The sequence below is a fragment of the Pseudomonas marginalis genome (assembly GCF_001645105.1).
Lineage (GTDB): Bacteria > Pseudomonadota > Gammaproteobacteria > Pseudomonadales > Pseudomonadaceae > Aquipseudomonas > Aquipseudomonas petroselini.
In genome coordinates, this window is the sequence record NZ_LKEG01000060.1 from 44,281 (window position 1) to 140,354 (window position 96,074).

The 96,074-nt window shown below is 61.3% G+C and carries 80 protein-coding genes and 4 tRNA genes; 37 read left to right on the forward strand and 47 right to left on the reverse strand.

The genetic code is table 11. The features are described 5' to 3' along the window. Positions 1 to 208 precede the first annotated feature (208 nt). The 12 genes from AO064_RS27965 to AO064_RS28020 form a co-directional block, all read right to left on the reverse strand. A complete protein-coding gene (locus tag AO064_RS27965; RefSeq protein WP_064055281.1) occupies positions 209 to 1,615 on the reverse strand; it encodes an amidase in 1,407 nt (468 codons plus the stop codon). After that, positions 1,612 to 2,880 (reverse strand): Zn-dependent hydrolase, encoded by a 1,269-nt coding sequence (locus tag AO064_RS27970; protein WP_064055282.1) that lies wholly within the window; start codon positions 2,878 to 2,880, stop codon positions 1,612 to 1,614. Before AO064_RS27970 ends, AO064_RS27965 begins: the two co-directional genes overlap by 4 nt. 13 nt (positions 2,881 to 2,893) lie before the next feature. Then, a complete protein-coding gene (locus tag AO064_RS27975; protein ID WP_015884779.1) occupies positions 2,894 to 3,589 on the reverse strand; it encodes an ABC transporter ATP-binding protein in 696 nt (231 codons plus the stop codon). Next, positions 3,589 to 4,338, reverse strand: a complete 750-nt coding sequence (locus AO064_RS27980) for an ABC transporter ATP-binding protein (RefSeq protein WP_015884778.1) — start codon at positions 4,336 to 4,338, stop codon at positions 3,589 to 3,591. The genes AO064_RS27975 and AO064_RS27980 overlap by 1 nt, the downstream gene beginning before the upstream one ends. After that, complete coding sequence (locus AO064_RS27985) at positions 4,335 to 5,345, reverse strand: branched-chain amino acid ABC transporter permease (RefSeq protein ID WP_046036496.1); 1,011 nt, start codon at positions 5,343 to 5,345, stop codon at positions 4,335 to 4,337. The genes AO064_RS27980 and AO064_RS27985 overlap by 4 nt, the downstream gene beginning before the upstream one ends. 1 nt (position 5,346) lies before the next feature. Beyond that, positions 5,347 to 6,207 carry a branched-chain amino acid ABC transporter permease gene (locus AO064_RS27990; protein ID WP_015884776.1) on the reverse strand — a complete coding sequence of 287 codons (861 nt, stop codon included), beginning with the start codon at positions 6,205 to 6,207 and terminating at the stop codon, positions 5,347 to 5,349. Positions 6,208 to 6,264: 57 nt separating this feature from the next. Then, positions 6,265 to 7,467, reverse strand: a complete 1,203-nt coding sequence (locus tag AO064_RS27995; RefSeq protein WP_064055283.1) for an ABC transporter substrate-binding protein — start codon at positions 7,465 to 7,467, stop codon at positions 6,265 to 6,267. 226 nt (positions 7,468 to 7,693) lie between these two features. Beyond that, positions 7,694 to 8,461 carry a FadR/GntR family transcriptional regulator gene (locus AO064_RS28000; RefSeq protein WP_015884774.1) on the reverse strand — a complete coding sequence of 256 codons (768 nt, stop codon included), beginning with the start codon at positions 8,459 to 8,461 and terminating at the stop codon, positions 7,694 to 7,696. A gap of 107 nt (positions 8,462 to 8,568) precedes the next feature. Beyond that, on the reverse strand, positions 8,569 to 9,318 hold the full coding sequence (locus tag AO064_RS28005; protein WP_064055284.1) for an alpha/beta fold hydrolase: 750 nt from the start codon (positions 9,316 to 9,318) through the stop codon (positions 8,569 to 8,571). Between the two features lie 104 nt (positions 9,319 to 9,422). Continuing rightward, positions 9,423 to 10,826, reverse strand: a complete 1,404-nt coding sequence (locus AO064_RS28010) for an efflux transporter outer membrane subunit (protein WP_082893996.1) — start codon at positions 10,824 to 10,826, stop codon at positions 9,423 to 9,425. After that, complete coding sequence (locus tag AO064_RS28015; RefSeq protein ID WP_015884771.1) at positions 10,819 to 12,789, reverse strand: MacB family efflux pump subunit; 1,971 nt, start codon at positions 12,787 to 12,789, stop codon at positions 10,819 to 10,821. Before AO064_RS28015 ends, AO064_RS28010 begins: the two co-directional genes overlap by 8 nt. A 1-nt stretch (position 12,790) precedes the next feature. After that, the gene (locus tag AO064_RS28020) at positions 12,791 to 13,960 is read right to left on the reverse strand and encodes an efflux RND transporter periplasmic adaptor subunit (RefSeq protein WP_064055286.1); all 1,170 of its coding nucleotides are present in this window, start codon (positions 13,958 to 13,960) and stop codon (positions 12,791 to 12,793) included. Positions 13,961 to 14,217: 257 nt separating this feature from the next. On the opposite strand from AO064_RS28020, the gene AO064_RS28025 reads away from it, so the two are divergent. From AO064_RS28025 to AO064_RS28040, 4 genes are all read left to right on the forward strand, one after another. Then, positions 14,218 to 14,700: a sigma-70 family RNA polymerase sigma factor gene (locus tag AO064_RS28025; RefSeq protein ID WP_064055287.1), complete on the forward strand. Its 483-nt coding sequence runs from the start codon at positions 14,218 to 14,220 to the stop codon at positions 14,698 to 14,700. 119 nt (positions 14,701 to 14,819) lie between these two features. Continuing rightward, positions 14,820 to 16,157 (forward strand): lysine N(6)-hydroxylase/L-ornithine N(5)-oxygenase family protein, encoded by a 1,338-nt coding sequence (locus AO064_RS28030; RefSeq protein ID WP_064055288.1) that lies wholly within the window; start codon positions 14,820 to 14,822, stop codon positions 16,155 to 16,157. A gap of 197 nt (positions 16,158 to 16,354) precedes the next feature. Then, positions 16,355 to 17,575: a putative DNA modification/repair radical SAM protein gene (locus tag AO064_RS28035; protein WP_015884767.1), complete on the forward strand. Its 1,221-nt coding sequence runs from the start codon at positions 16,355 to 16,357 to the stop codon at positions 17,573 to 17,575. Beyond that, a complete protein-coding gene (locus AO064_RS28040; protein WP_064055289.1) occupies positions 17,572 to 18,405 on the forward strand; it encodes a TIGR03915 family putative DNA repair protein in 834 nt (277 codons plus the stop codon). Before AO064_RS28035 ends, AO064_RS28040 begins: the two co-directional genes overlap by 4 nt. Positions 18,406 to 18,477: 72 nt before the next feature. Here the strand turns inward: AO064_RS28040 and AO064_RS28045 are convergent, their stop codons facing one another. Together AO064_RS28045 and AO064_RS28050 are read right to left on the reverse strand one after the other, a co-directional pair. Continuing rightward, on the reverse strand, positions 18,478 to 18,975 hold the full coding sequence (locus AO064_RS28045) for an Lrp/AsnC family transcriptional regulator (protein ID WP_064055290.1): 498 nt from the start codon (positions 18,973 to 18,975) through the stop codon (positions 18,478 to 18,480). A 121-nt stretch (positions 18,976 to 19,096) separates the two neighbouring features. Next, entirely contained in the window at positions 19,097 to 20,143 is a 1,047-nt protein-coding gene (locus AO064_RS28050; RefSeq protein ID WP_064055291.1) for an ornithine cyclodeaminase, read from the reverse strand. 270 nt (positions 20,144 to 20,413) lie between these two features. Here AO064_RS28050 and AO064_RS30525 point away from each other — a divergent pair, with 270 nt between their 5' ends. Beyond that, positions 20,414 to 21,307 (forward strand): GNAT family acetyltransferase, encoded by an 894-nt coding sequence (locus AO064_RS30525; RefSeq protein ID WP_082893997.1) that lies wholly within the window; start codon positions 20,414 to 20,416, stop codon positions 21,305 to 21,307. Positions 21,308 to 21,379: 72 nt separating this feature from the next. Here AO064_RS30525 and AO064_RS28060 read toward each other — a convergent pair whose 3' ends face one another. The 5 genes from AO064_RS28060 to AO064_RS28080 all read right to left on the reverse strand — a co-directional run bounded on the left by AO064_RS28060 (position 21,380) and on the right by AO064_RS28080 (position 27,541). Next, on the reverse strand, positions 21,380 to 22,399 hold the full coding sequence (locus AO064_RS28060; RefSeq protein WP_064055292.1) for a branched-chain amino acid aminotransferase: 1,020 nt from the start codon (positions 22,397 to 22,399) through the stop codon (positions 21,380 to 21,382). Positions 22,400 to 22,602: 203 nt separating this feature from the next. Further along, positions 22,603 to 23,982 carry a dihydrolipoyl dehydrogenase gene (lpdA, locus tag AO064_RS28065; protein ID WP_064055293.1) on the reverse strand — a complete coding sequence of 460 codons (1,380 nt, stop codon included), beginning with the start codon at positions 23,980 to 23,982 and terminating at the stop codon, positions 22,603 to 22,605. Positions 23,983 to 23,985: 3 nt separating this feature from the next. Continuing rightward, the gene (locus AO064_RS28070; RefSeq protein WP_064055294.1) at positions 23,986 to 25,245 is read right to left on the reverse strand and encodes a dihydrolipoamide acetyltransferase family protein; all 1,260 of its coding nucleotides are present in this window, start codon (positions 25,243 to 25,245) and stop codon (positions 23,986 to 23,988) included. Continuing rightward, positions 25,246 to 26,304: an alpha-ketoacid dehydrogenase subunit beta gene (locus tag AO064_RS28075; protein WP_043205577.1), complete on the reverse strand. Its 1,059-nt coding sequence runs from the start codon at positions 26,302 to 26,304 to the stop codon at positions 25,246 to 25,248. A gap of 1 nt (position 26,305) precedes the next feature. Beyond that, the gene (locus AO064_RS28080; RefSeq protein WP_046035783.1) at positions 26,306 to 27,541 is read right to left on the reverse strand and encodes a 3-methyl-2-oxobutanoate dehydrogenase (2-methylpropanoyl-transferring) subunit alpha; all 1,236 of its coding nucleotides are present in this window, start codon (positions 27,539 to 27,541) and stop codon (positions 26,306 to 26,308) included. A 194-nt stretch (positions 27,542 to 27,735) separates the two neighbouring features. On the opposite strand from AO064_RS28080, the gene AO064_RS28085 reads away from it, so the two are divergent. Both AO064_RS28085 and AO064_RS28090 read left to right on the forward strand, forming a co-directional pair. After that, positions 27,736 to 28,218 (forward strand): Lrp/AsnC family transcriptional regulator, encoded by a 483-nt coding sequence (locus tag AO064_RS28085; RefSeq protein ID WP_015884756.1) that lies wholly within the window; start codon positions 27,736 to 27,738, stop codon positions 28,216 to 28,218. A gap of 186 nt (positions 28,219 to 28,404) precedes the next feature. Further along, entirely contained in the window at positions 28,405 to 30,024 is a 1,620-nt protein-coding gene (locus tag AO064_RS28090) for a methyl-accepting chemotaxis protein (protein ID WP_425262152.1), read from the forward strand. Positions 30,025 to 30,055: 31 nt separating this feature from the next. Here the strand turns inward: AO064_RS28090 and AO064_RS28095 are convergent, their stop codons facing one another. Beyond that, positions 30,056 to 30,919 (reverse strand): MBL fold metallo-hydrolase, encoded by an 864-nt coding sequence (locus AO064_RS28095; protein ID WP_064055296.1) that lies wholly within the window; start codon positions 30,917 to 30,919, stop codon positions 30,056 to 30,058. 167 nt (positions 30,920 to 31,086) lie between these two features. Between AO064_RS28095 and AO064_RS28100 the strand changes: the two genes are divergently transcribed. From AO064_RS28100 to AO064_RS28125, 5 genes are all read left to right on the forward strand, one after another. After that, positions 31,087 to 32,331 (forward strand): NAD(P)/FAD-dependent oxidoreductase, encoded by a 1,245-nt coding sequence (locus AO064_RS28100; RefSeq protein ID WP_064055297.1) that lies wholly within the window; start codon positions 31,087 to 31,089, stop codon positions 32,329 to 32,331. After that, on the forward strand, positions 32,332 to 33,138 hold the full coding sequence (locus AO064_RS28105) for a sulfite exporter TauE/SafE family protein (RefSeq protein ID WP_064055298.1): 807 nt from the start codon (positions 32,332 to 32,334) through the stop codon (positions 33,136 to 33,138). 184 nt (positions 33,139 to 33,322) lie between these two features. Further along, complete coding sequence (locus AO064_RS28110; RefSeq protein ID WP_064055299.1) at positions 33,323 to 34,801, forward strand: DASS family sodium-coupled anion symporter; 1,479 nt, start codon at positions 33,323 to 33,325, stop codon at positions 34,799 to 34,801. A 386-nt stretch (positions 34,802 to 35,187) separates the two neighbouring features. Beyond that, entirely contained in the window at positions 35,188 to 36,834 is a 1,647-nt protein-coding gene (locus tag AO064_RS28120; protein ID WP_064055301.1) for an MFS transporter, read from the forward strand. Further along, entirely contained in the window at positions 36,831 to 37,982 is a 1,152-nt protein-coding gene (locus tag AO064_RS28125; RefSeq protein ID WP_064055302.1) for an HlyD family secretion protein, read from the forward strand. Before AO064_RS28120 ends, AO064_RS28125 begins: the two co-directional genes overlap by 4 nt. A gap of 76 nt (positions 37,983 to 38,058) precedes the next feature. On the opposite strand, the gene AO064_RS28130 is transcribed toward AO064_RS28125, so the two are convergent. The 9 genes from AO064_RS28130 to copC all read right to left on the reverse strand — a co-directional run bounded on the left by AO064_RS28130 (position 38,059) and on the right by copC (position 46,440). After that, on the reverse strand, positions 38,059 to 38,952 hold the full coding sequence (locus AO064_RS28130; RefSeq protein WP_064055427.1) for an aldose 1-epimerase: 894 nt from the start codon (positions 38,950 to 38,952) through the stop codon (positions 38,059 to 38,061). 2 nt (positions 38,953 to 38,954) lie between these two features. After that, positions 38,955 to 40,235, reverse strand: coding sequence for a TRAP transporter large permease (locus AO064_RS28135; RefSeq protein WP_015884747.1), 1,281 nt, complete (start codon positions 40,233 to 40,235; stop codon positions 38,955 to 38,957). 1 nt (position 40,236) lies between these two features. Beyond that, on the reverse strand, positions 40,237 to 40,764 hold the full coding sequence (locus AO064_RS28140; protein ID WP_064055303.1) for a TRAP transporter small permease: 528 nt from the start codon (positions 40,762 to 40,764) through the stop codon (positions 40,237 to 40,239). A gap of 64 nt (positions 40,765 to 40,828) precedes the next feature. After that, positions 40,829 to 41,791: a TRAP transporter substrate-binding protein gene (locus tag AO064_RS28145; protein ID WP_064055304.1), complete on the reverse strand. Its 963-nt coding sequence runs from the start codon at positions 41,789 to 41,791 to the stop codon at positions 40,829 to 40,831. A gap of 51 nt (positions 41,792 to 41,842) precedes the next feature. Next, complete coding sequence (locus tag AO064_RS28150; protein WP_064055305.1) at positions 41,843 to 42,718, reverse strand: SMP-30/gluconolactonase/LRE family protein; 876 nt, start codon at positions 42,716 to 42,718, stop codon at positions 41,843 to 41,845. Positions 42,719 to 42,748: 30 nt separating this feature from the next. Continuing rightward, positions 42,749 to 43,567 carry an NAD-dependent epimerase/dehydratase family protein gene (locus AO064_RS28155; protein WP_015884743.1) on the reverse strand — a complete coding sequence of 273 codons (819 nt, stop codon included), beginning with the start codon at positions 43,565 to 43,567 and terminating at the stop codon, positions 42,749 to 42,751. Between the two features lie 220 nt (positions 43,568 to 43,787). Next, a complete protein-coding gene (locus AO064_RS28160; protein ID WP_015884742.1) occupies positions 43,788 to 45,050 on the reverse strand; it encodes an OprD family porin in 1,263 nt (420 codons plus the stop codon). A gap of 163 nt (positions 45,051 to 45,213) precedes the next feature. After that, positions 45,214 to 46,071 (reverse strand): copper homeostasis membrane protein CopD, encoded by an 858-nt coding sequence (copD, locus tag AO064_RS28165; RefSeq protein WP_015884741.1) that lies wholly within the window; start codon positions 46,069 to 46,071, stop codon positions 45,214 to 45,216. 3 nt (positions 46,072 to 46,074) lie between these two features. Then, positions 46,075 to 46,440, reverse strand: a complete 366-nt coding sequence (gene copC / locus AO064_RS28170) for a copper homeostasis periplasmic binding protein CopC (RefSeq protein ID WP_015884740.1) — start codon at positions 46,438 to 46,440, stop codon at positions 46,075 to 46,077. A gap of 116 nt (positions 46,441 to 46,556) precedes the next feature. Here copC and AO064_RS28175 point away from each other — a divergent pair, with 116 nt between their 5' ends. Beyond that, positions 46,557 to 47,177: a TetR/AcrR family transcriptional regulator gene (locus tag AO064_RS28175; RefSeq protein ID WP_043205574.1), complete on the forward strand. Its 621-nt coding sequence runs from the start codon at positions 46,557 to 46,559 to the stop codon at positions 47,175 to 47,177. Between the two features lie 119 nt (positions 47,178 to 47,296). Here AO064_RS28175 and preA read toward each other — a convergent pair whose 3' ends face one another. From preA to hydA, 3 genes are all read right to left on the reverse strand, one after another. Further along, positions 47,297 to 48,574, reverse strand: coding sequence for an NAD-dependent dihydropyrimidine dehydrogenase subunit PreA (preA, locus tag AO064_RS28180; RefSeq protein ID WP_183143948.1), 1,278 nt, complete (start codon positions 48,572 to 48,574; stop codon positions 47,297 to 47,299). Then, a complete protein-coding gene (locus AO064_RS28185) occupies positions 48,571 to 49,938 on the reverse strand; it encodes an NAD(P)-dependent oxidoreductase (RefSeq protein ID WP_064055307.1) in 1,368 nt (455 codons plus the stop codon). Before AO064_RS28185 ends, preA begins: the two co-directional genes overlap by 4 nt. Positions 49,939 to 50,068: 130 nt before the next feature. Further along, the gene (gene hydA / locus AO064_RS28190; protein WP_046035773.1) at positions 50,069 to 51,508 is read right to left on the reverse strand and encodes a dihydropyrimidinase; all 1,440 of its coding nucleotides are present in this window, start codon (positions 51,506 to 51,508) and stop codon (positions 50,069 to 50,071) included. Positions 51,509 to 52,099: 591 nt separating this feature from the next. Here hydA and AO064_RS28195 point away from each other — a divergent pair. Together AO064_RS28195 and AO064_RS28200 are read left to right on the forward strand one after the other, a co-directional pair. Then, on the forward strand, positions 52,100 to 53,587 hold the full coding sequence (locus AO064_RS28195; protein WP_064055308.1) for an NCS1 family nucleobase:cation symporter-1: 1,488 nt from the start codon (positions 52,100 to 52,102) through the stop codon (positions 53,585 to 53,587). Positions 53,588 to 53,665: 78 nt separating this feature from the next. Continuing rightward, positions 53,666 to 54,949, forward strand: coding sequence for a Zn-dependent hydrolase (locus AO064_RS28200; protein WP_064055309.1), 1,284 nt, complete (start codon positions 53,666 to 53,668; stop codon positions 54,947 to 54,949). A gap of 121 nt (positions 54,950 to 55,070) precedes the next feature. On the opposite strand, the gene AO064_RS28205 is transcribed toward AO064_RS28200, so the two are convergent. The 4 genes from AO064_RS28205 to AO064_RS28220 all read right to left on the reverse strand — a co-directional run bounded on the left by AO064_RS28205 (position 55,071) and on the right by AO064_RS28220 (position 61,540). Beyond that, complete coding sequence (locus tag AO064_RS28205; protein WP_064055310.1) at positions 55,071 to 55,529, reverse strand: REP-associated tyrosine transposase; 459 nt, start codon at positions 55,527 to 55,529, stop codon at positions 55,071 to 55,073. A gap of 228 nt (positions 55,530 to 55,757) precedes the next feature. Further along, positions 55,758 to 57,176 carry an efflux transporter outer membrane subunit gene (locus AO064_RS28210; RefSeq protein WP_064055311.1) on the reverse strand — a complete coding sequence of 473 codons (1,419 nt, stop codon included), beginning with the start codon at positions 57,174 to 57,176 and terminating at the stop codon, positions 55,758 to 55,760. Next, positions 57,160 to 58,329, reverse strand: coding sequence for an efflux RND transporter periplasmic adaptor subunit (locus tag AO064_RS28215; protein WP_064055312.1), 1,170 nt, complete (start codon positions 58,327 to 58,329; stop codon positions 57,160 to 57,162). Before AO064_RS28215 ends, AO064_RS28210 begins: the two co-directional genes overlap by 17 nt. Next, on the reverse strand, positions 58,319 to 61,540 hold the full coding sequence (locus AO064_RS28220) for an efflux RND transporter permease subunit (protein ID WP_064055313.1): 3,222 nt from the start codon (positions 61,538 to 61,540) through the stop codon (positions 58,319 to 58,321). Before AO064_RS28220 ends, AO064_RS28215 begins: the two co-directional genes overlap by 11 nt. Positions 61,541 to 61,736: 196 nt before the next feature. Here AO064_RS28220 and AO064_RS28225 point away from each other — a divergent pair, with 196 nt between their 5' ends. Beyond that, positions 61,737 to 62,147, forward strand: a complete 411-nt coding sequence (locus AO064_RS28225; RefSeq protein ID WP_064055314.1) for a PA0061/PA0062 family lipoprotein — start codon at positions 61,737 to 61,739, stop codon at positions 62,145 to 62,147. Here the strand turns inward: AO064_RS28225 and AO064_RS31010 are convergent. Continuing rightward, on the reverse strand, positions 62,144 to 62,305 hold the full coding sequence (locus AO064_RS31010) for a hypothetical protein (RefSeq protein ID WP_163825860.1): 162 nt from the start codon (positions 62,303 to 62,305) through the stop codon (positions 62,144 to 62,146). The genes AO064_RS28225 and AO064_RS31010 overlap by 4 nt on opposite strands. 210 nt (positions 62,306 to 62,515) lie before the next feature. Here AO064_RS31010 and AO064_RS28230 point away from each other — a divergent pair, with 210 nt between their 5' ends. Then, entirely contained in the window at positions 62,516 to 63,178 is a 663-nt protein-coding gene (locus AO064_RS28230) for a C39 family peptidase (protein ID WP_064055315.1), read from the forward strand. A 64-nt stretch (positions 63,179 to 63,242) separates the two neighbouring features. Here the strand turns inward: AO064_RS28230 and pbpG are convergent, their stop codons facing one another. Together pbpG and folD are read right to left on the reverse strand one after the other, a co-directional pair. Beyond that, complete coding sequence (pbpG, locus tag AO064_RS28235) at positions 63,243 to 64,166, reverse strand: D-alanyl-D-alanine endopeptidase (protein WP_046035572.1); 924 nt, start codon at positions 64,164 to 64,166, stop codon at positions 63,243 to 63,245. A gap of 207 nt (positions 64,167 to 64,373) precedes the next feature. Then, positions 64,374 to 65,228 carry a bifunctional methylenetetrahydrofolate dehydrogenase/methenyltetrahydrofolate cyclohydrolase FolD gene (gene folD / locus AO064_RS28240; protein WP_015884725.1) on the reverse strand — a complete coding sequence of 285 codons (855 nt, stop codon included), beginning with the start codon at positions 65,226 to 65,228 and terminating at the stop codon, positions 64,374 to 64,376. 279 nt (positions 65,229 to 65,507) lie between these two features. Here folD and AO064_RS28245 point away from each other — a divergent pair. The 11 genes from AO064_RS28245 (at position 65,508) to AO064_RS28295 (ending at position 75,543) form a co-directional block, all read left to right on the forward strand. Beyond that, positions 65,508 to 65,584 (forward strand) — tRNA-Arg (locus AO064_RS28245). 32 nt (positions 65,585 to 65,616) lie between these two features. Further along, positions 65,617 to 65,692 (forward strand) — tRNA-His (locus AO064_RS28250). A 58-nt stretch (positions 65,693 to 65,750) separates the two neighbouring features. After that, positions 65,751 to 65,835, forward strand: a tRNA-Leu gene (locus AO064_RS28255). Positions 65,836 to 65,912: 77 nt separating this feature from the next. Beyond that, positions 65,913 to 65,988: transfer RNA gene (locus tag AO064_RS28260), tRNA-His, on the forward strand. 400 nt (positions 65,989 to 66,388) lie between these two features. Continuing rightward, positions 66,389 to 67,699: a trigger factor gene (gene tig / locus AO064_RS28265; RefSeq protein ID WP_015884724.1), complete on the forward strand. Its 1,311-nt coding sequence runs from the start codon at positions 66,389 to 66,391 to the stop codon at positions 67,697 to 67,699. Positions 67,700 to 67,790: 91 nt separating this feature from the next. Continuing rightward, positions 67,791 to 68,426: an ATP-dependent Clp endopeptidase proteolytic subunit ClpP gene (gene clpP / locus AO064_RS28270; RefSeq protein WP_015884723.1), complete on the forward strand. Its 636-nt coding sequence runs from the start codon at positions 67,791 to 67,793 to the stop codon at positions 68,424 to 68,426. A gap of 112 nt (positions 68,427 to 68,538) precedes the next feature. After that, positions 68,539 to 69,822, forward strand: coding sequence for an ATP-dependent Clp protease ATP-binding subunit ClpX (gene clpX / locus AO064_RS28275; RefSeq protein ID WP_003238279.1), 1,284 nt, complete (start codon positions 68,539 to 68,541; stop codon positions 69,820 to 69,822). Between the two features lie 174 nt (positions 69,823 to 69,996). Then, on the forward strand, positions 69,997 to 72,393 hold the full coding sequence (gene lon, locus AO064_RS28280; RefSeq protein WP_015884722.1) for an endopeptidase La: 2,397 nt from the start codon (positions 69,997 to 69,999) through the stop codon (positions 72,391 to 72,393). Between the two features lie 149 nt (positions 72,394 to 72,542). Then, entirely contained in the window at positions 72,543 to 72,815 is a 273-nt protein-coding gene (locus AO064_RS28285) for an HU family DNA-binding protein (protein ID WP_003174819.1), read from the forward strand. 231 nt (positions 72,816 to 73,046) lie between these two features. Next, a complete protein-coding gene (locus AO064_RS28290; protein WP_064055316.1) occupies positions 73,047 to 74,921 on the forward strand; it encodes a SurA N-terminal domain-containing protein in 1,875 nt (624 codons plus the stop codon). A gap of 97 nt (positions 74,922 to 75,018) precedes the next feature. Then, positions 75,019 to 75,543, forward strand: coding sequence for a GNAT family N-acetyltransferase (locus AO064_RS28295; RefSeq protein ID WP_064055317.1), 525 nt, complete (start codon positions 75,019 to 75,021; stop codon positions 75,541 to 75,543). On the opposite strand, the gene AO064_RS28300 is transcribed toward AO064_RS28295, so the two are convergent. Beyond that, positions 75,490 to 76,695, reverse strand: a complete 1,206-nt coding sequence (locus AO064_RS28300) for an MFS transporter (protein ID WP_064055318.1) — start codon at positions 76,693 to 76,695, stop codon at positions 75,490 to 75,492. The two genes, AO064_RS28295 and AO064_RS28300, sit on opposite strands and share 54 nt — an antisense overlap. Positions 76,696 to 76,813: 118 nt before the next feature. Between AO064_RS28300 and AO064_RS28305 the strand changes: the two genes are divergently transcribed. Together AO064_RS28305 and AO064_RS28310 are read left to right on the forward strand one after the other, a co-directional pair. Continuing rightward, complete coding sequence (locus tag AO064_RS28305; RefSeq protein WP_064055319.1) at positions 76,814 to 77,713, forward strand: LysR family transcriptional regulator; 900 nt, start codon at positions 76,814 to 76,816, stop codon at positions 77,711 to 77,713. Between the two features lie 89 nt (positions 77,714 to 77,802). Then, positions 77,803 to 78,585, forward strand: a complete 783-nt coding sequence (locus AO064_RS28310) for a DUF2242 domain-containing protein (protein ID WP_064055320.1) — start codon at positions 77,803 to 77,805, stop codon at positions 78,583 to 78,585. Between the two features lies 1 nt (position 78,586). On the opposite strand, the gene aceE is transcribed toward AO064_RS28310, so the two are convergent. Next, positions 78,587 to 81,247 carry a pyruvate dehydrogenase (acetyl-transferring), homodimeric type gene (gene aceE, locus AO064_RS28315; protein WP_064055321.1) on the reverse strand — a complete coding sequence of 887 codons (2,661 nt, stop codon included), beginning with the start codon at positions 81,245 to 81,247 and terminating at the stop codon, positions 78,587 to 78,589. 145 nt (positions 81,248 to 81,392) lie between these two features. Between aceE and AO064_RS28320 the strand changes: the two genes are divergently transcribed. Continuing rightward, positions 81,393 to 81,863, forward strand: a complete 471-nt coding sequence (locus AO064_RS28320; protein WP_015884715.1) for a MarR family winged helix-turn-helix transcriptional regulator — start codon at positions 81,393 to 81,395, stop codon at positions 81,861 to 81,863. Positions 81,864 to 82,060: 197 nt separating this feature from the next. Here AO064_RS28320 and AO064_RS28325 read toward each other — a convergent pair whose 3' ends face one another. The 3 genes from AO064_RS28325 to AO064_RS28335 form a co-directional block, all read right to left on the reverse strand. Continuing rightward, a complete protein-coding gene (locus tag AO064_RS28325; protein ID WP_064055322.1) occupies positions 82,061 to 83,065 on the reverse strand; it encodes a transketolase-like TK C-terminal-containing protein in 1,005 nt (334 codons plus the stop codon). Between the two features lie 333 nt (positions 83,066 to 83,398). Then, a complete protein-coding gene (locus AO064_RS28330) occupies positions 83,399 to 84,427 on the reverse strand; it encodes an AraC family transcriptional regulator (protein ID WP_064055323.1) in 1,029 nt (342 codons plus the stop codon). After that, a complete protein-coding gene (locus tag AO064_RS28335) occupies positions 84,424 to 85,554 on the reverse strand; it encodes a carbon-nitrogen hydrolase family protein (RefSeq protein WP_064055324.1) in 1,131 nt (376 codons plus the stop codon). Before AO064_RS28335 ends, AO064_RS28330 begins: the two co-directional genes overlap by 4 nt. A 212-nt stretch (positions 85,555 to 85,766) precedes the next feature. On the opposite strand from AO064_RS28335, the gene AO064_RS28340 reads away from it, so the two are divergent. Together AO064_RS28340 and AO064_RS28345 are read left to right on the forward strand one after the other, a co-directional pair. Further along, complete coding sequence (locus AO064_RS28340) at positions 85,767 to 87,806, forward strand: NADPH-dependent 2,4-dienoyl-CoA reductase (RefSeq protein ID WP_064055325.1); 2,040 nt, start codon at positions 85,767 to 85,769, stop codon at positions 87,804 to 87,806. A gap of 57 nt (positions 87,807 to 87,863) precedes the next feature. Beyond that, positions 87,864 to 88,748 carry a 1-aminocyclopropane-1-carboxylate deaminase/D-cysteine desulfhydrase gene (locus AO064_RS28345; RefSeq protein WP_064055326.1) on the forward strand — a complete coding sequence of 295 codons (885 nt, stop codon included), beginning with the start codon at positions 87,864 to 87,866 and terminating at the stop codon, positions 88,746 to 88,748. Here AO064_RS28345 and AO064_RS28350 read toward each other — a convergent pair. After that, a complete protein-coding gene (locus AO064_RS28350) occupies positions 88,738 to 89,295 on the reverse strand; it encodes a cytochrome b (RefSeq protein ID WP_015884709.1) in 558 nt (185 codons plus the stop codon). The two genes, AO064_RS28345 and AO064_RS28350, sit on opposite strands and share 11 nt — an antisense overlap. Before the next feature lie 340 nt (positions 89,296 to 89,635). Between AO064_RS28350 and AO064_RS28355 the strand changes: the two genes are divergently transcribed. Further along, positions 89,636 to 90,601, forward strand: a complete 966-nt coding sequence (locus AO064_RS28355; protein WP_064055327.1) for a hypothetical protein — start codon at positions 89,636 to 89,638, stop codon at positions 90,599 to 90,601. Between the two features lie 25 nt (positions 90,602 to 90,626). Beyond that, a complete protein-coding gene (locus AO064_RS28360) occupies positions 90,627 to 91,607 on the forward strand; it encodes a hypothetical protein (protein ID WP_064055328.1) in 981 nt (326 codons plus the stop codon). 117 nt (positions 91,608 to 91,724) lie between these two features. On the opposite strand, the gene phnX is transcribed toward AO064_RS28360, so the two are convergent. Then, on the reverse strand, positions 91,725 to 92,552 hold the full coding sequence (gene phnX, locus AO064_RS28365; protein WP_064055329.1) for a phosphonoacetaldehyde hydrolase: 828 nt from the start codon (positions 92,550 to 92,552) through the stop codon (positions 91,725 to 91,727). Between the two features lie 29 nt (positions 92,553 to 92,581). Next, positions 92,582 to 93,685: a 2-aminoethylphosphonate--pyruvate transaminase gene (locus AO064_RS28370; RefSeq protein WP_064055330.1), complete on the reverse strand. Its 1,104-nt coding sequence runs from the start codon at positions 93,683 to 93,685 to the stop codon at positions 92,582 to 92,584. Positions 93,686 to 93,796: 111 nt separating this feature from the next. Between AO064_RS28370 and AO064_RS28375 the strand changes: the two genes are divergently transcribed. Continuing rightward, entirely contained in the window at positions 93,797 to 94,654 is an 858-nt protein-coding gene (locus AO064_RS28375; RefSeq protein ID WP_064055331.1) for a LysR substrate-binding domain-containing protein, read from the forward strand. A 100-nt stretch (positions 94,655 to 94,754) separates the two neighbouring features. Further along, positions 94,755 to 95,462: a YebC/PmpR family DNA-binding transcriptional regulator gene (locus AO064_RS28380; RefSeq protein WP_015884705.1), complete on the forward strand. Its 708-nt coding sequence runs from the start codon at positions 94,755 to 94,757 to the stop codon at positions 95,460 to 95,462. The last annotated feature ends 612 nt before the right edge of the window (positions 95,463 to 96,074 follow it).

A 96,074-nucleotide genomic window follows, 5' to 3' on the forward strand; every position in this document is an offset into this window, starting at 1 on the left:
AAGATCAAGATCAAAAGCCAGAGCACAGCGGCCTGACAGCCGGCTTGAGTGGTGTAGAGCAAAGGCAAACGCGGCGGCCTTAAAGCCGACCGGAGTTGCGTCTGNGTCCAAATGTGGGAGGGGGCTTGCTCCCGATGGCGGTGGGTCAGTTACAGATGTTTTAACTGACACACTGCTATCGGGAGCAAGCCCCCTCCCACATTGGGTTCTACCGTGTTCTGGTGATTGGGGCTTGCAAGTGCTCGGTGGGGAACGCTTTTGCATACACCTGGCACACCCTCAGCACCTGTTCATCGGCAAACCGCGCGCCCACTACATGCAGGCCCACCGGCAAGCCATTCGCTGCCAATCCACACGGCACCGATGCCGCGGGCTGTTGGGTCAGGTTGAAGGGGTAGGTGAACGGCGTCCACTGTGTCCATTCCTGCAAGCCGGAACCCGGTGGCACGTCATGCCCGGCCTCAAACGCAGTGATCGGCATCATCGGTGACACCAGTACATCGTAGTGCTCATGGAACGCGGCCATGCGTGCCACCAGTGCGGCGCGGGCTTCGAGGGCTGAGTTGAAGTCATTCAGGCTCAGCCGCTCGCCGCGCTGGGCGATGCGCAGCAGGCCAGGGTCCAGCAGTTGTTTTTGCGCTTCGCTCATGGGCCCGGTCAGGCGGGCCGCGCCGGCTGCCCATAAGGTGCTGAATACCTCCAGGGGGTCGCTGAAGCCCGGGTCGATTTGCTCGACATGCGCGCCCAGCTGCTCCAGGCCTCGAACCGCTTGGGCGACCACCTTGGCCACCTGCGGGTCGACATCCACGTAACCGAAGTTGGGACTGTAGGCCACGCGCAACCCTTTCAAATCCGCTGCGCCCGACAACCACGGTGTGGTCCGTGGCGCACCGATCAAGCCATCTCGCGTGTCCGGCTGGGCGATGGTTTGCAGCATCAACACACTGTCTTCTACCGTGCGGGTCATCGGCCCCAGGTGCGAGAGGAGGGTCATGGCGCTGGCCGGCCATTGCGGCACATAACCGAAGGTCGGCTTGATCCCGAAGGTGCCGGTAAACGCACAGGGAATCCGGATCGAACCGCCCGCATCGCTGCCCTGGTGCAACACGCCGAGGTTTAAGGCGGCCGCTGCCCCTGCGCCGCCGGAGGATCCGCCAGCCGTGGTGCGTGTGTCCCAGGGGTTGCGGGTGATGCCGTACAGTGGGTTGTCGGTGACGCCTTTCCAGCCGAATTCCGGTGTGGTGGTTTTGCCCAGCAGCACCGCGCCGGCCTTGCGCATAAAGGCGGTGAAGGGCGCGTCGATGTCCCATGGGCCCTCGGCGGATGTGGTGCGCGAGCCCTTGCGGGTGGGCATGCCGACGGTCAGCGTCAGGTCTTTGATCGACGCCGGCACACCGTCCAGCGCGCCGCAGGGTTGGCCGTTGAGCCAGCGTTGCTCCGAGGCGCGCGCGGCCTTCAGCGCGCCTTCCGGGTCCACGTGGCAGTAGGCGTTCACCACCGGGTTATAGCGTTCGATACGCAGCAAGGCGTCTTCGGTGACGTCCACCGGCGACAAGGTCTTGTTGCGAAAATGCTGCAGCAGTTGCACTGCCGTTAGTTGCCCGATCTCGCTCATGCGATTTCCCCCTGGGCGGCATTGACCATGGCCCGCAGCAATACCGCGCAGCCCGCCGCCAGGTCGTCCGGCGCGGCGTTTTCGATTTCGTTATGGCTGATGCCGCCTTCGCACGGCACGAAGATCATCCCGGCGGGGCCCAGTTCGGCGACGAAAATCGCGTCGTGCCCGGCACCGCTGACGATGTCCATATGGCTCAAACCCAAGGCCTCGGCGCCTTCACGCACGGCGTTGACGCAGGCCGGGGCGAAGTCCAGGGGTGGGAAGTCGGCGGTGGGGGTCAATTCAAACGCCAACCCGTGCCGGGTGGCAGTGGCTTCGATCACGCCGCGCACTTCATCGACCATGGCTTGCAGCGTGTCCGCATGCAGGTGACGCAGGTCGAGGGTCATGTGCACCTGACCGGGAATCACGTTGCGTGAGCCGGGGTGCAGGCTCAGGCAACCGACCGTGCCACACGCGTGGGGTTGTTGTTGATGGGCGATGCGGTTGACCGCGCTGACCACTTCGGCGGAGCCGACCAGGGCGTCCTTGCGCAGGTGCATCGGCGTCGGGCCGGCGTGGGCCTCGACGCCGGTGAAGGTCAGGTCGAACCACTTCTGGCCCAGGCAACCCATCACCACGCCAATCGTCGTGGCCTGGTCTTCCAGAACGGGGCCTTGTTCGATATGCGCTTCGAAATACGCGCCTACCGGGTGGCCGAGGACTGCGCGGGAGCCGGCATACCCGATGCGTTGCAGTTCGGCGCCGACCGACAGGCCCTGGTCATCGACTTTGTCGAGGGTGTCCTGCAAGTCGAACTTACCGGCAAACACCCCGGAGCCCATCATGCAGGGCGGAAAACGCGAGCCCTCTTCGTTGGTCCACACCACCACTTCAATCGGCGCTTCGGTCTCGATGTTCAGGTCATTCAGGGTGCGGATCACTTCCAGACCGGCCATCACTCCGTAGCAACCGTCGAACTTACCGCCGGTGGGCTGGGTGTCGATATGGCTGCCGGTCATCACCGGGGGCAGGGCGGGGTTGCGCCCGGCACGGCGCGCAAAGATATTGCCGATGGCGTCGACACTGACGCTGCAGCCGGCGGCCTCGCACCATTGCACAAACAGGTCGCGGGCCTGGCGGTCGAGGTCGGTCAGCGCCAGGCGACACACGCCGCCCTTGGCGGTGGCGCCGAGTCGGGCCAGGTCCATCAGCGATTGCCACAAGCGGTCGCGGTTGATCAGCGGGGCGTTGCTCTTGAGCGGTTGCGCGAAACTATTCATCTGCAATCTCCGGTCAGGCACTCAGGGCCAGATAGCGGTTTTTGATGGTTGGGTCGGCGCGGAAAGCTTCGGCGCTGCCTTCGTACACCACGCGGCCTTGTTCGAGCACGTAGTGGCGGTCGGCGAGCTTGTCGCAGACCATCAGGTTCTGTTCCACCAGCAGCACGGGCAGGCCGTCGTCCTTGACCTTGCGCAGGATCTTCACCAGTTCGTCGACGATCACCGGGGCCAAGCCTTCAGTGGGCTCATCGAGGATCAGCAGCTTGGGGTCGTTGAGCAGGGCGCGGGCGATGGCGAGCATCTGTTGCTCGCCGCCGGACAGCGCGTGGCCGGCATTTTTGCGCCGCTCCTTGAGGCGCGGGAACATCGTGTAGACGTCTTCAAGCTGCCAGCGGCTGGTTTTGCGCGCGGCGATGCGCAGGTTTTCCTCGACGGTGAGCAGGCGGAAAATTCCGCGATTCTCCGGCACCAATGCCAGGCCCTGGCGGGCGATTTCGAAGATCTTCTGGCCCACCAGCGCCTGGCCGTTGAAGTGGATCTGGCCCTGGCGCGGGCAGATGATGCCGAGGATGCTGCGCAGGGTGGTGGTCTTACCGGCGCCATTACGGCCGAGCAGCGTGACCAGTTCGCCGGGGTTGACGGTCAGCGACACGCCTTCCAGCACGTGGCTCTTGTCGTAGTAGGAGTGGATATTCTCGACGATCAGCATCAGGCAGCCTCCCCAAGGTATGCAGTGCGCACACGTTCATCGGCGCGCACGAATTCCGGCGTGCCTTCCACCAGGATCTGCCCGTGGCTCATCACCGTGATGCGTTGGCTGATGGACATGACAATGCTCATGTTGTGTTCGATCAGCAGCACCGTGTGGTCGCGGCCGAGGTCGCTGATCAGTTGGGTCATGATCGGGATGTCGTCGATGCCCATGCCCGAGGTGGGCTCGTCGAGCATCAACAGTTTCGGTTTGGAGCAGATCGACATGCCCACCTCCAGCACCCGTTGCTGGCCGTGGGACAACTCGCCGGCCAGGGTGTCGGCGCGGGCGCTGAGTTGCAGGCGCTCCAGCACTTGATCGGCCATCTCCAGGTGTTCGCGCTTGCTGTCCACGCGGCGCCAGAAATTCAGTGCGCGGGCACCGTCACGGCCTTGGGCAGCGAGGCGCAGGTTCTCGCGCACGCTGAGGTTCTGGAACAGGCTGGTGAGTTGGAACGAGCGCGCCATGCCCAGGCCGACACGGCCGTGGGCCGGCTTGCGCATCAGGTTCTTGCCGTCGAAATGAATCGCCCCGGCGGTGGCCTGGCGCTCGCCGGTGAGGCAGTGGAACAGGCTGGTCTTGCCGGCGCCGTTGGGGCCGATGATGGTGTGGATGGTGCCGGCCTCGACCTTGAGGTTCACGCCATTCACTGCGTGGAACGCGCCATAGGCCAGTTCCAGGTCTTTGGTTTCCAGCAGGATGCTCATAGCCCTTCCTCCTTGGCGACGACGGCGGGTTTGCGGCTGCCGCGCACCTTCTCGAACAGCGACGCCAGGCCGCCCCACAAACCACCGCGCATGAAGATCACCACCAGGATCAGGATCACTCCCAGCAGCATCAGCCAGCGTGGCCACAGGTCGGAGAGGAAATCGCCGAGCAACACGATGGAACCAGCGCCCAGCAGCGAGCCGAACAGCGAGCCGGTGCCGCCGACGATGGTCATGATCAGGATGTTCTCGGACATCGCCAGGTCGATATTCGACAGCGGCACAAAGTGCAGCAGCATCGCGTACAACGCCCCAGCGATGCCGGTGACGGCGCCGGACAATACAAACACCAGGATCTTGAAGTGGCGTGTGTCGTAGCCGATGGCCGAAGCGCGGGTTTCGTTTTCGCGGATCGCCATCAAGGTGCTGCCGAACGGCGAGGCGATGACTCGGCGGGCGCCGATGAAGATCAGCAGGAACAACACCGCGACAAAACCGTAGAAGGCGCGGGCGTCGGCCAGGGACAGCAGCACCGTGTCACCCAGGCGAATCTCCGGGCGCGGCACGCTGAGCAGGCCGTTGTCGCCGCCGGTCCAGTCGCTGAGGGTGTAGGCGACGAAGTAGGCCATCTGGCTGAACGCCAGGGTCAACATCACGAAGTAGATGCCGGTGCGCCGGATCGCCAGGGCGCCGACCAGCAAGGCCAGGAAACCACCCGCGATGGCGGCGCCGAGCAACGCGGTGAACAGGCCCAGTTGCAGGTGGATCATCAGCAACGCCGCGCAGTAAGCGCCGGCCCCGAAGAAGATACCTTGGCCGAACGACAGCAGCCCGGTGTAGCCCAGCAACAGGTTGCAGGCCAGGGCCGCCATGGCAAAGATCAGGATCTCGGTGGCCAGGGTCGCCGAGGGCAGTATCAACGGCAGGCCGATCAGCACCGCCAGCACCCACAGCAACATCGCGCGCGATTGCGTCTTGGCAAACGGCAGGGGATTTTTCTCGCTCATGTCAGGCTCTCCCAAACAGGCCGTAAGGACGTACCAGAATCACCACGGCCATGGCGCCGTAGATCATCAGGCTCGCACCCTGGGGCCAGAGTGTGGTCATCAGGCTTTGCACCACGCCCACCAGCAAACCGCCGACCAGCGCACCGCTGAACGAGCCCATGCCGCCGATTACCACCACCACGAAGGCCACGCCGAGAATCTCCGGGCCGACAAAAGGCTGGGCGCCGCGCAACGGTGCAAACAGCACGCCCGCGACGCCGGCCAGGGCCACGCCGAGGGCGAAGGTCATGGAGAACAGGCGGAAAATATTGGTGCCCAGCAGGGACACGGTCTCGGTGCTTTCACTGCCGGCCCGCACCAGGGCGCCGAAGCGCGTGCGTTCCAGCAGCAACCACAGGCCCAGGCCAACCAACCCGGAAAACACAATCAGGAACAGACGGTAGTAGGGGTAGACGAAATCACCCACCACCAACACGCCGCGCAGCAGTTCCGGCACGGCCACGCTCTTGCCCACCGGGCCCCAGATCATCACGCTGGCTTCCTGGATGATCAGCGCGATGCCGAGGGTCACCAGGATCTGGAACATGTGCGGCAAGTGATAGATCCGCTGGATCAATAATCGCTCGATGACCCAGGCCAACGCAGCCACCACCAGCGGCGCAATCAGCAGCGCCAGCCAGAAGTTGCCGGTGAGGCTCACGGCGGTGTAGCAGATGTAGGCGCCGAGCAAAAAGAACGCGCCGTGTGCGAAGTTGACGAAGTTGAGCAGGCCGAAAATGATCGTCAGCCCGACCGCGATCAGAAAGTAGATCATCCCCAGCCCAAGGCCGTTGAGGATCTGGAACAGGTAAAGATTAAGCATGCAGGAACCCTCTGCAGGACGCCGCTCGCGCGGCCCTGCGCTACCTATTTCAGGGGATCAGCCGAGTGTGCAGCCCGTGGCTTCCACTGGCGGGAACGACTGGCCGGCGCTGAGCACTTTGGCCAGGTCATCCTTGTCGGCCATCTCGCTGCTGGCTTTGCCGATCAGCAGGTAGTAATCCTTGATGACCTGGTGGTCGCCGGCGCGGATCGATTCCTTGCCGGTGGGGCCTTCGAAACTCAGGCCCTGCATGGCCTTGGCCACGGTCGGCCCGTCGAAGCTGCCGGTGGCAATGATGGTGTCTAGCATGACCTTGGTGCTGATGTAATCGGCGGCCAGCGGGTAGGTCGGGTTGATGCCGTATTTGGCCTGGGTGAGCTTGACCAGCTCACGGTTGAGCGGGGTGTCGACCTGGTGCCAGTACTGTGCGCCGAGGTACACGCCCGCGAGAATGTCGCTGCCCAGTTCCTGGAACTGGTCGAGTCCGGCGGACCACACCAGCAGCACCTTCATGCGCTCCTTGATGCCGAAGTTGACCGCCTGGCGCAGGGTGTTGGACGACTGGCTGCCGAAGTTGAGCAGCACCAGCACATCGGGCTTGGCGGCGATGGCGTTGGTCAGGTAGCCGGAGAATTCCTGTTCCTGCAACGAGTGGTAGCTGTTGCCGATGTGTTCCAGGCCGTTGTCCTTGAGCACGGTTTTCGCACCTTCCAACAGCGCTTCGCCGAACACGTATTGCGGGGTGATGGTGTACCAGCGCTTGGCGTCCGGCAGTAACTTGATCAGCGGCACCAGGGTTTCGCGGATCGCGCCGTAGGTGGGCACCGACCAGCGGAAGGTCGCGGGGTTGCAGTCCTTGCCGGTGACTTCGTCGGCGCCCACCGGGGTCATGAACACGCCACCGACCTTGTCCACTTCCTTGGCCACCGCCAATGCCGACGACGACAAGGTGCAGCCCTGGAAGAACCGCGCGCCGTCCTGCTGGATAGCCTCCTGCACCTTGCGCACGGCCTTGCCGGCGTTGCCTTCGGTGTCGATGACCTTGTAGTTCAGCGGGCGGCCGAGCAGTTCGGGGTGTTGCTCCACCGCCAGGCGCGAACCCATGTCGGCAAACTTGCCATAGCTGGCAAAGGCGCCGGACATGGACTTGAGGCCGTAAAAGGTAAAGGGCTCGGCGGCGAATGCCGACCGTATGCTCAGCGGTAGGCTGAGGGCGGCGGCTGCGGTGAGGCTGGCTTTCAACAACGTACGACGCTGCATGGGGGTGACTCCCTGGTTTAGTTATTGGCAGGAGTGGCAATGGCGATACGGTGGAGCAAGGGCCTGTGGGCAGGCCTGTTATTGGATGAAACGGTGTGGGGTTGAAATGCAGTCCAAATGTGGGAGGTGGCTTGCCTCCGATAGCGGTGTGTCAGTCGACATTAATGTTGAATATGCTGGCGTCATCGGGGGCAAGCCCCCTCCCACATGGGGTCTGTGGCGTTTTTTAAGAGTGATCGAACTCCAGTAGAAAATGTGGGCTGACCTGGCCTTCAAGGGCGGTCATGTGGTGCTCGGCGTCGCACATGTGTTCGTGCATCAGGCTGCGCACGGCGCTTTCATCCCCGGCCCGAAAGGCGATCAGCAACTGCTTGTGATAGTCCAGGTTGGCGGCATCGAACTGCTTGCGCTTGGGCTTGTAGGCTTTTTTCAGCACCACCAGGTCGCGCAACAGGTCGTTGAGGAACTGCGCCATGAAACTCAGCAGCGGGTTGGGGCAGGCCTTGGCCAGCAGGTTATGGAACTCCAGTTCCGCCAGGCGTTGCTCGCGTTGGCCGGCTTCGCTGTCTTCCGGCGCGCTGCAAAAATCCACGTTGTCTTGCAGGGCCTGGTAGTCGTCTTCGCTGAGGCGCCCGAGCACCGACACCGCCAGTTCCACTTCGATGACTTTGCGCAGTTGGTACACCTGCTCGCCGTCCAGATGCTGGAAGTGCAGGTAGTTGCGCAAGGCGCGGCTGGCCGGCTCGGTGCCGGCCTGGTTCAGGTAGGCACCGCCGCTGGGGCCCGTGCGCGTGCTCACAAGGCCTTCTACTTCCAGCGCCTTGAGCGCTTCGCGGGCCGAGCCCTTGGAGCACTGGAAGCTTTCCATCAGCTCGCGTTCGGTGGGCAAGCGGTCGCCGGGCTTCAAGGCGTCGGTGACGATGGAGCGCTTGACCGACTCGACAATCACGTCGGACAGCTTCTGGCGTTTGCGTCGTAGCGGGCGGCTTAGCATGGGTTCGATTTATCGTATTAATGCGGATAAATAGCACTTAATAACGATCGAGGAGCAGCGTCAACGCCGGGTGTCGTTTTCGAGGGCAACAGGTCGCAAACGGCTCGCTACTGCGCGTTGACGGAATCCAGGCAGCGAGTGGACTGCGGTGGTTGCTTGCCGTAGACCAGGAAGTCACCGACCCAGCGGTTGATACGCCCGCTGGCGTCCTGCTTGGCGGGGTCTTTAAGGCGCAGTTGTTCGACCTGGGGCGCGGCCGTCTCGGCCTGTTGCGCATTGACCAGCACCATGCGCGCCACCCGCTCGGGGAACAGCGCGGCGTAACGGTTGCCCAGGCGGGCTGCATCGGCGTTGCCCAGGTAGAGCAGTTGGGCATCGCCGAGTTGGGTGCGCACGTACTCCAGGTCTTGAGCGGCCTGTTCGACGCCGTTTTCATTGCTGAGGTCGCGGGGGCTGAGTTCGATGACGTCGTAACGGTTGATCAGCGTGCGATAGGCCGGGTTGGCGTAGGTCCCCCAGAGACTGGTGAGGTGAATGACGAAGGTGCCGCCCTGATTGCTGCGGGGCACATCGCCGGCCAGCGCAAACAGCACGCCTTCACGGTTCAGCGGATCGCGTGCGCCGACGCGGGTGAGGTAAAGGCGCAGGTTGCCTTGCCGGGGGGACGCGTAGTTGCGCGGTACGGTCACGATGCCGCATTGGGTGCGTTGCAACACCTCGGGGTCCAGGCGTTCAACGGTGGGGAGCGGGCAGTCCAACAGCCAGTCGATGGCGGTGGGAGGGATCAGCGGTTGAGCGTGGGCCAGGCCCGCTATCAGCCACAGGCAGGCGCACGTCAGGTGTTTTGCAGCAGTCATCGAGAGATCCCGGGCAACCGTGTGATAACGGCTTTTTTACCAAGGACCTTGGGTCGAGGAATGTAGGGTGAAAAGACGGCATGTGTACGAAATCGGAGTTTTGTTTATCGGATCTCCGTCTGCCAGCCGCCGCCCAGTGCTTTGTATAGCGCGATGCTGGCCTGCAGGCGCGCCAGCCGCAGTTGCACGTTCTGGTCCTGGGCCGCGTACAGGGTGCGCTGGGTTTCCAGGACCGTGAGCAAATCCTCGGCGCCTGCCTGGTAGCGGCTTTCAGCGATCTGGAACGCGCTCTGCGCCTGTTGCAGTTCTTCACGTTGCCATTGGCGCTGCTGGTCGAGGCGGGTGATGCTGCTGAGGGCTTTTTCCACGTCGGCAAAGCCGTTGATGATCGCGCCGCGATAGGTGTGCAGCAGTTCATCCTGGCGGGCGCGGGCCTTGTCGCGTTCAGCGCTTAAACGACCGTTGTTGAAGATCGGACCGACCAGGCCGGCGGTCAGCGTGTAGTAGGGGCTGCGCAGCATATCCATGGCCTTGTAGGCATCCGAGCCCAGAGTTGCGCCGAGGGTGACGGCGGGCAGCATGGCGGCGCGGGCCACGGTGACGTCGGCTTGCGCCGCGGCCAATTGCGCCTCGGCCTTGGCGATATCGGGCCGGCGGCTGAGCAATTGGCTGGGCATGCCGGCACCGATGGTTGGCCAGGTCAGCGCCTGGAAGGGCTCGGCCCGCAGATTCAGGGCCTGCACCGGCTGGCCGAGCAGGGCGGCCAGGGTGATGCGCGATTCTTCGGCCAGTTGCTGGATCAGGGGCAACTGGCGTTGCTGGCTGGCCACCAGGCTTTTTTGCTGGGCCAGTTCGAGGGCGGTGGCGGAGCCGGCATCGTAGCGGGTCTGCACCAGGTCGAGCACGTTGCGGGCGTTGGCCAGGTTAAGCGCGGCGATTTGCTCTCGCTGGTGGGCGGCGAGGGTCTGGGCGTAGCGGTCGGCCACGCTGCCGAGCAGGGTCAGTTCCACGGTAGCCTGGTCAAACTCGCTGGCGCGCAGGCTGTGCAGGGCGCTGTCACGGGCGGCGGCGCGGCCACCCCAGAAGTCCACTTCGTAACTGGCCGTGAGGTTGGCGCCGAAGTTGTCGACGGCGTCATCGCTTTGTGACACGTCCAGGTCCGGCCCGCCCTGGCCACGCAGCAACTTCTGATGGCTGGTGGCGAGGTTGAACTTCACCTCCGGCAACAACGGTGCCCCGGCGATCACCGCACTGGCCTGGGCCTGGCGCACGCGGGCCGTGGCGGCGGCCACGTCGAAACTGTCACGGCGGGCTTGCTCGACCAGACGGTTCAACTGCGCACTGCCGAACTGTGTCCACCAGTGCTGGTTGGTGGCCTGCGCCGCGTCACGCTCGGCATATTGCCAACTGGCGGGCGCAGCGATGCCGCTGTCGAGGGCGGGAGGGTGGCCGGCGCAGGCGCTGAGTAACACGCACAGGCCGGGCATGCACAGGGATCGTTTATTCACTGGTCAACGCCTTAACCGGATCGAGCCGGGCAGCTTTACGGGCCGGCATGAAGCCGAATACGACACCGGTGACCAGCGCGCAACCAAATGCGCCCATTACGGCCACCAGGGAAAACTGCACCGCCACCTTGGCCAGCACCAGCACGCCACCCACCAGCAACGCCAGGGCAATGCCGCACAGGCCGCCGACCACCGAGAGCATCACCGCTTCGGTGAGGAACTGGCGCAGGATGTCGCGCTGGCGTGCGCCGGTGGCCATGCGGATGCCGATTTCGCGGGTCCGCTCGCGCACGGTCATCAGCATGATATTCATCACCCCAATGCCGCCCACCAGCAGGGAAATCGCGGCAATCGAACCGAGCATCAGCGACAAGGTGTTCTGCGTGCGCGCCTCGGCCTGGATCATGGCGGCGTTGTTGGTCAGCTCGTAATCGCGCTTGCCGTTGTGCAGCGTTTGCATCAACTGGTCGATCGCCAACTCGGCCTCGCGCACCTTGCGCGCATCGGCCGCGGCGATCACTACGTACTCGGGGTTGTAGCTGCCGAACAGGCGCACGCTGGCAGCGGTATAAGGGATGGCGATACGGTCGTCACTGTCCTTGTTACCTGAGCTGGCGCCTTTTTCCGCGAGCACGCCGATGACCTGGAACGGCACGTTCTCAATCAGGATGTACTGGCCGATGGGGTCGACCTCGCCCTTGAACAGCTTTTCACGCACGCGATGACCGATCACCGCCACGGTGGCAGCGGCACGCTCGTCGGCGGCCGTGAAGTAATTGCCCTCGACCACCGGCCAATTGAAAATCGCCGGGAAGTTGGTGTCGTTGCCGCCCACATAGGCCATGTAGTCGACGTTGCCGAAACGCACCCCGGCTTCGCTGCCGTTGACCGGCATGATGCGTTGCACCTGAGGCAAGGCCGCCAGTGCGTGGACATCGTTGAGGGTCACGATCCCCAGCGGCGTACGCGGGTTGGGCGACGATCCGCTGAGGTAGATAATGTTGGAGCCGAACGCGCCCATCTGCGCCATGACCTGGCGCTTGCTGCCTTCACCCACCGCCAGCATCACCACCACCGACGCCACGCCGATGATGATGCCCAACAGGGTCAGCGCGGTGCGGAATCGGTTGATCCACATCACCCGCCAGGCGGCCTGCACCGCGTCCACCAGTTCGGCTTTCCACGCGCCATTGTGTTCGGCGCCGTCGGCCAGGCGTTGGCGCAGGTCCACGGCTTGCAGGGCGCCCGTTGAGGCGCCTGGGGCCGCGTCGCTGTCCTGGGCCGAGTCACTGATGATCAAGCCATCGCGAATCTCGATGATGCGGTTGGCCCGCGCCGCGACTTCGCGGTCATGGGTGATCAGGATCACCACGTGGCCCTGGCTGGCCAGTTCGTCGAGCAAGGTCATGACCTCGGCGCCGCTGTGGCTGTCGAGGGCGCCGGTAGGTTCGTCGGCGAGGATGATGTGCCCGCCGTTCATCAACGCACGGGCGATGGACACCCGTTGTTGCTGGCCACCGGAGAGCTGGTGCGGGCGGTTGCCGGTGCGGTCGGCCAGGCCCAGGCGGGTGAGCAGGGCGCTGGCGCGGGCATGGCGCTCGGCGGCGCTGATACCGGCGTAGATCGCCGGCATCTCGACGTTTTCCTGGGCCGAACCCGAGGGAATCAAGTGGTAGCCCTGGAACACAAAACCAAAGGCTTCGCGGCGCAGCCAGGCGAGTTCGTCGCTGTCCAGGTGCGCGACGTTCTCGCCGGCGAACAGGTAGTCGCCGACGCTGGGACGGTCGAGGCAGCCGAGGATATTCATCAACGTGGACTTGCCGGAGCCGGAGGCGCCGACGATGGCGACGAATTCCCCGGCATGGATCGACAGGTCGATGCCGCGCAACACGTCGACCTGCGGGCTGTCGCCGCCGCCGTAGGATTTGCGGATGTTCTTGAGTTCGATCAGGGGCGTGGTCACCTCAACCCCCGTTGCCGTCGGCCGGACCGATCAGCAGGCGGTCGCCTTCGTTCAGGCCGTCGAGCACCTGTACGCGCAGGCGGTCGCTGATGCCCAGCCGCACGTGGCGCTCCTCGATACGACCGTTGCCGGTCACGACCCGGGCGATCTGCCTGTCGGCACTGGACGTGCCTTGCAGCGCGGCGACCGGTGCGGTGAGGGCATCCTTGACTTGGCCGGCGACGAAAAACACCTGAGTGGTCATTTCGGCCATCAACGCGTTGTCGCTGTTGTCCACGTCCAGCAGCACGGTGTACAGCACCACGCGGCCGCTGCCGCTTTTACTCGAGCTGTTGGGGCTGCCGCTGCCTTGGGTTTCATTCAATGGCTTGGGCGGGATCGGCAGGATTTGCCGCACCGTGCTGCTCCAGCGCCGGTTGCCGCCGCTGAGGGTGGTGAAATACGCGGTCATGCCAGGTTTGACGTGGCCGATATCGGCTTCCGAGACTTCCGCCCACACGGTCATCGGCGACAATTTGGCGATGCGCAGGATCAGCGGCGTCTGCTGCTGGGCGTTGAGGGTCTGGCCGACCCGCGCGTCCACCGCCACCACCGTGCCGGTCATCGGCGCGTAGATGCGCGTGTAGCCCAACTCGGCCTCATCGCTGCGCAGGCTGGCCTGGGCTTGCAGGATCTGCGCCTGGAACATGTCGACCCGGGCCTGGGTGGCGCTCAATTCAGCCTTGGCGGTTTGCACATCTTCTTCACGGGTGGCGTTGCCGGCGGCCAGGCGTTGCTGGCGCTGGTACTTCTGGCGTGCCAGTTCATGTTGGGCCTTTTGCTCCTGCAACTGGGCCTTGAGGTTTTCGATGGCATAGCGGCTGGCGTCGAGCTTGGCTTTTTGCGTGGACGGGTCGATTTCCACCAGCAATTGGCCTTCCTGCACGTGGTCGCCGGCCTCGACGTGGATCTTGCGGATCTGCCCCGATGCCTGGGCGCCCACGTCCACGTAGCGGCGGGGTTGCAGGGTGCCCAGGGCGGTCACGCTGTTTTCGATATTGCCGCGGGTGACGGCGACGGTGGTGAGGGCGTCACGCCCGGGCGGCAGCACCTGCCAGGCCGCGACGGCGATGATGGGGATCAGGCACGCGAGAGCGAGCAAGGCGCGTCGGGCAGGTCGAGGGCGTTTCATGCTTGGGTTTCCAGCCAGGAAAGTTCGGACCGCAGTTGCGGGGAGCTGACAAGTAAACGAGAGAAAGGCGCGGGGATTTAGGCGGTTACACAAGCAGTTACATCAGCCCTCGAAGAAAAAAAACCTCCGTTGATGCAAGTCTGCTTTAAAAGTAGATGAGAATTACTATAAATTGCACACATCCAAACTGCCATTACGTAAACGCCGTCTTTTTTTGTACTCAGGGACCTAATGCCGCCACCCGGCGGTCGGGAGTCATGTTGGAAAACTACTATCGCGAGCTGGTGTGTTTCCTCAACGCCAAGCTGGGCAACCGTCAGGTGGCCGAGGATGTGGTGCATGACGCTTATGTCCGGGTGCTGGAACGTTCCAGCGACACGCCGATCGAACAACCCCGCGCCTTTTTGTACCGCACCGCGCTCAATCTGGTGATCGATGGCCACCGGCGCAACGCCTTGCGCCAGGTTGAGCCCTTGGATGTGCTGGACAGCGAAGAGCGTTTCGCCGCCTGTTCACCTCACACCACCCATGACCACAGCCAGCGCCTGGAACTGCTCGAGCGCGCCCTGGCCGAGCTGCCCCCTGCCTGTCGCGACAGCTTCCTGCTGCGCAAACTCGAGGGTTTGACCCATGTGCAAATTGCCGAACGCCTGTGCATTTCCCGCGCGCTGGTGGAAAAACACATCGTCAATGCCATGAAACATTGCCGGGTGCGGATGCGCGAGTGGGAAGCCCACTGATCAATGATCAGTTAAATTTTATTTCATTGTCCTCGTTTCCTATCAACACATGACCTGTTGTGCAGGTCTTGAAGGTATTCCCGCCCCACCGCCAAGGGGCTTATCCAGAGGACACTGGAATGACACAGGCAATTGCTTCGCCCGCGGTTCACGACCTGATCGGTATCGGATTCGGCCCTTCGAACCTGGCGCTGGCCATCGCCCTGCAGGAGCGCGAAAAGGCCCAGGGCAAACTGGACGTGCTGTTTCTCGACAAACAGGCCGACTACCGCTGGCACGGCAATACCCTGGTGACCCAGAGTGAACTGCAGATTTCGTTCCTCAAGGACCTGGTGACCCTGCGCAACCCCACCAGCCCGTATTCCTTCGTTAATTACCTGAAAGCCCACGACCGCTTGGTGGACTTTATCAACCTCGGCACCTTTTACCCCTGCCGCATGGAGTACAACGACTACCTGCGCTGGGTCGCCGGGCAGTTCCAGGCCCAGGCGCGCTATGGCGAGGAAGTGCTGGCCATCGAGCCGATCCTGCATCAGCAGCAGGTCGAAGCCCTGCGCGTGATCTCCCGCGATGCCCTCGGCGAGCAGCATGTGCGCACCACCCGTTCGGTGGTGGTCAGCGCCGGCGGCACGCCGCGGATTCCCGAAGCGTTCAAGGCGCTCAAGGGTGACAGCCGGGTGTTCCACCACTCCCAGTACCTGGAGCGCATGGCCTCGCAGCCGTGTGTCGAGGGCAAGGCCATGCGCATCGCCATTATCGGCGGTGGCCAGAGTGCGGCCGAAGCCTTTATCGACCTGAACGACAGCTTCCCGTCGGTGCAGGTCGACATGATCCTGCGCGGCTCGGCACTCAAGCCCGCCGATGACAGCCCGTTCGTCAATGAAGTGTTTTCGCCGGCCTTTACCGACCTGGTGTTCCAGCAGGAGGGCGCCGAACGTGAACGCCTGGTGGCTGAGTACCAGAACACCAACTATTCGGTGGTCGACCTGGACCTGATCGAGCGCATCTACGGCATCTTCTACCGCCAGAAAGTCTCCGGCATCGCCCGCCAGGCGTTCCGCACTATGACCGTGGTCGAGAAGGCCACGCCAGGCCCGCTGGGCATTGAACTGGTGCTGCGCAACAACGCCAACGGGGAAACCAGCGTCAACCATTACGACGCGGTGATCCTGGCCACCGGCTACGAGCGCCAGACACACCGCGCCTTGTTGGCGCCGTTGGAAGATTACCTGGGCGACTTTGACGTGGCGCGCGACTACCGCATCGTGACCGACGAGCGTTGCAACGCCGGCATCTACATCCAGGGTTTCAGCCAGGCCAGCCATGGGTTGAGCGACACCTTGCTGTCGGTGCTGCCGATTCGGGCGGATGAGATTGCGGCGTCGTTGTATGCGCTGGACCGTGGGCGCGGCAAGGGGCGGTCGGTGCAGGACTTGCTACTCGCTGCCGCCAGTTGATCGTTGTGGCGAGGGAGCGTGCTGTGGCGAGGGAGCTTGCTCCCGCTGGGCTGCGGAGCGGCCCCAAAAAGCCGGCTCCAGCTGCGCTGTCGAACGGGAGCAAGCTCCCTCGCCACAAACACGCGGTCCTACAGACGGCACTGGCGTGATGGTTGAGCTACTGGTACTGTACAAAAAACCAGTATCGGTAGCCCTCCATGCAGTTGATCGAAAAACTCAGCATCCTCGCCGACGCCGCCAAGTACGACGCGTCCTGCGCCAGCAGTGGCGCGCCCAAGCGCAGCTCCGAGGGCAAGGCGGGGCTGGGTTCCACCGATGGCATGGGCATCTGTCACAGCTACACCCCCGACGGGCGTTGTGTGTCGTTGCTCAAGGTGTTGCTCACCAATTTCTGTCTCTATGACTGCCAGTACTGCGTCAACCGCCGCTCCAGCGACGTGCCCCGCGCGCGTTTCAGCCCGGAGGAGGTGGTCACCCTGACCCTGGATTTCTACCGGCGCAATTGCGTCAGCGGGTTGTTTCTCAGCTCCGGTATCATCCGTTCGTCCGACTACACCATGGAGCAATTGGTGCGCGTGGCCAAACTGCTGCGCGAAGAACACGATTTTCGCGGCTATATCCACCTCAAGACCATTCCCGACGCAGATCCGGCGCTCATCGCCGAAGCGGGGCGGTATGCCGATCGGTTGAGCGTGAACATCGAACTGCCCACCGAGGCCAGCCTGCACACCCTGGCGCCGGAAAAACAGATCGTTTCGATCAAGCAGGCCATGCAGACCATCTACACCGGCGAGCAGACCGTGCTCAACGAACCGCGCGCCCCGCGCTTCGCCCCGGCCGGGCAGAGCACGCAGATGATCGTGGGTGCCGACGACACCGACGACAGCACCATTCTTCATGGGGCCGAGGCGTTGTACGGCAACTTCAAATTGCGCCGTGTGTATTACTCGGCCTTCAGTCCCATCCCCAACAGCCCGAAAAGCGTGCCGCTGGCCGCGCCGCCGCTGATGCGTGAACACCGTTTGTACCAGGCTGACTTCCTGCTGCGCAGCTACGGTTTCAGTGCGAACGAATTGTTCGAAGGCCCCGGCCACCTGGCCCTGGACATCGACCCCAAGCTGGCCTGGGCCCTGGATAACCGCGACGTGTTCCCCCTGGACCTGAACCGCGCCGAACCGACCTTGATTGCGCGCATTCCGGGCATTGGTTTGCGTACCACCCAGCGCCTGGTGGACCTGCGTCGTGAACGCAAGATCCGCTTCGAAGACCTGGCGCGCATGCGCTGCGTGCTGGCGAAAGCCAAGCCGTTTTTCATCACCAGTGACTACCACCCGCAACAGGCCGACAGCACCAGCGTGTTGCTGCGCGAGCAATTGCGCGACCGCCCGCAACCGCAGCAAATGGGGCTGTGGGGATGATCAGCCTGGAATGCAACAACCTGTTCAGCACCTGGCGCGAACAGGCGCGCTGGCTGCTCAGCCATCAGGTCGACCCCAGCCAGGTGAGCTGGGGGGAGGCGGAGGTGGCGGACCTGTTTGCCACTGACCAGTCGATTCCCGAGGCACTGGGGCCTTTCCAGACGCGGGTGCCCAAGGCCCTGCTGGAGTTGCTGGAGTCGGCCGCCTGTTACCACGGCGACCAGCGCTGGAGCTTGTTGTATGAAGTGTTGTGGCGAGTCAGCCACGGCGACCGCACCGCAATGCTGGCCGGGGACAAGCTGGGCAGCGAGTTGCAGCGGCGGATCAAGCAGGTCAGTCGCGAGGCGCACCACCTGCATGCATTTGTGCGGTTTATCGCGTTGCCGGCCGGGGCAGGGCCGGAATTGCCCGAGTACGTGGCCTGGCATGAGCCGGCCCATGACATCCTGAAATCAGCCAGCCAGCACTTTATCGGGCGCATGGGGCGTCATCGCTGGATGATCGCCACGCCGTTGGATGGGGTTTACTACGATGGCGAACAGTTGATCCATCAACGTGAGTGCCCCGAAGCCTGGCGGCAGCTGGCGCAGAATGTCGAGGATCCCCACAGTGCGATGTGGCTGACCTACTACAGCCATATCTTCAACCCGGCGCGGTTGAACCCCAAGGTCATGGAAGGGCATTTGCCGAGCCGGTTCTGGAAGAATCTGCCGGAGGGCAAGTTGATACCGGGGTTGATCAGTGAAGCGCGGACGGGGAAGCAGAAGGATGGGCAGGCCAGGCTGATCGGGGCCAGGCCCGGCAAGAAAATCTTAATCGGGCAAGGTTGAAAATGTAGGAGGGGCTTGTGTGGGAGGGGGCAAGCCCTCTCCCATATTAGATCTGTATCGTTTTTGGAGAGATCAGACCAGCTCGGTGGCGGTGTTCTTGACCACCGCCAACTCCGGATGCGCCACCAGCTTATCAATGTGTAACTCATCATTGTTCAACCAGGTCTCCGTCAGCACCCGGTAGTGCTCCATGTCCCGGCAACGCATGCGCAGGCTGTAGTCAAACGGCCCGCTGATCAGTTGGCATTCGAATACCTGGGGGCAGGCCTTCACGCAGGCTTCGAAGGCCTTTTGCGCCGAGCGCCCGCTCTGGTTGGACAAGGCCACCAACACCAGCAGCGACAGCCCTGGCGAGACCATCTGCACATCGATGATCGCCCCATAGCCACGGATCACCCCACGTCGCTCCAACTTGCGCACCCGCTCCAGGCAGGGCCTGGGGGTGAGGTGCACCAGCGACGAAAGCTTTTCGTAGGTGATACGGCCCTGGTGGCGCAGCACTTCGATGATGGCTTCATCAATGCGGTCCAGTACGGGGGCGGAATGGGGTCCGGAGGCCTTGGTATCCATGGGGTTCACTTCAAACGGTTGGAATAAATGGCGGCAAACCTTGCGTGTTTGCCTGACCCTTCACATGGTACGGCCTTCCTCCGTCAACGTCTGTATGCGCTCGGGGACGTGCCTGCACACCTCAGGCGCGCTTTTGCTGCTGCACGCGAGGCTGCTGGGCGAGTCGGGCAAACAAGTCTTTCGGGTCGGCGAGGTCCGGCACCAGCTCAAGTTCGCTGCCCACGTCCAGTGCCTTGGCCACATCCAGTACGTAACGCAGCGCCGAGTAGTCTTCGATGGCAAAGCCCACGGAGTCGAACAGGGTGATCTGGTGCGCGTTCTCACGGCCGGGCTGCTGGCCGTTGATCACTTGCCACAGTTCAGTCACCGGTGAGTCGTGCGGCATCTGCTGGATTTCACCTTCGATGCGGCTTTGTGGCTCGTACTCGACGATCACGCGGGCGCGCTCGACGATGCGTCGGTCCAGCTCGGTTTTGCCTGGACAATCGCCGCCCACCGCGTTGAGGTGCATGCCGGGTTCGATCATTTCGTCTGTGAGGATGGTGGCGTAGGCCTTGTCGGCCGTGACGGTGGTGACGATATCCGCGCCTTTGACCGCTTCGGCGACGCTACCGGCCAGGATCACCTTGATGGCCGGAAAGGCCTTGAGGTTGTCGGCCAGTTTGGCGGTGGCTTTGGCATCGATGTCGAACAGACGGATTTCCGTGATGCCGAGCATGGCGTGGAAGGCCAGGGCTTGGAATTCACTCTGCGAGCCATTACCGATCAACGCCATGCTGCGGCTGTTCTCGCGCGCCAGGTAGCGGGCGACCAGGGCTGAGGTGGCGGCTGTACGAATGGCGGTGGTCAGGGTCATTTCCGCCAGCAGCACCGGCTTGCCAGTGTCGACATCGCCCAGCGCGCCAAAGGCCATCACGGTGAGCATGCCGGCCAGGGTGTTTTTCGGGTGACCGTTGACGTACTTGAAGGCATACAGCGACGCGTCGGACACCGGCATCAGCTCGATCACGCCATCCGGGGAGTGGTTGGCCAGGCGTGCACATTTCTCGAAATCCTGCCAGCGCAGGTAGTCGGCGCGAATGTATTCGGCCATTTCGGTCATGCAGGTTTGCAGGCCTTTTTGCGCGACCAGATAGCTGAGGTCATTGACGTCGATATAGCGGGTCATGGAAATGCTCCTTGTTATTGGAAGGCGGCCAGCGGTTTCTGCTGCGCACAGAGCGCCGTCATGGAGTGGGCCAGTGCGGTTATTGTGGCGGTTGTTGCGCAAGGATCTCGGCTGAAACTGGCGGGTGGCTCAGCCGGTAAAGCTGAAAAGTGGGGTGTGGCAGCCGAATCGGCTGTCGAGCCTGAGAGGCGATCAAATAAGGGAGGGAGCGTGCTCCTTCCCACATTGCTACAGTGGCGACTCTGATAGCGCGGTCAGCCAGGAGGAGCCATGTCTACCGTTGTTCGTATTGCCCAGCCCGCCGATGCCGAGGGGATCAGCCAGGTGATTCTGGCGGCATTGCACAGCAGTAATGCACGGGATTATCCGGCGGATGTGATTGCCCGGGTCGCCAGTAACTTCACGCCGGATGCGGTACTGGCATTGCTTGAGCGCCGCGTGGTGCTGGTGGCGATTCAGGATCGGGTGATCGTGGCCACCGCCGCACTCGACGGCAGTGTGGTGCGCTCGGTGTTCGTCAATCCGGTGCTGCAAGGGCAGGGCATTGGGCGGTTGTTGTTGATTGAAATCGAGCTGCGCGCCCGCGAGGCCGGGGTCACGGTACTGAGCGTGCCGTCTTCGCTGACCGCCGAACCGTTCTATGCCAAGTTGGGGTTCCATACTGTGCGCGACGTCTACCACGGCAACGAGCGTACGTTGGTGATGGAAAAGGCGCTGCTGTCCAGGCATCCCATCGGGCCCTATCGCGACCGTCAGCATCGTGCGCAAGTGGTTGCGCTATGGCAGGAGGCTTTTGGCTATGAAACCGCCCATAACCTGCCGACCCTGGCGATTGATAAAAAGCTGGCCGTCAACGATGGGTTGTTTTTCGTGGCGACGGACAAAAAAACCGTGATCGGGACGATTCTGGCGGGCTACGACGGCCATCGTGGCTGGCTGTATTCGGTGGCGGTGCACGCTGACTATCGGCGTCATGGCCTGGGTTCGTCACTGGTGCGGCATGCGGAACAGGCATTGACGGCGCTGGGCTGCATGAAGATCAACCTGCAGATCACCAGTGGCAATGAGGCGGTGGCGGGGTTTTACGAGGCGTTGGGGTATGGGGTGGAGCCGAGGATCAGTATGGGGAAGAAGATTGTTGGGAATATTCCGACTCGATCCTGAGAACACCTGAGCTCAAATGTGGGAGCTGGCAAGCCAGCTCCCACATGGGGTTGGGGCGTAGCTTGGTGTGGCTTAGACCTTGACGATCCAGCCCGCTGGCGCTTCAACGTCGCCGGTCTGCACGCCGGTCAGCTCTTTGTAGAGCTTCTGGGTGATCGGGCCGACTTCGGTCTCGCTGTGGAACACGTGCAGCTTGCCGTTGTACTGGATGCCGCCGATCGGCGAGATCACCGCAGCGGTACCGCAGGCACCGGCTTCCTTGAATTGGTCCAGTTTGTCGATGAGCACTTCGCCCTCGACCACTTCCAGGCCCAGGCGGGTCTTGGCCAGTTCGATCAGCGACAGGCGGGTGATGCCTGGCAGCACCGAAGGCGACTTCGGTGTGATGAACTTATTGTCGTGGGTGATCCCGAAGAAGTTGGCCGAGCCGACTTCTTCGATTTTCGAGTGAGTCATCGGGTCCAGGTAGATCGCATCGGCGAAACCGGATTTCTTCGCTTCGGCGCCCGGCATCAGACTGGCGGCGTAGTTGCCACCGACCTTGGCGGCACCGGTGCCTTGGGGGGCGGCGCGGTCGAAGGTGGAGATCTGGAAGTTGTGTGGTACCAGGCCGCCTTTGAAGTAGGCGCCAACCGGGATGGCGAACACCGAGAAGATGAACTCCGGCGCGGTACGCACACCGATGTTGTCACCGGTGCCGATCACGAACGGGCGCAGGTACAGCGCGCCGCCACTGCCATACGGCGGGATGAAGCGCTCGTTGGCCTTGACCACTTGTTTGCAGGCGTCGATGAAGTCTTCGGTCGACACATGCGGCATCAGCAGGCGCGCGCAGCTGCGCTGCATGCGGGCGGCGTTCTGGTCCGGGCGGAACAGGTTGATCGAGCCGTCCTTGCAGCGGTAGGCCTTGAGGCCTTCAAAGCATTGCTGGCCATAGTGCAGGGCGGTGGAGCCCTCGCTGATGTGCAGCACGTTGTCGTCGGTCAGGGTGCCGGCTTGCCATTCGCCGTTTTTCCAGACCTGGAGAAACCGCTTGTCGGTCTTGATGTAGTCAAAACCCAGCTTGTCCCAATTGATGCTTTCGTTACCCATGACACCCTCTATCTTTGGTCAAGTCGGTTTTTTTTCTGAATGGGCGCAACAATACTGCATTCTTGGCTTGTGTGGGAGCCACTGGGTGGACGCCTTCAGCCTCTGTATTGACCGATCCACCGCTATCGGGGGCAAGCCCCCACCCCCATTTGGCATGCATTCCCCTGTGGGAGGGGGCTTGCCCCCGATGGCCTCACCGCGGTTTACAGGTGCAGCGCGTGGCCCAGCGCCCGCAGCGCAGCTTCCTGCACCGCCTCGCCGAGCGTCGGATGGGCGTGGATGGTGCCGGCCACGTCTTCCAGGCGCGCGCCCATTTCCAGGCTCAGGCCGAAGGCGGTGGACAGCTCCGAGACGCCGGCGCCAACTGCTTGCCAGCCGACGATCAGATGATTGTCGCGGCGTGCCACCACCCGTACGAAGCCGGTTTTCGACTCCAGGGTCATTGCGCGGCCGTTGGCGGCAAACGGGAAACTCGACACGATGCAGTCCAGGCCGGCGGCCTTGGCTTCATCGGGTGTCTTGCCGACCACCACCAGTTCCGGGTCGGTAAAGCACACGGCCGGGATTGCCGCCGGGTTGAATTCACGGGATTTACCGCTGATCAGTTCGGCAACCATTTCACCTTGGGCCATGGCCCGATGGGCCAGCATCGGCTCGCCGCTCAGGTCGCCGATGGCCCACACGTTGCGCATGCTGGTCTGGCAGCGGCTGTCGATTTTGACCGCCGCGCCGTTCATCTCCAGGTTCAGCGCCTCGAGGTTCCAGCCCTGGGTGTTGGGGGTGCGACCCACGGCGACCAGCACCTGGTCGGTTTCCAGCGACAGGGTGTCACCCTTCGGGTCACGTACTTGCAACCGGTTGTCGGCAAAACCGCTGACGCTGTGCTTGAGGAACAGCTTCACCCCCAAGTGCTTGAGGGACTCGTTCACCGGTTGGGTCAATTCGGCGTCGTAGGCCGGCAGGATGCGATCCTGCGCCTCGACCACGCTGACCTCGGCGCCAAGCTTACGGTAGGCAATCCCCAGTTCCAGGCCGATATAGCCGCCACCCACCACGATCAGGCGCTTGGGCACCCGCGTGGGCGCCAGCGCCTCGGTGGACGAGATGATCGGCCCGCCAATCGGCAGCATCGGCAGGTTGACGCTTTTCGAACCGGTGGCCAGCAACAGGTGTTCGCACTGGATGCGCTGGTCGCCGACGTCGACGGTCTTGCCGTCCACCACCTTGGCCCAGCCGTGGATCACTTGCACCTTGTGCTTCTTCAGCAGCGCGGCGACGCCGGTGGTCAGGCGGTCAACGATGCCGTCTTTCCATTCCACGCTCTTGCGGATGTCCAGGGTCGGCACATCCACTTCGATGCCCAGGTGTGAACCCTGGCTGTGCTGGACGGTTTGCTGGAATTGCTCGGCCACATGGATCAACGCCTTGGACGGGATGCAGCCGATATTCAGGCAGGTGCCGCCCAGCGCCCGGCCTTCCACCAGGAGGGTCGGGATGCCCAGTTGGCCGGCACGGATCGCCGCCACATAACCACCAGGGCCGCCGCCGATAATCAGCAGCGTGGTATTCAATGTCTGCGTCATGCCTTACTCCAGGAACAGGCTGGCGGGTTGTTCGAGCAGGCCGCGAATGGCCTGGATGAATTGCGCTGCATCCATGCCATCGACCACGCGGTGATCGAAGGAACTGGAGAGGTTCATCATCTTGCGCACCACGATCTGGCCCTTGATCACCATCGGCCGCTCGACGATGCGGTTGACGCCGACGATGGCCACTTCCGGTAGGTTAAGCACCGGCGTGCTGACGATGCCGCCCAAGGCGCCGAGGCTGGTCAGGGTGATGGTCGAACCGGACAGCTCGTCACGGCTGGCCTTGCCATTGCGTGCAGCAGTGGCCAAACGTGCGATTTCCTCGGCGTTGCCCCACAGGCTGCGGGCCTCGGCGTGACGCACCACCGGTACCATCAGGCCCACGTCGCTTTGGGTGGCGACACCTACGTGAACCGCGCCAAGGCGGGTGATGACCTGGGCTTCGTCGTCGTAACGCGCATTGATCTGTGGAAAGTCCCGCAGCGCCACGACCATGGCTCGCACGATGAACGGCAGCAGGGTCATCTTGCCACGCGTTGCGCCGTGCTTCTCATTGAGGTGCACGCGCAGTTCGTCGAGAGCGGTGACGTCGATTTCTTCCACGTAGCTGAAATGCGCGGCCCGCCGGGTGGCGTCCTGCATGCGCTGGGCGATCTTGCGGCGCATGCCGATCACCGGGATCTGTTCTTCGTCGTTGCGTTCGGCGTAGGGGTTGGCTGCGGTTTGGGTTTGCGTCGGACGCTGCTGCAAGTAAGCGTCCAGATCTTCGTGCAGAATCCGGCCCGCCGGGCCTGAGCCCTGGACCAGGCGCAGTTGAATCCCCGCATCCAGCGCATGTTTGCGCACGGCAGGGGAGGCCAGTGGGCGTTCGTCGGCGGTACGGGCCACCGGGGCCTGGGCTGCGACAACCGGAGCGGGTTGGCTTTCAACCACCACCGGTGCAGGCTTGGCTTGCACCACCGGGGCGGCATTCGGCGCCTCCTTCACGACCGGTGCCTCCTTGGCGTTGCCCGCACCCTCCACTTCAATGCTGATCAGAATACTGCCCACGGCCATGACTTCACCCGGCTCGCCGCCGAGGGAAATTACCTTGCCATGCACCGGCGAGGGAATGTCCACCATCGCCTTGTCGGTCATCACATCCGCCAGCACCTGGTCTTCGACCACCATGTCGCCGACCTTCACATGCCACACCGACAATTCAACTTCCGCGATGCCTTCGCCAATGTCCGGCATCTTGATAACGTGCGTGCCCATTCAGACCTCCATGACCCGTTTCAACGCCGCGCCCACTCGGGACGGGCCTGGGAAATACGCCCACTCTTGCGCGTGCGGGTAGGGGGTGTCCCAACCGGTGACGCGTTCGATCGGCGCTTCCAGGTGGTGGAAGCAATGCTCCTGCACCAGTGCGACCAGCTCGGCGCCAAAGCCGCAGGTGCGAGTGGCTTCGTGCACCACCACGCAGCGGCCGGTCTTCTTGACGGAGTTGACGATGGTTTCCAGGTCCAGCGGCCACAGGCTGCGCAGGTCGATGACTTCGGCGTCGATGCCGGTTTCTTCGGCGGCGACTTGCGACACATACACCGTGGTGCCGTAGGTCAGCACGGTCACGGCCGAGCCCGGACGCACGATGGCGGCCACGTCCAGCGGCACGGTGTAGTAACCGTCCGGCACTTGGGCTTGCGGGTGTTTCGACCATGGGGTGACGGGCCGGTCGTGATGGCCATCGAACGGGCCGTTGTACAGGCGTTTGGGCTCAAGGAAGATCACCGGGTCATCGTTTTCGATGGAGGCGATCAACAGGCCCTTGGCATCATAGGGGTTGGACGGCATCACCGTGCGCAGGCCGCACACCTGGGTGAACACCGCTTCGATACTCTGGCTGTGGGTCTGGCCGCCGTAGATGCCGCCGCCGCAAGGCATGCGCATGGTCAGCGGCGCGGTGAACTGGCCGGCCGAGCGATAACGCAGGCGTGCCGCTTCGGAGATGATCTGGTCGGTGGCAGGGTAGACGTAGTCGGCGAACTGGATTTCGGCGACCGGGCGCAGGCCGTAGGCGCCCATGCCCACGGCCACGCCGATAATGCCGCTTTCGGAGATCGGCGCGTCAAACACCCGCGAACTGCCGTACTTGGTCTGCAGGCCTTCGGTGCAACGGAACACGCCGCCGAAATAGCCGACGTCCTGGCCGAATACCACCACGTTATCGTCACGTTCGAGCATCACATCCATGGCCGAGCGCAGGGCCTGGATCATGGTCATGGTGGTGGTGGTCATGGCGGTTTCCACTTCAATGCTGTTGTTGTGATCGTTCATGTCAGATCCCCAACGCTTGACGCTGGCGCTTCAAGTGCTCCGGCATCTCTTTGTAGACGTCTTCGAACATGGTCGCGGCGCTTGGAATCTGGCCGCCGGCAAGGGTGCCGTACTGTTCGGCTTGTTTTTGCGCCGCAATCACTTCGGCTTCAAGTTCGGCACTGACCGCCGCGTGTTCCTCTTCGGACCACTGGCCAATCTTGATCAGGTGCTGCTTGAGGCGGGCAATCGGGTCGCCGAGGGGGAAGTGGCTCCAGTCATCGGCGGGGCGGTATTTGGATGGATCATCCGAGGTGGAGTGCGGGCCGGCACGGTAGGTGACCCATTCGATCAGCGTGGGCCCGAGGTTGCGGCGCGCACGCTCGGCAGCCCAGGCGGAAGCGGCGTATACCGCGATGAAGTCGTTGCCGTCCACGCGCAGGGAGGCGATACCACAACCTACGCCGCGTCCGGCAAAGGTGGTGGCTTCGCCGCCGGCGATGGCTTGGAAGGTGGAGATGGCCCACTGGTTGTTGACCACGTTGAGGATCACCGGCGCGCGGTACACGTGGGCAAAGGTGAGGGCAGTGTGGAAGTCGGATTCGGCGGTGGCGCCGTCGCCGATCCAGGCGGAGGCGATCTTGGTATCGCCCTTGATCGCCGAGGCCATGCCCCAGCCCACGCCTTGTACGAATTGGGTGGCGAGGTTGCCGGAGATCGTGAAGAAGCCAGCGTCTTTCACCGAATACATGATCGGCAACTGGCGGCCCTTGAGCGGATCACGCTCGTTGGACAGCAACTGGCAGATCAGGTCCACCAAGGGCACGTCGCGAGCCATCAGGATGCTTTGCTGGCGGTAGGTGGGGAAGCACATGTCGTCGATGTTCAAGGCCAGGGCCTGGGCGCTGCCGATGGCTTCTTCGCCAAGGCTTTGCATGTAGAACGACATTTTCTTCTGACGCTGGGCGACGACCATGCGGTTATCGAAAATCCGCGTCTTGAGCATCGCGCGCATGCCTTTGCGCAGGATTTCGACGGGAACACCCTCAGCCCAGGGACCGAGGGCCTGGCCCTGGTCGTCGAGCACGCGGATCAGGCCTTTGGCGAGGTCGGCGGTGTCGGCGGGTTCTACGTCGATGGCGGGTTTGCGCACCAGGCCGGCGTCGGTCAGGCGCAGGTAGGTGAAGTCGGTCTTGCAGCCTGGGCGTCCCGAGGGTTCAGGGACGTGCAGGCGCAGCGGTTCGTACGGCTGATTCATGGCTTCTACGCTCGATCTTGTGAATTTCTTGTAGTGGGCGCGCTAGCTGACAGTCAGTCTCCGGATAGGAGAAATCCTGTCCTACAACAATCATAGGCGGGGCGTAGAAGAATATTTATCTGTGTTTCATTGCGCTCACGATCATTTGCGGATAAAAAAACTGCATAAACATAATAAACAGGTGATTTTGTCTCATGCGCAAACTGGACCGTACCGATATCGGCATTCTCAACGCCCTGCAGGAGAACGCCCGCATCACCAATGCCGACCTGGCCCGCTCGGTCAACCTGTCGCCCACGCCGTGTTTTAACCGCGTGAAGGCAATGGAGGAATTGGGCCTGATTCGCGAGCAGGTCACGTTGCTGGACGCCGATCTGCTGGGGCTGCACGTCAATGTGTTCATCCACGTAAGCCTGGAAAAACAGAATGAGTTGGCGTTGCAGCAGTTCGAAGGCGCGATTTCCGACCGGCCTGAAGTGATGGAGTGCTACCTGATGGCCGGCGACCCGGACTACCTGATCCGGGTGCTGGTACCGACAATCCAGTCGCTTGAGCGCTTCATGATGGATTTTCTGACCAAGGTGCCGGGCGTGGCCAACATCCGCTCAAGCTTTGCCCTCAAGCAAGTGCGTTACAAAACCGCACTGCCACTGCCAAGGGACGGACTGATGGTTTGATAGCGGGGCGCTATAACCCTGGGTGCTTTAATCGTTAGCTGGGTAACTAACGGTGTCATATTTTATTTTTGCGGCTAATAAAAAAATGCGTAATCAGTCACGTATTTTTCACATGTGTTTCAACACATTACTACCCTATCAGGCCGTGAAGTTCGCGATCCAGGAAAGGGGTGAGCCGCGATGTCCATGAGAGCCTTGAAGTTAAACTTTCGTACCACACTTTGTTTCGGCGTGGTGTGCCTTCTGCTGTTAATACAAGGAGCAATGACGCTGATAAAAGTCGATAAAGTTTATTCGTCGACGGTTGAAATCGAAAACAACTGGCTCCCCAGTATCCGTACGGCCGGTGAGCTAGATTCTGCATTTTATAAACTTCGTCTTGACCTGCGTCGTTATGCCATGGAAACGACCCGCCAGGATCCGGCCTCCCTTGAAAAACTCAAGGCGACGCGCACGGAAGTGCTCGACGTTGCCGAGCGTTATGCGCTGTTAGTGTCGAGTCCCGAGGAGCAAGGCAAGTACAACGAAGCATTCACCAGCATCAAGAACTACGGCCAGAAGATGGATGAGTTTCTCGCGCAGGCCTCCAGCCTGTCCGTTGAACAGATGTCGACCTACTTGCGGGATGTCAACGGACCTATCGCCCTGGATGTGCAGCGTGCCATCCGTGAGCTGATCGCGTTGAATGAGAAGGGCTCCAAGGCGGCGGTACAAGTTGCCTCCAGCGAGTATGAAACAGCACGCTTGTTTACCTGGATACTCATGGTCGGCTCCTTGCTGATCACTGTCGTGGTCGCACGCTTGTTTACCCGCAGCATCATTGCTCCGGTACGTGAATTGCTGGTGTCGACCGGCAAAATTGCCGACGGTGATTTACGTGTAGCCATTGCGATCAATGGCAATGACGAGCTGACGGCGTTGCAACGGTCTACCGCGTCCATGCAAATGAATCTGAAAAGTACCCTGCAGCACATCTCGGAAGCGTCCGGGCAGTTGGCGTCGGCGGCGGAGGAGATGAGTGCCATTACCCGCGAATCCAGTGCGGGGATCGAGCGCCAGAGCCTGGAGACGGACCAGGCCGCCACAGCCGTAAACGAGATGACGGCGGCAGTGGAGGAGGTCGCCCGCAATGCGGTGTCGGCGTCCCAATCGACGCAAGATTCCCAGCGCTCGGCCAAAATGGGTCAGGAGCGTGTGACGCAAACCATCGCCTCAATCGAGAAACTCAGCGCCACGGTGCAACAGACCGGCGTGGAAGTTGAAGGCCTGGCCAAGCAGGCTCAGGATATTGCACGGGTGGTTGAAGTGATTCGCTCGATTGCCGAGCAAACCAACCTGCTGGCGTTGAACGCCGCCATTGAGGCGGCCAGGGCAGGAGAACAGGGCAGGGGGTTTGCGGTAGTGGCCGACGAAGTGAGGGCACTGGCGCATAGAACGCAGACATCGACGCAGGAAATCGAGCAGATGATTGCCAAAATCCAGAGCTGCTCCAGCGAAGCGGTGTCCTCCATGGCGCTTAACCGCAACGAGGCGGTGGATTCCTTGAAGATCGCCCATGAAGCGGGCCTGGCCATTACACAGATCACCGAAGCCATCACGGATATCAATGAACGCAACCTGTTGATTGCGACAGCGTCCGAGGAGCAGGCCCATGTAGCCCGCTCCGTGGATCAGAACCTGATCAGTATCCGTGACCTGTCTATCCAGAGTTCTTCGGCGGCCGGCCAGACTTCGATTGCCAGTCAAGAGCTGTCAAGGCTGGCGGTGGACCTCAAGCAGATCGTTTCAAAGTTCTCCGTCGCCTGATAAAACCTGCGCAACCCGCGCCCGTCCGCTTTCACAGTTGGTTCAAGGGGATCTTCAGGTAAGTCACCCCATTTTCCTCAGCAGGCGGCATATTCCCCGCGCGCACATTCACCTGGATCGCCGGCAGCAACAGCGTCGGCATCCCCAGCCCGGCATCACGCTGGGTGCGCATCGCGACAAACGCCGCTTCATCCACCCCGTCATGCACATGGATATTCCCCGCGCGCTGCTCGGCCACCGTGGTCAGGCACTTTGCTTCACGGCCTTCGGGCGGGTAGTCATGGCACACGTACAGCTCAGTCTCCAAAGGAAACGCCAGCAGCTTGCGCATCGATGCATACAACTGCCGCGCATCACCGCCGGGGAAGTCGCAGCGCGCCGTGCCGACGTCGGGCATGAACAGCGTATCGCCCACCAGGATCAGCCGATCGTCGATCAGGTAGGCCATGTCCGCCGGGGTATGCCCGGGCACATGCAGGGCCTGGGCCTTGATAGAGCCGATATGAAACACCTCATCCGGCGCAAACAAGTGATCGAACTGCGAGCCGTCCACGCGAAATTCCGGCTCCAGGTTGAACAGGTTCTTGAACACGTCCTGCACTTTGCTGATGGACTGGCCAATCGCGATCTTGCCGCCCAGCGTCCGGCGCAGGTAAGGCGCGGCGGAGAGGTGATCGGCATGGGCGTGGGTTTCGAGCAACCACTGCACCTGCAGGCGATGTTCGCGCACGTAGGCGATCACCTTGTCGGCCTGGCGGGTGTCGGTGCGCCCGGAGGCCGGGTCGTAGTTGAGCACCGAGTCGACGATGGCACATGGGCCATCATCTGCCTCGTGTAGGACGTAGGTGTAGGTCGACGACGCCTCGTCCAGAAAGGCTTGTATCAACGCGGGCATGGCGGCGGTCCTTGTAGTGGATTGCGGCTTACATTCGAGATGTTTTCCACATAGGCTTGCGAGCTTAAGGGAAAAAAACGGTCCGAGGCAAAGGATCGACCTGTAACGGGACGTGACGCCATACGGCAACGCTCCTTGTGTGCATCGAATTAAAAAGGCGATAGACCATGACCGAACAACACTGGGGCCCTACCATCAGTGGCGATATCGTAGTCATCGGCGGCGGCTCGGCGGGGATCGGCCTGCTGGCCAGCCTGCTCAAGCGCGACCCCCACCTGAATATCACCCTGATCGAGCCGAGCGACCACCACTGCTACCAGCCCGCCTGGACCCTGGTGGGCGGCGGCGCCTACGACCTGGAAAAGACCCGCCGCCGGCTGGCCGACGTACTGCCCAATGGCGTCACCTGGGTACAGGCCGCCGTCACCGAACTGCTGCCGGACGAGCAGACGCTGGTCCTCGACAGCGGCCAACGCGTCACCTGGAACAACCTCATCGTGTGCCCTGGCCTGCGCCTGGCCTGGGAGAAGATCGAAGGGCTGCAAGACACCCTTGGCCAGCATGGCGTCACCTCCAACTATAGTTACCAGCACGCGGCCTATACGTGGCAGTTGGTGCAGCAACTCAAGGGTGGCAAGGCGATCTTTACCCAGCCGGCCATGCCGATCAAATGCGCGGGGGCGCCGCAAAAAGCCCTGTACCTGTCCTGCGACCACTGGCTCAAGCAGGGCGCTCTGAAAAACATCGACGTCGAATTCAACCTGGCCGGCGCCGCGCTGTTCGGCGTGGCGACGTTTGTGCCGCCGCTGATGAAGTACATCGAAAAATACGCTGCCTGCCTGGCGTTCAATTCCAACTTGGTGAAGGTTGATGGCCCGGCACGCAAGGCCTGGTTCGAAGTGAAGGACGCCGCAGGCAATGCGACGGTTGAAGAGAAATCCTTCGATATGCTTCACGTGGTCCCACCCCAAGTCTCCCCGGAGTTTATCCGCCAGAGCCCCCTGGCTGACGCCGCCGGCTGGTGCGAAGTCAACCCCCACAGCCTGCAACACCTGCGTTACCCGCATATCTTCGGCCTCGGCGACGTGTGCGGCACCACCAATGCCAAGACCGCCGCCGCGGCGCGCAAGCAAATCGTGGTGGTCGCCGAAAACCTGCTGGCCCTGCGCAAACAGGCGCCGCTGCCGCTCAAGTATGACGGCTACGGTTCCTGCCCGCTGACGGTGGAGAAGGGCAAGGTGGTGCTGGCCGAGTTCGGCTATGGCGGCAAATTGCTGCCGACCTTTCCCCTGGAACCGACCCAGGCGCGCCGCTCAATGTGGTTCCTCAAGGCCACCTTGCTGCCGTGGTTCTACTGGAACGGCATGCTCAAGGGCCGCGAATGGCTGACCCGCCTGAGCAAGGTGGACTGAATGCTGCTGGCCAGTGTGTTGGGGTTATTGATGGGCCTGGTCATGGGCCTGACCGGCGCGGGCGGCGGCATCCTCGGGGTGCCGGCGTTGGTGCTGGGGTTGGGTTTGAGCATGACCCAGGCGGCGCCGGTGTCGCTGCTCGCCGTGGGCGCGGCGGCAGCGGTGGGGGCGATTGACGGTTTGCGCCATGGCCTGGTGCGTTACCGCGCCGCGTTGCTGATCGCGTTGCTCGGCGCGTTGTTTTCGCCGGTGGGGGTGTTTCTCGCCCATCAATTGCCGGAAGCCGCGCTGATGGGCCTGTTCAGTGCGCTGATGGTGCTGGTGGCCTGGCGCATGTTGCAGCGCGAAAAACGCGAAGCGGGGCCGAGTGACCATGGCGCCGCGTCCTGGGGCCAGAAGAACTGTATGCTCGACCAGCACACCGGACGGTTGGCCTGGACCGCCAAATGCAGCGCAACCCTGGCTGCCCTCGGTGCGGTGACGGGAGCGGTGTCCGGCCTGCTGGGCGTGGGCGGCGGGTTCCTGATCGTGCCGGCGTTCAAGCAGCTCACCGATGTGCAGATGCGCGGGATCGTCGCCACCTCCTTGATGGTGATCAGCCTGCTCTCGCTGATCGGTGTGGCCGGTGCGTTCCATGCCGGTGTCCGCATTGAACCGATAGGCTGGGTATTTATCGGCGCAAGCATCGTCGGCATGCTGGCCGGCCGACGCCTGTGTTCGGTGATTCCCGCGCGTACCTTGCAGGTGGGTTTTGCCAGTTTGTGTGTACTGGTTGCTATTGGCATGGTGGTTAAAGCGGCCATCTGATCGGCTCATCCCTTCGTGTCCGCCACCCAGTGCCCAGCACCGTTGTTGAACAATCCGGTCAAGCCCGGCGAGTGGCGGGCCGTATTGAGCCCGCTTTTGGCTTGAGGCGTTGATACCTGTCAACGCAGCCTGTGGCAATCCAGGGCATGCTTGCGGCCTGATTTGAAGGCTGATGGAGCCCGCCATGAACGCCCCCGCCACAACCGCCGCATCATTCAAGTTTCCCCTGGGCCTGGTAGTCGCCGTGCTGGTGATGGCCGGGGTGCTGCTGTTGCCCCTGCCCGCTGACTTACCGGTGGCTGGGCACCGCATGCTGGCGATCCTCGCGTTTGCCGTGGTGGTGTGGATCACCGAGGCGGTGTCCTATGAAGCCAGCGCGATCATGATCACCTCGCTGATGGCTTTTCTGCTCGGCACGGCGCCGTCGGTGCAAGACCCTGTCCATCTGATCGGCACCAGCCCGGCCATCAGCATGGCGCTGACCGGTTTTTCCAACCCGGCATTGGCGCTGGTGGCGGGCGCGTTGTTCATCGCCGCCGCGATGACGCATACCGGTCTGGACCGGCGCATCGCCCTGGTGACGCTGAGCCGGATCGGCACGAGTACCCGGCGCATCCTGCTCGGAGCGATTGCGGTGACCATTCTGCTCAGCCTCGTTGTACCCAGCGCCACGGCGCGCAGTGCCTGCGTGGTGCCGATCATGATGGGCGTGATCGCTGCGTTTGGCGTGGACAGACGCTCGAACATCGCGGCCGGCATCATGATCGTGGTGGCCCAGGGCACCAGCATCTGGAACGTCGGCATCCAGACCGCCGCCGCGCAGAACCTGCTGACCGTCGGCTTTATGGACAAGATGCTCGGCCAGCGCGTGTCATGGATCGACTGGCTGATTGCGGGGGCACCGTGGGCGCTGATCATGTCGGCGGTGTTGCTGTTCCTGGTGCTCAAATTGCTGCCGCCGGAGACCGACAGCATCCCGGGCGGTAAAGAGGCGGTGGCGCAATCGCTGGTGGACATCGGGCCGATGACGGGGCCGCAGAAGCGCCTGTTGACGGTGTCGGTGTTGTTGCTGCTGGCCTGGGCCACGGAAGGGCGGTTGCACAGTTTTGACACCACCTCGACCACGTATGCGGGGTTGGTGTTTCTGTTGCTGCCAGGCATCGGCGTGATGACCTGGAAGGATGTGCAGTCGCGGATTCCTTGGGGCACGGTGATTGTGTTTGGGGTGGGCATCAGCCTGGGGACGGCGCTGCTGACCACCCAGGCGGGGCAGTGGTTGGGGGCTGCCGTGGTGGCTCACACGGGGTTGGATCAGGTTGGGCCGCTGGGGGTGTTTGCGATTCTTGGGGCGTTTTTGATCGTGATTCATTTGGGGTTTGCCAGTGCCACGGCATTGACCTCGGCGTTGTTGCCGATCCTGATTGCGGTGTTGCAGACGTTGCCGGGGGAGTTCAGTCGGTTGGGGATGACGATGCTGCTGGGGTTTGTAATGAGTTATGGGTTTATTCTGCCGATCAATGCGCCGCAGAATATGGTGTGCCTGGGAACAGGGACGTTTACGGCGCGGCAGTTTGCCAAGGTGGGGGTTCTGGTGACGCTAATCGGCTATGCGCTGATGCTGGTGTTTGCCGCCACTTACTGGAGCTGGCTCGGCTGGGTCTGACAGTGTGAAGGTTGTCTCCAATACACTGCAGATGCCATGTGGGAGGGGGCTTGCCCTAATGCCAGTCAGTTAAAAATGAGCACCGTACCTGTGGCGAGGGAGCTTGCTCCCGCTGGGTCGCGAAGCGGCCCCAGCGCTTTGTTTCAAAAGACTGGGACTGCTGCGCAGTCCAGCGGGAGCAAGCTCCCTCGCCACGGGTTACTTTTCGCTCTTGCTGCTNCCCCGATGGCGGTGTGTCGCGAGCAAGCCCGCTCCCACCGGTTTTACCGTGCTCACTTCGATGACCCATTGTTCCTTCGAAATGACAAGATGAACTCCCCTCAGGTTTACTACTCCCTGAGTAATGGTTTTACCGACATCCTGCGTCGGGTCATCTAGGTCATCGAATGAACACATACACCCCCCACACCTGGGAGCCCCACGAGCGGCCCAGCCTGCCCGGTTCGCCGTCGACGCCGTTGCACCCCACCCATAAGCGTTGGTTGTTCGCGATGGTGGGGGTGCTGGTGGCAATTACCGGCGGGCTGGGTAATGCGCTGGTGATCGCCAACCTGCAATACCTGCAAGGTGCACTGGGCGCGACCACCGCTGAAATGGCCTGGCTCCCCGCCGCCTATGTGATGACCAACGTGTGCATGAACCTGCTGCTGGTGAAATTTCGCCAGCAGTTCGGCCTGCGCGCATTCACCGAAGTGTTCCTCGTGCTGTATGCGCTGGTGACCTTCGGCCACTTGTTCGTCAACGACCTCAACTCCGCCATTGCGGTACGGGCGGCCCACGGCATGGTGGGGGCGGCGCTGAGTTCATTGGGCTTGTACTACATGATCCAGGCTTTCCCGGCCAAGTGGCGCTTGAAGTCGCTGGTGCTGGGGTTGGGCACGGCGCAGTTGGCCTTGCCGCTGGCGCGGTTGTTCTCCGAAGATTTGCTGCAAATCGCCGAATGGCGCGGGCTGTACCTGTTCGAACTGGGCATGGCGCTGATCTGCCTGGGCTGTGTATTCCTGCTCAAGTTACCGCCCGGTGACCGCTTCAAGACCTTTGAAAAACTCGACTTCCTGACCTTCGCCATCCTGGCTACCGGTGTCGCGTTGCTCTGCGCCGTGCTGTCCCTGGGCCGCATCGACTGGTGGCTGGAGGCACCGTGGATCGGCGTGGCCTCGGCCTGCTCCCTGGTGCTGATCATGGCCGGCCTGGCCATCGAGCATAACCGCGCCAACCCGATGCTCATGACCCGCTGGCTGGGCAGCGGCGTGATGATTCGCCTGGCACTGGCGGTGATCCTGATTCGCATGGTGCTGTCCGAGCAGTCCACCGGCGCCGTGGGGTTCATGCAGATGTTGAACATGAGCTACCAGCAGATGCACACGCTCTATGTGGTGATGCTGGCCGGGGCGATTGCGGGGCTGGCGGTCAGCGCCCTGACCATCAACCCGGCGCATTTACTGATGCCGCTGGTGATTTCCCTGGCGCTGATGGCCACGGGGTCGGTGATGGACAGCTTTTCCAGCAACCTGACCCGGCCGCAGAACCTGTATATCAGCCAGTTCCTGCTAGGCTTCGGCGGGACGTTCTTCCTGGGGCCGACCATGGTGCTGGGCACCAAGAACGTGCTGGCCAACCCGCGCAACCTGGTGAGTTTTTCGGTGATGTTCGGCATTTGCCAGAACCTCGGCGGCCTGATCGGCGCAGCGTTGTTGGGGACGTTCCAGATCGTGCGCGAGAAATATCACTCGAGCATGATCGTCGAACACCTGACCCTGCTCGACCCGCGTGTGGCCGCGCGGGTGCAGAGCGGCGGCTCGGCCTACGGCGGCATTGTCGCCGACCCCGAGCTGCGCAACTTGATGGGCATTCGCAGCCTGGCCACGGCGGCAACCCGTGAAGCGAACGTGATGGCCTACAACGATGTCTTCATGCTGATCGCGATCATCGCGATACTGACCATGATCTGGATCTTTATTCGCAGTCTGTGGCTGATGAGCACCACCCAGGCAGCAGCCCCTTCCGTTCAACCCAGCGGCGCTTCTTCATGACCGAACCGACTTCCACCACCACGACCACCAACGCCATCGCTTCCACGCCGGAAGGCAGCACGCCTCCCGGGGCCACGGTGACCGAGCCGCGCTCCTTGCGGGTGCGCATCGTCTCGTCCCTGGGCTTTGCCGCGATTGCCATCGTTGGTGTGTTGATTGTGCTGTATGCCTGGCAATTGCCGCCGTTCAGCAGCGCGGTGGAAACCACCGAAAACGCGCTGGTGCGTGGGCAAGTCACGATTATCGGTCCGCAGCTCAGCGGCTATGTGTTCGACGTGCCGGTGCAGGATTTCCAGTACGTGAAGGCAGGCGATCTGCTGGTGCGCCTGGATGATCGCATCTACAAGCAGCGCCTCGACCAGGCGCTGGCGCAACTGGCGGTGCAGAAGGCGTCGTTGGCGAATGTGGTGCAGCAGCGCAACAGCGCCGAAGCCACGATCAAATTGCGCCAGGCGGCCTTGGTGGACAGCCAGGCGCAGGCGCGCAAAAGCACGGCCGACTTGCGCCGCAATGAAGCGTTGATCAGTTATGGTTCGGTGTCCAAGCGCGAGCTGGACGTAACCCGTGCCGCCAACGCGCAGACCGTCGCGGCGGTGGCCCAGGCCCAGGCCAGCCTGGAAATCGCACGTCAGGACCTGCAGACGGTGATCGTCAACCGCGGTTCCCTGGAAGCGGCCGTGGCGAGTGCCGAGGCGGCGGTGGAGCTGGCGCGTATAGACCTGTCCAACACCCGCATCACCGCACCGCGTGACGGTCAGTTGGGGCAGATTGGCGTGCGCCTGGGGGCCTACGTCAACTCCGGCGCGCAGTTGATGGCGCTGGTGCCCAAGCAGCTGTGGGTGATCGCCAATATGAAAGAGACCCAGATGGACAATGTGCAGGTCGGCCAGCCGGTGACCTTCACGGTCGACGCCCTGAACCACCGCAAATTCCACGGCACGGTGCAGCATATTTCCCCGGCCACCGGCTCGGAGTTCAGCCTGTTGCAGGCAGACAACGCTACTGGCAACTTCGTGAAGATCGCCCAGCGGGTGCCGGTGAGGATTACGGTGGATCCCGACCAGGCCGAGAGCGAGCGGTTGCGGCCGGGGTTGTCGGTCGTCGTCAGCATCGACACCGCTGGCCGCCTGAAAAACAGCCCACCCTGACATCACTGACACAACACAAATCAAAACTGTGGGAGGGGGCTTGCCCCCGATAGCGGTGTCTCAGCCACCCAATGTATTACTGATTCACCGCCATCGGGGGCAAGCCCCCTCCCACATTTTGAATGTATTTCAGGTTGAAGGTGAGGTGGGTTGACTGGCCCTGTTCCAGCAGTTTCAAACCGGGCCGCCCCGGCAGGTGATGGGCATTCACCGGATGGCTCACCGGTTCGATGCAAAAGAACCCCAACCCCGGCGGGCAATACAGCAGGAAGTAATCCGCGCCGCTCGCCTGGCATTCCAGTGCATACCCCAGCTCCGGTTGCTCGATCCGGCACTGCCCATCCCACTGGCAAAACCCATTGTCCACCAGGCCTTCGGGCAGGCTTTTCAATCCTTGGAAATCCCACTCGCCCGGCACCGGCGCCAACCCCGTCGGCAGCTTGGACACATCACTCATCCACACCTGTGCGGCCTTGGCCCGCAACCGGGTGCCCGGCCGACGCGGAAAGTACGGGTGCAAGCCCACGCCATGCCAGGCGGCTGTTTCGGCCAGATGAGTCACCCGCAGTTCGATACGCAAGGCCCCATCGCTCAAGCGAATACGCTGCTCGGCGCGATAGGCAAACGGCGTGTCACATTGCACTTCCAGCACGGCTTCATCCGCCGACTGGCTGACCACCTGCCACGCTTGCTGCCAGGCCGAACCGTGAATCGGCAGCGGATCGGTCAGGCTGTTGGGCGTGAGTGCCAGCCAACCCTCGGGGTTATCGAAACCCCCGTGGGCAATGCGGTTGGACCAAGGCACCAACGGATAGCACCCCAGCTTGCCCGGCAAACCGGTGAGGATCGCCTGCTCATCGTTATGGCGCAGCAACGGCTGCCCGGTGGCGCGCACCGTCCAATTGACGAGGCTGCCGCCCACGGCCGGATTCACCGTGAGGTGGGTCAGGTTGTCTTCAAGTTCAATCATCATCACAGCACCACGCTGGGCAGCCACAGCGACAGCGCCGGAATGTAGGTCACGGCCATCAGGATCAGGAACAGCACCCCATAGAACGGCAGCAGCGCCTTCACGGTTTTCTCGATACTGACCTTGCCCACTGCCGCCCCCACGAACAACACGGCACCCACCGGCGGCGTAATCAAGCCAATGCCGAGGTTGACCAGCATGATCATGCCGAAGTGCACCGGGTCGACGCCGAGGCCGAGCACCACCGGCAGCAGGATCGGCGTGAGGATCAAGATCAATGGCGCCATGTCCATCACCGTGCCGAGCAACAACAACATGACGTTGATGCACATCAGGATCACGTAGCGGTTGTCCGACAGGGTCAGGAACATCGTGGTGATCTTCGCCGGGATCTGCATCAGGGTCATGATGTAGCCGAAGCTGGCGGCAAAGGCGATCAGGATCATCACGATGGAAATGGTGCGCACCGTGCGGTGCATCAGCTTGGGCAGCTCGCGCCACTTATAGTCACGGTAGATGAACATGGTCACGAAAAACGCCCAGAGCACGGCAATCGCAGCGGACTCGGTGGCGGTGAAGATGCCTGAGAGGATGCCGCCGAGGATGATCACCATGGCCATCAAGCCCCAGAGTGCGTCGGCGGCGATCTTCAGCGCTTGCTTCAAGGGGATGACGTCGCCCTTGGGGTAATTGCGCTTTTTCGCGAAGATCAGGCACAGCACCATCAGGCAGGCGCTCATCAGCAGGCCCGGTACCACGCCGGCCATGAACAGTGAGGCGATCGACACCGTGCCGCCCGCCGCGAGGGAGTAAAGCACCGAGTTATGGCTGGGCGGGGTCAGCAGCGCCTGCACCGAACCGCTGACGGTCACGGCCGTGGCGAACTCACGGGGATACCCGCGGCGTTCCATTTCCGGAATCAGCACCGAACCGACCGAGGCGGTGTCCGCCACCGACGAACCGGAAATCGCGCCGAAAAACGTCGAGGCCATGATATTCACCAAGGACAGGCCGCCCCGCACAAAGCCCACCAGCACCCCGGCAAACGCCACCAGCCGCCGCGACATGCCACCTTCGGCCATGATCGCCCCGGCCAGCACAAAGAACGGAATCGCCATCAGCGAAAACTTGTTCACCCCGCCGGCCACCTGAATCATCAGGGCCTGGAACGGAATGTCGATCCACCACGCGCCGATCAGCGCCGACAGCCCGAGGGCATAGGCCACGGGCATGCCGATCAGGATCAAGGCGATAAAACTGCCCAACAGAATCAATGCGTCCATATCAGGCGGCCCCTTCGCTTTCTTCAACCAGATCGAAACGCACGACCCGACGATTGCTCTGGTCACCGAGCAGGAGTTTTTCCACGACAAAGATCAGCGTCAGCAGGCCGCCAATGGGAATCGGCATATAGGTGATGCCCACGCGCAGGGTGGGGATGGCGCTCATGAACTGGTTCCAGGTGGACAGGCACAGCTTGGTGCCCCAGATGGTCATGAACAGGCAGATGATGGCCATCAACAGTTGTGAGACGACGCCGACCACTTGGCGTTGGCGCGGTGCCAGGCGGTCGGTCACTACCGCCACCGACATGTGGGCCCCCGCGCGGTAACTGGCGGCCGCGCCGACAAACGTGAACACCAGCATCAGCAGGATGGCGGTGGGTTCCGGCCAACTCGAGCCGGTGCCGAGGATATAGCGGGCGAAGATGCCCCAGGGGATGATCAGTGCGACCCCGAGTACCGAGAGGCCGGCGACCCAGATGCAGGTCATGTAGATGCGGTCGTTGATGCGCAGCAGTAAATTCTTCATGGCGTTCACCGTAACCGGGCGCGTCCGCATGGGCCGCGCCGGGCCTTGCTAAGAGGAAGGAAAGTTACTGAACGGCGTCGATACGCTTGATGATGTCGGCGTAGGGTGCGCCGTACTTCGCTCGTACCGCTGCGGTGGCGTCATAGAAAGGTTTTTTGTCGACGGTGATGAACTCGACGCCAGCCTTTTTGAGTTTTTCCTCACTGCTGGCGGACTTGGCGTCCCACAGCACGCGCTCGTCAGCCTGGGCGGCCTTGGCGGCTTTTTTCACCATGTCCTGTTGCGCGGGGGTGAGTTTGTTCCAGGTGATTTTCGACATCACGATGGGTTCCGGCAGGATCAAGTGCTCGGTGAGGGTGTAGTACTTGGCATTCTGGAAGTGGTTGTGTTCCAGCATGGTGGGTGGGTTGTTTTCCGCACCGTCGATCACGCCGGTCTGCAGGGCGCTGAAGATCTCGCCGGTGTCCATGGCGATGCCGTTGGCACCCATGGCATTAAAGGCGTCGATGAACAACGGGTTGCCTTGCACGCGGATCTTCATGCCCTTCAGGTCTTCGATCTTGCGCACCGGCTTCTTGGTGTAGAGGTTGCGCGTGCCGCCGTCCATCCAGGCCAGGGCGACCAGGCCGAACTCGGAGTCGGTGATCTTGGCGAGGATCTCGTCGCCGATCTCGCCGTCGATGACCTTGCGCATATGGGCCTGGTCACGGAACACGAACGGCAAGTTGAAGACGTTCACGTCCGGGACCACCGGGCCGACGATACCGAGGCTGACGCGGGTCATCTGCACGGCGCCGACCTGGGCCTGCTCGACCACTTCTTTCTCGGAGCCCAGCACACCGCCAGGGAAGTATTTGAAGGTCAGTTCGCCGTTGCTTTCCTTGGTCAGGGCCTTGCCCATGTTTTCTTCGGCCACGACGGTGGGGTAGCCGGCGGGGTGGATGTCGGCGAATTTGATTTCCAGCGCGTGGGCGGCGCTGCTCAGGGCGAAGCATGCAGCGGCGAGCAAGGTGCGTTTGAAGTCCATGGGGTACGTCTCCAGTCTTGTTATTGTTGTATTCAAGGCACAGCGATGCAGCTAGAGGGTGAACGTGGGCTCGGGTAAACCGGTGATGCCAGGGTTGAGGGCGAATACGCCGCCGGCCAGCGACTGCTCACTCTGGTCGTCACGGATCGAGGTGACGTACAGGGTGTCCAGGCGACTGCCGCCAAAGGCGCACATGGTGGGTTTTTTCACCGGTACGGTGAGGGAGCGGTCGAGACGCCCCTCGGGGGTGAAGCGGTGGATGAGCCCGGCGTCGTTGGCGCAGATCCAGTAGCAGCCATCGGCATCCACGGCGGCGCCGTCGGGGCGGCCGAGGTGCTTGTGCATGTCCACGAACACGCGGCGATTGGACGGCGTGCCGGTGTCGATGTCGTAATCGAAGGCCCAGATCTGTTGCACCAGCGGGTGTGAATCCGAGGCGTACATCGTGCGGCCATCGGGGCTGAAGGCCAGGCCGTTGAGGGTGATGAAACCGTTCAACTGGGCATGGGGCAATGAACCCGATGCATAGCGATAGAGGATGCCTTCGGCTGCATTCGCGCCCATGTTCAGCACCATGCTACCGGCCCAGAAACGGCCCTGGCGATCACAGCGGCCGTCGTTGAGGCGCATGTCCGGGCGAGGGTGCGCGACGCTCGCCAGAGACGTGGTGTCGAGGCTGCCGTCGTTGTGCGGGGTGAGTTGGAAGAAGCCGGTTTCCATCCCCGCGACCCAGTTGCCCGCGTCGGTGCGGGCGATACAGGCGAGCATCTGCGGGGCAGTCCAGGCGGCAACGTGGCCGGTGTCGGCGCTCCAGCGTTGCAGGCCACCGTTGGGAATATCCACCCAGTACAGGGCGTTTTCCTCCGGCACCCACACCGGGCATTCGCCCACGGCATTGCGGGCGTCGACAATCAATTCAGCGTTCATGGCAACTCATTCCCTTGGGTTGTTGTGCGCTCAGTCACCGAACGGCCCAGCGGCGCAGAACGCACCGCCCTGATAAACCTTGGCCGGGTCGTCGGCGGCGACCGGTGGCTGGGTTTCGACCTGCGCGCGGAAGACTTCGGAGCTGTCTTTGGGGGCGTAGCCCAGGTGTGCGGCGTAGCGGTTGTCCCACCAAGTGTCGAGGTTATCCGACATGCCGTAGACCACGGTGTGGCCGACGTTCGGTGTGTACAGCGCGCGCTCAAGCAGTTGAGTGAGGTCGTCGAAGCTCAGCCAGGTGTGCATCATCCGACGGTTCTGCGGTTCCGGGAACGACGAGCCGATGCGGATACTGACGGTCTCGATGCCATAGCGGTCGAAGTAGAAGCTCGCCATGTCTTCGCCGTAGGACTTGGACAGGCCGTAGTAGCTGTCCGGCCGGCGAGGGGAGTGGGCGTCGATTTTCTCGCCTTGTTTATAGAAGCCGATGACATGGTTGGAGCTGGCGAAAATCACGCGCTTCACACCGTGGCGGCGGGCGGCCTCGTAGATATGGAAAATGCCGCTGATATTGGCGCCGAGGACTTCTTCGAACGAACGCTCAACCGAAACGCCGCCAAAGTGCAGGATCGCATCGACACCTTCCACCAACTGGTGCACGGCGTGCTTGTCGGCGAGGTCGCAGGTGTGCACTTCTTCGGACGCGTCGGCAGCCGGCGCCATGTTGGCGATGTCGGACAGGCGCAGCACGTGGGCGTAAGGACGCAGGCGTTCACGCAGGACTTTGCCCAGGCCGCCGGCGGCGCCGGTGAGCAGTAGGCGGTTGAAGGGAGCGGGGGTGGTCGTGGTCATGGGGATTCCAAATTTTTGTTGTAGGTTGTCGTATGACTATGCCGAAGTATTGTGAGTGATCCCCCAGGTTGTCAACGTTCTTCCAGACGAATGAGATTCAAAGGGGGCTTGCTCCCGATAGCGGTGTGTCAGCAGTGCATTCGGTGCCTGATACACCACCATCGGGAGCAAGCCCCCTCCCACAGGGGTTGTGCACGGGTTTTCAGGTCATCAACAACTTTTAAAGCAACGAGATCGGATAGCTGATAAAGATCCGGTTCTCATCAAACTCGTTGTTGCTGAAATCCCGACGCATGGTCGAGTTGCGCCACTTCACGTTGAGGTTCTTCAGTGCACCGCTCTGCACCGTGTAGGCCAGTTCCGATTCACGGCCCCATTCCTTGCCATCGGTGATCGCGCCGGTGTGCACATTGCTGCCGCTGATATAGCGGTTCATCAGGGTCAGCCCCGGCACGCCGAGCACCACGAAGTTGAAGTCGTGACGCAACTGCCAGGATTTTTCCTTGGCGTTGTCGTAGCTGGCGTTGTAGCTGTCGTTGGCCAGGGTGCCGCCGCTGGTGCCGTTGATGCGCATCCAGGCGCTGTCGCCGGTGAGTTTCTGCAAGCCCACGTAGAAGGTGTGACCGTTGTATTTGGCCGAAAGCAGGGCGAAGGCGGTCTTGTTATCGAGGTCGCCGGCCAGGGCGCTGCCGTCTTCCTTGCCGTTGAAGAAGCCGAGATTGGCGCCTAGGGTCCAGTCACCCACCGGCTGGCTGTGTGTGAGGTTGAAGTATTGCTGCTGGTAGATATCGGTCAATTCGGCGTACCACAGGCCGACCTGGGTGCGCTTGTCGTTGAAGGTGTATTCGCCGCCGCCGAAGTTGAAGCGGTCGGAGGTAAACGCGGCCCTGCCGTTCATGAACATGTCTTCCATGCTCGCGTCGTTGCGCGGGCTGTTGCCGCGAAACTGGCCGCCATAGAGCGTCAGGCCGGCGATCTCGTTGGAGGTGACCTGGCCGCCACGAAAGGTCTGGGGCAGTGAGCGGCCATCGTCGGAGCGCAGGATCGGCAGTACCGGCATCCATTCGCCGACCTTCAATTCGGTCTTCGACAGTTTTGTCTTCAGCGCCACGCCCAGGCGCCCGAAGTTATCGGCAGGGCGGCCGTCGTCGTGGATCGGCAGCAGTTGCGTACCGCCAGTGCCTTTGCCGCCATCCAGCTTTTGCGAATACAGGCCCAGCACATCAATTCCGAAACCCACGGTGCCCTGGGTGAAGCCGGACTTCGCATCGAGAATGAAGCTCTGCGTCCACTCTTCGGCCTTGCCCTGGGGGTTGGTCGGGTTGGTGAAGTTGCGGTTGAAGTAGGCGTTGCGCAGGTTGAGCGTGGCCTTGGCGTCGTCGATAAAACCTTCGGCGTGGACGCTGGGGGGGAGGGTGAACGCCAGGCTGCCGAGCGCGATGAGGCCGATACACGAGGACGAATTGCGGGCGAATTGACTCACGGTGGAGCTCCCTTTCGTTTGTTGTTTTTATTATTTGTTATACGTCGTCGTACAACATCGAGCGGGATATTTGCGGGGTTTTCAGGGCTTGTCAACTGGAAGTTATAGGATGACTGGCTCGGCATTGGTCAAAAGTGGGCAGGGTCAAGGTGGGCGGGGGGAATCAGCCTGCCAGAACCATGGGCGGCAACGTACCCAGCAGGGAAACGGCCGCCACCGCCGAAACACCTAGTAACCATTCCAGCATCACGCTGGACTTCAAACTGCCCAGTCGCTCGTCACAACGCTCCAGGCGCAAACGATTCAGCAACGCCAGCGCCAGCATGCCCAGCACCAACATCACCTTGATCAGCAAGATCAACGCAAACCCATCGAACAGCGGTGTGGGCCACAGCTGCCCGGTGAGCACGCGCACATTGATCAGCCCAGTCATCAGCAAGCCCGTCACCAGCCCATAACCCACACCGCTGAAGCGCCGCAGGATCGGTTCCAGCGCGAAGCGTTGCGGCTGCCTGAGGATCAGCACCAGCACCAACAACCCGCCGAGCCAGGCGCCGACGCATACTAAATGCACCACTTGGTTGAGGATCAGCAATTGCCCGCTCAGGCCATCGAGCATCGCGCCATGGCCGACGGGAGCGAGGGTTGCCAGCAGCAGCGCGATCAAGGGCAGGCGCAGCGCCGCCCAGGGCCTGATCAGCACCATCACCAGCAGCAGGTTGAGCAACAGATGCCAGGCCCAGACCTGGCCAAAAAACGTCTTGCCCAACACCAACTGCACGGTGGCCGGTTGCAGCGCCGCGTCCCAACTGCCGGCCATGCTGGCGGTGATCAGTATCAACCACGCCACGCCAGAGATCAGCCCGAGCCAGGCCAGGGCGCGCGTGATGCGCAGCAACTGCCGGTCCAGCGCCGGCTGCGGTTCAGCGCCCAGCAGCCAGGGCCTGAATACGCAGGCCCCGAACATCAGCAACACGACGATGAAATGCAGGAAACGGCACAGCACCAACAGCGTCGCCATGGGTTATTGGCCGACCTTGAAGCTGTATTCGCCGTTGCTCTTATGGGTGTCGACCGACACCGCGTTCCACACCACTTTGTAGTTCCCGGCGGCAAGAGGGGCGGCCGGCGTGACCACCAGGGTTTTCTTGTCGGCGTCCGGGGTTTCCAGGCCCTTGATGGCGACTTCGGTACCGTCCTTGCTCAGGGACACCTTGGTGAACGTGGCTTCGACGCCCTCGCTGAAGGTCAGGCGCAGGTCGGCAGGGGCGGCGACGGTGCTGTCGGCGGCAGGGGTAGCGCTTTTCAAGTGGGCATGGGCAAATGCGGCTGAGGCGCCCAGCAGGGAGGCGAGCAGGGCGACGGCAGTCAGGGCTTTCTTGATCAACATTGGGCAAGACCAATCAATGGATAGGAGCCGGGAGTGTACGAAGTTTCGACTTCGCTTGTCGCCCCGATCTAGAGCGGATGGTAGTCTTTGTGGCATGTCGTCGTCAGGGAGCCCTTATGGGCAATCACAAGATCGGAATTCGTCGGGTCAACGTCGAGAAAATCCTTTTGGCGGCGGAGAAAATCTTCGCCGAAAAGGGCTATGGCAGCACCGCCATGGCCGATATCGCGCAAGAAGTGCAACTGCCGCGCTCCAACCTGCATTACTACTTCACCACCAAGAGCGAGCTTTACAGCGCCGTGCTGTTCGACCTGCTGGAAGTGTGGAAACAGGACGCCCTGAGCTTCGAAACCTTCGATGACCCACGGGTGGTGCTCAGCAGTTATATCCGCGCCAAAATGCAGCGCTCGCGTACGCGGCCGTATGGCTCGAAAGTCTGGGCCAACGAAATCATCCATGGCGCGCCGACGCTCGGCGAGGCGCTGGATGAAAGCCTGTACGACTGGGCCAAGATGAAGGAAGCGAAAATTCGCCAGTGGGTGGAAGACAAACGCATCCTCCCGGTGGAGCCGTCGAGCCTGCTGTACATGATCTGGGCCTCGACGCAGCACTACGCCGACTTTGATCATCAGGTGAAGATCCTGAATGATCACCAGCCGTTGTCGGACATGCAGTTCGAGAGGGCAATACAGACGGTGACGGGTGTGATTTTGCGCGGGATTGGGTTGGAGCCTTGATCTTTGTTGGGGCTGAGGGCCTCATCGGGGGCAAGCCCCTCCCACACCTGAATGCATTTCACCTGAAAGAATGCGGTCGAATGTGGGAGGGGGCTTGCCCCCGATGGCGGTCTAAAGGCCTACACAGCCTCCCGGTAAGGATTCCGCGGATCCTGCGTCCAATTCAAAAACGGCTTGCCGGTGTCTATCGGTACCATCTCGATGCAATCGGCCACCGGGCACGTGATCTGACATAGGTTGCAGCCCACACACTCATCATCAATCACTTCGTATTGATGCGTGCCATCCGCCTGCTTCAAGCTCGCGATCGCCTGGTGCGACGTATCCTCGCAGGCGATATGGCAACGCCCACAACCAATGCAGGCTTCCTGATCAATCTTCGCAATCACCTGATAGTTGATATCCAGGTACTTCCAATCCGTCGTATTGCCCACCGCACGACCGGAAAATTCCTGCAGGCTGGTGTAACCCTGACTGTCCATCCACCGCGACAGCCCGTCCTTCATCTCGTCCACGATCCGAAACCCATGCAGCATCGCCGCCGTGCACACCTGCACCGCGCCGCAGCCCAGGGCGACGAATTCCGCCGCGTCGCGCCAGTTACCGATACCGCCGATGCCGCAGATCGGCAGGCCTTGTGTTTGCGGGTCACGGGCGATTTCGGCGACCATGTTCAGCGCAATCGGCTTCACCGCTGAACCGCAGTAGCCGCCGTGGGTGCTCTGAGTGCCGACCATCGGCAGGGCGACCATGCGTTCCAGGTCCACGCTGGTGATGGAGTTGATGGTGTTGATCAGCGACACCGCGTCGGCCCCCCCGCGATACGCCGCCCGCGCCGCGACGCGGATGTCGGTGATGTTCGGCGTGAGCTTGACGATCACCGGCAGCGAGCAATACGTCTTGCACCAGCGCGTCACCTGTTCCACATACTCCGGCACCTGGCCCACCGCCGCGCCCATGCCACGTTCGGGCATGCCGTGGGGGCAACCGAAGTTCAGTTCGATACCGTCGCAACCGGTGGCTTCCACCCGCGGCAGGATGTTTTTCCAGGACTCCTCAACGCACGGCACCATCAGCGACACGATCAGCGCTCGATCCGGCCAGTCCTTTTTTACCTGGGTGATTTCCCGCAGGTTGATCTCCAGCGAGCGGTCGGTGATCAACTCGATATTGTTGATGCCCAGCACTTCGCGGTTGGCACCGAAGTGCGCCGAGTAGCGCGACGACACGTTGACCGCCGCCGGGTCTTCACCCAGGGTTTTCCACACCACGCCGCCCCAGCCAGCTTCAAACGCGCGAACCACATTGTAGGCTTTGTCGGTGGGCGGCGCGGAGGCCAGCCAGAACGGGTTGGGGGCCTTGATACCGGCGAATACAATCGAGAGATCGGCCATTATGCAGCCTCCACATTCAGCATGAGTTGGGCGTGCATGGCTTCGGCGGCCAGCTTGCCATGTTGCACGGCCTGCACGGTGAGGTCCTGGCCGAGGCTGACGCAGTCGCCACCGGCGTAAACCCCGGGAATACTGGTGCGCAGCTGCTCGTCGACGAAGATGCGCTCGCCCACGCGGTGCAGCTGTTGTGCCAGTGGATCGTGCAGTGCCTCGCCGTCAAAACCCTGGCCGATGGCCTTGAAGATCGCATCGGCAGCCAGTTCGAAGGTTTCGCCGGTGGGTTGCAGGCGGCCGTTGTCCAGGCGCGTGCGGGCGAAACGCATGCCGCGCACATGGCCCTTGTCATCCAGCAGCACTTCTTCGGGTTGGGCCCAGGTCAGCAGGCGCACTTGGTTGGCCTTGGCGATGTCCTGTTCATGGTGGGTCGCGCCCATGTCGGCCAGGCCTCGACGGTAGACGAGGTTGACGTCGCGGGCGCCGAGGCGGGCCATTTGCACGGCCATGTCGATGGCGGTATTGCCGGCACCGAGCACGATGCAGCGGTCGGCCAGGGGCAGTTGTGTGAGGTCATCGGCCTGGCGCAGTTCGCGGATGTAGTCGGTGGCGGCGAGCAGGCCGGGTGCGTCCTCGTGGGGCAGGCCCAGCTGTTTGCTCGCGGCCAGGCCGAGCCCTAGGAATACCGAATCGAATTGCTGATGCAGTTCGCTGAGGGTGAGAGTGTCCCCCAGGCGCTGGCCGTGGCGGATCTCGATGCCGCCGATCTGCAGGAGGAAATCCAGCTCTTTCTGGGCGAAGTCGTCCACCAGTTTGTACTTGGCGATTCCGTATTCATTCAGGCCACCGGCTTTCTCGCGGGCTTCGAAGATCACCACGTCATGGCCGTGCAGGGCGGCGCGATGGGCGCAGGCCAAACCGGCAGGCCCGGCGCCGACCACGGCGATGCGCTTGCCGGTGGGGGCGGCGCGCTGGAAGGGGTGTTCGCTGAAGTGCGCGTTGTCGATGGCATAGCGTTGCAGCAGGCCGATCAGCACCGGGGCGCATTCTTCGGCGTTATTGCGCACGCAGGCCTGCTGGCACAGGATCTCGGTGGGGCACACCCGCGCGCAGCTGCCGCCGAGGATGTTGGCCGAGAGGATTTTCTGCGCGGCACCTTGCACGTTGTCGGTGTGGATGTTGCGGATGAACGAGGGGATGTCGATCTCGCTGGGGCACGCGTTCACGCACGGCGCGTCGTAGCAATACAGGCAGCGCGAGGCTTCCAATTGTGCCTGGCGTGCGTTGAGGGGCGGTGCCAGGTCGGTGAAATGGCTGGCGAGGGTGGCTCCATCCTCAACGGGATGGGGGAGGTGGGTCAGGGTCTGGATCACGGTGGTGGCCTCACGGTTATTGAGGTGCTGCCTCTGATGGGCAGTGGTTTTTGTGTTGCCTGTACTGGCCTCATCGGGAGCAAGCGCCCACCCACATTGGGTGGGAGGGCGCTTGCTCCCGATAGCGGTCTCAGCGGTTCACAGCAACCGGCTTGGAATGCGCTGCCCGCTTGCTCAACTGCTCAAACACCGCCGGGTACGCCGGCCGCTCCACATACCGCCCCGCACCGCGCTCGGCCCTCAGGTCGCCATCGGCCCAGACCAGCTTGCCCTGGCTGATGGTGTGGCTCGGCACACCGCGCACGGTCTTGCCTTCGAAGATATTGAAGTCGACCTGCTGGTGATGGGTCTTGGCGGAAATGGTCCGTGTACCCTCGGGGTCCCACAACACCAGGTCGGCATCCGCCCCCACGCGGATCGCGCCTTTGCGCGGGTAGAGGTTGAAGATCTTCGCGGTGTTGGTGGAGGTCAGCGCGACGAACTCCTGCATCGACAGGCGCCCGGTGTTGACGCCTTCGTCCCACAGCAGCGCCATGCGGTCTTCGATGCCGGCGGTACCGTTGGGGATCTTGCTGAAGTCGTCTCGACCGGCGGCTTTTTGCTCGGCGCAGAAGCAGCAATGGTCGGTGGCGGTGGTGTGCAGGTTGCCGGATTGCAGGCCATGCCACAGCGCCTCCTGATGCCCGCGCGGGCGGAACGGCGGGCTCATCACGTAGCCGGCGGCGGTTTGCCAGTCGGGGTGTTGGTAGACGCTGTCGTCCAGCAGCAGGTGGCCAGCGAGGACTTCGCCATACACCGGTTGGCCCTTGCTGCGCGCATAGGTGATCTCATCCAGCGCTTCTTTGGTCGACACGTGCACCAGGTACAGCGGCGTGCCGATAGTCTCGGCGATGCGGATCGCGCGGCTGGCCGCTTCACCTTCAACCTGGGATGGGCGCGACAGCGGGTGCGCTTCCGGCCCGGTGATGCCCTGGGCCATCAGTTTGCGTTGCAGGTGGTACACCAGCTCGCCGTTCTCGGCGTGCACGGTGGGCACCGCGCCCAATTCCAGGCAACGCTCGAAGCTGGCGACCAGGGTGTCGTCCGCCGCCATGATCGCGTTTTTGTAGGCCATGAAATGCTTGAAGCTGTTGATGCCATGGTGGCTGACCAGCTCGGCCATTTCCTCGCGCACCTGCTCGCTCCACCAGGTAATCGCCACATGGAAGCCATAGTCGGACGCGGATTTTTCCGCCCAGCCGCGCCACTGGTGAAAAGCGTCCATCAAGGATTGCTGCGGGTTGGGGATCACAAAGTCGATGATCGACGTAGTGCCCCCCGCCAGGCCTGCTGCCGTGCCACTGAAAAAGTCTTCACTGGCCACGGTGCCCATGAAGGGCAGTTGCATGTGGGTGTGGGGGTCGATGCCGCCGGGCATCAAATATTGACCGCTGCCATCGAGTATCTCAGTGCCGGCGGGAACGTCCAGGTTCGTGCCAATGGCGCGAATTAGACCGCCTGCGCATAACACATCGGCGCGGTAACTTTCATCATGGGTAATAACGGTGGCGCCACGGATCAACAGCGACATGTCGAGTTCCTCACAGGCTTGACCGGCTTGTGCCAGTTCTAAGTGTTGTAATGCTGCTTACCGATGGTCGATTAATTCCTGTCATCGGTGACAGGAATAGAAACTAGCCCGAGTTTTTCGATTGGGCAAGAAGATTTTTTATAAGCTTATACCGTGTTTAATTTGTTGATTTATAAGGTAGAAACTAATAAATCACCAAAATGTGGCGACCACTCACCATTTTGACGCACTTGACAGGTTCGCAAATTGAGCAACATTTCTTATTGCAAATCAGACGCTTGAGAGATGCCTCTTGACGAAGACAGTTAATAAAAATAATTGTGTTGCACCAGATTGAGTCCGGAGGGTTCGGGCAACTTACGCATTATTTAGCCTGAGTAACGTGGCAAGTACCGCGGGCTCAATCGGAAAGCTGATTAACATCAGCCAGTTATATAAGCGGTACGGGTTCGAGGGCCGTAGTCGGCACGGTTATTGAGTGCAGTGGCGGCTGGCCGGGTCCGTGATGTCATGTTGTTTATGAGGTACTCCGGCCATCCGGCGCAGCGCGTTGGATGAGCAACAATAATTCGAAAAAACCGTGGAGCGGCCATGCAACAGAACAGATCGCAAGTCATTGAACGCAACGGCCTGTATGAACTCGACGCCGGCCCCGACGTCCTCGACAGCCCGCGCTACAACCACGACATGGCACCGACCAAGGTGCATGAACGCACTTGGAACAAATGGCACATCACCGCACTGTGGGTCGGCATGTCGATCTGCGTGCCCACGTATACCTTGGGCGGGGTGCTCACCGCGTATTTCGGCTTGTCGGTGGGCGAGGCGCTGATGGCGATTTTGCTGGCCAACATCGTGGTGCTGATCCCGCTGACCCTCAACGCCTTCCCCGGCACCAAGTACGGTATACCGTTCCCGGTGTTGTTGCGCTCATCGTTCGGCATCCTCGGTTCCAACGTGCCGTGCCTGATCCGGGCGCTGGTGGCGTGCGGGTGGTTTGGTATCCAGACGATGTTTGGCGGGCTGGCGATTCATCTGTTCCTGGGCTCGATTTTCGACGGCTGGAAGGCCCTCGGCGGCACGGGTGAAGTGATTGGCTTCATGATTTTCTGGTGCCTGAATTTGTGGGTGGTGCTGCGCGGCGCCGAATCGATCAAGCGCCTTGAAACGTTGTCGGCGCCGTTGCTGGTGGCGGTGGGGATTGGCCTGTTGGTGTGGGCAATGCCTAACGTGTCGATCAGCGAATTGATGGCGATCCCGCCCAAGCGTCCCGAGGGCGCGAGCCTCACCGGTTATTTCATGGCCGGCCTCACCGCGATGGTGGGTTTCTGGGCCACCTTGTCGCTGAATATTCCCGACTTCAGCCGCTACGCAAAAAGCCAGAAGGACCAGATTCTCGGGCAGATTTTCGGCCTGCCGCTGACCATGTTCCTGTTCGCCGCCCTCGGCGTGATCATGACCGCCGCCTCGGTGAAATTGTTGGGCGTCAGCGTGTCCGATCCCGTCACCCTGATCGGGCATATCCAGAGCCCGGTGTGGGTGGCGGTGGCGATGGCGTTGATCATCGTCGCTACCCTGTCCACCAACACGGCGGCGAACATCGTTTCGCCGACCAACGACTTCCAGAACATCGCGCCCAAGCTGATCAACCGCACCACCGCCGTGATCCTGACCGGGTTGGTGGGGTTAGCGTTGATGGGCCATGAACTGCTGAAAAAGCTTGGCCTGATCGTTTCCGATGTGAGCCTGGAAACCGTGTATTCCAACTGGTTGCTCGGCTATTCAAGCCTGTTGGGGCCGATTGCCGGGATCATGGTGGTGGACTACTTCATCACCCGCAAACAACAACTGGACCTGGCCGGGCTGTACCGCGATGACGTGTACCCGGCGTGGAACTGGAGTGGCTTTATCGCGTTTGGCGTGCCGGTGGTGCTGACCTTGCTGTCGTTGGGCAGCGATGCGTTCAGCTGGTTCTACAGCTACGGCTGGTTTACCGGTTCGGCGCTGGGCGGCTTGCTGTATTACGGCTTGAATGCCAAGCGTGGTATCCGCCCGGTCACTGCTAAGTCACCGCTGTAACGGAAGTGGAATGCAATCCAAATGTGGGAGGGGGTTCCACCTGTTCCACTTATAAAAAACCAGCCTGAGGAGATCCCCATGAACGCTGCCCTCGACGTTCTGCAATCGACCCATCAGCACATCAACCGCGACCGTTTGTGGCAGTCGCTGATGGACCTGGCCAAGCTCGGCGCCACCCCCAAGGGCGGCGTGTGCCGCCTGGCCCTCACCGATCTGGACCGCAAGGCCCGTGACCTGTTTGTGCAGTGGTGCGAGGCGGCGGGTTGTACCGTGACGGTCGACGGCATCGGCAATATCTTCGCCCGTCGCCCTGGGCGCAATCCTGACCTGCCACCGGTGATGACCGGCAGCCATATCGACACCCAGCCCACCGGTGGCAAGTTCGACGGTTGCTTCGGTGTGCTGGCGGGCGTGGAAGTGCTGCGTACCCTCAACGACCTCAAGATCGAAACCGAGGCGCCGCTGGAAGTGGTGGTGTGGACCAACGAGGAAGGCTCGCGTTTCCCGCCGTGCATGATGGGCTCCGGTGTGTTCGCCGAGAAATTCACCCTGGCCGAGACCTTGGCTAAGACCGATGCCGATGGTGTGACGGTGGGTGACGCACTTGATGCGATTGGTTATGCCGGCTCGCGTGCTGTGAGTGGGCACAAGGTCGGCGCGTATTTCGAAGCGCATATCGAACAAGGGCCGATTCTGGAGGACGAGAAAAAAACCATCGGCGTGGTGCTCGGCGCGTTGGGGCAGAAGTGGTTCGACCTCAAGCTGCGCGGCGTCGAAGCGCATGCGGGGCCGACGCCGATGCATTTGCGCAAGGACGCCTTGGTCGGCGCGGCGGCAGTGGTGGCGGCGGTGAATGCCGCAGCGCTGGGTCATCAACCCCATGCGTGTGGGACGGTGGGTTGCCTGCAGGCCTATCCGGGATCGCGCAACGTTATTCCCGGTGAAGTGCGCATGACCTTGGACTTCCGCCACCTGGAACCGGCGCGCTTGGATGCGATGATTGCCCAGGTGCGCAAGGTGATCGATGAAACCTGTGCCAAGCATGGCTTGAGTTTTGAGATGGAGCCCACGGCGGATTTCCCACCGCTGTATTTCGACAAAGGCTGCGTCGACGCCGTGCGCGATGCGGCGAACGGCCTGGGCCTGTCGAACATGGACATCGTCAGCGGGGCAGGGCACGACGCGATCTTCGTCGCAGAGCTGGGCCCGGCGGGGATGATCTTCGTGCCATGTGAAGGCGGCATCAGCCATAACGAAATCGAGAATGCCGCACCGGATGACTTGGCGGCGGGGTGTGCGGTGTTGCTGAGGGCGATGGTTGCAGCATCGGCAGCGATTGCCAGCGGTAAACTTGCTGCCTGAAATGCGGTAAACAATGTGGGAGGGGGCTTGCTCCCGATGTGGGTGTATCAGCTACATATTAGCTGACTGATACACTGCCATCGGGAGCAAGCCCCCTCCCACATTTGAACTGTGCTTGGCGTTATATCCAGATGGCATCCCACAACGGATAGTCACCGATTCGCCCCACCAAACCTGCTCGCAATGGGTTGGCCACCACATACCTGGCCATTTTCACCAGATCATCCTCTTTGCGCAGTGCCCGGTCATGGAAACTTTCCTGCCAGAGCCGCCCTTTGCGGCCAGATGCACCGTTAACGCTCCGCGTGCTTTTGGACTTCACCTGGCACATCAGGTCCGCCAGCGAGCCTTTGCGTAGTTCGATAAGCCAATGAAAGTGGTCCGGCATGACGACCCAAGCAAGAGAGTTCGCAAGCCCCTGGTACTGAGCCAGCCGAAACTGCCAGACAACCAGGCGACCGAGGTGGAAGTCGCTGAATATCGGTAGGCGTTCGTGAGTGTTGGTGGTGATGAGGTAGATGCGGTTGGGTTCGCTGAAGCGTCCGATGCGCAGGCGGTGTGACGCGGGTAATTCTGCCATTCCCTGGCCCTCTCAAGATGCGTCTAGAGAGGCTAGATTGGAGGGCCGGAGGGTGAGGGGCGGACTTTTGGCAGGATGTGTCTGGAAGGGCGCCATCGGGAGCAAGCCCCCTCCCACATTGGTTCCGCGGTGTTCATACATTGTGTGTCTGGCACAGGAGCAGTGTGGGAGGGGGCTTGCCCCCGATAGCTGCCGTTCAGTTGACAGTTATGTGACTGACCCACCCTATCAAGCACCAGGCTGCCAGCCACCGCCGAGGGCGGTGACCAGCCCCACGCTCGCCTGCAACTGCCGTGTCTGCACCGCCTGCAGCGTCCTCTGCGCCTGCAACGCCGCCGTCTGCGCCGTCACCACGTCCAGGTAACTCACGGCCCCGGCCTGGTAGCTGTTCATCGCCAGCGATTGGGTGTGCTGCGCCGCATCCGCCGCCGCTTGCTCATCCTGCGCCTCCTGCTGCAAATCCCGCAGTTGCGCCAGGTTGTCTTCCACCTCGCGCACGGCCTTCAGTACCTGGCTGCGGTAGTGCGCCGAGGCTTCTTCAAACTCGGCCTTGGCCTGGCGCTCATTGGCGCTCAAGCGCCCGCCATCGAAGATCGGCAGGTTCACCAGCGGCCCCAACGCCCAGTAGCGATTACCGGCGGACAGCAAGTTGCCAACGCCCTGGGTTTGCCCGCCAATCAGCCCGGTCAGGCTGAAATCCGGGTACCACGCTGCCTTGGCCACGCCGATATTGGCGTTGGCGGCGAACACCCGGCGCTCTGCCGCCGCGATGTCGGGGCGGCGTTGCAGCAGGTGGCTCGGCAATTGTGAGGGAATGCCCGGCAGCGCGATCAGTTGCTGGCTCGGCGGCAGGGTGAAGTCACTGGCCGCCACACCCACCAACTCGCCTATCGCATGCTCGGTCAGGTTGCGTTGCCCGCGCACTTCATCCCGTTGCGCCTTGGCCTCGGCGAGCTGGTTTTGCGCACGGGTCAGGTCCAACTCCGAAGCAATCTGGCCCTCATACCGACTGCGGGTCAGTTGCAGTGCCTGGCTGAAATCATCCAGCGAGCGGTCGAGAATCCGCGCCTGCGCGTCCAGCCCATTGAGCTGCACATACAAGGTTGCCAACTGATGCTGCAAGCTCAGGCGCGCCACCGCCAAATCGTCACCCGAGGCTTGCGCCTGGGCATCGCCGGCCGCGACCTGGTTGCGGATTTTGCCCCACAGGTCCAGGTCATAACTCAGCGAGAAGCCTGCCGTATTGCTGTTGTACACCGACGGCTGCGTGGTTCCCCGCAACGGCCGCGAGTCCGATTGCCGTTGGCGTAACGGCTGCGCGCTGGCGGTGATCTGCGGGAACAGCCCGGCATGCAGTTGGCTGGCATACGCCTGGGACGCATCGAAGTGTGCCAGCGCCGCGGCCAGGTCCGGGTTGGCCTTGAGCAGTTGCTGTTGCAGGTCATTCAGGCGCGCGTCGTGGTAGAGCGTCCACCATTCCGGGGCCATTTGGTCGGACGGTTGCGCGCTGTGCCAAGGGCCGTCGCTGGTCTGTTCGCGGTAATGCGCGGGCAGGTCAAGCGACGGCACCTTGTAGGCGGGCGCCATCGAGCAGCCCTGCAACGCCAGCAGCATCAATGCTGCGAGAGGTTTAAGCCTTGGGCGCATGCGCACCTCCCGAGGCATCGGTCAACTGCACCGGGTCGCCTTCGCGCAGGGCATCGGGCGGGTTGTCGACGATACGGTCGGCGGGTTTCAAACCTTGGTCGATGACCAGGCGTTCGCCCAGGTCGAGGCCGATGTGGAGGTCTTGCAGGTGCACATGATTCTGCGCATCCAGCACCGCCACTTGGGTGCCTTGGGCACGGAAGATCAACGCGCTGGCCGGGATGCTCACGCCATGGGTGTCGGCTGGAATCGGCAAGGTGGCTTCGGCGTAATCGCCAGGCAGCAACTCGCCATTGGGGTTGTCGGCGACGAACTGCGCGAGCAACGTGCCGGAGCGGCGGTCGATGGCGGTGGAGTCGCCGATCAGGCGCGCCTTGAAATGCTTGCCGGGATGCTCGGGCACGGTCAGTTCGGCTTCAAGCCCTGGGTGGATGACGGCCGCGTAGTTCTGCGGCACCGGCACATACAGGCGCAATTGATGCGTGTCGGCGATGTTGAACAGTTCTGGGTCGCTGTCGGTATCGGCCTTGATCAGCTGGCCGATATCGGTGTTGCGCGCGGTGATGGTGCCGGCGAAGGGCGCACGGAGGGTCTTGTAGCTTTCCAGGGCCGACAAGCGCGCATAGTCGGCAGCGGCGGCTTCAGCATTGGCTTTGGCTGCCGCCGCGTTGGAGGTTTTTTCATCGGCTTCCTGGCGCGACACCGAATGACTGGCCAGCAGGTTTTGCCAGCGGGTCGCCGTGGTGGCGGCCAGGCGTGCATTCGCCTGCTCCTGGATCAAGCGCGCATGGGTCTGCGCCAACTGTTGGTCGAGGTCGGGGCTGTCGATTTCGGCAAGGATCTGCCCAGCCTTGACCTGGCTGCCGATATCCACTTTCCAGTCCTTCAAATAGCCACTGACCCGGGCATGAATCGGTGCCTTGCTCCAGGCTTCAAGGTGCGCAGGCAGGCGCAGGGTATCGCCGGCGACGTTCTGCTTGGGCTGGAACACCATCACCTGCGGGATGGCGGCGGTTTCGGTCCAGGCCGTGACCGATTGTTCGTGCAGCGTGCGGGCATGCAGGCCGTTGGCGACCAACAGGGCGGCCAGGGTCAGGCCGCCGACACCCATGAGCATCAGACGCTTGCGCGAGGGTTTGTGATCAGACGACATGTGGGGTTTCTCCTGCAACTGCGCGAGTAGGTTGACGACCGTGGACCAGGCTGAAGACCACGGGAACAAACAACAAAGTGGCGAGGGTGGCGAAGATCAAGCCGCCGATGACGGCGCGCCCGAGCGGGGCGTTCTGCTCCTCGGAAATCGCCAGCGGCAGCATGCCGATGATCATCGCCAGGGCGGTCATGCACACCGGACGGAAGCGTGTGTAACCGGCCTCCATGGCGGCTTTCAACGCATCGCCATGTTCGGCCAGGCGCTCACGGCAGAAGCTCACCACCAGGATCGAGTTGGCCGTGGCGACGCCCATGCACAAGATGGCGCCGGTGAGTGCCGGTACCGACAATGAGGTGCCGCTGAGGAACAGCATCCACACAATCCCGGCGAGCGCCGCCGGCAAGGCCGTGATGATCACAAACGGGTCGGACCACGACTGGAAATTGACCACGATCAGCAGGTAGATCAGCACCACGGCGCCGAGCAGGCCAAGGCTCAAGCCGCTGAAGGCTTCATGCAGTGCGTCGATCTGCCCATGCAGGCTGATTACCGCACCTTTGGGCCGCAGGGCGGCGGTGTCATCCAGCACTTTTTGCACATCACGGGCCACGCCGCCGAGGTCGCGGCCTTGCACGTTGGCGTACAGGTCCAGGGTCGGTTCGATGTTGTAGTGGGTCACCACCGCCGGGCTTTGCACGCGGGAGATGGTCGCCACGCCGCCGAGGATCTGCGATTGGCCGTCGGCGCCGGTCACCGGCAAGGCCTCCAGAGAGGGCAGGCTGTCGAGGCGGTATTGCGGGGTGGCGGCGACGATCGAATAGGACACGCCGTTGGCCGGGTTGAGCCAGAAGGTCGGCGCCACCTGGGAGCTGCCGGCGAGCGAGGCGACCATGCTGTTGGTCACGTCACGCTCGGTGATGCCCAGGCCATTGGCGCGCATACGGTCGACGTTCACCTGCAGCGACGGATAGCCGGTGGACTGCTGGATGCGCAGGTCGGCGATGCCCGGTACGTGCTGCAACCGGCGCTCAAGCTCCACGGCGTAGGCGCGGTTTTCTTCATCGCTGCGCCCGGAGATTTTCACGTCGAGCGGGGCCGGGGCGCCGAAGTTGAGGATCTGGCTGCTGATGTCCGCCGGCAGGAAGGCGAAGTGGCTGCCAGGGAAACTGTGCGGCAGCGCTTCACGCAGTTTTTTCACGTAGTCGGCGGTCGGTGCGTGGTCCTTTTTCAGGCTGACTTGGATGTCGCCATCCTGCGGGCCGATGGTGCCGCTGCTGCTGTAGGCCATGTCGATGCCGCTGAGCGGGATGCCGATGTTATCGACGATGGTGTCCAGCTCTTCGGCAGGGATGATTTCGCGGATCCGCGCTTCAATGCGGTCGAAGGCGGCGGCGCTTTCTTCTATGCGCGTGCCCAGCGGCAGGCGCACATGCAACGCCAGGGCGCCTGCGTCGGTGGCCGGGAAGAAGTCCTGGCCCAGGCTCGGAAGGAGCAGGAATGATGCCAGCACGCAGCCCAGGAAACCGACGATAAAGCGCTTGCGATTGCCCAGGGCCAAGGTCAGTAGGCCGTGATAGGTGTCGCGGATGTTCGAGAAGTGACGTTCGAAACCCTGCTGGAAATTCAGCACCGATTGCAGCACGGCATTGCGCTGCTGGGTGTGCTGCTCGCCCTCGTGGTGGTTGATGAATTCGTCTTCCGGGTGATGCCCCGCACCTGGCTCCGGCGTGTGCGGCTTGAGCAGGAACATCGCCAGGGTCGGCACCAACGTACGCGAGAGGATGAACGAACTGGCCATGGCAAAGATCACCGCCAGCGCCATCGGCCGGAACAGGTAACCGGCGATGCCTTGCAGCAAAAACATCGGCACGAACACGATGCAGATGCACAGCAGCGAGACGAACGCCGGGCCGACAATTTGCGCGGCACCGTCGAGGATTGCAGTCTTTACCGGCTTGCCTTGTTCCAGGTGCCAGTTGATGTTTTCGATGGTCACCGTGGCGTCGTCCACCAGGATCCCCACCGCCAACGCCAGCCCGCCGAGCGTCATCACGTTGAGGGTTTGCCCACTGACCGCCAGCAGTGCGATGGCCGATAGCACGGCCAGCGGAATCGAGGCGGCAATAATGATCGTGGAGCGCCAGCTGCCGAGGAACAGCAGGATCATCGCACTCGTCAGCAGTGCGGCGATGATGCCTTCCTGGGCCACGCTGCCGACCGATTGTTTGACGAACACCGAGGCGTCGCCCAGTAACGAGGTCTTCAGTGACGGTGGCAGGGTTTCGTTGATGCGCGGCAGCATCTGGCGGATGCCGTCGATGATCGACAGGGTCGAAATGCTGCCGTTTTTAAGCGCCGGCATCAGCACTGCACGGTGGCCGTCGACGCGCACGATGTTGGTCTGCGGCGGCGAGCCGTCACGCACGTGGGCGACCTGGCCGATGGTGATCAGCGCGCCGTCGACGGTCTTGATCGGCAGGTCGTTGAGTTCATCGATGGCCTTGGGGCTGTTATTCAGCAGGATCGTGTATTCGTTGGGGCCGAGCTTGGCGGTGCCCACCGGGATGATCTGGTTCTGCAGCGCCAGGGCGTTGCCTACGTCCTGGGCCGACAGGCCTTTGGCGGCGAGTGCCTGTGGGTCAAGGTCGAGGGTGATCTGGCGTTGCTTGCCGCCCATGGGCGTGGGCATGGCCAGGCCGGGCAGGGCGCTCAAGGGCAGGCGGATGTTGTTCTGCACCAGGTCGCGGATCTTGGCTTCCGACAGGCTGGGGCTGGAGAACGCCATCTGCAGGATCGGCACCGTGGAGGCGCTGTAGTTGAGGATCAGCGGCGGTGTGATACCCGGCGGCATCTGCTTGAGTACAGTTTGTGACACCGCCGTCACTTGGGCGTTGGCGGTGCGGATATCCACGCCGGGCTGGAAGAAGATCTTGACGATGCCCATGCCGGGCAGCGATTGCGATTCGATGTGTTCGATGTCGTTGACGGTGGTGCTCAGGGAGCGTTCGTAGGTGTAGATCACACGACCGGCCATGGCGTCCGGCGACAGGCCGTTGTACTGCCAGACCACGGCGACCACGGGGATGCCGATATCGGGGAAAACGTCAGTGGGCGTACGCAGGGCCGCCATCGGCCCGATGATGCAGATGAATATGGCCAACACGATAAACGTGTACGGCTTTTGCAGTGCGGTCTTTACCAGCCCGAGCATGCGTAAACCTCCGGAGGAGCAGGATTGCAAACCCCGGCAGTCTCACGCGACCCACCTAACACGCACCTTTCAGCCAGGTGAAGGAACATTTAGGTAAGGGCTGAAAATCGTTTCATAGGCATTCATTTGTTCTAGGCAGGTCAGCCGCCCAAGCTTGTAACCCATCGGACACATTGTCCTGCTTTGGAGCCCTGCCATGTCACTCAAACCCCTGTTATTGATTCCCGCCCTCGGTGCTGCGCTGTTGTTGTCGGCGTGCGCCGGGCCAATGCCCAAAGCTGACCCGAGTGAAGCCTGGATCGGCTTGAAGGAAGAAGCGCCGAACGACCTGATGGCTGAACGCGTGGACGGCAAGCGTGTGGATGACGGCCGCTTTTTTGAGGTCTCGCCGGGGGACCACCGCCTGGATGTGACGCTGTTCGAGGAGGAGGCGGGTGACGACAACCAGCAGGACTGCCAGGGACGCGTCGAATACAAGCATTTCAAGGCGGGTGAGCATTACACCCTGGTGGAGTCCAGCCTGGGTACCACCGTGCGCGCAGCCTTGATGGATGGTCACGGCAAGGAGGTCGCAGCGACTCAGGACTTCAATTGCATGCCTGGCTAGGCGTGGTGCACCGCCGCCTTATGAGGCTTGGCGGGCGCAGCGGGTTTTACGTGGGGGTGATGGTGCCGGCGGGTGATGCGCAACACCCCCCACAACATGGCGGCGGCTACCGACAGCCAACCGCAGATCAACAGGAAAATCGTCGTTGCAAGGCTCATTCGGGCCTCCTCTCACCCCGTACGGGGCACACACAGTCTTCTCAATGGACAGTCTAGCTACCCGGCGGTTGCCTGCTATTGACCAATGGTCGTGTCCGTCCAACGTGTTTGCTCTATCCGCTTCCTTTACTAAGCCTACGGGCTATACCCGCGTGGCCGGGCGTCCTATGATCAGGGCCCTCACCGGCAGTTGATCAAGAGAGTAGAAAATTGCGGTTACGGTCGAACCTTAAAACATCCTTTCTATTGGCCTGCGCCCTGGGGCTTGTGGCCTGTTCCGCAACCCCGTCGAAACTGGCGGGCCTGCCGGAGCGTGTCGAACTCAATGGCGTGCCGACGTTTCGCAGCGAGGCTTATCAGAGCGGTCCTACGGCGTTAGCCAGCATGCTGTCGCAACAAGGCATTGTCATGACACCGGGGTTGCTGGATAAGCCACTGCATCTACCGGGCGGCGAAGCGGACCTTGAGCGCAACATGCAGGTGTTGGCGCGCGAGTACGGGCTGATGGTGTACCCGCTGGATGCCAGGCTGACGGCGGTGCTGGCGCAAGTGGCGGCGGGGTATCCGGTGATGGCGCGGATCGGCGGCGGGCTGTGGTCCGACGCGCACTACGTGGTTGTGGTGGGGTTCAATCAACAGAAAAGCACGGTGTTGCTGCGTTCGGGCATGGACCGGCGGCTGTTGATGAGCTTCAGCGACTTTGAGTCGAAGTGGAAAAGCGCCGGGAGTTGGGCAATCCTCACCCAGCGTCCGAGCCAATTGCCGGCGAATGTGGACGCCCAGCGCTGGCGGGATGCGGCCAACGCCACGGCCCAGGCCGGGCAGGAGCGGGCGGCGGCGCAGGCGCTTAAAGTGCTGGCGGAGCACCGATAAAAAATGTGGGAGGGGGCAAGCCCTCTCCCACACGGGTATTGCACATTGGATCGGGCGTTGTTGCTTAGCGACGCACTTCTGCCGCGTTCGGACGGTTCTTCAGGTTCTTGTCGGCCTTGTAGCGCAACGCCACATCCGGCACCGAGCCGCTCTTGCCGGTCTCTACCCAATTACGAATGCGGCTGGCATCGGCAAAGTGGGTGAATTTGCCAAAGGCATCCAGGATTACCAGCGACACCGGGCGGTTGCCCATGCTCGTCACCAGCACCAGGCAATGACCGGCCTGGTTGGTGAAGCCGGTCTTGGTCAGCTTGATGTCCCAGTTGGCGCGGTTGATCAGGTGGTCGGTGTTGGAGAAGCCCAAGGTGTAGTTGGGCTTGCGGAACGACACGGTCTTTTCCTTGGTGGTGCTCAGTTGGCTGAGCAACGGATAGTGTCGCGCGGCGGCCAGCAGTTTGCTCAGGTCGCGGGCGGTGGAGACGTTGTGGATGGACAGACCGGTGGGTTCGACATAGTGCGTGCTGGTCATGCCCAAGGCCTTGGCCTTGGCGTTCATCGCGGCGATGAACGCGGCGTAACCGCCCGGATAGTGGTGGGCCAGGCTCGCGGCGGCGCGGTTTTCCGAAGACATCAGGGCGATCAGCAGCATTTCCTTACGGGGCATCTGGCTGCCGATCTTCACGCGGGAGAACACGCCTTTCATCTCCGGCGTGTCGGTAATGTTGATATCGATGTACTCGTCCATGTTCTGCTTGGCTTCCAGCACGATCAGGCCGGTCATCAATTTGCTCACCGAGGCGATGGGCACCACCACGTCAGGGTTGCTGGAATAGATCACCTTGTTGGTCTGCAGGTCGACCAGCATGGCGCTGCCGGATGCAATTTGCAGTTTGGAGGTGTCACGCGGCGCCTGGGTGGTTTCGGCGGCGTGCGCGAAGTTGCCTGTGAAAGCGAAAAACAGGCTGATGATAGAGAGACGAATTTTCACGCGGATGAACTCGCTAAAAAGTAAGGAAATACCGTTCAGGAACGGTTTTTTGATAAATGCCGTTACATTTTAGGAGTATGGACGAGAGACTGTCGAATGTTCTTCTAAAACCAGACGAAAGTACTTAAAAACTAAGAAAAAACAGGGTTTATCACGGGCAATAAAAAGCCCTGCGATAAGGCAGGGCTTTTTCAGTACGCCTGGTTATTAATCGTGCAGGGTTTCTGCGGCGTACAGGGTGTTTTCCAGCAGGCAGGCGCGGGTCATCGGGCCGACCCCGCCGGGTACTGGGGTAATCCAGCCGGCACGGGGCAGGGCGGTCTCGTACACCACGTCGCCGACGAGCTTGCCGTCTTCCTGGCGGTTGATGCCCACGTCGATGACGATGGCGCCTTCCTTGATCCACTCACCCTTGACCAGCCCCGGCTTGCCGGCCGCGACGACCACCAAGTCGGCGCGGCCGACGTGGCCGGCGAGGTCCTTGGTGAAGCGGTGGGTGACGGTCACGGTGCAGCCGGCCAGCAGTAACTCCATGGCCATCGGGCGACCCACGATGTTGGACGCGCCGACAACCACGGCGTCGAGGCCGTACAGGTCGACGCCGGTGCTTTCCAGCAGGGTCATGATGCCTTTCGGGGTGCACGGGCGCAGCAGCGGAATACGCTGGGCCAGGCGGCCGACATTATAAGGATGGAAACCGTCGACATCTTTGTCCGGGCGAATGCGCTCCAGCAATTTGGAGGCGTCCAGATGGTCGGGCAGCGGCAGCTGGAGCAGGATGCCATCCATCTTCGGGTCTTCGTTGAGGCCATCGATCAGGTCCGTAAGGGCCTGCTGGGTGGTCTCGGAAGGCAAGTCGTAGGCCTTGGAAATAAAGCCGACCTCTTCACAGTCTTTACGCTTGTGCGAGACATAAACCTGAGAGGCAGGATCGCTGCCGACCAGGATCACCGCGAGGCCGGGCGTGCGCAGGCCTTGCTGGCTACGCTCGGTGACGCGTTTGGCGATCTGCTGGCGCAGGCTGGCGGCGATTGATTTGCCGTCGATAAGTTGTGCAGTCATTACGCGTGATTAACCATCGAGAGGGGGAAGAAAAGTGCGCGCATTCTCGCATGCCAGGACGTGAGGGCAAAGGCGCTTGGTCTGCAAATTGCCCTAACTCCTTAAATAAAATCAGTTTTTTTCAAAAAAGATTTGACGGGTTTCGGGGGCATCTATACTATTCGTCGCACTTGTCGGGCACAGCCTAGCACTGGTTAAGAAGGTCGGGCGGAATAGATGATTGTTCTGCAAGGCTGGAAGCACTTAGTTTGTAATCCTCCAAGAGTACAGATTAATAAGGCGCCCGTAGCTCAGCTGGATAGAGCATCCGCCTTCTAAGCGGATGGTCGCAGGTTCGAGTCCTGCCGGGTGCGCCATTAGGCAGCTTTGGCACAAGTAGCGTTAGATGGTGGGCGTAGCTCAGTTGGTAGAGCACGGGATTGTGACTCCCGTTGTCGAGGGTTCGATCCCCTTCGTCCACCCCATATTNTTGAAAAGGCGCCAGATTAATCGTCTGGCGCCTTTGCTTTAAGAGCTTCAAGCGCGGATGTGGTGGAATTGGTAGACACACTGGATTTAGGTTCCAGCGCCGCGAGGCGTAAGAGTTCGAGTCTCTTCATCCGCACCAATTAAAGCTTGGCCCCGTTAAAAGACAGGGTAAAGCTCGACAAAGAAGTAGTTTGGTTTCTTTGTTAACGCAATATGGTGGGCGTAGCTCAGTTGGTAGAGCACGGGATTGTGACTCCCGTTGTCGAGGGTTCGATCCCCTTCGTCCACCCCATATTNCGAAAGGCGCCAGATTTAACAGTCTGGCGCCTTTTTTGGTTTTAGCGGTTCGAATATTCCGCGGCTGCAGGTACTGGGTCGCAATGGCAGGGCGTTTCGTCGTATTTATGTATCTCGATGATGCCGCACTGCCTGCCAGCCCTGTGTGAGGGTTGGTCGTCGGGGTGATGGATGACGACTTCTTCTATATATAGAAGGGGCGGCGCAGAGCCCTGGCGTGATGGGCTGTATTTGTCACCGGGGCGAGGTGCATCAGTGCCTTCGTACCGATAAATTGCCGGCTGTTTTCGGGCGTATTTCCAGTAGGGTGACTTCTTGAGTTTGACCCACTAGAATGCATGCCCTTGATTGGGGTCGGAAATGGCCGGCTAACGTCTGTGCAACGAGGAATATCCATGCAAGTTTCTGTTGAAAATACTACTGCTCTCGAGCGTCGCCTGAGCATCACCGTGCCGGCTGAGCGTATCGAGACTGCGGTCAACAAGCGTCTGCAGCAGACTGCCCAAAAGGCCAAGATCGCTGGTTTCCGTCCAGGCAAAGTGCCAATGAGCGAAATCAAACGCCGTTTTGGTGCCGATGCGCGCCAGGAAGCTGTCGGTGACGTGATCCAGGCTTCCTTCTACGAAGCGGTCGTTGAGCAAAAACTGAATCCGGCGGGTTCGCCGTCGATCGAGCCTAAGTCCCTGGAAGCGGGCAAGGACCTGGAATACGTTGCCGTATTCGAAGTGTTCCCTGAATTTGAAGTGGCCGGTTTCGACGGTATCGCCATCGAGCGCCTGAGCGCCGAAGTGGCTGATTCGGACCTGGACAACATGCTGGAAATCCTGCGCAAGCAGAACACTCGTTTCGAAGTGGCCGAGCGTGCTGCCCAGAACGAAGACCAGCTGAACATCGATTTCGTTGGCAAGGTTGACGGCGAAGCGTTCGCCGGCGGCTCCGCCAAGGGCACTCAGCTGGTGCTGGGTTCCAACCGCATGATCCCTGGTTTCGAAGACGGCCTGGTTGGCGCCAAAGCCGGCGAAGAGCGCGTACTGAACCTGGAATTCCCTGCTGACTACCAGAACCTGGACCTGGCTGGCAAAGCCGCCGAGTTCACTGTGACCGTCAACAGTGTTTCCGAGCCTAAGCTGCCAGAGCTGAACGAAGAGTTCTTCGCTCAATTCGGTATCAAGGAAACCGGTATCGAAGGCTTCCGCACCGAAGTTCGCAAGAACATGGAGCGCGAGCTGCGTCAGGCCATCAAGTCCAAGGTCAAGAACCAGGTCATGGACGGTCTGCTGGCCGCCAACCCGATCGAAGTGCCTAAGGCCCTGCTGTCCAACGAAGTGGATCGCCTGCGCGTACAAGCTGTTCAGCAGTTTGGTGGCAACATCAAGCCTGACCAGCTGCCTGCCGAGCTGTTCGAAGAGCAAGCCAAGCGCCGCGTTGTGCTGGGCCTGATCGTGGCTGAAGTGGTCAAGCAGTTCGACCTCAAGCCTGACGAAGACCGCGTTCGCGAAATGATCCAGGAAATGGCTTCGGCCTACCAGGAACCTGAGCAGGTCGTGGCTTGGTACTACAAGAACGATCAGCAGCTGAACGAAGTGCGTTCGGTTGTGCTGGAAGAACAAGTTGTGGATACTGTTCTGCAGAAGGCTAAGGTGACCGATAAAGCGGTCTCTTACGAAGAAGCAGTCAAGCCGGCGGAAGCAGCACAAGCCGACTGATTGTCCAACTCGTTGGAAATTCAACCATAAGCCAGCCTCGCGCTGGCTTATGCGTTTTCAAGACATGACTATTTGGGAGTAACTGCAGAGCATGTTCCGTAATTCCTATATTCAGCAGAACTCTGATATCCAGGCCGCTGGCGGCCTGGTCCCGATGGTTGTCGAGCAGTCCGCTCGTGGCGAACGCGCCTACGACATCTACTCGCGCCTGCTCAAGGAGCGAGTGATCTTTCTGGTGGGCCCGGTAGAGGACTACATGGCCAACCTGATCTGTGCGCAGCTGCTGTTCCTTGAAGCGGAAAACCCGGACAAGGACATCCATCTCTACATCAACTCCCCAGGCGGTTCGGTGACAGCAGGCATGTCGATCTACGACACCATGCAGTTCATCAAGCCAAATGTATCGACCACCTGTATCGGTCAGGCCTGCAGCATGGGCGCATTCCTGTTGACCGCAGGTGCTGAAGGCAAGCGTTTCTGCCTGCCTAACTCGCGCGTGATGATTCACCAGCCATTGGGCGGTTTCCAGGGCCAGGCGTCGGACATCGAAATCCACGCCAAGGAAATCCTGTTTATCCGTGAGCGTCTCAACACGCTGATGGCCAAGCACAGCGGGCACACCCTGGAAGAAATCGAGCGCGACACCAACCGCGACAACTTCATGAGTGCCGAGGCAGCGCGTGATTACGGGCTGATCGACGCAGTGATCGACAAGCGCCCCGCTTAATATAAGCCGCTCAAAATAGGGCTGGTCGGCATGTCCGACCACTGGCGGGCTTGAAAAAGCCCGCATAAGCCTTCATCTTGTGTTGCAAGCCTATCGGATTTGGATCGAACGAATGACTGACACCCGCAACGGCGAGGACAACGGCAAGCTGCTCTATTGCTCCTTCTGTGGCAAAAGCCAGCATGAAGTACGCAAATTGATTGCCGGCCCCTCGGTCTTTATCTGCGACGAGTGCGTCGACCTGTGCAATGACATCATCCGTGAGGAGGTGCAGGAAGCCCAGGCCGAAAGCAGCGCGCATAAATTGCCTTCGCCTAAAGAAATCAGCGGCATCCTTGATCAATACGTGATTGGTCAAGAGCGTGCAAAGAAGGTTTTGGCCGTAGCGGTGTACAACCACTACAAGCGCTTGAACCAGCGTGACAAGAAAGGCGACGAAGTTGAACTCGGCAAGAGCAACATCTTGCTGATCGGTCCTACAGGCTCGGGTAAAACCTTGCTTGCAGAAACCCTCGCTCGTCTCTTGAACGTTCCGTTCACAATCGCCGACGCCACCACCCTCACCGAGGCTGGCTACGTGGGTGAGGACGTCGAGAACATCATTCAGAAGCTGCTGCAGAAGTGCGACTACGACGTAGAGAAAGCCCAGATGGGTATTGTCTACATCGACGAAATCGACAAGATCTCGCGCAAGTCGGACAACCCGTCGATCACCCGGGACGTTTCCGGTGAAGGCGTGCAGCAAGCCCTGTTGAAACTGATCGAAGGCACGGTTGCTTCCGTACCGCCACAAGGCGGCCGCAAGCACCCGCAGCAGGAATTCCTTCAGGTTGATACGCGCAACATCCTGTTCATCTGTGGCGGTGCGTTCTCCGGTCTGGAAAAAGTTATCCAGCAACGCTCCACCCGTGGTGGCATTGGTTTCAGTGCGGAAGTGCGCAGCAAGGAAGAAGGCAAGAAGGTGGGCGAGTCCCTGCGTGAAGTCGAGCCTGACGATCTGGTCAAGTTCGGTCTGATCCCGGAATTCGTTGGCCGTCTGCCGGTCCTGGCCACGTTGGACGAATTGGATGAGGCTGCTCTGATTCAGATCCTCACCGAACCGAAAAACGCCCTGACCAAGCAATACGCCAAGTTGTTCGAGATGGAAGGTGTAGACCTCGAGTTCCGTACCGACGCGCTCAAATCGGTGGCCAAGCGGGCACTGGAACGCAAGACCGGTGCACGTGGTCTGCGTTCGATTCTTGAAGGCGTACTGCTCGACACCATGTACGAAATCCCCTCGCAGTCCGAGGTGAGTAAAGTGGTGATCGACGAAAGCGTTATAGAAGGTAAGTCCAAGCCACTGTATATCTACGAAAACAGTGAGCCGACTGCCAAGGCTGCGCCAGACGCGTAAGCGTTTCGCAGTGTCGGTATAAACAAGGGGCCTCCAGGGGCCCCTTTGTTTTTACGAGGTTTTTTACGCCAGAGCGTTTACTGCGTTTAACTGCTGGCAATAAGCTTGTTTTTTTTGCATGCAGCCCCCATCTTGGTTTCAAGCTTACTTTTCAACTGTCATAGAGGCGAAATCATGAAGACAACCATCGAATTGCCTCTCCTGCCGTTGCGTGATGTCGTCGTCTATCCGCACATGGTTATCCCGCTGTTCGTGGGGCGCGAGAAGTCTATCGAAGCCCTTGAGGCAGCGATGACGGGCGACAAGCAGATCCTGCTGTTGGCCCAAAGAAATCCTGCTGATGATGATCCGGGCGAAGAGGCCCTGTATCGCGTTGGCACCATTGCTACTGTCCTGCAATTGCTCAAGCTGCCGGATGGCACCGTCAAGGTGTTGGTGGAAGGCGAGCAGCGCGGTGCGGTCGAGCGCTTCATGGAGGTGGATGGTCACCTGCGCGCCGAAGTAGCACTGATCGACGAAGTCGAGGCCCCGGAGCGCGAGTCCGAAGTTTTTGTACGCAGCCTGCTCTCGCAATTCGAGCAATATGTGCAGTTGGGCAAGAAAGTCCCGGCTGAAGTTCTGTCGTCCCTTAACAGCATCGATGAGCCAAGCCGCCTGGTCGACACCATGGCCGCGCACATGGCGCTGAAAATCGAGCAGAAGCAAGACATCCTCGAAATCATCGACCTGCCGGCCCGTGTTGAGCATGTGCTGGCACTGCTGGATGCCGAAATCGACCTGCTGCAGGTTGAGAAACGCATTCGTGGTCGCGTGAAGAAACAAATGGAGCGCAGCCAGCGCGAGTACTACCTGAATGAGCAGATGAAGGCCATTCAGAAGGAACTCGGCGACAGCGAGGAAGGCCACAACGAAATCGAAGAGCTGAAAAAGCGTATCGATGCCGCCGGCCTGCCGAAAGACGCCCTGACCAAGGCCAACGCCGAGCTGAACAAACTCAAGCAAATGTCGCCGATGTCGGCCGAAGCCACCGTGGTGCGCTCCTACATCGACTGGCTGGTGCAGGTGCCGTGGAAGGCCCAGACCAAGGTGCGCCTGGACCTGGCCCGTGCTGAAGACATCCTCGATGCCGACCACTATGGCCTTGAAGAAGTCAAAGAACGCATCCTCGAATACCTCGCCGTGCAAAAGCGCGTGAAAAAGATTCGCGGTCCGGTGTTGTGCCTGGTGGGCCCGCCGGGTGTGGGTAAAACCTCGCTGGCCGAGTCGATTGCCAATGCCACCAACCGTAAATTCGTGCGCATGGCCCTCGGTGGTGTACGCGATGAAGCGGAAATTCGTGGTCATCGCCGGACGTACATCGGTTCGATGCCAGGAAGATTGATTCAAAAGATGACGAAGGTGGGGGTGCGCAACCCGCTGTTCCTGCTCGATGAAATCGACAAAATGGGCAGCGACATGCGTGGCGATCCGGCCTCGGCGTTGCTCGAAGTGCTCGATCCCGAGCAGAACCACAATTTCAACGACCATTACCTGGAAGTCGACTACGACCTGTCCGACGTGATGTTTCTGTGCACCTCCAACTCCATGAACATTCCGCCGGCATTGCTGGACCGGATGGAGGTGATTCGTCTGCCGGGCTACACCGAAGACGAGAAGATCAACATCGCGGTCAAATACCTCGCGCCCAAGCAGATTTCGGCCAACGGCCTGAAGAAGGGCGAGATCGAATTCGAGGTCGAGGCGATCCGCGATATCGTGCGTTATTACACCCGCGAGGCCGGTGTACGGGGCCTGGAGCGCCAGATCGCGAAGATCTGCCGCAAGGCGGTCAAGGAACATGCGCTGGAAAAACGCTTCTCGGTGAAGGTCACGGCCGACTCCCTGGAACACTTCCTGGGCGTGCGTAAATTCCGCTATGGCCTGGCCGAGCAACAGGATCAGGTAGGGCAGGTGACGGGCCTGGCGTGGACCCAAGTGGGCGGCGAATTGCTGACCATCGAAGCCGCGGTGATCCCGGGTAAAGGCCAACTGATCAAGACCGGTTCCCTGGGTGACGTGATGGTCGAATCCATCACCGCCGCGCAGACCGTAGTGCGCAGCCGCGCCAGGAGCCTGGGGATCCCCCTGGACTTCCACGAGAAGCACGACACCCACATCCATATGCCGGAAGGGGCGACGCCTAAAGACGGCCCTAGCGCCGGCGTAGGCATGTGCACGGCCCTGGTGTCGGCATTGACCGGCATTCCGGTGCGAGCCGATGTCGCAATGACTGGGGAAATCACCCTGCGTGGCCAGGTATTGGCCATCGGTGGCCTGAAAGAGAAATTGCTTGCGGCACACCGGGGCGGTATCAAGACCGTGATCATTCCTGAAGAGAATGTTCGCGACTTGAAGGAGATTCCTGACAATATCAAGCAGGATCTTCAGATTAAACCGGTTAAATGGATTGACGAGGTCCTGCAAATTGCGCTGCAATACGCGCCGGAGCCCTTGCCGGATGTGGCTCCGGAGATAGTCGCGAAGGACGAAAAACGCGAGTCTGATTCCAAGGAAAGAATTAGCACGCATTAATGTGCTGGAGCCTGGGGGCTTCCTTGACAGCTTTTTAGAGCCCTTGTTATAAAGCGGCTCTTAAGTGTCTGTAGGCCATTCAGCACTGGTTTTTGCTTTTACCAAAAAAACTTAGAATCATACTCAATAGATATATAAGGGGACTTAGAGTGAACAAGTCGGAACTGATTGATGCTATCGCTGCATCCGCTGATATCCCGAAAGCTGCTGCTGGCCGTGCGCTGGATGCAGTAATCGAATCCGTCACTGGCGCTCTGAAGGCCGGCGACTCCGTGGTACTGGTAGGCTTCGGTACTTTCTCTGTGACTGACCGCCCAGCTCGCACTGGCCGTAACCCACAGACTGGCAAAGCACTGCAAATCGCTGCTGCCAAAAAACCAGGTTTCAAAGCCGGTAAAGCCCTGAAAGAAGCCGTCAACTAAGTTTCGATCAAGCCTTTACCTACCCGGGTCGAACGCAGGTTCGACCTGGCAGCGGAGCGGCAGCTGACCCACGTATCCATCGGGTCGCCACGCCGGGGGTGTGGGTTCAAACCCCCGTCCGCTCCGCCAGTTACGAGAAGGCGCATCCTCGGATGCGCCTTTCTTCTATCCGGACTCTACCCACGCTCCACGGTTGCCTATTTTTGAAGTTCAACCGTTTCTGGGGGACGCATGCTGCAAAATATCAGGGACAATTCACAAGGCTGGATTGCCAAGACCATCATCGGGATCATCGTCGCATTGATGGCGTTCACCGGTATCGAGGCCATTTTCCAGGCTTCGGGTAATAGTAAGCAGGACGTGGCCAAGGTCAACGGTGAAGAAATCACCCAGACCGAACTGAGCCAGGCCGTCGACATGCAACGTCGCCAGCTGATGCAACAGCTGGGCAAGGATTTCGATGCTTCTCTGCTGGACGAAAAACTGCTGCGCGAAGCCGCCCTCAAAAGCCTGATCGATCGCAAGCTGTTGCTGCAAGGCGCCGCCGATTCCAAGTTTGGCTTCTCTGAAGCTGCCTTGGACCAAGTGATCCTGCAGACGCCGGAATTCCAGGTGGACGGCAAGTTCAACGCTGAACGCTTTGACCAGGTGATCCGTCAGCTGGGCTACAGCCGTCTGCAATTCCGTCAGATGCTGACCCAGGAAATGCTGATCGGCCAGGTGCGTGCAGGTATCGCCGGCAGCGGTTTCGTCACCGATTCCGAAGTGCTGGCATTCGCCCGTCTGGAAAAACAGACCCGCGACTTCGCCACCGTCAACATCAAGGCTAACCCTGCGGCGGTGAAACTCACCGATGACGAGGTCAAGGCTTACTACGACCAGCACGCCAAAGAGTTCATGACCCCTGATCAAGTGGTCATCGACTATCTGGAACTGAAGAAGTCATCCTTCTTCGACCAGGTTGCCGTGAAGGACGATGAGTTGCAGGCTGCCTATCAGAAAGAAACCGCGAACCTCGCTGAACAGCGTCGTGCCGCGCACATCCTGATTGAAGTCAACGACAAGGTCACCGACGCGCAAGCCAAGGCCAAGATCGAGGAAATCCAGGCACGCCTGGCCAAGGGTGAGAAGTTCGAAGCCCTGGCCAAGGAGTTCTCCCAGGATCCAGGTTCGGCCAGCAATGGCGGCGACCTGGGCTTTGCCGGCCCTGGCGTCTACGACCCGGACTTCGAAACGGCCTTGTACGCGTTGAACAAGGACCAGGTTTCGGCGCCGGTGCGCAGCACCTTCGGTTGGCACCTGATCAAGTTGTTGGGCGTTGAAGCACCGCAAGTGCCGACGTTTGCCAGCCTGAAAGACAAGCTGACCAAAGAGCTCAAGACCCAGCAAGTCGAGCAGCGTTTTGTCGAAGCGACCAAGCAATTGGAAGATGCGGCATTCGAAGCCTCCGACCTGGCCCAGCCGGCGTCCGACCTGAAGCTGACCGTCCACACCTCTGTGCCATTTGGCCGCGAAGGTGGTGAAGGTGTTGCGGCCAACCGTGCCGTGGTCACCGCCGCGTTCAGCCCGGAAGTGTTGGATGAGGGTGCCAACAGCACCGCCATCGAACTGGACCCGGAGACCATCATCGTGCTGCGTGCCAAAGAGCACCTGAAGCCTGCGCAACTGCCGCTGGAAAGTGTTGCAGCGGCGATTCGCACCCAGATGGCCAAAGAGCGCGCCAGCGCGGCTGCCAAGACCCACGCTGATGAGTTGATCGCCAGCCTGCGTGATGGCAAGACCCCGCTGAACCAGCCGGTCGACGGCCAGGCATGGAAGGTCACTGAAGCGGCTACCCGTAGCCAGGAAACCATTGACCCGGCCGTGCTGCAAGCCCTGTTCCGCATGCCCAAGCCTGCGGCCAAGGATAAGCCGACGTTTACCACGGTGACCCTGGCCGACGGTAGCCTGGTGATCGTGCGCTTGAATGGCGTCAACGAAGCCGCTGCCCCGACGGACGAAGAAAAGGCGCAATACCGCCGCTTCCTCGCTTCCCGTGTCGGTCAGCAAGACTTCGCGGCTTACCGCAAGCAGTTGGAGACCAAGGCTGATATCAAGAAGTACTGATGTCGGTTTGAATAAAAAGCCCTCGGCCTGAAAAGTCCGGGGGTTTTTTATGTGCGCTAGACTGGGCCTTCACTGTGCGGACCAGGGAGTTTGTAGCATGTTCGATCAAGGAAGTGAGGGGGTGATGATCCGCCGCGCCAGTGTGGCGGATGCCCCAGCGGTTTTGCAGGTGTTCGACGAGGTGATTGCCTGGTTCGTGTCCATGGGCAATCACGGTCAATGGGGGGCTGAGCCTTGGTCGGCTTCGCCGCGACGGGTTGCGCAAGTCACCGATGCCTGCGCGATGCCGGGTGCGTGGGTGGTTGAGGCGCGCGGCGGCCAGATCCTGGCGGCACTCGTGTTGGGCGAGCCCATGGCTTATGTGCCCGCGGCGACAGAGCCGGAGGTGTATGTGCGGCTGCTGATCGCCTCGCGGGATCAGCGTGTACGGGGTATCGGGCGGCGCCTTATGGCTTTCGCCGACGACCGTGCCCGTGCTGCGGGAGTAAGGCGTTTGCGGGTGGACTGCTATGGCGGTGGGACCGGCGACCTGGTGCGGTTTTATGAGTCCTGTGGCTATGAGCGCATTTCAACGTTCGACCTGGAGGGATGGCCGGGCCAGTTGTTGGGGCGCAGCCTGTAGCGCGCCGGTTATTGCCAAAAGCATCAGCAGCACAACCACCCATGGAAATGCGCCGACGCCCCAGCCTTGTAGTAACGCGCCGCCCGCCAAACCGCCGCCCGCTATGCCCAGGTTCCATACGGTCACCAGCATCGATTGCGCGGCATCTGCTGACTCGCCCGCCGACTTGGCCAGTGCCGTTTGCAGCAGCGCGGGCAGCCCGCCGAAGGCCAAGCCCCAGAGTGCCACGGTGACGTAGATGACGGCTGGCAGGTCGATCCAAAACGCCAGCGCTAAGGCGATCAGGCCAAATAGGGCGCAACTGATCAGCAGCAGTGCGCTCAACCACCGATCAATCAATACGCCGGCCAGCCAGATGCTCAACAATGCAGCGAGGCCGAACACCAGCAGCACCCGATCGATATCGGTGACAATTCCAGCCGGTACCAGCAGCGGGGCGATATAGGTATAGAGAATGTTGTGGGCCGGCACGTAGGTGAAGGTCACCCACAGCACCGGACGAATGCCTGGCAATGTCAGCACTTGATGCAGCCCCAAGCGTTTTTCGGCGCGTTCGCCGGCAAAATCCGGAAGTTGCCAGCGCGCCCAGATCAGTAGCACCAGCGTCAGCCCGGTCATGATCGCAAAACTCAGGCGCCATCCAACCGCGGCGCCCAGAAAGGTGCCGGCGGGCACACCCAATGACAGCGCCAGCGGTGCACCCAGCATGGCTACCGCGATTGCCCGGCCTTGCAGGTGTGGCGCAACCATCCGGCTGGCATAACCCGCCAGCAGCGCCCAAAGTAGCCCGGCGAATACGCCGGCAAAGAAGCGCGCAACCAGGGTCAGCCCGTAGTGGCTGGACAGTGCGGTCACGCTGTTGACCAGCGCAAAGCCGCCAATGGCCACCAGCAACAAGGGGCGGCGCCGCCAGCCTCGGGTCAACAGCGTCAGCGGGATGGCGGCGAGGAGCGATCCAAGTGCATACAGCGTGACCAATTGGCCGACCAGCGCGGGCGACACGCCCAGGCCTTCGCCCATCTGCGGCAGCAGCCCGGCGGGCATGGCTTCAGTGAGAATGGTGATAAAGCCGGCGCTGGCCAAGGCCAGCAAGCCAGCCATCGGCAGTGTTTCAGGCCGGGTTGTGACTGGGGAATCGGTGAGGGAGGTCATCGTGTTCTGTCCATGCAAAAGGTCAAGCAGGCAGAGTAGGGGGCTGTGGTCGGCGGAAAAACAGGCTAAGGTTCCGAACTTATCGGACTTCGGTGTCCGCAATCTCAAAGGGCACATCATGGACAGTCTGGGCAGCCTTTCGGTATTCGTGCAGGTGGCAGAGACGCGCAGTTTCACCACCGCTGGCCGTCTGCTCGGCGTGTCGTCTTCGGCCATCGGCAAAAGCATCGCGCGGATGGAACAGCGCCTGGGGGTTCGGCTGTTTCACCGCAGTACCCGTAGCATCACCTTGACCAGCGAAGGCGCGCTGTTCCTCGAGCGTTCGCGGCGTATCCTGGCTGAGGTCGAGGCTGCCGAACGGGAACTGACGGAGGCCAGCGCCACACCCCGTGGCAAGTTACGCATCAGCGTGCCGCAAGTGCGCGGTTTGCTGATGCCGGTGCTCAGTGACTTTATGCGCGCCTACCCGGAGATCGAGCTGGATGTGGATTTCTCCGACCGTATGGTGGACGTGATCGAAGAAGGTTTCGACGCGGTGATTCGTACAGGCAAGCCGGAAGATTCACGCTTGATGGCCCGTCACCTGGGGCACTATCAACTGGTGTTGGTGGGCACCCCGGCCTATTTCCGTGAGCATGGCACGCCCCAGCACCCGCAGCAGTTGAGCGAACATGCCTGCCTTCGCCACAAATTCTGCGCCACGGGCAAGCTGGAGCCTTGGCCTTTGCGCCTGGCTCCCGGTGCGTCGGAGCCCACTTTGCGCACCCCACTGGTCAGCACGACCATCGAGTCCCTCAACCATGTGGTGCTAGAAGGATTGGGAATCGCTTGCCTGCCGGATTACATGGTCAACCACGCGGTGCGTGAGGGGCGCCTGCAAAGGGTGCTGGACGACTGTATCGAGCACCGTGGCAGTTTCTGGATGTTGTGGCCATCAAGTCGCCATGCCTCGGCCAAAGTGCGCGTGTTTATCGATCATATGTGCGCTGGGCTTTTTCCTACGAGCGGCGTCGTGTGAGGCTGTGACGTTTTACCGACAGGAATGCGCGCGCCAAGGCCTCGTTCTGTTGCACAATACCGCCCTGACTGTTTTCCTCGGGATTTTCAATGTCGACATCATTTTACTTGCGTAGCCTTGGGGTGGCGCTGGTGTTGGCGGGCGCTGCGGGCTGCTCGTCACCCAAGACCGCTATCTATGAACATGAGAGTTTCGACGACTCCGGCACGTTTTCGCGGGATTACCCGGTCAGTGATGTCGCGGCGTGCGAGGCCGCGCGGCGTGCCCTGCTGAGCCAGGGCTACATCATCACCAGTAACGATGCGAAAGTGGTCGTGGGTAACAAGAGCTTTCAGCAGACCGGCGAGACCCATCTGCAAATCAGCTTCAACGTGGTGTGTGCCGATGATGGCAAAGGCGCCAACCATTCGACGATGTTCGCCAATGCCTTGCAGGATCGCTACGCGCTGAAGAAGGTCAACAATTCCGCGAGTGTGGGGGTGGGTGTGCTGGGGTCGGTGTCGATGCCGATCGGCTCCACCGATGATTCGATGGTGAAGGTGGCAAGCGAAACCGTCTCGGCGCCGAAATTCTACGAGCGCTACTTTGCGCTGGTGGACGTGTTCCTGCCTCAGGAAGTGAAGAAGGCTGCGCATATTCCCGAGCAGCCGAAAGCTGAACTGGGTGTGCCGGAACCTAAAGTGGCACCGGCTGCCGAGAAGGTCGAGCCGGCGAAGGAGGCGAAGGAAGAGCCTGCCGTTTCGCAACCCGTCACGCCGCCTGCCGAGGCCGCGCCGATTGCACCGCAAGCAGAGCCCGCACCCGCAGCCACCAACCCGGACCTGCCACCGCCGACAGAAGCGATCCCGCCGCTGCCGACGCCTGCGCAGTAACTCAGACCGCTACGGGGTTCGCCTTGTCGACGTTGATCCCGTAGCGACTGATGGCCTCACTGACTTTTTCACGGCCGATCACGCCGTCATCCGCGAGTGCCTTCAAGGCCGCCAGCGCGATGAAATGCCGGTCCACTTCGAAGAACGCCCGCAAGCTTTCACGGGTATCCGATTGCCCGAAGCCGTCTGTGCCCAGCGCCACAAAGCGCCGGTTGGGGACAAAGGGGCGAATCTGATCGGCGAAGAGTTTCATGTAGTCCGTCGCCACCACCACCGGCCCCGTTTGCCCGGCCAGGCATTGCTCCACGTAGCTCACCCGTGGCTCGCTCTGCGGGTGCAGCAGGTTCCAGCGTTCCACCTCATGCCCGTCACGGCGCAATTCGGTGAGGCTGGTCGTGCTCCACACGGCGCTTTGCACGCCGAAGTCCTTCTCCAGCAGCTCCGCCGCGGCGATCACTTCGCGCAGGATTGAGCCACTGCCCATCAGTTGCACCTGGGCCTGTTGGCTGGCCTTGAGCCGGTACATGCCCTTGAGAATGCCGTCTTCCACACCTTCGGGCATTGCCGGGTGCGGGTAGTTTTCGTTGAGCAGGGTGATGTAGTAATAAATGTCCTCCTGTTGCACATACATCCGCCGCATACCTTCGCGAATAATGACCGCCAGCTCGTAGGCAAACGTCGGGTCGTAAGACACGCAGCACGGAATCACCGACGACAGGATATGGCTGTGCCCATCGTCATGCTGCAAGCCTTCACCCATCAGCGTGGTGCGCCCGGCCGTGGCCCCCAGCAGGAAGCCGCGCGCCCGCGCGTCACCGGCCGCCCAGGCGAGGTCGCCGACCCGCTGGAAGCCGAACATCGAATAGAAGATATAGAACGGCACCGTCATCAGGCCGTGATTGCTGTAGGACGTACTCGCCGCAATCCACGAGGAAATGGCGCCGGATTCATTCAGGCCTTCCTGCATGATCTGTCCGTCCTTGCTTTCCTTGTAGTAGCTCAATTGCCCTGCGTCCTGTGGGGTGTAGAGCTGGCCTACGGCGGAGTGGATGCCGATCTGTCGGAACAGGCTCTCCATGCCGAAGGTGCGCGACTCATCCGGCACAATCGGTACGATCAGTTTGCCCAGGTGCGGGTCCTTGAGCAGGGTGCCGAGGATGCGCACAAACGCCATGGTGGTGGAGATCGCGCGCTCGCCGGTGTCCTTGAGTTGGGTGGCGAAGGCGGACAGTTCGGGAACCTGCAGGGGCTCGACCGCACTGTGGCGCGCCGGTACGTAGCCGCCCAGGGCCTGGCGGCGTGCGGCGAAGTAGCGGGCTTCTTCGCTGTCGGCTGCGGGCTTGAGGTAGGGAATGTCGGCGAGCTGCTCGTCAGCGACTTCCAGGCCAAAGCGATCGCGGAAAGCCCTTACTGCATCAGCGCCCATTTTCTTCAATTGATGGTTGATGTTCTGGCCTTCGCCGGCCTCACCCATACCAAAGCCCTTGACGGTTTTCGCCAGGATCACCGTAGGCTGTCCACTGTGACGCACGGCAGCGGCGTAGGCGTTGTAGACCTTGTCCGGGTCATGCCCGCCCCGTGAGAGTTTCCAGATGTCGTCGTCGGACATGTCCGCAACCAGCGCCAGCAATTCTGGGTATTTGCCAAAGAAATGTTCGCGCACGTAAGCGCCGTTCTGTGATTTGTAATTCTGATAGTCGCCGTCCACGCACTCCATCATGCGTTGGCGCAGCAGGCCGCTTTGGTCTTTCTCCAGCAGCGCGTCCCAGCCACCGCCCCAGATCACTTTGATCACGTTCCAGCCGGCGGCGCGGTACAGGCTTTCGAACTCCTGGATCACCTTGGCATTGCCGCGCACCGGGCCGTCCAGGCGTTGCAGGTTGCAGTTGACCACGAAGATCAGGTTGTCGAGTTTCTCGCGCCCGGCCAGGGAGATGGACGCCAGGGATTCCGGCTGGTCCATTTCGCCATCACCGAGAAATGCCCAAACCTTGCGGCCCTGGTGTTGCTTGAGGCCGCGCAGTTCCAGGTAACGCATAAAGCGCGCCTGGTAGGCGGCGGTGATCGGGCCAAGGCCCATGGACACCGTGGGAAATTGCCAGAAGTCCGGCATCAATCGTGGGTGCGGGTAGGACGAGATACCGTCGCCACCGGCCTCGCGGCGGAAGTTGTCGAGCTGCGCTTCGCTGATGCGGCCCTCGAGGTAGGCGCGACCATAGATGCCGGGAGAGGAGTGGCCCTGGATGTAGACCAGGTCGCCGTCAAAGCTGTCGGTACGGCCACGGAAGAAGTGGTCGAAGCCTACGTCGTACAACACGGCGGCTGACGCATAGGTCGCAATATGCCCACCGACACCTGAATGTTTGCCTGCACGTAACACCATCGCCATGGCATTCCAGCGGATAAACGCATTGGTACGGCGTTCGATGGCCAGGTTGCCGGGGTAGGGCAGTTGGCGGTCCACCGGGATGGTGTTGACGTAGGGCGTGGTCACCCGCCCGTAGAAGTCGCCATGCCGCGCCACGTCGAAATCCAGCAACTGATCGATCAGGTAGTGCGCGCGCGGGCGACCTTCGGTGGACAGCACCGATTCGATGGACTCCAGCCACTCGCGGGTTTCCTGCGGATCGTCGTCGCGTCTGACTGCGTTGTTCGGGGTCATGTGAGGCTCCAGGGTAGGCGGATTTCAAGTGGCGGGCTCCTTGTGGGAGTGCCGACAAAGTAATTGCAATTGCAACTACATGATCGAATCTAGCGCGGGATGAGCTACTATTGCAACCTTCTTGAAATTCCCCGGATGGTGTTGCATGTCGTCGAAAGAGCCGGATGTATGGTTCCGTTTTGTCAGGGCTCACAGGACGGTGATCCGTGAAATCGAGCGGCGCCTGGCAGCGGCGGACCTGCCGCCGTATGCCTGGTACGACGCGTTGTGGGGCCTGGAAAGCGGCCCCGACGGCACCCGCCGCATGCACGAATTGGCCGATGTGCTGGCCATCGAGCGCTACAACCTCACGCGCTTGGTCGACCGTCTGGAAAAGGACGGCCTGGTGGTGCGTTCCCGCTCCGACGGCGATGGCCGCGCGGCGTTTGCCTCGATCACCGATGCCGGCCGGGTGCTGCGTAAAAAGATGTGGAAAATCTACGAAAGCACGGTGGATGAGTTGTTTCTGTCTCAGCTCGAGCCGGAGCAGCGCCAGGGGTTTGCGGATGCGCTGGAACGCACCGCTGGGCTGGCGATGGACGCAGGCGTGCAGACCCGCAGCCGCCGCAAAGTCTGAGAAACATGGAGATCAAATAGGGGCGCGGGCTGGTTGTGGTGAGCAGGCCTGTTGTGGTGAACAGGCTTGTTGTGGTGAGCAGGCTTGCCCTGCGCGGGGCTGCGAAGCAGCCCCTTGGGTCGACGGTGAACCCGTCGGGGGACAAGCCCCACTCATCACAACAAACCCGCTCAACATTTTTTGATCGCATTTCCAGCTCATCTCAGGACGTACCGCTTGATGCCTTTTTCCACTAGCAGGGCATCGATCCGCCCCTCATCCGCCAACGCCGTGAGCGCCGACACCACAATCCAATACCGACTGGGCGCCGCCGTCTGCACCGAGCCCGCCCCCAACGCCACGAACCGCGCCTCCACGTGCCCCGCCAACTGATCGACAATCGCCTGCGGATAGCCGGTCACCGCAATCACCGGCGCTGCATTCCCCGCCAGGCAATCACGCAAATGGCAACTGCGCCTGGGCGCCTCGGGATGCAGGCGATTCCAGCGTTCAGCGGCCGCTGCTTCGCGGGCCAGCCGTGTGTAGCTGGGGCAACTCCAGAGTTGCGCGGTGATATTCCAGTCCTGTTCCAACAAGCGCTTGGCCTGCACGACCTCTTCCAGCGCGCGGCCTGCGCCGAGCAGTCGCACATCCCCTGGCGTGTCCCGCTGGAGCGGGTACATACCCTTGAGCGCAGCTTCACGGTCCTGCTCATTCAGGGCCGCTGTATTGTCATGATCATGCAGGGCCAGGTAGTAAAAACCAGGCTTGCCGTCGACATACAGCGTACGCAGCGCCGCCAGCACAATCGCTTGGGCTTCGTCCCCCGAGGCCGGGTCATACGGTGTGCAGCGCGGATGAGTGGCCAGCCACAACGGCAAGGACGGCTGCGCACCTTTGGGCCAACGGGAGGGCTGGTTTTCAATGTCGTTGCACAGGATGCCGCGCTGTTGGGTGACGTCCGACAGCGCGCTCAGCTGTGCGGAGGATTGCGCACTGTGCAGGTACAACAAAGGTTTTTCCGCCGTATTACGGGCGAACCAGCCGGGCCAGTGACCCGCGCGGCGTGAGCGTGACTGGCCGCGGATCACCCAGGCGTGTCGGCTGAATTCGAGGGTGTCGGCCATGCGTGTCACGGTGTACAGCGGTGAACGGCTGGCGGCGGCAGCAGTGCTCAAGGCGTCGATACAGAGCTGCGCGGCGTGTGCGGTAGCGGCGGTCATGGAGAGGGTCACCTGGCGACGAATGCCATTACCCTAATGGAAATTCGCATGTGATTGCAATTGCAATGATTGCAATTGTTCTTCAAAGCCCAGGTGCTAAATCCCTGTAACGCTGCTACGTTTAATCCTTGAGTGCAGGAACGTCATGGTGCAGACATTTTTTCGTCATGACGGCACTTTAGGCTGGCTGTGCAGGTCATTAATCAGCAGCCGCTTTTAATTCAACAAGGAGTCCAGCATGGACGATTACCAGGAAGAACTGCTCGAGTACCACGCGATTGAGTTGGACCCGCTGGAACCCGCAGACGATGCGACAGAGCTGTAAGACCGGCTTCAGGCGGAATGCCGCTGACTGCGGCGAAATTCCCCTGGGGTCTGGTTGTTCCACCGCCTGAAGGCCCGTTGAAACGCCTGGGCCGAGGCAAAACCGAGCAAGTAGGCGATCTCGCCGAACGCCAGTTCCGTATCGCGAATGTAGGTCATGGCCAGGTCGCGGCGGGTATCGTTGAGAATCGCGCGGAACTGAGTGCCTTCTTCGGCCAGTTTGCGGCGCAACGTCCAGGTCGGCAGCTTCAGGCGTGCCGCCACTTCTTCCAGGTCGGGTTCCCGGCCGCCATTGAGCATCGGCCCGAGCAACCGGGTAATGCGCTCGCGCAGGCTGCGGGTGCGGGTCAACTGTTCCAATTCCCTTTCACACAGCTGTAACAGCAATTGCCAGGTGCTCGGGCAGTGTTGCGGGTTGCGCAGCGCCAGGGTGTGCTGGTTGAGGCGCAGTTGATTGGCGTCGGCTCCGAAGTGAACGTCGCCAAGCGCGTTGTAGTGTTCGCTGTACTCCGGCGCTTCGAACTCGATATCGATGCGCTGCGCCTGCACCGGTTGCTTGGCCAGGCTGGACAATTGATGCAGCCAGCCGGCGATGATCGAGTCCACCACAAAGCGGTTGTAGGCGTTGTAGGGGCTGATGGAATAGAAGCGCAGCCAGGCGCCTTCGGCATCTTCGACAAAGCTCGACTGCCCACGATAGTTGGAGCCGTACAGTGCTTCGAAGCGCGTCAGCGCACGCGCCGCCTCGCGCACGTTGGGCGCCTGGGCGGCGGTGACGCCCGCCAGCCCGGCCTGGCTCAAGCGACTGAGCTGGCCCATGCGCAGGCCCAGGCCTGGGTCGCCGGTCAGTTGAATGGCCGCATGGCCCAGGCGCATGTAGCGCGGGATCGACAAGCGGGCACCGGCTTCGGCGAGGCGCGCCGGGTCGAGTCCGTATTGCAGCAGCAGCGGCTGCGGGTCCAGGCCATGGCTGTGGATGGCATCGGCCAAGGTGTGCACGAGGCCCACCGACAGATCCCCCAGCCGTACCGGTTTCACAACCAGATATTCAACAAGCGCGCGCCACGGGCTTCGCCATCGGCGCTGATCTGTCCATTGCTGCTGAGAAAGCTGTGCCCGGCGGTGCCCAAGTCCCAGAACTGCCCACGCAGGAACACGCTCATGCCGGCGCTGGCCTGGCTGACCGGTTGTTGGCTGATCAGCGTAAGGCGGTGCCAGGCTTGGCCCTCACTGAGTTCTTCGGGCTTGAGGCTGATTTCGGTCGGGGTGGACACGCTTTTGAAGCCGCGCCAAGGGCGGTCCCAGGTATCGCGGCCGAGCACAAAGGCCGGCACCGCGATCAGCTGCGCGCCTTGTTCGTTGAGTTTGCGGTAGTTGTCCGGGTACCAACTGTCGCTGCCCACCAGCACCCCCAGGCGCCCGGCTGGGGTGTCGACCACGCTGACGATGTTTTCGTCACCGGGCTCGATAAAGCCACGCTCATCGTAGATCGGGTAGAGCTGGCGCTGCGGCTGGCCCACCGGCAAGCCGTCTGCGTTGAAGACCAGGCTGGCGTTGTATAGGGCGCCATGGCCGACCTGCAGCTGCCCCTGGTTGACACTCGGGTTGGGCAGGGTGATGGAACCGGCCACCAGCGTGACGCCGAATTCCTTGGCCAGGCCGCCGAACACCAACTGATAGTCCCGTGCCATGCCGGAGGCTTTCATGCGCAGGTAGGCGTCGTCGGTGCGGTTGTCGCCCGTCGCGCTGATCCAGGCGCGCGCGAACAGCAGCGGGTTGCTGACCGACAGCCAATTCATCGCATCCTTCACGTGGAGGGCCTGGTACACCTCGTTCTTTTCGCCGGTGAGCATCAGCCAGGTGCCGATATGTTCAGGCAGCACCACGATGGTCTTGTCGTTGATCAGCCCCTGGTCGCGGGCTTTTTGCAGGTAGGCCGCGAGCTTCAGGTGCAGGCGTTCCAGGCTCTGGTAGTCGGCGGGAAACAGCTCCGGCTGGATGCCCAGCAAGTTGCCCCGGTCGGCGGGCAGGCCTTCGTTGACGGCGAGGGTGATACGCAGGTCCGACAGGTAATGCGCCACGGGGCGCTCCTGGGTCCAGACCAGATACGCGGCGACGGCGGCAACCAGGGCCATGGTGACGGTAAAAGCTAGAAGTTTACGCATGGGGGAACAGACAACAGACCGTGTGCAGGGTTCGCCGACTAGGGTAGGGCCCATGGGCGGGCTTGCCAAGGGGCACTGTGCATTTGGATCAATAACTTGTCAGTTTCGGTCATTGAGCCGTCGTCCACGGCCTCTTAGTCTGTGGGACATAAACCGATGGCGCGCCGTTCGAGCGTGTCACGTCCCGTGATGATCCGTTGTGGAGCTTGACCATGACCGCTGTTGCCTACCCGCACCTGCTGGCCCCGTTGGACCTGGGTTTTACCACCTTGCGCAACCGTACCCTGATGGGCTCGATGCACACCGGCCTGGAAGAAAAACCCGGCGGTTTCGAACGCATGGCGGCCTATTTCGCCGAGCGCGCCCGAGGGGGCGTGGGCCTGATGGTCACGGGCGGCATTGGCCCGAATGACGAGGGCGGCGTGTATTCAGGCGCAGCCAAACTGACCACCGACGAAGAAGCGCAGAAGCACAAGATCGTCACCCAGGCCGTGCACGAGGCGGGCGGCAAAATCTGCATGCAGATCCTGCACGCCGGCCGTTATGCCTACAGCCCCAAGCAGGTGGCACCCAGCGCGATCCAGGCGCCGATCAACCCGTTCAAACCCAAGGAGCTGGACGAAGAGGGCATCGAAAAGCAGATCCAGGATTTCGTCACGTGCTCGTTGCTGGCCCAGGTCGCCGAGTACGACGGCGTGGAAATCATGGGGTCTGAAGGCTACTTCATTAACCAGTTCCTCGCGGCCCACACCAACCATCGCACCGACCGCTGGGGGGGCAGCTACGAAAACCGCATGCGCCTGGCGGTAGAAATCGTGCGCCGTGTGCGTGAAGCCGTGGGCCCGAACTTCATCATTATCTTCCGCCTGTCGATGCTCGACCTGGTGGAAGGCGGCAGCACTTGGGAAGAAATCGTGCAGTTGGCCAAGGCCATCGAAGGCGCCGGGGCGACCCTTATCAACACCGGGATCGGCTGGCACGAAGCGCGGATCCCGACCATCGCCACCAAAGTACCGCGTGGCGCGTTCAGCAAAGTCACCGCCAAGCTGCGCGGTGCGGTGCAGATCCCGTTGATTACCACCAACCGCATCAACACCCCGGAAATCGCCGAGCAGATCCTCGCCGAAGGCGATGCCGACATGGTCTCGATGGCACGCCCCTTCCTGGCCGACCCAGAGTTCGTCAACAAGGCCGCCGCCGGCCGCGCCGATGAAATCAACACCTGCATCGGCTGCAACCAGGCGTGCCTGGACCACACCTTTGGCGGCAAGCTGACCACCTGCCTGGTCAACCCTCGTGCATGCTACGAGACCGAGCTCAACTACCTGCCGGTCAAGCAGATCAAGAAGATCGCCGTGGTCGGTGCCGGCCCTGCCGGTTTGGCCGCCGCAACGGTCGCCGCCGAGCGTGGCCATCAAGTCACCCTGTTCGACTCCGCCAGCGAGATCGGCGGCCAGTTCAACATCGCCAAACGTGTGCCGGGCAAAGAGGAGTTCTTCGAAACCCTGCGCTACTTCAAACGCAAGTTGCAGACCACCCACGTCGAGCTGTGCCTCAATACCCGCGTGGACGTGGCACAACTGGCGGCGGGCGGTTACGACGAGATCATCCTGGCGACCGGCATCGCACCACGCACTCCGGCGATCCCAGGGATCGATAACGCCAAGGTGCTGAGCTATCTGGACGTGATCCTGGAACGTAAACCGGTCGGCAAGCGCGTCGCCGTGATCGGCGCGGGCGGTATCGGTTTCGACGTGTCGGAATTCCTCGTGCACCAAGGCGTGTCCACCAGCCTGGACCGCGAAGCCTTCTGGAAAGAGTGGGGCATCGACACCCAGCTGCAAGCCCGTGGCGGCGTCGCGGGCATCAAGCCGCAACCGCATGCGCCGGCGCGAGAAGTGTTCCTGCTGCAACGCAAGGCCTCCAAGGTCGGCGATGGCCTGGGCAAGACCACCGGGTGGATCCACCGTACTGGCTTGAAGAACAAGCGCGTGCAGATGCTCAACAGCATCGAATACCTGAAGATCGACGATGACGGCCTGCATATCCGCATCGGTGCCGAGGGCGAACCGCAGGTGCTGGCAGTGGACAACATCGTCATCTGCGCCGGCCAGGACCCGCTGCGCGAATTGCAGGACGGCCTGGTCGCTGCCGGCCAGAACGTGCACCTGATCGGCGGCGCCGACGTGGCGGCCGAGTTGGATGCCAAGCGCGCCATCAACCAGGGCTCGCGTCTCGCGGCGGAGCTGTAAGACCCCGAGCGGGGCGGTGTTAGACTACCGCCCCGTTTTTCATGCAGATCCCTCCCGATGGGTCCCTTCGATTGGCTTCCCCACGCCCCCCTTGAACGCTTGCAGCTCGATTGGCTGAACGGCGTCGAGTTGGCCGTGCTGCGCCTGGACCGTATCGACCCACTGATCAGCGGCAACAAGTGGTTCAAGCTCACCGGGCACTTGGCCCAGGCGCACAGCGCGCGCGGTCTCATCAGCCTGGGCGGCGCTTACTCCAACCATCTGCACGCGTTGGCGGCCGCCGGCAAGCGTTTCGGTTTTCCCACCGTCGGCCTGTTACGCGGGCATGCGCAAGACACCCCGACCGTCGTCGACCTGAAAGCCTTTGGCATGCAACTGCATTGGCTGGGTTATGGCGGCTATCGCGCTCGGCATGAACCGGGTTTCTGGCTGCCGTGGCGTGAACAGTATCCCGACCTGCATCCCGTGCCCGAAGGCGGCGGTGGCATCACGGGCGCCATGGGCTGCGCGGTGCTGGTCGAGCAGGTGCGTGCGCAGTTACACCGCGTGGGCTGGGCGGATTACGACACCTGGTGGCTGGCGGCAGGCACCGGCACCACGCTGGCCGGCCTGGCACTCGCGGAAAGGGGCGCACACCCGGTGTATGGCGCCATGGCGGTGCCGGATGGCCACGGTGTGGCGCAGAACGTCGAGGCTATCGTGCAGGGCGGATATGAGCTGGTGGACGCCAGCCGCGGTGGCTTTGCCAACGTCGACCCCTTGCTGCTCGAGTTTATCGACGCAACAGAGCAGGCCTGTGGCGTGCCCTTGGAGCCGCTCTACACCGGCAAGGCCTTACTGGCTTTAAAGACCCACATCGAAGCCGGGGGCTTAGCCCCCGGCACTCGCCTGGTCTTCGTCCACACCGGCGGCCTGCAAGGTCGCCGAGGTTTCAAGGGTTAGCGCGTTTGCCCGGCATCATGCGCAACGCGGTGTTGTCGCGCAGGATGTAATGGTGGGCAATCCCGGCCAGCGCATGCAGCCCGATCAGCCAATAACCGACCTTGCCGAACCACACGTGCCAGCCCTCGATCTGCTTGGCCAGGTCCTTGTTCTCAGCGATCAGCGGCGGCAATTCCATGCCATAGAACATCACCGAATGCCCCTCGGCACTGACGATCAGCCAACCGGCAATCGGCATGCCGATCATCAACGCGTATAACGCGACGTGCATCAGGGTGGCCAACAGGCTCTGCCATTGCGGCGGCGCCGGGACGATCTTCGGTGCCACCCCCAGGCTGCGTGCAAACAGGCGCAGCCACACCAGTACAAACACGGTGAGGCCAAACATAAAGTGCATCTCGACGATCAACGTTCGCGCACCGCTGCCTTTGGGGAACTGGCCGCGTAACTCAATGCAGGCGTAGACCACCGCCAGCAGCACCACCATCAACCAGTGCAACGCAATCGACATGGTGCTGTAGCGCGTATCGGAATTTTTCCACGGCATCGCTGGGTTCCTCACTCATCAGGGCAAACCTCCATTCTTTGGCGACGGAGTCCTTTTACTGTAAGCCGGTTTCTAATGAACTGCTTGCGGTAAATCAATTTTTTCATTTGGGCTGATAGGGCTGGCAGAGTTATTACGCGGCTTTTTCCGAGTTTTCCTATGGATTTGCAGCGTCTAGTTACAGTGCGACCGAATCTCGGCAGGAACTCGATACCTTGTGATGATCACAGACTAAAAGCGAGCCGATGTACGTTGATTATATGTTCGCGATCTTATCGTGATTTCTCAACTGTCGAGTTGATGCGCATTCAGGCGTTCTTATTATTATGGAGCAGTGCAAATGATCAATGGGTACTTGAGCGATTTTTATATGAGGCCGAAAGGGGGTTCGAGTGTGCATGATGGGCGCGGGGCGAAAAGTTGTGAGCCGTCAGCGGAAGTGCAAAAAAAGCAAGTATTCAATGAGGGGCCTGTTGCTTTAAAGCGTCCTGATACGCGGACGATTGTTCAGGAGTCAGATGCTCCGATATCCCTTGAGTCACTGTATTCATCCTTGTATGCACTCATGCCATCGCTGAAACGATTACTTCAAAAAGAAGAGCAGAACTCGGAACAAACATCTGCAAAAAAAATGCCTGATAACAAGGTTGCAGTCAGTGATGGCAAACAGTCAGTGCCGCAGGAGGTGGATAGTCGTCAGTCCCCAGGCCTCTCAAAAAAGAAACAGGGTGAGCGACCAACAAATGTATGGACGGGTGTCATGTTTTCGGGCAAGAAAAACGAACCTGCTCTGTCCGCAATTAAGGCGGCGATGATGAGATTTGGGCAAAGTCCTCTCAGTGTGTATTCAAGTGTGGTGCGAACAGAGAGTGGTTACAACGTTGTCATGAAAGATGGATTTGAACTAAGTCTTACCTTGAAGGAAATCGCACGAGCGAAAGTGTACGCGGGTTTTCAGCACGGCCGCACAGCCGAGGACGGGGGCATGTTTAAAGACGTTATCTTTATGTACGCAGCTAGCGCCAAGCGCGTGCAATTGGAAAGTGCTGGGGGTGCACCGAAAAGCTTTATTGATGGCTTGAACATGTTGTGCTCTTACCAAGATCCCGCCACCAGTCTCAAGCAACTTGGTCTTGAGGGGGTGATGCGTCGTACCACATGGTCGGCGCTTCATCACAGTGGTGGCATAGGAATTATAAATACAGGCGGCAACACAAACTTTGCATTTGAGGGAGTGTTGGATGGGTGCGTTATGAAAAAAACCTTACCCGTTGGACACCCTGGTGTCACGTACGAATTAATCTAACGTTGAATTGAGTGAGGGACGTAACATGATGGGTAATAGTGTTTTGGGGCGTAAAGCTGTTGAGTGTAACGCACTGGCAGTCGACGGAGCTTTTGGGGCTAGATCTGATTGGCCCGTGTCGCGTCAAGAGGTGATGCAACCCGTGCTGAAATCTAACAATGTTCGGGTAAATAACCCAATACCTGATGATATCGATCCTGGTAGGCTGATTTCTCAGCTGGCCCTGTTGATGAACTCGTTGCTCAGTCTGCTTGCACAGGCAAAGGTACAAAAAGATACAGACTTAAGCGGCGATAAGACTAAGCATGGTACAAGCGTTGTTCCTGATAAACAGGCAGTAGTCGTTCCCAAAAATGAAACAATCTCGTCTATATCCAATACCTCGGCGGGCAAATTGCCTGATGATGTTTGGTTGGGGCTCAGCGAGGGGCAGGGTAATAACGCTGGCATGATCGCGGGGATCAAGGCCGCAATGATGAAGTTTGGCCAAAATCCCAAAGGTGTATTCACTCGCATCACCGAAAACGATGGGTTGTATAAAGTTGTCATGAGGGATGGCTTCACGGTTTCCCTTACCCGAGCAGAAATTGACAAAGCTCGACGGTGGGCAGGTTTCAGTGGGGAAGATATGGGGATGATCAAAGACGCTACCTTCATGTATGCCGTGGCCGCCAAACGCGAAGAGCATGACAGAGCGGCTCACATGAAGGCGGGCGGCGGCGGCATTATTCAGTTTTCTGATGATCCTTTTGAGGCCGCAATGGATTCGCTAAACCACTATTTTTGGGCTAATAAAGCCCTGAATCATTTGGGGCTCTCCCAGTATGTAAGCAAGATGCCGTACGCGGAGGCGGAGGCAAAAGGACTTTGTGGCGTATTGACGGTTGGTTATGAAGGCATGTTGATGGCAAAGGGTTATGTCGATATGTATGGACCCGACAAGTTATCCTTTGAGGCCCGTAAAAGTGAGTTTGGTGAGGGTGTTTCGGTATATGCGCTGATTTAGCCATTGCCCTCTACATGCAGAATGGCGGATGCAGTGGTTCATCCCTATGGCCTAAACCATTTGGTGTAGCGCTCAGTAATGAATGGCTCACCTTCCCGAAGGTGAGCACGCTCTGTCTCAAAGGCTTTGAGGCATCTCACCTTTCGCCATACGACGGTTGATGGCAGTAATGACCGCCGGCAGGTCGGTGATGGTGTCAATCAGGTAGTGCGGGCGCGAGCCTTCGAACATCGCCTCGATGCGTTTGCGCTCGCTGGCCAGTGTGGCCGCGTCCAGGCCGCGAAATTGTTCATAGGTCAGGCCCAAGGCATTGCCGGAGCAGGTCAGGGCCACCGTCCACATCCCGGCGCGGCGACCTTCGAGGATGCCCGGCACGGTGTCGTCGACCTTCACACACGCGGCGACATCATCGATCCCCAGCGCGATCACGTTAGCCAGGGCCTGGGCCGGCCATGGGCGACCATTGGGCACTTCGTCGGTGGCGACCACATGGTCGGCGATGTAGCCGTTGGTGGCGGCCAGGGCAACCACCTTGTCCATCACTTGCTTGGGGTAGCCGGAGCAGGAGCCGATCTTGATGCCTTGCACGCGCAGCCGGGCGATGGTGTCGAGGGCGCCGGGAATCAGCGCCGAGTGTTCGGCGATCTTCTCGATCTGTAACGGCATGAAGCGCTGGTAGATGGCGGTCACGTCGTCATCGGTGGGCGTACGGCCGAAGGCCTTGCGGTAGCGTTCGGCAACCTGTGGTTGATCGCAGAGGGTGCGGATGTGGTCCCACTTGCCCATGCCCATCGGGCCACGGGCTTCTTCGATGGAGACTTGCACGTCGAACTCGGCGAAGGCCTCGACGAAGATCTGCGTGGGGGCAAACGAGCCGAAGTCGACCACGGTGCCGGCCCAATCAAGGATCACGGCCTGGAGGGTGTTGGGGTTTTGATACTGCATGGTTCAGATCCTATCGGTAAAAGGGGGAATCAAATGTCCAACACTTCCATGGCGTGCAGCACCTCGGCGATCGCCTTGACCGCTGCCCGCATGCCTGCCGCGTCGACATGCCCGATGCAGCCCACGCGGAAGGTCTCCACCTGGGTCAGCTTGCCTGGATACAGAATGAAACCCTTGGCCTTGACCCGTTCGTAGAAGTCCTTGAACTGGTAGCGCGGGTCTTGCGGCGCATGGAAGGTGACGATGATCGGCGCCTGGATGGCGGCCGGCAGGAAGCTGCGCACGCCCAGTTCGGCCATGCCGTCGAGCAGCGCCTGACAGTTGCTGGCGTAGCGTTTATGCCGCGCGGGCAGGCCGCCTTCTTCCTGGTATTGCAGCAGCGCTTCGTGCAGGGCGGCGACCACATGGGTCGGCGGCGTGAAGCGCCATTGGCCGGTCTTGGCCATGTAGCTGTGCTGGTCGAACAGGTCCATTGCCAGGGAGTGGCAGTTGCCTTGGGCGGCGGCCAGCGCTTGTTTGTCGGCGAAGACGAACCCCATGCCCGGCACGCCCTCCAGGCACTTGCCGGAGGCGGCGACCAGCGCGTCGAACGGGACTTCGCGGGCATCGATCGGCAGTGCGCCGAAGGAACTCATGGCGTCGATGATCAGGCGTTTGCCGTGGGTTTTAACGACCTGGGCGATCTCCGGCAGCGGGTTGAGAATGCCGGTGCTGGTTTCGCAGTGGATCAGGGCGACGTGGGTGATGGCCGGGTCGGCCTGTAGCAGGCGGTCCACATCGGCAGCGGTGGTCGGTTCGTCCTCGGCGGTTTCAAAGGTGCTGAAGGCGCGGCCCAGTACTTCGCAGATTTTCGCCAGGCGCTTGCCGTAGGCGCCGTTGATCAGCACCAGCACCTTGCCGTCACGCGGGACCAGCGTGCCGATGGCCGCTTCGACGGCGAAGGTGCCGCTGCCTTGCAATGGCACGCAGTGGTGGCTGTCGACGCCATCGATGATCGCCAGCAATTGTTCGCAGACGCTGGCGGTGAGTTGGTTGAAGCGGTCGTCCCATGAACCCCAGTCCACCATCATGGCCTGGCGGGTGCGGGCGGAGGTGGTCAGCGGGCCGGGCGTGAGCAGGAGGGGCGCGGTCATTGCAAATCCTCGTAAAGCCGTTGAGTCAAGCTACGGCGCCTAAATTGCAGTTTGGCTTGTCATCAATCAAATTGTTTGTTGTTATGCGAGCTATCAGTGAGGCCGATAGCCATGAACCTGTTCCAACTGCGTGCATTCGATGCCGTGGCCCGTGAGGGCAGCTTTACCCGCGCGGCGGCGCGGCTGTTTATCAGCCAGCCGGCAGTGACCGGACACATCAAGGCCCTTGAAGAGCATTACCAGATCCCGTTGCTGCGCCGCACCGCGCGACGTGTCGAGTTGACGGAAGAGGGCGCACGCCTCGCGGCGATCACCCGGGCGATCTTTGGCCTGGTGGATGAAGCTCAGACCCTGCTGGAGGCCAACCGCCAATTGCTCACCGGGCGCCTGGAAGTGGCGGCTGACGGACCGCACCTGGTGATGCCGATGATCGCCAGCCTGCGTGCGCGTTACCCTGGGATCACCGTGAACCTGCGCCTGGGCAATGCCCAGGAAACCCTGGCCGCACTGTTGTCCGAACATGCGGATGTGGCGGTGCTGACCGAGGTGGAACCGCGCAATGGTTTGCACCTGCAACCCTTGAGCGAGTCGCGTATCTGCGCATTGGTGCCGGCGGGCCATGCGTGGGCCACGTCGGCGGCAGGTATCCGCCTGGAGCAGTTGCATGAGGTGATCATGGTGCTGCGCGAGCCCAGTTCCATCACTCGTCGCACCTTTGACGACGCCTGCGTGGTGGCGGGTGTGCAGCCCAAGGTGCTGCTGGAATTGGACAGTCGCGAGGCGGTCAGCGAGGCCGTCGCCGCCGCGTTGGGGGTTGGGGTGGTGTCGTCGATGGAGGTCAGCCCGGACCCACGGGTGCAAGCGATTCCCCTGCACGCTGATGGGCTGGTCAATCGGCACATGCTCGGTTGCCTGGAGCGGCGCCGCTCGTTGCGCCTGATCCAGGCCTTTTTCGCGTTGACGCCCTGATCGGTTTTTGGTGGAACGATGTGTTCTTGCGCTATAAACTCTGCCCCCAAAGCGCCGGCCAGTAGACGTTTCGGCGCGATGGACGAATAGAGAGTGAGTCATGGGCGCACAGTGGAAAGTCAAACATAAAGAAGCGGCATCCAATGCCAAGGGCAAGATCTTCGGCAAGCTGGTGAAAGAAATCACCATCGCCGCCCGCAACGGTGCCGACACCGCGACCAACGCCCACTTGCGTCTGGTGGTGGAACAGGCCAAAAAGGCCTCGATGCCCAAGGAAACCCTGGAACGCGCCATCAAGAAAGGCGCCGGTCTGCTCGGCGAAACCGTGCAGTACCACCGCGTGACCTATGAAGGGTTCGCCCCGCATCAGGTGCCGCTGATCGTTGAGTGCGTGACCGACAACATCAACCGCACCGTGGCGGAAATCCGCGTAGCGTTCCGCAAGGGCCAACTCGGTGCCTCCGGTTCCGTGGCCTGGGATTTCAACCACGTCGGCCTGATCGAAGCCTCGCCGGACAGCCCGGACGCCGACCCGGAAATGGCCGCTATCGAAGCCGGCGCACAGGATTTTGAAGACGGCGAAGAAGAGGGCACCACCCTGTTCATCACTGAGACCACCGACCTCGACGCCGTACAGAAAGCCTTGCCTGAGCAGGGTTTCACGGTGCTGTCGGCCAAGCTGGGTTATATCTCGAAGAACCCGGTGAGCGGTTTGAGTGATGAGCAGATGGCGGAAGTCGAAGCCTTCCTGGAAGGCTTGGACAACCACGATGACGTGCAGGATATGTTCGTCGGCCTGGCTGGCTGAAACACGGTAAAAAATGTGGGAGGGGGCTTGCTCCCGCTGGCGGCCTGACAGCCGACCACAATCTAACTGTTACCCCGCGATCCAAATGTGGGAGGGGGCTTGCCCCCGATAGCGGTGTGTCAGTCGATTCCTCAGGTGACTGATTCAACACCATCGGGCCCTCGGTATCTGCACAATTCTGGGTATGGCGTCGGACCTGTGGCCAGGGAGCTTGCTCCCGCTGGCGGCCTGACAGCCGAGTGCCATCTAACGGTTAGGTCGCGATCCAAATGTGGGAGGGGGCTTGCCCCCGATAGCGGTGTGTCAGTCGATTCCTCAGGTGACTGATTCAGCGCCATCGGGGCCTCGGTATCTACACAATTCTGGGTATGGCGCTGGACCTGTGGCGAGGGAGCTTGCTCCCGCTGGCGACCTGGCAGACGACCAGGATGTTGGATCAGACCGGGTACATATCCGTTATTTAGGTAACGGCTGCTATGGGTTCCGCTTTTACAGCGGGTCACTTTTGGAAGAGCGCCAAAAGTAACCAAAAACGCTCTTGCCCCAACACTCGGCACCTCGCTCACGCTCGGTGTGCCCGTAATCCGACAGGTATTTGGGGGGCCGCCGCCA

Coding starts and splice junctions, on each gene's coding strand:
- AO064_RS28375 (WP_064055331.1), top strand. CDS start 93,797: ATGAACCTGTTCCAACTGCGTGCATTCGATGCCGTGGCCCGTGAGGGC.
- AO064_RS28095 (WP_064055296.1), bottom strand. CDS start 30,919: ATGCCCGCGTTGATACAAGCCTTTCTGGACGAGGCGTCGTCGACCTAC.
- AO064_RS31010 (WP_163825860.1), bottom strand. CDS start 62,305: ATGAGCCTTGCAACGACGATTTTCCTGTTGATCTGCGGTTGGCTGTCG.
- AO064_RS28135 (WP_015884747.1), bottom strand. CDS start 40,235: ATGGACGCATTGATTCTGTTGGGCAGTTTTATCGCCTTGATCCTGATC.
- AO064_RS28215 (WP_064055312.1), bottom strand. CDS start 58,329: ATGTCGTCTGATCACAAACCCTCGCGCAAGCGTCTGATGCTCATGGGT.
- AO064_RS28045 (WP_064055290.1), bottom strand. CDS start 18,975: ATGGATACCAAGGCCTCCGGACCCCATTCCGCCCCCGTACTGGACCGC.
- AO064_RS27970 (WP_064055282.1), bottom strand. CDS start 2,880: ATGAATAGTTTCGCGCAACCGCTCAAGAGCAACGCCCCGCTGATCAAC.
- AO064_RS28130 (WP_064055427.1), bottom strand. CDS start 38,952: ATGATTGAACTTGAAGACAACCTGACCCACCTCACGGTGAATCCGGCC.
- AO064_RS28125 (WP_064055302.1), top strand. CDS start 36,831: ATGACCGAACCGACTTCCACCACCACGACCACCAACGCCATCGCTTCC.
- clpP (WP_015884723.1), top strand. CDS start 67,791: ATGTTCCGTAATTCCTATATTCAGCAGAACTCTGATATCCAGGCCGCT.
- phnX (WP_064055329.1), bottom strand. CDS start 92,552: ATGCAGTATCAAAACCCCAACACCCTCCAGGCCGTGATCCTTGATTGG.
- AO064_RS28195 (WP_064055308.1), top strand. CDS start 52,100: ATGCAACAGAACAGATCGCAAGTCATTGAACGCAACGGCCTGTATGAA.
- AO064_RS28370 (WP_064055330.1), bottom strand. CDS start 93,685: ATGACCGCGCCCCTCCTGCTCACGCCCGGCCCGCTGACCACCTCCGCC.
- AO064_RS28110 (WP_064055299.1), top strand. CDS start 33,323: ATGAACGCCCCCGCCACAACCGCCGCATCATTCAAGTTTCCCCTGGGC.
- clpX (WP_003238279.1), top strand. CDS start 68,539: ATGACTGACACCCGCAACGGCGAGGACAACGGCAAGCTGCTCTATTGC.
- AO064_RS28040 (WP_064055289.1), top strand. CDS start 17,572: ATGATCAGCCTGGAATGCAACAACCTGTTCAGCACCTGGCGCGAACAG.
- AO064_RS28030 (WP_064055288.1), top strand. CDS start 14,820: ATGACACAGGCAATTGCTTCGCCCGCGGTTCACGACCTGATCGGTATC.
- AO064_RS28295 (WP_064055317.1), top strand. CDS start 75,019: ATGTTCGATCAAGGAAGTGAGGGGGTGATGATCCGCCGCGCCAGTGTG.
- AO064_RS28070 (WP_064055294.1), bottom strand. CDS start 25,245: ATGGGCACGCACGTTATCAAGATGCCGGACATTGGCGAAGGCATCGCG.
- AO064_RS28355 (WP_064055327.1), top strand. CDS start 89,636: ATGATCAATGGGTACTTGAGCGATTTTTATATGAGGCCGAAAGGGGGT.
- AO064_RS28310 (WP_064055320.1), top strand. CDS start 77,803: ATGTCGACATCATTTTACTTGCGTAGCCTTGGGGTGGCGCTGGTGTTG.
- copD (WP_015884741.1), bottom strand. CDS start 46,071: ATGGCGACGCTGTTGGTGCTGTGCCGTTTCCTGCATTTCATCGTCGTG.
- AO064_RS28050 (WP_064055291.1), bottom strand. CDS start 20,143: ATGACCCGCTATATCGACGTCAATGACCTCAGCTATCTGGTCGCGCAA.
- AO064_RS28360 (WP_064055328.1), top strand. CDS start 90,627: ATGATGGGTAATAGTGTTTTGGGGCGTAAAGCTGTTGAGTGTAACGCA.
- AO064_RS28210 (WP_064055311.1), bottom strand. CDS start 57,176: ATGCGCCCAAGGCTTAAACCTCTCGCAGCATTGATGCTGCTGGCGTTG.
- AO064_RS27975 (WP_015884779.1), bottom strand. CDS start 3,589: ATGCTGATCGTCGAGAATATCCACTCCTACTACGACAAGAGCCACGTG.
- AO064_RS28320 (WP_015884715.1), top strand. CDS start 81,393: ATGTCGTCGAAAGAGCCGGATGTATGGTTCCGTTTTGTCAGGGCTCAC.
- AO064_RS28325 (WP_064055322.1), bottom strand. CDS start 83,065: ATGACCGCCGCTACCGCACACGCCGCGCAGCTCTGTATCGACGCCTTG.
- AO064_RS28060 (WP_064055292.1), bottom strand. CDS start 22,399: ATGGGTAACGAAAGCATCAATTGGGACAAGCTGGGTTTTGACTACATC.
- hydA (WP_046035773.1), bottom strand. CDS start 51,508: ATGTCGCTGTTGATCCGTGGCGCCACCGTTATTACCCATGATGAAAGT.
- AO064_RS28090 (WP_425262152.1), top strand. CDS start 28,405: ATGAGAGCCTTGAAGTTAAACTTTCGTACCACACTTTGTTTCGGCGTG.
- AO064_RS28175 (WP_043205574.1), top strand. CDS start 46,557: ATGGGCAATCACAAGATCGGAATTCGTCGGGTCAACGTCGAGAAAATC.
- AO064_RS28145 (WP_064055304.1), bottom strand. CDS start 41,791: ATGGACTTCAAACGCACCTTGCTCGCCGCTGCATGCTTCGCCCTGAGC.
- AO064_RS28380 (WP_015884705.1), top strand. CDS start 94,755: ATGGGCGCACAGTGGAAAGTCAAACATAAAGAAGCGGCATCCAATGCC.
- copC (WP_015884740.1), bottom strand. CDS start 46,440: ATGTTGATCAAGAAAGCCCTGACTGCCGTCGCCCTGCTCGCCTCCCTG.
- AO064_RS30525 (WP_082893997.1), top strand. CDS start 20,414: ATGTCTACCGTTGTTCGTATTGCCCAGCCCGCCGATGCCGAGGGGATC.
- AO064_RS28350 (WP_015884709.1), bottom strand. CDS start 89,295: ATGCCGTGGAAAAATTCCGATACGCGCTACAGCACCATGTCGATTGCG.
- AO064_RS28000 (WP_015884774.1), bottom strand. CDS start 8,461: ATGCTAAGCCGCCCGCTACGACGCAAACGCCAGAAGCTGTCCGACGTG.
- AO064_RS28025 (WP_064055287.1), top strand. CDS start 14,218: ATGTTGGAAAACTACTATCGCGAGCTGGTGTGTTTCCTCAACGCCAAG.
- AO064_RS28105 (WP_064055298.1), top strand. CDS start 32,332: ATGCTGCTGGCCAGTGTGTTGGGGTTATTGATGGGCCTGGTCATGGGC.
- AO064_RS28290 (WP_064055316.1), top strand. CDS start 73,047: ATGCTGCAAAATATCAGGGACAATTCACAAGGCTGGATTGCCAAGACC.
- AO064_RS28225 (WP_064055314.1), top strand. CDS start 61,737: ATGTCACTCAAACCCCTGTTATTGATTCCCGCCCTCGGTGCTGCGCTG.
- AO064_RS27985 (WP_046036496.1), bottom strand. CDS start 5,345: ATGAGCGAGAAAAATCCCCTGCCGTTTGCCAAGACGCAATCGCGCGCG.
- AO064_RS28085 (WP_015884756.1), top strand. CDS start 27,736: ATGCGCAAACTGGACCGTACCGATATCGGCATTCTCAACGCCCTGCAG.
- AO064_RS28300 (WP_064055318.1), bottom strand. CDS start 76,695: ATGACCTCCCTCACCGATTCCCCAGTCACAACCCGGCCTGAAACACTG.
- AO064_RS28120 (WP_064055301.1), top strand. CDS start 35,188: ATGAACACATACACCCCCCACACCTGGGAGCCCCACGAGCGGCCCAGC.
- tig (WP_015884724.1), top strand. CDS start 66,389: ATGCAAGTTTCTGTTGAAAATACTACTGCTCTCGAGCGTCGCCTGAGC.
- AO064_RS28100 (WP_064055297.1), top strand. CDS start 31,087: ATGACCGAACAACACTGGGGCCCTACCATCAGTGGCGATATCGTAGTC.
- AO064_RS28005 (WP_064055284.1), bottom strand. CDS start 9,318: ATGACTGCTGCAAAACACCTGACGTGCGCCTGCCTGTGGCTGATAGCG.
- AO064_RS28075 (WP_043205577.1), bottom strand. CDS start 26,304: ATGAACGATCACAACAACAGCATTGAAGTGGAAACCGCCATGACCACC.
- aceE (WP_064055321.1), bottom strand. CDS start 81,247: ATGACCCCGAACAACGCAGTCAGACGCGACGACGATCCGCAGGAAACC.
- AO064_RS28020 (WP_064055286.1), bottom strand. CDS start 13,960: ATGAAACGCCCTCGACCTGCCCGACGCGCCTTGCTCGCTCTCGCGTGC.
- AO064_RS28080 (WP_046035783.1), bottom strand. CDS start 27,541: ATGAATCAGCCGTACGAACCGCTGCGCCTGCACGTCCCTGAACCCTCG.
- lpdA (WP_064055293.1), bottom strand. CDS start 23,982: ATGACGCAGACATTGAATACCACGCTGCTGATTATCGGCGGCGGCCCT.
- AO064_RS28345 (WP_064055326.1), top strand. CDS start 87,864: ATGGGTCCCTTCGATTGGCTTCCCCACGCCCCCCTTGAACGCTTGCAG.
- AO064_RS28305 (WP_064055319.1), top strand. CDS start 76,814: ATGGACAGTCTGGGCAGCCTTTCGGTATTCGTGCAGGTGGCAGAGACG.
- AO064_RS28155 (WP_015884743.1), bottom strand. CDS start 43,567: ATGACCACGACCACCCCCGCTCCCTTCAACCGCCTACTGCTCACCGGC.
- AO064_RS27965 (WP_064055281.1), bottom strand. CDS start 1,615: ATGAGCGAGATCGGGCAACTAACGGCAGTGCAACTGCTGCAGCATTTT.
- AO064_RS28150 (WP_064055305.1), bottom strand. CDS start 42,718: ATGAACGCTGAATTGATTGTCGACGCCCGCAATGCCGTGGGCGAATGC.
- AO064_RS28205 (WP_064055310.1), bottom strand. CDS start 55,529: ATGGCAGAATTACCCGCGTCACACCGCCTGCGCATCGGACGCTTCAGC.
- AO064_RS28035 (WP_015884767.1), top strand. CDS start 16,355: ATGCAGTTGATCGAAAAACTCAGCATCCTCGCCGACGCCGCCAAGTAC.
- AO064_RS28200 (WP_064055309.1), top strand. CDS start 53,666: ATGAACGCTGCCCTCGACGTTCTGCAATCGACCCATCAGCACATCAAC.
- lon (WP_015884722.1), top strand. CDS start 69,997: ATGAAGACAACCATCGAATTGCCTCTCCTGCCGTTGCGTGATGTCGTC.
- AO064_RS27980 (WP_015884778.1), bottom strand. CDS start 4,338: ATGAGCATCCTGCTGGAAACCAAAGACCTGGAACTGGCCTATGGCGCG.
- AO064_RS28140 (WP_064055303.1), bottom strand. CDS start 40,764: ATGAAGAATTTACTGCTGCGCATCAACGACCGCATCTACATGACCTGC.
- AO064_RS27995 (WP_064055283.1), bottom strand. CDS start 7,467: ATGCAGCGTCGTACGTTGTTGAAAGCCAGCCTCACCGCAGCCGCCGCC.
- folD (WP_015884725.1), bottom strand. CDS start 65,228: ATGACTGCACAACTTATCGACGGCAAATCAATCGCCGCCAGCCTGCGC.
- AO064_RS28335 (WP_064055324.1), bottom strand. CDS start 85,554: ATGCGTAAACTTCTAGCTTTTACCGTCACCATGGCCCTGGTTGCCGCC.
- AO064_RS28340 (WP_064055325.1), top strand. CDS start 85,767: ATGACCGCTGTTGCCTACCCGCACCTGCTGGCCCCGTTGGACCTGGGT.
- AO064_RS28220 (WP_064055313.1), bottom strand. CDS start 61,540: ATGCTCGGGCTGGTAAAGACCGCACTGCAAAAGCCGTACACGTTTATC.
- AO064_RS27990 (WP_015884776.1), bottom strand. CDS start 6,207: ATGCTTAATCTTTACCTGTTCCAGATCCTCAACGGCCTTGGGCTGGGG.